At 68.0% G+C, this 112,783-nt stretch carries 104 protein-coding genes and 5 tRNA genes (1 of these 109 cut by a window edge); 31 read left to right on the top strand and 78 right to left on the bottom strand.

Features of this window, described 5'->3' with window-relative positions:
• Positions 1 to 149 precede the first annotated feature (149 nt).
• Positions 150 to 512: a hypothetical protein gene (locus tag IHE47_RS17860; protein WP_255523490.1), complete on the bottom strand. Its 363-nt coding sequence runs from the start codon at positions 510 to 512 to the stop codon at positions 150 to 152.
• A 42-nt stretch (positions 513 to 554) separates the two neighbouring features.
• Between IHE47_RS17860 and IHE47_RS09830 the strand changes: the two genes are divergently transcribed.
• The 3 genes from IHE47_RS09830 to IHE47_RS09840 all read left to right on the top strand — a co-directional run bounded on the left by IHE47_RS09830 (position 555) and on the right by IHE47_RS09840 (position 2,135).
• Positions 555 to 1,016 carry a DUF4265 domain-containing protein gene (locus IHE47_RS09830; RefSeq protein ID WP_192105733.1) on the top strand — a complete coding sequence of 154 codons (462 nt, stop codon included), beginning with the start codon at positions 555 to 557 and terminating at the stop codon, positions 1,014 to 1,016.
• 67 nt (positions 1,017 to 1,083) lie between these two features.
• Complete coding sequence (locus tag IHE47_RS09835; RefSeq protein WP_192105734.1) at positions 1,084 to 1,464, top strand: hypothetical protein; 381 nt, start codon at positions 1,084 to 1,086, stop codon at positions 1,462 to 1,464.
• On the top strand, positions 1,461 to 2,135 hold the full coding sequence (locus IHE47_RS09840; RefSeq protein WP_192105735.1) for a hypothetical protein: 675 nt from the start codon (positions 1,461 to 1,463) through the stop codon (positions 2,133 to 2,135). The genes IHE47_RS09835 and IHE47_RS09840 overlap by 4 nt, the downstream gene beginning before the upstream one ends.
• A 145-nt stretch (positions 2,136 to 2,280) precedes the next feature.
• Here IHE47_RS09840 and tldD read toward each other — a convergent pair whose 3' ends face one another.
• The 3 genes from tldD to rng form a co-directional block, all read right to left on the bottom strand.
• On the bottom strand, positions 2,281 to 3,720 hold the full coding sequence (gene tldD / locus IHE47_RS09845) for a metalloprotease TldD (protein ID WP_192105736.1): 1,440 nt from the start codon (positions 3,718 to 3,720) through the stop codon (positions 2,281 to 2,283).
• A 186-nt stretch (positions 3,721 to 3,906) separates the two neighbouring features.
• On the bottom strand, positions 3,907 to 7,848 hold the full coding sequence (locus IHE47_RS09850; RefSeq protein ID WP_192105737.1) for a YhdP family protein: 3,942 nt from the start codon (positions 7,846 to 7,848) through the stop codon (positions 3,907 to 3,909).
• Positions 7,849 to 8,001: 153 nt separating this feature from the next.
• On the bottom strand, positions 8,002 to 9,480 hold the full coding sequence (rng, locus tag IHE47_RS09855) for a ribonuclease G (protein ID WP_192105738.1): 1,479 nt from the start codon (positions 9,478 to 9,480) through the stop codon (positions 8,002 to 8,004).
• 146 nt (positions 9,481 to 9,626) lie between these two features.
• Here rng and IHE47_RS09860 point away from each other — a divergent pair, with 146 nt between their 5' ends.
• The 8 genes from IHE47_RS09860 (at position 9,627) to IHE47_RS09895 (ending at position 20,550) form a co-directional block, all read left to right on the top strand.
• Positions 9,627 to 10,292: a response regulator transcription factor gene (locus IHE47_RS09860; protein ID WP_192105739.1), complete on the top strand. Its 666-nt coding sequence runs from the start codon at positions 9,627 to 9,629 to the stop codon at positions 10,290 to 10,292.
• Between the two features lie 799 nt (positions 10,293 to 11,091).
• Positions 11,092 to 12,462 (top strand): HAMP domain-containing sensor histidine kinase, encoded by a 1,371-nt coding sequence (locus IHE47_RS09865; protein WP_192105740.1) that lies wholly within the window; start codon positions 11,092 to 11,094, stop codon positions 12,460 to 12,462.
• A 5-nt stretch (positions 12,463 to 12,467) separates the two neighbouring features.
• Positions 12,468 to 13,157, top strand: coding sequence for an ATP-binding protein (locus tag IHE47_RS09870; RefSeq protein ID WP_192106070.1), 690 nt, complete (start codon positions 12,468 to 12,470; stop codon positions 13,155 to 13,157).
• Complete coding sequence (locus IHE47_RS09875; protein ID WP_192105741.1) at positions 13,141 to 13,650, top strand: mismatch-specific DNA-glycosylase; 510 nt, start codon at positions 13,141 to 13,143, stop codon at positions 13,648 to 13,650. The genes IHE47_RS09870 and IHE47_RS09875 overlap by 17 nt, the downstream gene beginning before the upstream one ends.
• Positions 13,651 to 14,305: 655 nt before the next feature.
• Entirely contained in the window at positions 14,306 to 15,685 is a 1,380-nt protein-coding gene (locus IHE47_RS09880; RefSeq protein WP_192105742.1) for a TolC family protein, read from the top strand.
• Positions 15,682 to 16,803 (top strand): efflux RND transporter periplasmic adaptor subunit, encoded by a 1,122-nt coding sequence (locus IHE47_RS09885; protein ID WP_192105743.1) that lies wholly within the window; start codon positions 15,682 to 15,684, stop codon positions 16,801 to 16,803. Before IHE47_RS09880 ends, IHE47_RS09885 begins: the two co-directional genes overlap by 4 nt.
• 29 nt (positions 16,804 to 16,832) lie before the next feature.
• Complete coding sequence (locus IHE47_RS09890; RefSeq protein ID WP_192106071.1) at positions 16,833 to 19,868, top strand: efflux RND transporter permease subunit; 3,036 nt, start codon at positions 16,833 to 16,835, stop codon at positions 19,866 to 19,868.
• Positions 19,869 to 19,896: 28 nt separating this feature from the next.
• Positions 19,897 to 20,550 (top strand): glutathione S-transferase family protein, encoded by a 654-nt coding sequence (locus IHE47_RS09895; protein WP_192105744.1) that lies wholly within the window; start codon positions 19,897 to 19,899, stop codon positions 20,548 to 20,550.
• Between the two features lie 11 nt (positions 20,551 to 20,561).
• On the opposite strand, the gene IHE47_RS09900 is transcribed toward IHE47_RS09895, so the two are convergent.
• Positions 20,562 to 21,854 carry a cytochrome c gene (locus tag IHE47_RS09900; protein WP_192105745.1) on the bottom strand — a complete coding sequence of 431 codons (1,293 nt, stop codon included), beginning with the start codon at positions 21,852 to 21,854 and terminating at the stop codon, positions 20,562 to 20,564.
• The gene (locus IHE47_RS09905) at positions 21,851 to 22,633 is read right to left on the bottom strand and encodes a c-type cytochrome (RefSeq protein WP_192105746.1); all 783 of its coding nucleotides are present in this window, start codon (positions 22,631 to 22,633) and stop codon (positions 21,851 to 21,853) included. The genes IHE47_RS09900 and IHE47_RS09905 overlap by 4 nt, the downstream gene beginning before the upstream one ends.
• 95 nt (positions 22,634 to 22,728) lie before the next feature.
• Between IHE47_RS09905 and IHE47_RS09910 the strand changes: the two genes are divergently transcribed.
• Positions 22,729 to 24,330: an amidase gene (locus IHE47_RS09910; RefSeq protein WP_192105747.1), complete on the top strand. Its 1,602-nt coding sequence runs from the start codon at positions 22,729 to 22,731 to the stop codon at positions 24,328 to 24,330.
• A gap of 19 nt (positions 24,331 to 24,349) precedes the next feature.
• A complete protein-coding gene (locus IHE47_RS09915) occupies positions 24,350 to 24,628 on the top strand; it encodes a hypothetical protein (protein ID WP_192105748.1) in 279 nt (92 codons plus the stop codon).
• Between the two features lie 21 nt (positions 24,629 to 24,649).
• Here the strand turns inward: IHE47_RS09915 and IHE47_RS09920 are convergent, their stop codons facing one another.
• From IHE47_RS09920 to IHE47_RS10195, 56 genes are all read right to left on the bottom strand, one after another.
• Positions 24,650 to 26,011, bottom strand: a complete 1,362-nt coding sequence (locus tag IHE47_RS09920; protein ID WP_192105749.1) for a 3-deoxy-7-phosphoheptulonate synthase class II — start codon at positions 26,009 to 26,011, stop codon at positions 24,650 to 24,652.
• Complete coding sequence (locus IHE47_RS09925; protein ID WP_192105750.1) at positions 26,008 to 26,532, bottom strand: disulfide bond formation protein B; 525 nt, start codon at positions 26,530 to 26,532, stop codon at positions 26,008 to 26,010. Before IHE47_RS09925 ends, IHE47_RS09920 begins: the two co-directional genes overlap by 4 nt.
• A 155-nt stretch (positions 26,533 to 26,687) precedes the next feature.
• Complete coding sequence (gene rplQ, locus IHE47_RS09930; RefSeq protein ID WP_181301027.1) at positions 26,688 to 27,071, bottom strand: 50S ribosomal protein L17; 384 nt, start codon at positions 27,069 to 27,071, stop codon at positions 26,688 to 26,690.
• Between the two features lie 233 nt (positions 27,072 to 27,304).
• A complete protein-coding gene (rpoA, locus tag IHE47_RS09935; RefSeq protein WP_192105751.1) occupies positions 27,305 to 28,303 on the bottom strand; it encodes a DNA-directed RNA polymerase subunit alpha in 999 nt (332 codons plus the stop codon).
• A gap of 15 nt (positions 28,304 to 28,318) precedes the next feature.
• Positions 28,319 to 28,945 carry a 30S ribosomal protein S4 gene (rpsD, locus tag IHE47_RS09940; protein WP_192105752.1) on the bottom strand — a complete coding sequence of 209 codons (627 nt, stop codon included), beginning with the start codon at positions 28,943 to 28,945 and terminating at the stop codon, positions 28,319 to 28,321.
• 11 nt (positions 28,946 to 28,956) lie between these two features.
• Complete coding sequence (rpsK, locus tag IHE47_RS09945; protein WP_007513384.1) at positions 28,957 to 29,343, bottom strand: 30S ribosomal protein S11; 387 nt, start codon at positions 29,341 to 29,343, stop codon at positions 28,957 to 28,959.
• Between the two features lie 12 nt (positions 29,344 to 29,355).
• Positions 29,356 to 29,712 (bottom strand): 30S ribosomal protein S13, encoded by a 357-nt coding sequence (gene rpsM, locus IHE47_RS09950; RefSeq protein WP_192105753.1) that lies wholly within the window; start codon positions 29,710 to 29,712, stop codon positions 29,356 to 29,358.
• Positions 29,713 to 29,849: 137 nt separating this feature from the next.
• Positions 29,850 to 31,172 (bottom strand): preprotein translocase subunit SecY, encoded by a 1,323-nt coding sequence (gene secY, locus IHE47_RS09955; protein WP_192105754.1) that lies wholly within the window; start codon positions 31,170 to 31,172, stop codon positions 29,850 to 29,852.
• A 4-nt stretch (positions 31,173 to 31,176) separates the two neighbouring features.
• The gene (rplO, locus tag IHE47_RS09960; protein ID WP_192105755.1) at positions 31,177 to 31,608 is read right to left on the bottom strand and encodes a 50S ribosomal protein L15; all 432 of its coding nucleotides are present in this window, start codon (positions 31,606 to 31,608) and stop codon (positions 31,177 to 31,179) included.
• Between the two features lie 2 nt (positions 31,609 to 31,610).
• Entirely contained in the window at positions 31,611 to 31,808 is a 198-nt protein-coding gene (gene rpmD / locus IHE47_RS09965) for a 50S ribosomal protein L30 (protein WP_192105756.1), read from the bottom strand.
• Positions 31,801 to 32,310, bottom strand: coding sequence for a 30S ribosomal protein S5 (gene rpsE / locus IHE47_RS09970; RefSeq protein ID WP_181301007.1), 510 nt, complete (start codon positions 32,308 to 32,310; stop codon positions 31,801 to 31,803). Before rpsE ends, rpmD begins: the two co-directional genes overlap by 8 nt.
• A gap of 147 nt (positions 32,311 to 32,457) precedes the next feature.
• The gene (rplR, locus tag IHE47_RS09975) at positions 32,458 to 32,817 is read right to left on the bottom strand and encodes a 50S ribosomal protein L18 (protein ID WP_192105757.1); all 360 of its coding nucleotides are present in this window, start codon (positions 32,815 to 32,817) and stop codon (positions 32,458 to 32,460) included.
• A 102-nt stretch (positions 32,818 to 32,919) separates the two neighbouring features.
• Complete coding sequence (rplF, locus tag IHE47_RS09980; RefSeq protein WP_192105758.1) at positions 32,920 to 33,447, bottom strand: 50S ribosomal protein L6; 528 nt, start codon at positions 33,445 to 33,447, stop codon at positions 32,920 to 32,922.
• Between the two features lie 10 nt (positions 33,448 to 33,457).
• Entirely contained in the window at positions 33,458 to 33,853 is a 396-nt protein-coding gene (gene rpsH / locus IHE47_RS09985; RefSeq protein WP_192105759.1) for a 30S ribosomal protein S8, read from the bottom strand.
• Positions 33,854 to 34,075: 222 nt separating this feature from the next.
• Positions 34,076 to 34,381 (bottom strand): 30S ribosomal protein S14, encoded by a 306-nt coding sequence (rpsN, locus tag IHE47_RS09990; protein WP_192105760.1) that lies wholly within the window; start codon positions 34,379 to 34,381, stop codon positions 34,076 to 34,078.
• Positions 34,382 to 34,452: 71 nt separating this feature from the next.
• Positions 34,453 to 34,992 (bottom strand): 50S ribosomal protein L5, encoded by a 540-nt coding sequence (rplE, locus tag IHE47_RS09995; RefSeq protein WP_192105761.1) that lies wholly within the window; start codon positions 34,990 to 34,992, stop codon positions 34,453 to 34,455.
• A gap of 11 nt (positions 34,993 to 35,003) precedes the next feature.
• Positions 35,004 to 35,318 (bottom strand): 50S ribosomal protein L24, encoded by a 315-nt coding sequence (gene rplX / locus IHE47_RS10000; RefSeq protein ID WP_192105762.1) that lies wholly within the window; start codon positions 35,316 to 35,318, stop codon positions 35,004 to 35,006.
• A gap of 14 nt (positions 35,319 to 35,332) precedes the next feature.
• Positions 35,333 to 35,701, bottom strand: coding sequence for a 50S ribosomal protein L14 (gene rplN, locus IHE47_RS10005; RefSeq protein WP_007513359.1), 369 nt, complete (start codon positions 35,699 to 35,701; stop codon positions 35,333 to 35,335).
• A 15-nt stretch (positions 35,702 to 35,716) separates the two neighbouring features.
• Positions 35,717 to 35,977 (bottom strand): 30S ribosomal protein S17, encoded by a 261-nt coding sequence (gene rpsQ / locus IHE47_RS10010; RefSeq protein ID WP_181300988.1) that lies wholly within the window; start codon positions 35,975 to 35,977, stop codon positions 35,717 to 35,719.
• A 12-nt stretch (positions 35,978 to 35,989) separates the two neighbouring features.
• On the bottom strand, positions 35,990 to 36,175 hold the full coding sequence (gene rpmC / locus IHE47_RS10015; RefSeq protein ID WP_192105763.1) for a 50S ribosomal protein L29: 186 nt from the start codon (positions 36,173 to 36,175) through the stop codon (positions 35,990 to 35,992).
• A 1-nt stretch (position 36,176) separates the two neighbouring features.
• Positions 36,177 to 36,590 (bottom strand): 50S ribosomal protein L16, encoded by a 414-nt coding sequence (gene rplP, locus IHE47_RS10020; protein WP_192105764.1) that lies wholly within the window; start codon positions 36,588 to 36,590, stop codon positions 36,177 to 36,179.
• An 11-nt stretch (positions 36,591 to 36,601) separates the two neighbouring features.
• Positions 36,602 to 37,366: a 30S ribosomal protein S3 gene (rpsC, locus tag IHE47_RS10025; protein ID WP_192105765.1), complete on the bottom strand. Its 765-nt coding sequence runs from the start codon at positions 37,364 to 37,366 to the stop codon at positions 36,602 to 36,604.
• 13 nt (positions 37,367 to 37,379) lie between these two features.
• Positions 37,380 to 37,715, bottom strand: coding sequence for a 50S ribosomal protein L22 (gene rplV / locus IHE47_RS10030; protein WP_192105766.1), 336 nt, complete (start codon positions 37,713 to 37,715; stop codon positions 37,380 to 37,382).
• Positions 37,715 to 37,987 (bottom strand): 30S ribosomal protein S19, encoded by a 273-nt coding sequence (gene rpsS, locus IHE47_RS10035; RefSeq protein ID WP_077481308.1) that lies wholly within the window; start codon positions 37,985 to 37,987, stop codon positions 37,715 to 37,717. Before rpsS ends, rplV begins: the two co-directional genes overlap by 1 nt.
• A gap of 12 nt (positions 37,988 to 37,999) precedes the next feature.
• On the bottom strand, positions 38,000 to 38,821 hold the full coding sequence (gene rplB / locus IHE47_RS10040) for a 50S ribosomal protein L2 (protein WP_192105767.1): 822 nt from the start codon (positions 38,819 to 38,821) through the stop codon (positions 38,000 to 38,002).
• Positions 38,822 to 38,838: 17 nt separating this feature from the next.
• On the bottom strand, positions 38,839 to 39,132 hold the full coding sequence (gene rplW, locus IHE47_RS10045) for a 50S ribosomal protein L23 (protein ID WP_192105768.1): 294 nt from the start codon (positions 39,130 to 39,132) through the stop codon (positions 38,839 to 38,841).
• Complete coding sequence (gene rplD, locus IHE47_RS10050; protein WP_192105769.1) at positions 39,129 to 39,731, bottom strand: 50S ribosomal protein L4; 603 nt, start codon at positions 39,729 to 39,731, stop codon at positions 39,129 to 39,131. Before rplD ends, rplW begins: the two co-directional genes overlap by 4 nt.
• Before the next feature lie 11 nt (positions 39,732 to 39,742).
• Entirely contained in the window at positions 39,743 to 40,384 is a 642-nt protein-coding gene (gene rplC, locus IHE47_RS10055) for a 50S ribosomal protein L3 (protein ID WP_192105770.1), read from the bottom strand.
• Between the two features lie 20 nt (positions 40,385 to 40,404).
• Complete coding sequence (rpsJ, locus tag IHE47_RS10060) at positions 40,405 to 40,716, bottom strand: 30S ribosomal protein S10 (RefSeq protein WP_014402136.1); 312 nt, start codon at positions 40,714 to 40,716, stop codon at positions 40,405 to 40,407.
• Positions 40,717 to 41,163: 447 nt separating this feature from the next.
• Positions 41,164 to 42,354 carry an elongation factor Tu gene (tuf, locus tag IHE47_RS10065; RefSeq protein ID WP_192105771.1) on the bottom strand — a complete coding sequence of 397 codons (1,191 nt, stop codon included), beginning with the start codon at positions 42,352 to 42,354 and terminating at the stop codon, positions 41,164 to 41,166.
• Positions 42,355 to 42,562: 208 nt separating this feature from the next.
• Positions 42,563 to 44,692, bottom strand: a complete 2,130-nt coding sequence (gene fusA / locus IHE47_RS10070; protein ID WP_192105772.1) for an elongation factor G — start codon at positions 44,690 to 44,692, stop codon at positions 42,563 to 42,565.
• Between the two features lie 137 nt (positions 44,693 to 44,829).
• Positions 44,830 to 45,297: a 30S ribosomal protein S7 gene (gene rpsG / locus IHE47_RS10075; RefSeq protein ID WP_192105773.1), complete on the bottom strand. Its 468-nt coding sequence runs from the start codon at positions 45,295 to 45,297 to the stop codon at positions 44,830 to 44,832.
• A 42-nt stretch (positions 45,298 to 45,339) separates the two neighbouring features.
• Positions 45,340 to 45,714, bottom strand: coding sequence for a 30S ribosomal protein S12 (rpsL, locus tag IHE47_RS10080; protein ID WP_077481292.1), 375 nt, complete (start codon positions 45,712 to 45,714; stop codon positions 45,340 to 45,342).
• 178 nt (positions 45,715 to 45,892) lie between these two features.
• On the bottom strand, positions 45,893 to 50,104 hold the full coding sequence (rpoC, locus tag IHE47_RS10085) for a DNA-directed RNA polymerase subunit beta' (RefSeq protein WP_192105774.1): 4,212 nt from the start codon (positions 50,102 to 50,104) through the stop codon (positions 45,893 to 45,895).
• An 89-nt stretch (positions 50,105 to 50,193) separates the two neighbouring features.
• The gene (rpoB, locus tag IHE47_RS10090; RefSeq protein WP_192105775.1) at positions 50,194 to 54,354 is read right to left on the bottom strand and encodes a DNA-directed RNA polymerase subunit beta; all 4,161 of its coding nucleotides are present in this window, start codon (positions 54,352 to 54,354) and stop codon (positions 50,194 to 50,196) included.
• A gap of 400 nt (positions 54,355 to 54,754) precedes the next feature.
• On the bottom strand, positions 54,755 to 55,126 hold the full coding sequence (gene rplL, locus IHE47_RS10095) for a 50S ribosomal protein L7/L12 (RefSeq protein ID WP_131413565.1): 372 nt from the start codon (positions 55,124 to 55,126) through the stop codon (positions 54,755 to 54,757).
• Between the two features lie 46 nt (positions 55,127 to 55,172).
• Positions 55,173 to 55,706 (bottom strand): 50S ribosomal protein L10, encoded by a 534-nt coding sequence (gene rplJ / locus IHE47_RS10100; protein ID WP_192105776.1) that lies wholly within the window; start codon positions 55,704 to 55,706, stop codon positions 55,173 to 55,175.
• A 345-nt stretch (positions 55,707 to 56,051) separates the two neighbouring features.
• Complete coding sequence (gene rplA, locus IHE47_RS10105) at positions 56,052 to 56,759, bottom strand: 50S ribosomal protein L1 (RefSeq protein WP_192105777.1); 708 nt, start codon at positions 56,757 to 56,759, stop codon at positions 56,052 to 56,054.
• A 3-nt stretch (positions 56,760 to 56,762) separates the two neighbouring features.
• Positions 56,763 to 57,191 (bottom strand): 50S ribosomal protein L11, encoded by a 429-nt coding sequence (gene rplK, locus IHE47_RS10110; protein WP_192105778.1) that lies wholly within the window; start codon positions 57,189 to 57,191, stop codon positions 56,763 to 56,765.
• Positions 57,192 to 57,380: 189 nt separating this feature from the next.
• Positions 57,381 to 57,941, bottom strand: coding sequence for a transcription termination/antitermination protein NusG (gene nusG / locus IHE47_RS10115; protein ID WP_192105779.1), 561 nt, complete (start codon positions 57,939 to 57,941; stop codon positions 57,381 to 57,383).
• Positions 57,942 to 57,951: 10 nt separating this feature from the next.
• Complete coding sequence (gene secE, locus IHE47_RS10120; protein WP_192105780.1) at positions 57,952 to 58,341, bottom strand: preprotein translocase subunit SecE; 390 nt, start codon at positions 58,339 to 58,341, stop codon at positions 57,952 to 57,954.
• 79 nt (positions 58,342 to 58,420) lie between these two features.
• A tRNA-Trp gene (locus IHE47_RS10125) sits at positions 58,421 to 58,496 on the bottom strand.
• Between the two features lie 88 nt (positions 58,497 to 58,584).
• On the bottom strand, positions 58,585 to 59,775 hold the full coding sequence (gene tuf, locus IHE47_RS10130) for an elongation factor Tu (protein ID WP_192105771.1): 1,191 nt from the start codon (positions 59,773 to 59,775) through the stop codon (positions 58,585 to 58,587).
• Positions 59,776 to 59,836: 61 nt separating this feature from the next.
• Positions 59,837 to 59,912, bottom strand: a tRNA-Thr gene (locus tag IHE47_RS10135).
• Positions 59,913 to 60,088: 176 nt separating this feature from the next.
• Positions 60,089 to 60,162 (bottom strand) — tRNA-Gly (locus IHE47_RS10140).
• Between the two features lie 76 nt (positions 60,163 to 60,238).
• A tRNA-Tyr gene (locus IHE47_RS10145) sits at positions 60,239 to 60,324 on the bottom strand.
• Between the two features lie 70 nt (positions 60,325 to 60,394).
• On the bottom strand, positions 60,395 to 60,895 hold the full coding sequence (locus IHE47_RS10150) for an acyl-CoA thioesterase (protein ID WP_192105781.1): 501 nt from the start codon (positions 60,893 to 60,895) through the stop codon (positions 60,395 to 60,397).
• A 34-nt stretch (positions 60,896 to 60,929) separates the two neighbouring features.
• Positions 60,930 to 61,427, bottom strand: a complete 498-nt coding sequence (locus IHE47_RS10155) for a GNAT family N-acetyltransferase (RefSeq protein WP_192105782.1) — start codon at positions 61,425 to 61,427, stop codon at positions 60,930 to 60,932.
• 95 nt (positions 61,428 to 61,522) lie between these two features.
• A complete protein-coding gene (gene ychF, locus IHE47_RS10160; RefSeq protein WP_192105783.1) occupies positions 61,523 to 62,611 on the bottom strand; it encodes a redox-regulated ATPase YchF in 1,089 nt (362 codons plus the stop codon).
• 96 nt (positions 62,612 to 62,707) lie between these two features.
• Entirely contained in the window at positions 62,708 to 63,283 is a 576-nt protein-coding gene (pth, locus tag IHE47_RS10165; RefSeq protein WP_192105784.1) for an aminoacyl-tRNA hydrolase, read from the bottom strand.
• Positions 63,284 to 63,337: 54 nt separating this feature from the next.
• A complete protein-coding gene (locus IHE47_RS10170; protein ID WP_192105785.1) occupies positions 63,338 to 63,997 on the bottom strand; it encodes a 50S ribosomal protein L25/general stress protein Ctc in 660 nt (219 codons plus the stop codon).
• Between the two features lie 176 nt (positions 63,998 to 64,173).
• A complete protein-coding gene (locus IHE47_RS10175; protein ID WP_192106072.1) occupies positions 64,174 to 65,115 on the bottom strand; it encodes a ribose-phosphate diphosphokinase in 942 nt (313 codons plus the stop codon).
• 94 nt (positions 65,116 to 65,209) lie between these two features.
• Positions 65,210 to 65,286 (bottom strand) — tRNA-Gln (locus IHE47_RS10180).
• Positions 65,287 to 65,367: 81 nt separating this feature from the next.
• Entirely contained in the window at positions 65,368 to 66,756 is a 1,389-nt protein-coding gene (ispE, locus tag IHE47_RS10185; protein ID WP_192105786.1) for a 4-(cytidine 5'-diphospho)-2-C-methyl-D-erythritol kinase, read from the bottom strand.
• 6 nt (positions 66,757 to 66,762) lie between these two features.
• Positions 66,763 to 67,374, bottom strand: coding sequence for a lipoprotein insertase outer membrane protein LolB (gene lolB, locus IHE47_RS10190; protein ID WP_192105787.1), 612 nt, complete (start codon positions 67,372 to 67,374; stop codon positions 66,763 to 66,765).
• Positions 67,371 to 69,089 (bottom strand): tetratricopeptide repeat protein, encoded by a 1,719-nt coding sequence (locus tag IHE47_RS10195; RefSeq protein WP_192105788.1) that lies wholly within the window; start codon positions 69,087 to 69,089, stop codon positions 67,371 to 67,373. Before IHE47_RS10195 ends, lolB begins: the two co-directional genes overlap by 4 nt.
• A gap of 147 nt (positions 69,090 to 69,236) precedes the next feature.
• Here IHE47_RS10195 and hemA point away from each other — a divergent pair, with 147 nt between their 5' ends.
• Both hemA and prfA read left to right on the top strand, forming a co-directional pair.
• Positions 69,237 to 70,505: a glutamyl-tRNA reductase gene (gene hemA / locus IHE47_RS10200; RefSeq protein ID WP_192105789.1), complete on the top strand. Its 1,269-nt coding sequence runs from the start codon at positions 69,237 to 69,239 to the stop codon at positions 70,503 to 70,505.
• A 93-nt stretch (positions 70,506 to 70,598) separates the two neighbouring features.
• Entirely contained in the window at positions 70,599 to 71,678 is a 1,080-nt protein-coding gene (gene prfA / locus IHE47_RS10205) for a peptide chain release factor 1 (RefSeq protein WP_192105790.1), read from the top strand.
• Between the two features lie 24 nt (positions 71,679 to 71,702).
• Here the strand turns inward: prfA and IHE47_RS10210 are convergent, their stop codons facing one another.
• Both IHE47_RS10210 and IHE47_RS10215 read right to left on the bottom strand, forming a co-directional pair.
• The gene (locus tag IHE47_RS10210) at positions 71,703 to 72,026 is read right to left on the bottom strand and encodes a helix-turn-helix transcriptional regulator (RefSeq protein WP_192105791.1); all 324 of its coding nucleotides are present in this window, start codon (positions 72,024 to 72,026) and stop codon (positions 71,703 to 71,705) included.
• Positions 72,023 to 72,385, bottom strand: a complete 363-nt coding sequence (locus IHE47_RS10215; RefSeq protein WP_192105792.1) for a type II toxin-antitoxin system RelE/ParE family toxin — start codon at positions 72,383 to 72,385, stop codon at positions 72,023 to 72,025. The genes IHE47_RS10210 and IHE47_RS10215 overlap by 4 nt, the downstream gene beginning before the upstream one ends.
• A gap of 130 nt (positions 72,386 to 72,515) precedes the next feature.
• Here IHE47_RS10215 and ppk2 point away from each other — a divergent pair, with 130 nt between their 5' ends.
• Positions 72,516 to 73,280 carry a polyphosphate kinase 2 gene (ppk2, locus tag IHE47_RS10220; protein ID WP_192105793.1) on the top strand — a complete coding sequence of 255 codons (765 nt, stop codon included), beginning with the start codon at positions 72,516 to 72,518 and terminating at the stop codon, positions 73,278 to 73,280.
• Between the two features lie 12 nt (positions 73,281 to 73,292).
• Here the strand turns inward: ppk2 and IHE47_RS10225 are convergent, their stop codons facing one another.
• Genes IHE47_RS10225 through IHE47_RS10235 form a run of 3 tightly spaced genes read right to left on the bottom strand, consistent with a single transcriptional unit; the run spans position 73,293 to position 75,348 of the window.
• Positions 73,293 to 73,559: an acylphosphatase gene (locus tag IHE47_RS10225; protein WP_192105794.1), complete on the bottom strand. Its 267-nt coding sequence runs from the start codon at positions 73,557 to 73,559 to the stop codon at positions 73,293 to 73,295.
• Positions 73,559 to 74,035: a TlpA disulfide reductase family protein gene (locus tag IHE47_RS10230; protein WP_192105795.1), complete on the bottom strand. Its 477-nt coding sequence runs from the start codon at positions 74,033 to 74,035 to the stop codon at positions 73,559 to 73,561. The genes IHE47_RS10225 and IHE47_RS10230 overlap by 1 nt, the downstream gene beginning before the upstream one ends.
• Entirely contained in the window at positions 74,032 to 75,348 is a 1,317-nt protein-coding gene (locus IHE47_RS10235; RefSeq protein ID WP_192105796.1) for a YihY family inner membrane protein, read from the bottom strand. Before IHE47_RS10235 ends, IHE47_RS10230 begins: the two co-directional genes overlap by 4 nt.
• 63 nt (positions 75,349 to 75,411) lie before the next feature.
• On the opposite strand from IHE47_RS10235, the gene wrbA reads away from it, so the two are divergent.
• Genes wrbA through IHE47_RS10250 form a run of 3 tightly spaced genes read left to right on the top strand, consistent with a single transcriptional unit; the run spans position 75,412 to position 76,843 of the window.
• Positions 75,412 to 76,011 (top strand): NAD(P)H:quinone oxidoreductase, encoded by a 600-nt coding sequence (wrbA, locus tag IHE47_RS10240; protein WP_192105797.1) that lies wholly within the window; start codon positions 75,412 to 75,414, stop codon positions 76,009 to 76,011.
• On the top strand, positions 76,008 to 76,355 hold the full coding sequence (locus IHE47_RS10245) for a DUF2069 domain-containing protein (RefSeq protein WP_192105798.1): 348 nt from the start codon (positions 76,008 to 76,010) through the stop codon (positions 76,353 to 76,355). Before wrbA ends, IHE47_RS10245 begins: the two co-directional genes overlap by 4 nt.
• A 23-nt stretch (positions 76,356 to 76,378) precedes the next feature.
• Complete coding sequence (locus IHE47_RS10250) at positions 76,379 to 76,843, top strand: cupin domain-containing protein (protein WP_192105799.1); 465 nt, start codon at positions 76,379 to 76,381, stop codon at positions 76,841 to 76,843.
• Positions 76,844 to 76,900: 57 nt separating this feature from the next.
• Here IHE47_RS10250 and IHE47_RS10255 read toward each other — a convergent pair whose 3' ends face one another.
• Together IHE47_RS10255 and IHE47_RS10260 are read right to left on the bottom strand one after the other, a co-directional pair.
• Positions 76,901 to 77,470 carry a hypothetical protein gene (locus tag IHE47_RS10255; protein WP_192105800.1) on the bottom strand — a complete coding sequence of 190 codons (570 nt, stop codon included), beginning with the start codon at positions 77,468 to 77,470 and terminating at the stop codon, positions 76,901 to 76,903.
• Positions 77,471 to 77,533: 63 nt separating this feature from the next.
• Positions 77,534 to 78,379: an SPFH domain-containing protein gene (locus IHE47_RS10260; RefSeq protein ID WP_192105801.1), complete on the bottom strand. Its 846-nt coding sequence runs from the start codon at positions 78,377 to 78,379 to the stop codon at positions 77,534 to 77,536.
• A 467-nt stretch (positions 78,380 to 78,846) separates the two neighbouring features.
• On the opposite strand from IHE47_RS10260, the gene IHE47_RS10265 reads away from it, so the two are divergent.
• From IHE47_RS10265 to IHE47_RS10295, 7 genes are all read left to right on the top strand, one after another.
• On the top strand, positions 78,847 to 80,610 hold the full coding sequence (locus tag IHE47_RS10265) for an outer membrane protein assembly factor (RefSeq protein WP_192105802.1): 1,764 nt from the start codon (positions 78,847 to 78,849) through the stop codon (positions 80,608 to 80,610).
• A 211-nt stretch (positions 80,611 to 80,821) separates the two neighbouring features.
• Positions 80,822 to 84,565 carry a translocation/assembly module TamB domain-containing protein gene (locus IHE47_RS10270; RefSeq protein ID WP_192105803.1) on the top strand — a complete coding sequence of 1,248 codons (3,744 nt, stop codon included), beginning with the start codon at positions 80,822 to 80,824 and terminating at the stop codon, positions 84,563 to 84,565.
• A 148-nt stretch (positions 84,566 to 84,713) separates the two neighbouring features.
• Complete coding sequence (locus IHE47_RS10275; RefSeq protein ID WP_192105804.1) at positions 84,714 to 86,351, top strand: DUF3300 domain-containing protein; 1,638 nt, start codon at positions 84,714 to 84,716, stop codon at positions 86,349 to 86,351.
• Between the two features lie 114 nt (positions 86,352 to 86,465).
• Positions 86,466 to 88,532, top strand: a complete 2,067-nt coding sequence (locus IHE47_RS10280) for a M13 family metallopeptidase (RefSeq protein ID WP_192105805.1) — start codon at positions 86,466 to 86,468, stop codon at positions 88,530 to 88,532.
• A 72-nt stretch (positions 88,533 to 88,604) separates the two neighbouring features.
• Positions 88,605 to 90,215, top strand: a complete 1,611-nt coding sequence (locus tag IHE47_RS10285; RefSeq protein ID WP_225561761.1) for a sulfotransferase — start codon at positions 88,605 to 88,607, stop codon at positions 90,213 to 90,215.
• Between the two features lie 88 nt (positions 90,216 to 90,303).
• The gene (locus tag IHE47_RS10290; RefSeq protein ID WP_192105806.1) at positions 90,304 to 91,635 is read left to right on the top strand and encodes a hypothetical protein; all 1,332 of its coding nucleotides are present in this window, start codon (positions 90,304 to 90,306) and stop codon (positions 91,633 to 91,635) included.
• 295 nt (positions 91,636 to 91,930) lie between these two features.
• Complete coding sequence (locus IHE47_RS10295) at positions 91,931 to 94,930, top strand: diguanylate cyclase (protein WP_343227468.1); 3,000 nt, start codon at positions 91,931 to 91,933, stop codon at positions 94,928 to 94,930.
• A 12-nt stretch (positions 94,931 to 94,942) separates the two neighbouring features.
• Here IHE47_RS10295 and IHE47_RS10300 read toward each other — a convergent pair whose 3' ends face one another.
• The 5 genes from IHE47_RS10300 to IHE47_RS10320 form a co-directional block, all read right to left on the bottom strand.
• The gene (locus tag IHE47_RS10300; protein ID WP_225561762.1) at positions 94,943 to 95,542 is read right to left on the bottom strand and encodes a class I SAM-dependent methyltransferase; all 600 of its coding nucleotides are present in this window, start codon (positions 95,540 to 95,542) and stop codon (positions 94,943 to 94,945) included.
• A gap of 40 nt (positions 95,543 to 95,582) precedes the next feature.
• On the bottom strand, positions 95,583 to 96,938 hold the full coding sequence (gene murD / locus IHE47_RS10305; protein WP_192105809.1) for a UDP-N-acetylmuramoyl-L-alanine--D-glutamate ligase: 1,356 nt from the start codon (positions 96,936 to 96,938) through the stop codon (positions 95,583 to 95,585).
• 39 nt (positions 96,939 to 96,977) lie between these two features.
• Entirely contained in the window at positions 96,978 to 98,324 is a 1,347-nt protein-coding gene (gene murL, locus IHE47_RS10310) for a UDP-N-acetyl-alpha-D-muramoyl-L-alanyl-L-glutamate epimerase (RefSeq protein WP_192105810.1), read from the bottom strand.
• Positions 98,321 to 98,629, bottom strand: a complete 309-nt coding sequence (locus tag IHE47_RS10315) for an endonuclease domain-containing protein (RefSeq protein ID WP_225561763.1) — start codon at positions 98,627 to 98,629, stop codon at positions 98,321 to 98,323. The genes murL and IHE47_RS10315 overlap by 4 nt, the downstream gene beginning before the upstream one ends.
• Before the next feature lie 231 nt (positions 98,630 to 98,860).
• Entirely contained in the window at positions 98,861 to 101,476 is a 2,616-nt protein-coding gene (locus tag IHE47_RS10320; protein WP_343227469.1) for a bifunctional aspartate kinase/diaminopimelate decarboxylase, read from the bottom strand.
• Between the two features lie 179 nt (positions 101,477 to 101,655).
• On the opposite strand from IHE47_RS10320, the gene IHE47_RS10325 reads away from it, so the two are divergent.
• Positions 101,656 to 103,032 carry an FUSC family protein gene (locus tag IHE47_RS10325; protein WP_192105811.1) on the top strand — a complete coding sequence of 459 codons (1,377 nt, stop codon included), beginning with the start codon at positions 101,656 to 101,658 and terminating at the stop codon, positions 103,030 to 103,032.
• A 323-nt stretch (positions 103,033 to 103,355) separates the two neighbouring features.
• Here IHE47_RS10325 and IHE47_RS10330 read toward each other — a convergent pair whose 3' ends face one another.
• Entirely contained in the window at positions 103,356 to 104,873 is a 1,518-nt protein-coding gene (locus tag IHE47_RS10330) for a fumarate hydratase (RefSeq protein ID WP_192105812.1), read from the bottom strand.
• A gap of 210 nt (positions 104,874 to 105,083) precedes the next feature.
• Between IHE47_RS10330 and IHE47_RS10335 the strand changes: the two genes are divergently transcribed.
• From IHE47_RS10335 to IHE47_RS10345, 3 genes are read left to right on the top strand one after another with little or no spacing between them, the layout of a single operon-like run.
• Positions 105,084 to 106,292 carry a hypothetical protein gene (locus IHE47_RS10335; protein ID WP_192105813.1) on the top strand — a complete coding sequence of 403 codons (1,209 nt, stop codon included), beginning with the start codon at positions 105,084 to 105,086 and terminating at the stop codon, positions 106,290 to 106,292.
• An 8-nt stretch (positions 106,293 to 106,300) separates the two neighbouring features.
• Positions 106,301 to 106,729, top strand: coding sequence for a phosphate ABC transporter substrate-binding protein (locus IHE47_RS10340; RefSeq protein ID WP_192105814.1), 429 nt, complete (start codon positions 106,301 to 106,303; stop codon positions 106,727 to 106,729).
• A gap of 58 nt (positions 106,730 to 106,787) precedes the next feature.
• The gene (locus tag IHE47_RS10345) at positions 106,788 to 108,368 is read left to right on the top strand and encodes a methyl-accepting chemotaxis protein (protein WP_225561764.1); all 1,581 of its coding nucleotides are present in this window, start codon (positions 106,788 to 106,790) and stop codon (positions 108,366 to 108,368) included.
• 277 nt (positions 108,369 to 108,645) lie between these two features.
• Here the strand turns inward: IHE47_RS10345 and IHE47_RS10350 are convergent, their stop codons facing one another.
• Positions 108,646 to 109,674: a hypothetical protein gene (locus IHE47_RS10350; RefSeq protein WP_192105815.1), complete on the bottom strand. Its 1,029-nt coding sequence runs from the start codon at positions 109,672 to 109,674 to the stop codon at positions 108,646 to 108,648.
• Positions 109,675 to 109,973: 299 nt separating this feature from the next.
• Here IHE47_RS10350 and IHE47_RS10355 point away from each other — a divergent pair, with 299 nt between their 5' ends.
• A complete protein-coding gene (locus tag IHE47_RS10355) occupies positions 109,974 to 110,618 on the top strand; it encodes a glutathione S-transferase family protein (protein WP_192105816.1) in 645 nt (214 codons plus the stop codon).
• Positions 110,619 to 110,726: 108 nt separating this feature from the next.
• On the opposite strand, the gene IHE47_RS10360 is transcribed toward IHE47_RS10355, so the two are convergent.
• Together IHE47_RS10360 and metB are read right to left on the bottom strand one after the other, a co-directional pair.
• Positions 110,727 to 111,809 (bottom strand): homoserine dehydrogenase, encoded by a 1,083-nt coding sequence (locus IHE47_RS10360; protein WP_192105817.1) that lies wholly within the window; start codon positions 111,807 to 111,809, stop codon positions 110,727 to 110,729.
• Positions 111,806 to 112,783 carry the 3' portion of a cystathionine gamma-synthase gene (gene metB / locus IHE47_RS10365; protein WP_192105818.1) on the bottom strand. Its footprint extends 213 nt past the window's final position, so the window shows 978 of its 1,191 coding nt (coding positions 214-1,191); its start codon lies off the right edge, out of view; it ends in the stop codon at positions 111,806 to 111,808. The genes IHE47_RS10360 and metB overlap by 4 nt, the downstream gene beginning before the upstream one ends.

Genomic DNA, 112,783 nt, shown 5'->3' on the forward strand with positions numbered 1-112,783 from the left:
TGGGTGGTCCACTGGCACCCGCTCGTCCACCGACACATACGAGAACATGCCCAGTTGCTGGATGTCGGCTCCGCGCACGGAAACGGCCTGATGATTGATGAGGGCTATGATTGTCGCCGGTGCGGGGTTTCTCAACAGCCTGTTAGGCTTCAATTAGCAATCGAATTTAAGTTAGCTCTATGACACCAGCGCAAGAGATCGCCCGAAAGAAACAGCTTGTGTCCGCTGCCAAGGCTCTGTTGTCCTTGCAAGTAGGCATCAGCATCGGCTGCGTGCGCATAAACAAGGTTCTCATATGGCTGGCGCTTCAAGACGATGAACGGTATCGCATCTTTCATCAATTCACGCGGGCAACTCTTGGCCTTCCTATTGGCAACGAGCGCCTGCTTTGGGCACATCCGGCGCTGTTGGAGCATGATGCAAAGCTCGCGAAAATTGAGGCGGAGTACAGGCCAAAGCTTCTCAGTGCTTGCATCGCCATCATCGGCGAGTATGGCTAACATCTCATTCAAGGCGGACGGCTTCGCCGCCGCTTAACTCCAGCGTCATGCCCTATGAGCAATGATCCAACAGCGAAAGTCTTGTTCCGTGTCCCAGACGAGGAGGGAGGCGCAACTGTCGAGACACTTTGGGCGACTCCAGTCGGGAATGACCAATACAAACTGGACAATTCCCCTTTCTATGCTTATGGAGTCTCTTGGGAAGACACGGTATTCGCGCCGTTCGACACACAAGAAGGCATGGCTACGTTCCAATCAGTTGTGGCGCGCTCTGGCAATCGAACCATCCGCATCATCTTCGATCCACCGATTTCTTCCGGCAACGCTTCCGACTTGGTGCTTCAAAATCTTGTCGCACTTGGCTGCAGCTATGAGGGAGCCAATCGTAGTTACATCTCGCTCAACATCCCGTCTTCCGTGGATCTTCGGCGTGTCCACTCGTATCTCATCGAAGTTGACGCGCAGTGGGAGCAGGCAGATCCAACGTATGACTCAATGTTCCCAAGTGAGGCATAACATCTCGTTCAAGGCGGACGGCTTCGCCGCCGCTTAACTCCAGCGTTCAGGGGCCATGATGAATTACATGCCAACCGTCTATGTGATCTTGGCGGCTGCAACCTTGTTCATCACGAGCGCCGCAAGGTACATCAGCCTGAGGCGTGTGGTGACACGTCTAAAACAAATCAATATGTCCAAATGGGTCGAGATGGGTAGCCCGGAGCCCACATTCTTCAGCCGATTCAGTGACTACACCACTTGGCAACCGACAAATTTGCGCGCACCAGACGCTCTGCACACCGAATTATCAATGTGGCTGACTGAGCGTGACTACGAACGCCTGCACGACGTCGAGATCACTTTGAATGCCAACCGATACAGGCTTCTTGGCAACCTGCAACTTGCAATCAGCCTCATCTTTGTTTGCGCGTTTCTCTATTTTCGATTCGTGCAGAGACCAACATGAGCTCATCATTCCGCACCATCGTCATCGGCGGCACCGGGCAAGTCGGCGGGTCCGTGGTGCAGGCTTTGCTCGCGACGGCCGAGTGCCGCGAAATCGTGATGGTCACGCGCCGGCCGATCACGCCGGCTGACCCGGCGCGGATGCGCAACGTGGTGATGGACACCGGCGCCGCGGATTTCGAGGCGCGGGTTTCCGACCTGGCGCGGGAGGTGGTCGCATCGGGCGATCGCGTGACCGCGATCAGTTGCGTCGGCGTCGGCAGTGGCACGGCGCAATGGAGCGAAGAACAGCTCAAGCAACTGGAAGTCGGCGTGGTCGGCGGCTTTGCCCGTGGCGTGCGCGCGGCGGGCATCACGCAGTTCTGCCTGCTGTCGGCGGTCGGGGCCGCATCGCGAAGCCGGATCAAATACGTCCGCGTCATGGGCTTGAAGGAGGAGGCGGTACAGGCCGCGGATTTCCCGCGGCTGGCGATCTTCCGCCCCGGCATCATCGTCGGCAACGCGCACACCCCGGCCTGGGCCGGCTGGCTCGGCAAGCTGGTGCCGGGCCCATGGGGCAATATCGGTCAACGCGATATCGGCAAGGCTTTCGTGGCGGAAATCGTGAAGAACGGCACGCAAGCCGGCGTCGCGTTTTTCGACAACCGGGCGATGCGTCGCCTGTTCGGCTGACCGGGCACGCAAGCAGCCTCGACGCAGGCCCTTCGACTTCGCTGCGCTACGCTCAGGGCGAACGGTTCTATCAACAAGACGACAGGTGGACCGGGCGTGGTTTTCGTCCGATGTCTTCGGAAACACGCGCAGCTTGCGTCGGCGATTACGCCGCCGTCCCGCCCACCGTCATCGCATCGATCTTCAACGTGGGCTGGCCCACGCCCACCGGCACGCTCTGGCCGTCCTTGCCGCAGATGCCCACGCCCTCGTCGAGCTTCATGTCATTGCCGATCATGGAGACGCGGGTGAGCACGTCGGGGCCGCTGCCGATCAGTGTGGCGCCCTTCACCGGCGCGGTGATCCTGCCGTCCTCGATCAGGTAGGCCTCGCTGGCGGAGAACACGAACTTGCCGTTGGTGATGTCGACCTGGCCGCCACCGAAGTTCGGTGCGTACAGGCCCTTCTTCACCGAGCGGATGATTTCCTCCGGATCGTGGCTGCCGCTGCGCATGTAGGTGTTGGTCATGCGCGGCATCGGCAGCGCGGTGAAGGATTCGCGGCGGCCGTTGCCGGTGGGCGCCATGCCCATCAGGCGCGCGTTGAGCTTGTCCTGCATGTAGCCCTTGAGGATGCCGTCCTCGATCAGCACGGTGCAGTTGGTCGGCGTGCCTTCGTCATCCACGCTGAGCGAGCCGCGGCGGCCGGGCAGCGTGCCGTCGTCGACCACGGTGACGCCGGGCGCGGCCACGCGCTGGCCGAGGCGGCCGGCGAAGGCGGAGCTGCCCTTGCGGTTGAAGTCGCCTTCCAGGCCGTGGCCGATCGCCTCGTGCAGCAGCACGCCGGGCCAGCCGGGGCCGAGCACCACGGTCATCTGGCCGGCGGGTGCGTCGACGGAGTCGAGGTTCACCAGCGCCTGGCGCACCGCCTCGTCGGCGAAGGCCAGCGCGCGGCCGTTGTCGATCAGCTCGCGGTAGCCGTAGCGGCCGCCGCCGCCGGCATAGCCCTGCTCGCGGCGGCCGTTGGCCTCGGCGATCACCTGCACGTTGAGGCGCACCAGCGGGCGCACGTCGGCGGCCAGCGTGCCGTCGGAGGCGGCGATCAGTACGGTGTCGATGGTGGCGGCAATGCTCACGATGACCTGGGTGATGCGCGGGTCGCGCGAGCGCGCATACGCGTCCACCTCGCGCAGCAGGGCGATCTTGTCGGGGTTGGGCAGGCTTTCCACCGGGTCGATCGCGGGATACAGCTGCCGTGTGTTACCCAGCGCCAGCGGCTGGCCGGCGCCGCGGCCGTCCTGCGCGATGGCGCGCGCGGCCTTCGAGGCGTCCAGCAGCTGCGGCAGCACGATCTCGTCGGAATAGGCGAAGCCGGTCTTCTCGCCTGAGATCGCGCGCACGCCCACGCCCTGCTCGATGGAATGGCTGCCGTCCTTGACGATGCCCTCCTCCAGCGTCCACGACTCGCTGCGCGAATGCTGGAAATACAGGTCGGCGGCATCGATCGACGGCCCCATCAACTGCGCGAACACGCGCTCGAGGTCGCCTGTGGCGAGTCCACCGGGGGTGAGCAGCCGGCTCTGGGCCTGGGCAAGCAAGGAATCCATGGGGCGTCGTTTGTTGGCGAATGAGACGGCAAGAATGGGGGCGCAACGCGGGAAATGAAAGCCATGCCACCGCACTGCCCCCCTCTCCCATTCATGGGAGAGGGGCCGGGGGAGAGGGCGCGGTGCGGCGATGCAGGCAAAAGCCCCTCTCCCCAACCCCTCTCCCACAAAGTGGGAGAGGGGCTTTCAATGCTGCGTCGAGGATGCCGCGGCCGGCACCTGCAACTCGTCGCGCAACGGCATCGTGATGGCCGGGCTGGACGACGATGCGGCGGGCAGCAGCGGCGGCGTGGTGACCGTGGTGGCAGCGGCGGGCACCTCGTTCTTTTCCACCAGGGTCATCACCGGTTTGTCCCAGCTGCCGGTGACGTGGTAGCGGTAACGCGCGCTGGCGAGCTTGTTGAGGCCATGGCCCAGCAGGCCTTGCACGGCCAGGCCGGCGGCGGCGCCCACCGGACCGGCCACCACCGCGCCGATCACCGGCAAGCTGTTGCCGATGTGCGGGACGACCTGCACGTACTGGTCGTAGTCCTTGGCGCGCAGGCCGGTGCGTCCGCTGATGCTGATCTGCACGGCCGGCCCCTTGATGGCCAGGTTGGCGGTGGTGGCGTTGCCGTCGGCGAGCTGGAAATCGCCCTTGATCGAGTCGAAGCCCAGGCCCTTGCCGAACACGTCGCCGAAGTCCAGCGTCAACCGTCGCGGCAGTTCGGCCAGCGAGACCAGGCCGAACAGGCGCCCCACGCCGGGCGCCAGTTCGGGGATGCGGCCGTCGCTGACGTCGACGGCCAGCGTGCCGGTGGCATTGGCGAGGCTGAAGGCGGAGGGCGGGCCGGGCCAGCTGGCATCCAGCTGGTCTTCCGTCTTGCCGCCGTTGACGAGGCCGGTGTAGCCGAACGCGGCGAGCATCTTGCCGAGGTCGTCGGCGGCGAAGCCGATGCGCATGCGCGTGTGGCTGTTGGTCGGCGTGCCGTTCCAGTCGCCGCTGCCGGTGATCTGCACGCTGGGCGACAGCGCGCGCAACTGGTCGATGTGCATGCCTTGCGCGGTGGGCCAGGTTTCCAGCCTGGCTTCGCCCAGCCTGGCGTCGCCGAAGCTCAGCTCGCCCACCCACAGGTGGAACGGCGGCAGCGCGGCGGGATTGATGCCGGTGTTGGCGGGATCCTCGACGGGCTGGTTGGCAGCCAGCTTGCCGGTCGGTGCGGGCGGGTTGGGCCAGTGCAGGTGCGCGAGGCGCGCGGTGATGCCGCGCTTGCCCAGGTCGCTGTCGGGCACGGTGAAGCGGCCGGCCATCGCCGCGCCATCCACGTCCACCTGCAGATGGTCGACCGCCGGCGTGGCCTGCAAGGTCATCGCACCCAGCGGATGGCCGAACCATTCGGCGTGATCGGTGCCCACGTCCACACTTTCCAGCGCGGGGCCGCCCCCCGTGCCATTCGTGCCGCCTGCGGCGCCGCTGCTGCCCGCGCTGAGCGCGACGGCCTGCTGCACCCAGCCGGTGACGTCGAGCCTGGCCGCGTGGCCGCGGATGCGCAGGCCCTGCGCCGGCAGCTCGGTGGGCATCTGCGTACCGAACGCCAGCGTGCCGGCCAGCGGCCTGCTGCCATCCGCCAGGCGCAGGTGGCCGCGCGCCTGCTCGCCCAGCGCCACCTTGAGGTCGGCGCCGTTCACCGGCAATGCCAGCACCAGGTGCAACGGCAATGCCGCGGTGGCGTCCTTCTTCAGCGGCATCGGCACGTTCAGCGCCATGCCGGTGAGGCTGGAGTCGATGGTGAGGGTCTGCGCCAGCGCGCCGCCACCCGCCGGCGTGACGAGGTCGAAGCCGATGTCGAATACGCTGCGGCCCTCGCCCAGCGGCGCGAGCCAGTCCAGCGAGGGATAGCCGTCGGTGATGTCGGCAAGGCTGTAGATGCCGCTCAGTTTCGCCGCCAGCACGGTATCCGGGTCGCCGGTGGCACCGGCGATGGCCAGGTCCAGCGTGGACGGCTGGCCATGCGCCGTGCCGTTCAACGGGCCGGCATGGAAGCCCTTGCCGTCGAACGTGGCCGGGCCGTCGAGCTTGTCGAGCCTGAGGTTCCAGTCCTCGTCGCTCACGTCCACGCCGTTCAACTGCGCATTGCCGGCCAACTGGAAATTCTGCGGCGCGCCCAGCGGCAACGAGAGGTGGAAACCGAAGCTGCCGCTGCCGCCCAGCTTCAGCTTGGCCAGCTGGTCGGCCTGCTTGCTGGCGATGGGGCTCTTCAGCACGAAGCCGAGCAGGTCGGCGCCGCTGCCGTTGCCATCGACGTTGAGGTCCAGCGTGCCATTGGCGAATTCGGGGATCAGCGCCACCACCTTGTCGGCCTTCACGCCCAGCGACTGGCCGCCGTCGGCCTGCACCAGCATGCCGCTGTCGACGAAGCTGGCGATGGCGTGGACGCCGGTGGCCTCGGGCCAGTCGGGCGCGTAGCGGAAGCCCAGGCCGCTGATCTCGGCGCGTGCCTCGAAGCGTCCTTCGTTGTGGTGGAACGGCCAGTCCTTGAGGTCGCCGCGCACCAGCGCCTCGGCGTGGTCGATGCTGCCGTCGACCAGGGCGCGATCCAGCCACGCCACGGTGGGCGGCGGCATCACGTCGACCGGCCAGAACAGCTTGGCGGCGGTGACGTCGGCATGCGCGAGGCCGACATAGACGTCGAGGAAGGGCGGGCCGCCGGCGTCGTGCAGCCGGATCTCGCCGCGCGCCTGGCCACCGTAGCCCTGGCCCTCGAAATCCAGCGCATCGACGCCGACATGCCAGTCGTCGTCCGCATGCCAGAACGCCAGCGTGCCGGCCAGTTTCGGCATGACGAAGGGCTGCCGGAACACGTGCGTGGCGCGCACCGTGGTCGCCTGCGCGGGCAGTTCCAGCGATACCGCCTCGCCATCGCCGCGCAGCGTGCCGGCCAGGCCGTCCACGCCGGGCAGCGCGCCGACCGGATCGATGGCTAGGCCGCTGAAGCTGGCCTGCAGCCGGGCCAGCCCGCCGGCTTGCGACCAGGCCAGCGAGGCGTCGTCGAACCTGCCACGCGGATGCCCGTCGCCCAGCCATGCCGCCAATGCGGGCGGCAGCTTCGGGGCGAGGCCCAGCCACGGCAGCAACGGCGCGATCTGCAGGTCGCGCGCGGCCGCCTGCACCGAGAGCCGCGGCGTGCCGGGGTCGTGCAGCCACACCGCCAGCGCGCTGCGGTCGTCGCCGGCCCAGCGCAGTTCGTAACCGTCGGCGCCACGCGTGAATTCGGCCTCGCCGTGCAGCGCGGGCACGTCGATGCTGCCATTCGCGCCGGCGATGCGCACGCCGTCGAGATCGAAGCGGCTGAGGTTGCGCACCACCTTGCCCTGCTTCCAGTCCAGCCACGCGGCCATGCTGCCGCTGCCGCCCTGCACGGCATAGCCGCCCAGGTCCACGCCCGCGAACAGCGCGGCGAGGTCCAGCCGTTGCCCGGACAGCCACAGCTTCCCGCTGCTGCCGTCGTCGCGGAAATCCCCCGCGCCGCGCAGCACCCCCGGCGCGCCCTCGCGGCGCAGCAGCGCGCCCACGCGGATATGGCGGCCCCGCCGGCTCAGGCGCAACTGGTCGGCGATCAGGCTGTAATGCTTGCCGCTGGCTTCCTCGGTAATGTTCAGCCGCAGGTCGTCCAGCCGCATTTCCACCGAGAGCCGGCCGAAGCCGGGCTGCTGCGAGCTGCCGCCGGTACCGAGGCCGTCGACGTGCCAGGCACCGTCCTTGCCACGGCTGAGGTCGAGCTGCAGGCCGCGCGTACGCAGGTTCACCAGGTGCCGCGTGGGCAGCCAGCCGCCGAAATCGACCTGCAGTTCGGATTCGGGAATGTGCACCGGCTTGCCGCTGCCGCCCGGCGGCACGCCCACGGTGACGTCGCGCAGCACGAACAACGGGCCGGAGCCGTTCCAGCCGCTTTTCAGCGAAGCGAAACTGATCGGGCGTTCCAGCTTGGAGGACAACTCGCGCGCCACCCATTCGGGATGCCGTGCCACCAGCGGCACCAGCAATTGCGCCAGCGCCATCAGCACGGCCAGCGCGATCACCGCACTGCCGGCGACCCAGCCCAGCGCGCGCGCGCCAAGGTGCAGCCGCCGCTGCCAGGCGGCCTTCATCAAGGCACGTCACTCCCCGCTCCCGTTTGCGGGAGCGGGGTCGGGGAAGCGGGCTGCCCTGGCATTACCGCCAGCCCGCGCCCTCTCCCGGCCGGTGCCACCCTCTCCCGCAGGCGGGAGCGGGACCCACCAGGCAGCGTCCGCGGCAGCGCTTTAAAGCAAAACCACATCAAACTGTTCCTGCGAATAATGTTCCTCGGCCTGGAAGCGTATGCTCTTGGAGATGAACTCCTCCAGTTCGGCCACCGCGGCGGACTCCTCCTCCAGGATGCGGCCGACCACGGCGGAATTGGCCATCACCAGCAGCTTCTCGGCGTTGAACTGGCGCACCGCGCGGGTGATCTCGCGGAAGATCTCGTAGGTCACCGTCTCGGCGGTCTTCAGCGTGCCGCGCCCGCCGCAGGCCGGGCACGGCTCGCACAGCTGGCGCTCCAGGCTCTCGGTGGTGCGCTTGCGGGTCATCTCGACCAGGCCCAGCGAGGACATCGGGTACACCGTGGTCTTGGCGTGGTCGCGCGCCAGACCCTTGGCCAGCATGCGCAGCACCTGGCGCTTGTGCTCCTCGTCGACCATGTCGATGAAGTCGATGATGATGATGCCGCCCAGGTTGCGCAGCCTGAGCTGGCGCGCCGCCGCCTGCGCTGCCTCCAGGTTGGTGCGGTAGACGGTTTCCTCGAGGTTGCGCGTGCCGAGGTAGGCGCCGGTGTTGACGTCGATGGTGGTCATCGCCTCGGTCTGGTCGACCACCAGGTAGCCGCCCGACTTCAGCGGCACCTCCTTCTTCAGCGCGTGCTGGATCTCGTCCTCCACGCTGTACAGGTCGAAGATCGGCCGCTCGCCATCGTAGTGCTCCACCCGGTCGTCGAGGCTGGGCATGAACTTGTGCACGAACTTGACCACCTTGTCGAAGGTCTCGCGCGAATCCACGCGCACCTTCTCGATGCCGTCGGTGAGCATGTCGCGCAGGCTGCGCAGCGGCAGCGAGAGCTCCTCGTACACGCGCTCGCCTACCTTGGTCTTGGCGATGTTCTCCTGCACCACGCGCCAGACCTTGCCGAGGTAGGTCACGTCGAAGGCCAGCGATTCGGTGCTCTGCCCCTCCGCGTTGGTGCGCACGATGTAGCCCAGCGGGTTCTCGCCGACCAGGCTGCCCATCACCTCGCGCAGGCGCGTGCGCTCGGCCTCGTCCTCGATGCGCGCGGAAATGCCCATGGTGTGCGCATACGGCAGCAGCACCAGGTAGCGCGAGGGGATCGACAGGTGCGCCGACAGGCGCGCGCCCTTGCTGCCGATGGGATCCTTCACCACCTGCACCACGACCTCCTGGCCCTCGTGCACCAGCTCGCTGATCGACGGCGTGTGGCCGTTGCCGTGGCCGTTGCCCTCGGCGCCCTCCGGCAGCGCGGGGCGCACGATGTCCGAGGCGTGCAGGAAGGCCGCGCGGTCCAGCCCGATCTCCACGAACGCGGCCTGCATGCCCGGCATCACCCGCTGCACCCGGCCCTTGTAGATGTTGCCCACGTAGCCGCGCTTCGAGGCGCGCTCGACATGCACCTCCTGCAACATGCCGTTCTCGACCACGCCCACCCGCGTCTCGCGCGGGGTCACGTTGATCAGGATCTCTTCGCTCACTGCGTAACTCCCCGAATAGAAAGCCTTTATAGCGGTTGCCTGGCACAACTGTCGATGCGCGGCGCAGGGTGCAAAGAACCGAATGTTTTGCTAAGCCCGAACGGCGACAATGGAGTCCCTGCCCCGACCTGAACCATGGATCCGGCATGAAATTGCTGCTGGTGGAAGACTCCGAACGCCTGCGCCAGACCCTGCGACACGGCCTGCTGGGCGCGGGTTTCACCGTGGACGCCGCCGCCGATGGCGTGGAAGCCTGCGGCTTCCTCGCCGGCTACGACTACGAGCTGGTGGTGCTGGACCTGATGCTGCCGCGGCTGGACGGCATCAGCGTGCTGCGCAGCCTGCCCTCCAGCGGGCGCCGGCCGCGCGTGCTGGTGCTGTCCGCCCGCGACCAGGTGCCCGACCGCATCGAGGCGCTGAACGCCGGCGCCGACGACTACCTGGTCAAGCCCTTCGCCTTCGACGAACTGGTGGCCCGTCTGCACGCGCTGTCGCGCCGCCCGCAGCAAGCCCAGCCCGACGTGCTCAGCCATGGCGCGCTGAGCTGGGATCCGCGCTCGCACAGCACCAGCGTCGACGGCCGGCCGCTGGCGCTGACGCCGCGCGAGTTCGCCGTGCTCGGCCTGCTGCTGCGCCATCGCGGCCGCGCCTTCAGCCGGCAGGAGATCCTCGACCGTACGGCGGGGAGCGACACTGAGGTATCGGACCGCAGCGTGGAGGTGCTGGTGTTCGGCCTGCGTCGCAAGCTGGATGCGGCGGGCGTGCCCGGCCTGATCGAAACGCGGCGTGGCGCGGGGTATTTGATCCCGTGAGGACGCTCCCTTGCCCGCTCGCACCCATTCTCCCCTCGCCCGCTTGCGGGAGAGGGGCTGGGGGAGAGGGCGCTTTTACTTTGGCTGTGTTATCGCAAGGGACAGAGCGGTTTCGTCCGCCTGTCGGCGGCCGAGTTACTTCTCCTTTGCTTGTCCAAAGGAGAAGTAACCAAGAGGAAACGACACCCCGATGGCGCGCCCTCCGGGCCTCCTGCCCTACGGGTGCGCGGGTGGGCTGCGGGGTTTTTCGACGGGACTCCTGTCCCGGCGAAAAACTGGCCCGCATCCATGCGGGCCACCCTACGGGCTTTCCTCCGCCCACCCGCCGCGCCATAGGGGCCCCGGAAGAGCAGCGCGCTCCCAGCGCGCAGAAGCAACAGCCAGAGCAAGGCGAAGCGCTGCAAGTTTGCGGTGCTTTGGCTTTTGCTTCTGGCGCACACGATGCGCGCCTGCTTTTCCAGGGGCCCCTCGGCGGCGGTGAGGTGGGGACGAAAAGGCCGCGCAGCGGGCGAGCCCATGGATGGGCTCGCCTTTTCGCGCGGGCAGGAGCCCGCTCGAAAAGCCCGGCCCCGCCTCACGGACTTGCCGGGCAGGAAGCCCGGCAAGCGCCGCCGCGGGGTGGCCTTCTCTTTTGGTCACTTTTCTCTTGGCCACGCAAGAGAAAAGTAACTCGGCCGCCGACAGGCGGACGAAACCGCTCTGTCCCTTGCGATAACACAGCAAAAGCCCCTCTCCCCCAACCCCTCTCCCGCAAGCGGGAGAGGGGAGATGGGCTCGCGCCCACGAAGCAAAGCCGAGCATGAAGCCCGCCTCCCTCTCCGCCCGCGTCACCGTGCTGCTGGCCATCGTCTGCCTGCTGGTGCTGGGCGGCGGCGCCAAGCTGATGGACTGGCGCATCGACCACGAGCTGGCCAGCCGTTTCCACCAGAACCTGCTCGAACAGGCCCGTGCGCTCGGCACCATGCTCGCGCAGGAACAGGCCACGCCTTCCGGCCACGTCGTCGCCGGTCCGGCCGGCGCCGATGCCTGGTACGACCTCCGTTGCGACGGCGCCCCGCCGCAGCGCAGCGACCCGCCGCCGCCGGCCGTGCCGGAGGGCTGGCCCGACAACGTGGACGCAAAGCCGCGCTACGCCCGGCTCGGCCACCACCAGCACCATCTGGACACGGTGCGGCTGAGCTTCGCCCGTCCCGGCAGCGCGGCACCGGCCACCTGCCGCCTGCTGTTCGTGCAGGATCGCCACTCGCTGGACGAACTGATGCTGGCGTTCGACTGGATCCTCGCGCTGGGCCCGCTGCTCGCCGCCGTCATCGCGCTGATCGCCGTGCCGCTGGTGGTGCGCCGCGGCCTGCGGCCGATGAGCGCGCTGGTGAATCACATGGGCGGGATCGGCCCGAACGCCCCCGGCCAGCGCCTTGCGCCCATCGGCCTGAAGGAGCTCGACCCGCTGGTGGCGCGCTTCAACGACGTGCTGGCCCGCATGGACGACGGCCTGGCGCGCGAACGCCAGTTCGCCAGCGGCCTGGCCCACGAGACGCGCACCCGCCTCGCCGAGCTGCGCGCGCTGGCCGAGGTGGAGGCGCGCTATCCCAGCGGCCGCAGCCTGCCCGACCTGCTGGCTGAGATCGGCAGCATCGGCGCGGAGCTGGAAGCCACCGTCACCGCCCTGCTCCTGCTCACCCGCCTGCAGTCCGGGCTGGAACAGCCGCAGTGGCAGCAACTGGCGCTGGCGCCGTGGCTGGAGCGCCAGTTGCAACGCCAGCACGCCACCATCGCCGCGCGCGGCATCGCGCTGGTGAGCAAGGGGACGCCTCCCGCCCAGCTGTGCACCGATCCCGCCTTGCTGGAGGTGATCGTCGGCAACCTGCTGGGCAACGCCTGCGCCTACGCCCCCGAGAGCGACACCGTGCGGCTCGTCGTCGACGCGCGCGGCCTCGCCATCGACAACGCCGCGTTCGGCCTCACCGACGCCGACCTCGCCAGCTTCGGCCAGCGCTTCTGGCGCAAGCAACTGCCCCACGCGGGACACGCCGGGCTCGGCCTCGCGCTCACCGCCGCCGCCGCGCGGGCGCTGGGCATGGCGCTGGACTTCAGCCTCGATCCGCAGCAGCGTCTGCACGCCACCCTCGATTGGCAGGCAGCCGTCACCCGGGAAACCTCCACGCCATGAGCGACATGCCCACCCCCATCCTGCTCGCCTGGAGCGGCGGCAAGGATTGCCTGATGGCGCTGCAGCGCCTGCAAGCCGATCCGCGCTGGCGCGTCGTCGGCCTGCTCACCACGATCAACCGCAACTACCAGCGCATCGCCATGCACGGCGTGCGGCACGACGTGCTGCAGGCGCAGGTGGCCGCGCTCGGCCTGCCGCTGCTGGAAGTGCTGCTGGATTGGCCCGGCAGCAACGAAGCCTACGAAGCCGCGCATGCGCAGGCCCTGGTCGAGGCGCGCATGCGCTGGCCCGGCATCCGCCACTGCGCGTTCGGCGACCTGTTCCTCGAAGACGTGCGCGACTACCGCGTGCGCCAGCTCGGCCGCGACAACTGGCGCGCGGTGTTCCCGCTATGGGGCGAGGACACCGCCGCGCTGTCGCGCCGCTTCGTGGCCGAAAGCCATCGCGCCATGCTGTGCTGCGTGGACACGCAGCAACTCGACGCTGCGTTCAGCGGCCGCGCCTACGACGCCGCCCTGCTCGACGCGCTGCCCGCCGGCGTCGATCCCTGCGGCGAGCGTGGCGAGTTCCACACGCTGAGCTGCGGCGGCCCGCTGTTCCGCCAGCCGCTCAGGCTCAAGCGCGGTGAATCCGTGCTGCGCGACGGCCGCTTCCAGTTCACCGACTTCCTGCTGGACGATGCCGCGCAAGGCTGACCATGTCCTGCCCGATGTGCTGCAGCCCGGCCTCGCGCTGGTGTTCTGCGGCACCGCCGCCGGCAAGCGCTCCGCCGCCGAGCAGGCCTACTACGCACATCCCGGCAACCTGTTCTGGCGCGCGCTGCATGAAGCCGGCATCACTCCGCGCCAGCTCGCACCCGCCGAGTTTCCGCTGCTGCCGCAGTTCGGCATCGGCCTCACCGATCTTGCCAAGCGCCACAGCGGCAATGACGACGAACTCCCGCCCGGCGCATTCGACGTACCTGCCTTGCGCGCGAAGATCCTACGCCACGCGCCGCGCGTGATTGCCTTCACCAGCAAGAACGCGGCACGTGCGGCGTTGGGACATGCCGTTTCGTATGGTTTGCAGGAAGAGTGCATTGGCACGACACGCGTGTTCGTGTTGCCTTCGCCTTCGGGGCAGGCGCGGGGGCATTGGGATATCGGGCCTTGGCGTGCATTGGGTGTGTTGTATCGCCAATCGCTTTGACTCCCCTCTCCCATTCATGGGAGAGGGGTTGGGGGAGAAGGGCGGGTGCTCGCGACAACCTTTCATCTCCGCACTTTGGCTCGCCTGCGGCGGGCTTTCGATCGCCTGCCGGCGCTCGAGCCACCTTTCTTTGCTGGCCCAAAGAAAGGTGGCCCAAAGAAATGGCCTTGCTTGATCCGCCGGAATTACAAGCAGGCTATTTCGAGGATGCTGGAATCACATCCCGCGACACGCCCACTACCGCCGCCATGCCGCGCCGTATCTGGAGGCTGAGGAACCGAATCTCGCGGCGCCCCGCTTTTCGCTTTGCTTCTGCGCGCAGGAGCGCGCTGCTCTACCCGGGGCCCCTCGGCGACGGTGAGGCGTGGACGACAAGGCCGCGCAGCGGGCGAGTCCACGGATGGACTCGCCTTTTCGACCGGACAGGAGTCCGGCCGAAAAGCCCGGCCACGCCTCACGGACTTTTCGCCCACGGAGGGGCGAAAAGCGTCGCCGCGGGGTGGCCTCTCTTTTGGTTACTTTTCTCTGGCCACGCAGAGAAAAGTAACTCGGGCCGCGACAGCGGCTCGAAACCGCTCTGAAACTTGCGAAGCAAACACACCCAAACCCCCACCGATAAGAAAGCCCTAAGCGCCCCCCGGCAAGCTCCCATCCCATGATCCCCGTCGCACGCCCGCGCCTCCGCATCACCCTGCTCGCCACGGCAGCCCTGCTGTGCGGCTGCGCCACCTATCACCCGTTGCCTCTGGGCAACGGCGAAGGCGCCGCCAGTGCCGTGCAACTCAGCGTGCCGGCCAGCACCATGCCCGTGCCGGAATTGGCGAGCCATCGCTTCGATCCCGCCGATGGCCTCGACGTCACCGAGGTGGCGATGCTGGCGGTGGCGAACAATCCCGACCTCAGGACGCAGCGTGACGGCCTGGGCATTGCGCGCGCGCAGGCTTTCGCCGCGGGCCTGCTGCCCGATCCGCAACTGAGCTTCGGCGAGGATCTGCCGCATGGCGATGGCGGCGAGAGCGGTGTCACCAGGGCCTACAGCCTCGGCATCGCCGAGGACGTCAGTTCCATCCTGCTGCGTTCCTCGCGCAAGCACGCGGCGAACGCACAGGCCGAGCAGGTGAACCTCGACCTGTTGTGGGCGGAATGGCAGACCATCGCGCAGGCGCGGCTGCTGTTCATGCAGGTGCAAGGCCTGCGCACGCAGCAGGCCGAACTCGATGCCGAGCAGAAGGCGCTGGCGCCGGTGGACCAGGCGGTGCAAGCTGCGACCCGCGCAGGCAACCTGAGCTATGACGGCGCCAGCGCCGGCCTCAACGCGATGGCCGATGCTCGCAAGCAGGCGTCGGACAACGCGGTGGCGTTGCACCAGGCGGAAAGCGATCTGCGCCAGTTGCTGGGTCTCGCACCCGCCGCGCCACTGGACCTGGTGGGCCAGCCGTATCAAGCCGACCCCGATACCACGCAGTTGCAAGCGGCGCTGGCCGACCTGCCGCAGCGCCGTCCCGACCTGCTCGCATTGCAGGCCGGCTATCGCGCGCAGGAGGCGACCTTGCGCGGCGCCATCCTCGCGCAGTTCCCCGCGATCAGCGTCGGGCTCAACAACGCGCGCGACAACACCGGCATCAAGTCCAGCGGTTTCACCATCAACCTCAGCCTTCCGCTGTTCGACCGCAACCGCGGCAACATCGCAATCGAGACGGCCACGCGCCAGCAGTTGAAGGACGATTACGAGGCGCGCCTGCTCGCCACGCGCACCGACATGCTGCGTCTCGCCGCCGACCTGCAGACGCTGGATGCGCAGCTGCAGGCGCAAACCGCACACGCGAAGCAACTCGACGCCGCGCGCGATGCCGCGCAGCAAGCGTGGCGGCAAGGCCTGATCGACTGGCCGACCTATCTCTCGATCCGCGGCAGCGCGCTCGCCGCCGACACCGACCTGATCGCGCTGCGGCAATCCCGTTCCGCCACCGCCATTGCCCTGGAGGCCCTGCTGGGCCGCACGGATTTCGTCATGCAACGGACGTCCAAACCATGAAGCGAATCATGCTCGCGCGCTGCGCTGCGCTGGCCGCCACGATCCTGTTGCTGGCCGCCTGCGGCGGCAAGGGCGGCAATGACGACGACCAGGGCGGCGACGCCAAGGGCGTGGCGCTGGTCAGCACGGTGATGCCGGTGCAACAGCGCTTCCACGACAGTGTGGAAGCGTGGGGCAGCGCCACGGCCGATCCGCACCACGCACGCACGATCAGCCTCGCGCATGGCGGGCAAGTGGTCGCGCTGAAGGTGAGCGCGGGGCAGACCGTGAAGCGCGGCGACGCGCTGCTGTCGATCACGCCCGACCCGACCGCGCGCAGTGCATACCAGCAGGCGCAGAGCACGCTGACCCTGGCCAGCGGCGAGTTGCAGCGCACCGAGCAGATGGCGGCGCAGCATCTGGCCACGCAGTCCCAGGTCGCCGCCGCACGCAAGGCCCTGTCCGATGCGCAATCCGCACTCGCGGCGCAGCAGGCGCTGGGCGGCGGCACCGCGCAGGAGACCGTGAGCGCGCCGGACGATGGCGTGGTCGCCAGCGTGTCGGTGGCGCTGGGCGACCGCTTCGCCGCGAATGCGCCGTTGCTGGGTTTCATGCCCGCACATGCGCTGGTTGCCGAACTGGGCGTGCAGCCCGACGCCGGCGCGCAGCTGCATGCCGGCATGCCGGTGCAATTGCATGGTGTGTACGGCAATGCCAAGCCCTTCGCCGGCACGTTGACGATGGTGGGCAGCGCGATCGATCCGCAGACCCACCTGCTGCCGCTGCAGGCGGAGATCGCCGCGGGCGCCGGCGCAACGTTGGTTGCCGGTGCCGCACTCGACGCCACGATCCAGAGCGACGACTACACCGCGTGGGCCGTGCCGCGCGCCGCCGTGCTGAACGACGAGCAAGGCGACTACCTGTTCCAGCTCGACCACGACAAGGCACATCGCGTGGACGTGCAACTGCGCCAGCCGGAAGGCGACACCGTCGGCGTGCTCGGCAAGCTGGACGCGAAGCTGCCGGTGATCGTGCAGGGCGCCTACGAAGTGGACGACGGCGCGGCCGTGCGCACTGGCGACGGCAAGGCCAACGACAAGGCCGATGACGGCAAGGCCGCCGGCGAGGGCAAGCCGTGATCGTTGCGCCATCGACGATCACCGGCTGGATGCAGCGGCACCGCCGCTCGCTGCTGTTCCTCGTCTTCATCCTCGCCATGGGCGGCATCCTCGGCGCGTTCAACCTGCCGGTGTCGCTGTTCCCCGATGTGTCGTTCCCGCGCGTGCGCGTGACGCTGGATGCCGGTGACCAGCCCGCCGACCAGATGGTGGCGATGGTCACGCGGCCAGTGGAGGAAGCGATCCGCCAGGTGCGTGGTGTGCGCGAGTTGCGCTCCACCACCAGCCGCGGCAGCGCCGAGATCAACATCGGCTTCGACTGGGGCGCGGACATGGGGCGCGCCCTGCTCGACGTCGATGCCGCCGTCGGCGAAGTGCTGCCGCACCTGCCGCCGGGCGTGGACGTGCAGGCGATCCGGCTCGATCCCACCGTGTTCCCCATCCTCGCCTACAGCCTGCGCTCCGACACGCTCACGCCCGCGCAATTGCACGACATCGCCGAGTTCCAGTTGCGCCCGCTGCTGTCCGGCGTCGCCGGCGTGGCACAGGTGGACGTGCAGGGCGGCGAGGTGGCCGAGTTCCACGTGGACGTGGATGCGCCCAAGCTGCGTGCGCAGGGCCTCGCGCTGACCGACGTGGAGCACGCGGTGGCGAACGCCGCCACCATCCAGGCCATGGGCCGCCTGCAGGATCACTACAAGCTCTACCTGCTGCTGGCCGACAACCAGCCGACGACGATCAAGGCGCTGGGCGACATCGTGCTGCGCGCCGATGCGCACGGCGTGCTGCGCCTTTCCGACGTGGCTTCCGTGGTGATGGACCACGAACCGCAATGGGTGCGCACCACTGCGGATGGCCACGATGCCGTGCTGATGCAGGTGTTCCAGCAACCCGACGGCAACAGCGTGCAGATCGCCAACGACGTGAAGCAGCGGCTGGCCGAGTACCAGCGGCAGGCGCCGAAGGGCCTGCACATCGCCAACTGGTACGACCAGACGCAACTGGTGCTGGGCGCGGCCGGCAGCGTGCGCGACGCGATCCTGATCGGCATCGTGCTGGCGGGGCTGGTGCTGTTCGTGTTCCTGCGCAATGCGCGGGTGATCCTGGTCGCGCTGGTCGTGGTACCGGCCACGCTGGCAGCCACCGTGCTGCTGCTGACCGTGCTGCACATGAGCTTCAACATGATGACGCTGGGCGGCATGGCGGCCGCGGTGGGCCTGCTGATCGACGACGTGATCGTGATGCTGGAGCACATCATGCGCCGGCTGCGCGACGGCACGGGGCATGTGCGCGAGCGCATCGCGGGCGCGGCGTGGGAATTCACCCGCCCGCTCACCGGCTCCAGCGCGGCCACCGTGGTGATCTTCCTGCCGCTGGCCTTCCTCAGCGGCGTCACCGGCGCGTTCTTCAAGGCGCTGTCGCTGACCATGGCCAGCGCGCTGGTGATCTCCTGGCTGCTGACCTGGATCGCCGTGCCGTTGCTGGCCGAATGGCTGATCGACGAACGCCACGCTGCGGAACATCCGCCGAGCCGCTTCTCGCAGCGCATGCTGGCGGGCTACGAACGCACGCTGGGCCGCCTGCTGCAGCGCCCCGCGCTGGTGCTGCTCGGCGTGATCCCGCTGCTGCTGGCCGGCGCGCTAGCGTATCGGCAGGTCGGCAGCGGCTTCATGCCACAGATGGATGAAGGCGGCTTCACGCTGGACTACCTCTCGCCACCCGGCACCTCGCTGGACGAGACCGATCGCCTGCTGCAGCAGGTCGAAAAGATCATCCGCGCCAACCCCTACGTGGACACCTACTCGCGGCGCACCGGCCTGCAGCTCGGCGGCGGCCTCACCGAAGCGAACACCGGTGACTTCTTCGTGCGCCTGAAGAACGGTTCACGGCCTTCCACCGCCGACGTGATGGAGCAGATCCGCGAACAGGCCGCTGCGCAGGTGCCGGGCCTCGACGTCGACGTCGCGCAGTTGATGGAAGACCTGATCGGCGACCTCACCGAAGTGCCGCAGCCGATCGAGATCATGCTCTACGGCGACGACGAGGCGCAGCTCGACGACACCGCGAAGAAGGTGGCCGCCGCGATCGGCAAGATCGACGGCATCGCCGAGGTGCACAACGGCATCAATCCCGCCGGCGACGCGCTGGACGTGCGCATCGACCCGGTGAAGGCCGGCCTGCTCGGCCTTGATCCGGTGACGGTGGCGCAGCAGGTGTCGGACGCGATGGCCGGCAACGTGGCCGCGCAGCTGCCGCAGGGGCCGAAGATGATGGGCGTGCGCGTGTGGCTGCCGCCGGCCTCGCGCGCACAGGTGGAGCAACTCGCCGCCCTGCCGATACGCGCAGCCGACGGCCACATCGTGCCGCTGTCCGAACTCGCCACCATCCGCGCCGTGCAGGGCCAGCCGGAGATCAACCGCGACAACCTCAAGCGCATGATCGCGGTGACCGCGCGCATCGTGGGCCGCGATCTCGGCTCCACCGCCAACGACGTGAAACAGGTGCTGGCAAAACCCGGCCTGCTGCCGCCCGGCATGTACCACGAGCTGGGCGGGCTCTATGCGCAGCAGCAGACAGCCTTCCACGACCTGCGCCTGGTAATGCTGGCTGCGATCGCGCTGGTGTTCGCGCTGCTGCTGTTCCTGTACGAGAGCTTCCGCGTGGCGCTGGCGATCATGGTCGCGCCGCTGCTGGCGCTGGCGGCCGTGTTCGTGGGGCTGTGGGTCACCGGCATCGAACTGAACATCTCGGCGATGATGGGCATGACGATGATCGTCGGCATCGTCACCGAGCTGGCGATCTTCTGGTTCACCGAACTGCGCGAAGCCGAACAAGGCATGCCGCTGCACGAGGCGCTGCGCCACGCCGGCCACCACCGCATGCGGCCCATCCTGATGTCCACCATCGCCGCCATCCTCACCCTGCTGCCGCTGGCGCTGGCCATCGGCGAAGGCTCGCAGATGCAGCAGCCGCTGGCGGTGGCGATCATCGCCGGCATGCTGGTGCAGGTGCCACTGGTGTTGCTGGTGCTGCCGGTGGTCTACTCGGTGCTGCGCAGGTCGTCGAAGAGCGCCGGCCACCCATAGGCCATACCCGTTTTGCGGGAGTCCCGCGATGAACATCACGATTACCGCCTTTGAACGCTCGCCCGATGGCGGCAAGGGCCTGGCGCGCGACACGCGCGTGCGCTGGGCGCTCGAGGAAACGGGCCAGCCCTACGGGGTCCGCCTCGTTTCCTTCGCCGCGATGAAGGAGCCCGCGCATCGGCGCCTGCACCCCTTCGGCCAGATCCCGACCTACGAGGAAGGCGATCTCGTCCTGTTCGAAACGGGTGCGATCGTGCTGCACATCGCCGAGCGCCATGCGGGCCTGCTGCCTGACGATGCCGGTGCCAGGGCGCGCGCGGTCATGTGGATGTTCGCCGCGCTCAACACCGTGGAGCCGCCCATCCTCGAACTGCAGACCGCCAAGTTCACGGAAGGCGACAAGCCCTGGACCGCGGAACGCCTGCCGCTCGTCAAGGACCGCATCCGCCATCGGCTGGGCGAGCTTTCCGTGCGTCTTGGCGATGCCGAGTGGCTAGCCGGCACGTTCAGCGCGGGCGACCTGATGATGGTGTCGGTGCTGCTCAGGTCGAGACCCTCGGGCATCCTGGACGAATTCCCCAGCCTGGCCGCCTATGTCGCGCGCGGCGAGGCGCGCCCCGCCTACCAGCGGGCATTCGCCGCCCAGCTCGCGGTCAACGCAGGCCCCTCCCTCGCCGGCTGACCGGGTTCGGCCTAATCCTCCGGCGTATGCCGGTACCTGCCCACGTCCTGCGGGCTTACCGCGCCCGCGCGGTTGCCCCAGGCATGGCGGATGTAGCTGACCACGGCGGCCACTTCGGTATCGTCGAGTTGCTGCGCATACGGCGGCATGGAGTACGGCCGCGGGTTGGCGACGGTGCCGGGGGCGAAGCCGCCGAGCAGCACCATGCGGATGGCGTTGATGGCGCCGGGCTCGATCACGGAAACGTTGCCGTCCAGGGGCGGATAGATGCCGGGCACGCCACGGCCATCCGCACCATGGCAGTCGGCGCAACGCTGCCGATAGACGTCCTTGCCTTGCTGCACTAACTGGTCGGCGCCGGGTGGCGCAGGTGGTGCGAGCGGTGACGCGCGTGCCGGCAACGCGGACAGGTAATCGGCGATGGCGTGCAGGTCGTCGTCGCCGATGTGCTGCGTGCTTTGCCGCACCACGTCGGCCATCGGTCCGAAGGCGGCGCCGCGCGCGGACTGGCCGGTCTTGAGCAGGTCGACGATGTCCTGCGCACTCCAGCCAGCGAGGCCACCATGGGCCTGCGTGGAAAGGTCGGGTGCGTACCAGTGCTGCGCGGGAATCTCGCCGCCGGCGAGGAAGCGGTCCGGCAGGACCGCGCCCAGCGCGTTGCGCGGCGCGTGGCATTCGTTGCAATGGGCCAGGCCCTGCACGAGGTAGGCACCACGGTTCCATGTGGCCGTCCTTTGCGGATCGGGCTGGTAGGTGCCTTCACGGAAGTAAAGCGCGCGCCACGCCACCAGCAGGCGGCGCACGCTGTACGGAAACGCCAGCTCGTCCGGCGTGTCCGTGCGATGCACCGGCGGCAAGGATTGCAGGTAGGCGTAGATCGCCAGCGCATCGTCGCGCGTGAGTCTGGTGTACGAGGTGTACGGGAACGCGGGATACAGCGGCTCGCGCTGCCGGCCGATGCCGGAGTGCAAGGCCTGCCAGAAATCCTCGAAGCTCCAGTCGCCGAGTCCGGTGGCGGGATCGGGCGTGAGGTTGCCCGTGGCGATGTTGCCGAACGGCGTCGGCAACAGGCGGCCGCCGGCGTAGGGCACGCCGCCTTGCGCGGTGTGGCAGGCGGCGCAATCGCCGGCGGCGGCAAGCGCCGCGCCGCGCGCGATCAGCGCCGGATCGCGCAGGCTGGCTTCGCCCACCGCGCTGGCGCTGCGCGGCACCGGCACCTGCCCGAGCGGCCGCAGCAGCCAGCACGCGAGCAATACCAGCGCCAACAGGATCGCGATCGACAAGACCCGCAGCAACCACTTCATGTGCCTGCTCCATTGCCTGCCAGCACACCGCAATGCAACGGCGGCTGCACGCTGCCTGCCTCCTGCGCGTGCATGTCGGCGGGCAGTTCGCGACTCGACAGCCACGCCGACACGGCGGTGATGTCGGATGTGCTCAGGCGCCCGGCCACCTCCGCCATGCAATCCGGCGCCACGGTGGCGCGGGTATGCGTGCGCCACGCGCCGAGCTGGGCGCTGACGTAGTCGTACGGCAGGCCCACGAGGCCGGGAATGTCCGGCCGCACCCCGGTGAGCTGGCTGCCGTGGCAACGCGCGCACGCGGGAACGCCGCGCGCGGCGTCGCCCTGCGTGACGAGCTGCTCGCCGCGCCGCAGCGCCTGCGCCGGCACGGGCGGCAAGGGCGAGCGCGCATACGGCACCTGCTGTGCCGCGAAGTATTCGGCGATCTCGCGCAGATAGTCCGGGCTCAGGCCGCGCACGGTGTATTCCATCGGCGCGTACTGGCGCAGGCCGCCCTGGAAATCCGCGAGCTGCCGCGCCAGATAACCCGCCGGCTTGCCGGCGAGGCGCGGGAAGAAGCCGCTGCCCGGCGAGCCCTCGCCATGCGTGCCATGGCAGGCGACGCAGGCGGCGATGCGCTGCTGCAAGGTATCCGGCACGGACGGCGCCGCCGGACTCGAAGCCGCCGCCGGCCCGGCGGCGAACGCCGGCGACAGCAGCAACGACAGGACCAGCACCGGCACGCGGCGGAGGCGGCGTGCGCTGGTGGCACGCGTGGGACAGGCAAGGGGCGTATCCATCCGCCGAGTATAGGTGCGGCCATCAGCTCCATCGCGGGCGCACGCGGCTATGCTCTGCGTATCGCGACGCCATGTCGCAGGTCCCGGGGAATGCCATGACGCGCCGACCGTTCGCCTGTTCGCTGCTCGCCGCCGCCCTGCTCGCCAGCATGCCGCTGGCCGCGCAGCAGCAGGACGACTATGCCTCCATCGCCCAGCTGCAGCAGCGCATGGACGACGGCAGCCTGAGCAGCAAGACGCTGACGCAGGATTTCCTCGGCCGCATCCAGCGCATCGACCGGCACGGCCCCGCGCTGCATTCGGTGCTGCAGACCAATCCCGACGCAGTGAAGATCGCCGCCTCGCTCGACGCCAGGCGCAGCAAGCGGCATGGACCGCTGTACGGCATCCCGGTACTGCTGAAGGACAACATCGATACCGGCGACCGCGAACTGACCACCGCCGGATCGCTGGCACTGGTCGACGCGCCTGCACCGCACGACGCCACCGTCACCGCGAAGCTGCGCGCGGCCGGCGCGGTGATCCTCGGCAAGGCCAACCTCAGCGAATGGGCCAACTACCGCTCCAACCACGCCAGCAGCGGCTGGACCGGCGTGGGCGGGCAGACGAAGAATCCCTATGCGCTGGACCGCAACCCCTGCGGTTCCAGCGCCGGTTCCGCGGCAGCGGTGGCCGCCGGACTGGCGACCGTGGCGATCGGCAGCGAGACCGACGGCTCCATCATCTGCCCCGCCTCGATGACCGGCCTGGTCGGCATCAAGCCCACGCTGGGCCTGGTGAGCCGCGCCGGCATCGTGCCGATCAGCGCCAACCAGGACACCGCCGGCCCGATCACGCGCAGCGTGGCCGACGCGGCCGCCCTGCTCTCGGCGATCGCCGGCAGCGACGCACGCGACCCGGCCACCGTCGACGCCGACAAGCACGCCACCGATTACACGAAATTCCTCGATCCGAACGGCCTGCGCGGCAAGCGCATCGGCGTGGTGCGCGCGCTGGGCGGCGTCGAGCCGAACGCCGACCGCGTACTCGACGAGGCCATCGCCGCGATGAAGGCGCAGGGCGCGATCATCGTCGACCCGGTGCAGCTGCCGCACCTCAACGAGCTCGGCGACGCCGAGTCCACCGTGATGCAGTACGACTTCAAGCACGACATCAACGCCTACCTCGCCACGCGCACCGGGCTGAAGGTGCACACGCTGGCCGACCTGATCGCGTTCGACAACGCGCACGCCGCCGAAGAGATGCCGTGGTTCGGGCAGGAGCTGTTCGAGCAGGCCGAGGCGCGCGGCCCGCTCACCGACCCGGCCTATCGCGACGCACTGGCGAAGGCGAAGCAGCTCTCCGGCCCGGAGGGCATCGACGCCGCGCTGCAATCGCAACACCTCGACGCCCTGCTCGCGCCGTCCTGGGGACCGGCCTTCATGACCGACCTCGTGCTGGGCGACCACGTGGTCAGCGGCGATCCCACCATCGGCGGCCCCTCGCAGCCCGCCGCCGTGGCCGGCTATCCCTCGATCACCCTGCCCGCGGGCTGGGCACATGGGCTGCCGGTGGGCATCGTGCTGTTCGGCGCGAAGTGGAGCGAGCCCACGCTGATCTCCATCGCCTACGGCTTCGAGCAGCACACGCACGCGTGGCAGGCGCCGAAGTTCCTGGACACGGTGGACGGCAAGCCGGTGATGGCATCGTCGAAATAGCGAGCAGGAAGCATCCGACGTGGAACGCCAGCCGCATATCCATTGCCCGCTGTGTGCGTGGGAGCCGCGCCCCGACAACCAGTGGTACTGCTCGCCGGGCGAACCCGGCTCCGGTTGCGGCACGCGCTGGAACACGTTCTGGACCGCCGGCTGCTGCCCCGGCTGCGGGCATTACTGGGCGAGGACGCAATGCCTGTCGTGCAAGCAGGCCTCGCCGCACGAGGCCTGGTACCACTTCCCGCCACCCGAAGATGGCCAGATGCGCGAAACGAAGGAAGCGCTGGAAACGACGGGCTGAGCCCACCGTCGCCAACAACGATCAGCCCGCTTGGCCCGCCGCCGACTTGCGCACGATCAGCATCGCCAGTTCCAGCGACTGCTCGTAGTTGAGGCGCGGATCGACCATCGACTTGTAGGCACGCTGCAGGTCGGCATCGGCCAAGCCACGTGCGCCGCCGGTGCATTCGGTGACGTCCTCGCCGGTGAGCTCCAGGTGCACGCCGCCCAGGCGCGTGCCGGCGGCGGCATGGATGTCGAAGGCCTGGTCGAGCTCGCCGCGGATGTTGTCGAAGCGCCGCGTCTTGTAGCCATTGGCAGTGCTTTCGGTGTTGCCGTGCATGGGATCGGCCACCCACAGCACGCGCCGGCCCTCGCGCTTCACCGCCTGCAACAGCGGCGGCAGCGCCTCGGCGATCTTCGCGTTGCCCATGCGGTGGATCAGGGTGAGCCGGCCCGGTTCGTCCTGCGGGTTCAGTGCATCGATCAGCGGCAGCAGTTGCTCCGGCGTCACCGATGGACCGACCTTCACCGCGACCGGATTGCGGATGCCGCGGAAATATTCCACGTGCGCGCCGTCCAGCGCCGCCGTGCGCATGCCGATCCACGGGAAGTGCGTGGACAGGTTGAACCAACCCGGATGCCGCGGCACCTGGCGCGTGAGCGCCTGCTCGTAGTGCAGCAGCAGCGCCTCGTGCGAGGTGAAGAAATCCACCTTGGTGAAGCCGGCGATCGGCCCGGCCAGGGTTTCCATGAAGCGCAGCGAGTCGCCAATACCGGCCACCATGCGGCGGTACTCGGCGGCCAGCGGCGAATGCTCGACCCAGGCCAGGTCCCAGTACTCCGGGTGGTGCAGGTCGGCGAAGCCACCGTCGATCAGCGCACGCACGAAATTCATCGTCAACGCCGAATGCGCATGCGCGCTGATCAAGCGCTGCGGATCGGCGCGCCGCGCGGCGGCGGTGAATTCGGGGCCGTTGATCACGTCGCCGCGGAAGCTCGGCAGCGTCACGCCGTCGCGCGTCTCGGTGTCGGTCGAACGCGGTTTCGCATACTGGCCCGCGAAGCGCCCCACGCGCAGCACCGGTTGCTTCAGCCCGTGCACCAGCACCAGGCTCATCTGCAGCAGCACCTTGAGCCGGTTCGAGATGATCGGGCTGCTGCAATCCGCGAAGCTCTCCGCGCAATCGCCGCCCTGCAACAGGAAGCGCCGGCCTTCCTGCGCTTCGGCCAGCGCCTGCTTCAACGCCAGCACTTCCCACGAAGTCACCAGTGGCGGCTGCTGCGCCAGCTGCGCGGTGGCCTGCGCCAGTTCGGCGGCATCCTCGTATTGTGGCTGCTGCAGCGCCTCGCGCTGCTGCCAGGACGATGGTGTCCAGTCCGCGCTCGACTTCACCCCGTTCATCGCATCAACCTCTTCTTCGTGCGGCGCGTAGCGGCCAGCAGCGTCCACACCGCGAGCAGTACGAACCAGATCAGTGACCACCACGGCATCGACAGGCCGAGGATCGGCTGCACCTTGGCGCATTCGCCGGAGCCGCTGAGCACCTTGAGCAGCACCCGGACCAGGCCGCCGTTGCTGGCGCGGGTTTCCAGCAGATAGCCCAGCGGCGCGCCGCAGCTCGGCACCTGGTCGGGCGGCAGCGACTGGATCCACAGGTGGCGCGCGGCGATGCCGATGCCGACCAGCGCGATCAACACCAGCAAGCCCGCGTAGAACCAGCGCCCGCCGCCGCGCGGCGCATGCAGGCCGCCGACCAGGAACACCACGCCCAGCGCGATGAACACCACGCGCTGCAGGATGCACAGCGGGCATGGATCCATCTGCAGCACGTACTGCGCATACAACGCGAAACCGATCAGGGCGGCGCAGACGAGGAAGCCCGCCAGCAAGCTGATGCGAAACGACCAACGCAAGGGATTCATGAGCAGAGGGAACAGGAGCGGAAACGCGACATTACCCGCTTGCCGGCGGACTGTCAGCATCGGCGTTCCGGTCGCCTGCCGCACAAAGCGAAACCCCGGCAGGTTGCCCGGCCGGGGTTTCGTTTGGACGTCTGGATGTCCGCAGGCGGCGACGCTTACTCGGCGTCGACAGCCTCGGCCTGCGGGCGACCGACCAGCTCGACATACGCCATCGGGGCGTTGTCGCCGTCGCGGAAGCCGCACTTCAGGATGCGCAGGTAGCCGCCGGGACGCTCGCGGTAACGCGGGCCCAGCTCGACGAACAGCTTGCCCACCGCTTCCTTGTCGCGCAGGCGCGCGAAGGCGAGGCGGCGATTGGCGACGCCGTCGGTCTTGGCCAGCGTGATCAGCGGCTCGGCGACGCGGCGCAGTTCCTTGGCCTTCGGCAGGGTGGTACGGATCAGCTCGTGCTTGAACAGCGACGAAGCCATGTTCTTGAACATCGCTTCACGGTGGGCGCTGGTGCGGTTGAGCTTGCGACCGGATTTCATGTGGCGCATGGCGAATACTCTCTAGTAGGTCTGTTGTTATGAAGCGCTGGCACCTGTGTCCAACACCCCGCGGTTACCCGCTTTTATGGCCTCATCGAAGCGAGGCTCTTTTTAAGATCCCCAACCGGAGCGAAAGCTCTTATGAGGAGTGCGGCCATGGATGGCCGCTTTTGGTGCTTGGCCAGAGCGCTATGAACACTCTGGCCAAGATTCAGCTAAAACAGTGATCAGGGACGATCACATTAACCAAGCTGCATGCCGTGCGAGAGCCCAGCCGGCGGCCAGTTCTCCAGCTTCATGCCCAGGGCCAGGCCGCGCGAGCCAAGGACATCCTTGATCTCGGTGAGCGACTTCTTGCCCAGGTTCGGCGTCTTCAGCAGCTCGACCTCGGTCTTCTGCACCAGATCGCCGATGTAGTAGATGCTCTCGGCCTTCAGGCAGTTCGCCGAACGCACGGTGAGCTCCAGATCGTCGATCGGGCGCAGCAGCAGCGGATCGAAACCGCTCTTTTCGGCCTTGTCGGTAGCGCTCTCGCGACGCGAGAAGTCACCAAACACGGACAACTGGTCGTTGATGATCTCGGCGGCCTTGCGCACCGCGTCCTCGGCGCCGATGGTGCCGTTGGTCTCGATGTCCAGCACCAGCTTGTCGAGGTTGGTGCGCTGCTCGACGCGAGCGGCATCCACTTCGTAGGCCACGCGCAGCACCGGCGCGAACGAGGCGTCGAGCTGCAGGCGACCGATCGGACGGGCTTCGTCGTCCGGATGGACGCGGGCGCTGGCCGGCTGGTAACCCACGCCGCGGCGCACCTTCAGGCGCATGTTGAGCGCGATGTCCTTGGTCAGGTGGCAGATCACGTGCTCGGGGTTGATGATCTCCACCGAGTGGTCGACGACGATGTCGCCGGCCGTGACCACGCCCTTGCCCTTCTTGGACAGGGTGAGGGTGACTTCGTCGCCGGTGTGCTGGCGAATCGCCACGTCCTTGAGGTTCAGCAGGACTTCGATCACGTCCTCCTGCAGGCCCTCGAGGGTGGTGTATTCGTGCAGCACGCCGTCGATCTCGACCTCGACGATGGCGCTGCCGGGGATCGAGGAAAGCAGGACGCGACGGAGCGCGTTGCCCAGGGTGTGACCGAAACCGCGCTCGAGCGGTTCGACCACCACCTTGGCGCGATTGGCGCCAAGCTGTTCGACGCTGAGGCCACGCGGCCGCAGCACGCTAGTAGACGAAACTGCCATGCAAGGCTCCGGTGATTACTTCGAGTAAAGTTCGACGATCAGGGCTTCGTTGATGTCGGACGGCAGGTCGCCGCGATCCGGCACCGCCTTGAACGTGCCTTCGAACTTCTTGCTGTCGACTTCGACCCAACCCGGACGCAGGTCCATGGTGTCGAACACGGTCGCCGCTTCCTGCACGCGCAACTGGGTACGGCCGCGCTCGGTCAGCGCGATCGCGTCGCCGGGCTTGACCTGGTAGGACGGGATGTTGACCTTCTTGCCGTTGACCAGCACCGCCTTGTGCGAAACCAGCTGGCGGGCCTGGGCGCGGGTGACCGCGAAACCCATGCGGTACACGACGTTGTCCAGGCGGCTCTCGAGCAGGCGCAGCAGGTTCTCGCCAGTGTTGCCCTTGAGGGTCGACGCCTTGGTGTAGTAGTTGCCGAACTGACGCTCGAGCACACCGTAGATGCGCTTGACCTTCTGCTTCTCGCGCAGCTGGACGGCGTAGTCGGACATGCGCATGCGCTTGTTGGCGCCGTGCTGGCCGGGCTTGTTCTCCAGCTTGCACTTGGAGTCGATCGCGCGGGCCGGGCTCTTGAGGCTCAGGTCGGCGCCTTCGCGGCGGGCGAGCTTGCAGGTAGCTCCACGATAACGTGCCATGGTTGTGCTCCTTAGACTCGACGCTTCTTGGGGGGACGGCAGCCGTTGTGCGGAATCGGCGTGACGTCGATGATGTTGAGCACCTTGTAACCCAAGGCGTTCAGCGAACGCACGGCCGACTCACGACCCGGGCCCGGGCCCTTGATGCGCACTTCCACGGTCTTCACGCCGTAGTCGCCAGCGGCACGGCCGGCCTTCTCGGCGGCGACCTGGGCAGCGAACGGGGTCGACTTGCGCGAACCGCGGAAACCCGCGCCGCCGGCAGTCGCCCACGACAAGGCATTGCCCTGGCGATCGGTGATGGTGACGATGGTGTTGTTGAAGGAGGCCTGCACGTGGGCCACGGCATCCGTGACAACGCGCTTGATCTTCTTCTTGGTCTTGACAGGCTTGGCCATATTCTCGATCCGTTACTTCTTGATGGCGCGACGCGGGCCCTTGCGGGTGCGTGCGTTGGTACGCGTGCGCTGGCCGCGCACCGGCAGGCCGCGACGATGGCGCAGGCCGCGATAGCAGCCCAGATCCATCAGGCGCTTGATGGCCATGCCCACTTCGCGGCGCAGGTCGCCTTCCACGACGTACTTGGCGATTTCCGCGCGAAGCTTTTCCACTTCGCCTTCGCTGAGCGACTTGATCTGGGTGGTGGGAACCACGCCAGCGTCCACACAGACCTTCTTGGCCCGGCTGCGGCCAATGCCGTAAATGCTCTGCAGACCAACCCAGACATGCTTCTGGACCGGCAAATTGACACCTGCGATGCGCGCCATGATGTGCTTTCTCCGAGTGCTTTCGTGCGCGGTAAACGCGCAATTCTATCTTGAATCAACTTGTCAGGAAAGCCCTGCGGTGCCCAACACCGCCCGGCCCTCCGGGTTTTCGGCCAATCCCGCCCGCCCAGCAGCCACTAGTTGCGGCGGAGATTGGCCTTCTTGAGCAAACTTTCGTACTGGTGGCTGACCAGGTGCGCCTGCACCTGCGAGGTGAAATCCATCACCACGACCACCACGATCAGCAGCGACGTGCCACCGAAGTAGAACGGCACGTGCCAGAACTTCTGCATGAACGACGGCACCAGGCAGACCGCGACCAGGTACAGCGCACCCACGCCGGTCAAACGGGTGATCACGCCATCGATGTAGCTGGCCGTGGCGCGACCCGGGCGGATGCCCGGGATCAGCGCGCCGGAGCGCTTGAGGTTGTCCGCCGTCTCTTCCGAGTTGAACACGACCGCGGTGTAGAAGAAGGCGAAGCCGATCACCAGCACCGCATAGATGAGCGCCCACAGCGGCTCACCCGGATTCAGCGCCTGGGTCAGGTCCTGCAGCCAGCGCGACTGGTGGCCGGCGCCGAACCAGTTCACCGCGGTGGCCGGGAACAACAGCAGACTGGACGCGAAGATCGGCGGGATCACGCCCGACATGTTGATCTTCAGCGGCAGGCTGGAGCTCTGGTTCTGGTAGCCACGCTGGCCGCCGGAGCGCCGCGCGTAGTTGACCGTGATCTTGCGTTGCGCGCGCTCCATGAACACGCAGAACGCGGTGACCAGCAGCACGATCGCGAAGACGATCAGCACACCCAGCACCGACAGCTCGCCGTTGCTCGACATGCCCAGCGTATGCACCACCGCGCCCGGCAGGCCGGCCACGATGCCGGCGAAGATCAGCAGCGAGATGCCGTTGCCGATGCCGCGCTCGGTCATCTGTTCGCCGAGCCACATCAGGAACATGGTGCCAGCAGTCAGGCCGATTACCGCGGCCAGCACGAAGCCGAAGCCCGGGGTGTACACCACCGGCGCGCCACCGGCCGCGACCTGCTTCTGAAATCCCACCGCCATGAAGAAGGACTGGAACAACGCCAGACCCACCGAACCGATGCGCGTGTACATCGTCATCCGACGCTTGCCGGACTCGCCTTCCTTGCGCAACGCCTGCAGGCTCGGGATCACCGAACCCATCATCTGGATCACGATGGAGGCCGAAATGTACGGCATCACGCCCAGTGCGAACACCGAGAAGCGCGCCAGCGCGCCGCCCGAGAACATGTTGAACATGTCCATCAGGCCGTTGCCCTGAACCAGGTTGCTCATCGCGTCCGGATTCACGCCCGGCACCGGGATGAACGAACCGAGGCGGAACACCAGCAGCGCACCGATCACGAAGAAGATGCGCTGGCGCAGCTCGGTCAGTTTGCCGAGCTTGCCGAGTGCGTTGCCGTTGGCCTGGGCCACGCGATTACTCCACGCTGCCGCCGGCTGCCTCGATGGCAGCCTTGGCACCCGCCGTGGCCAGCAGGCCCGACAGCTTCACCGCGCGACCGATCTCGCCCTTCAGCACGACCTTGACCTTCTTGGCCTTGCTGTCGATCAGGCCGGCCTTGTGCAGCTCGACCACGTCGATCACGTCGGCCTTGAGGCCGGCGAGCTGGTACAGGAACACCTGCTGGCTCTCGGCCTTCAGCTTGGAGCGGAAGCCGACCTTGGGCAGGCGACGCTGCAGCGGCATCTGGCCGCCCTCGAAGCCGTACTTGTGGGTGCCGCCGGCGCGGGCGTGCTGACCCTTGTGGCCGCGACCGGCCGTCTTGCCGAGGCCCGAGCCGATGCCGCGACCGACGCGCAGCTTGGTCTTGCGCGAACCGGCGGCCGGCTTGATGTCATTCAAACGCATGATTAATCCTCCACCTGGACCAGGTAGTAGACCGTGTTGATCAGGCCACGCACCTGCGGGCTGTCCTTCAGCTCGCGGACGTCGTTGGTCTTGTTCAGGCCCAGCGCCTTGACGCTGAGGCGATGACGCGCCTGCACGCCGCGTAGGCCCTTGACCAGGCGCACGCGCACGGTGCCGGCGGTTTCGTTCTTCTTAGCCATTGCCCAGCACCTCTTCCACGGTCTTGCCACGCTTGGCGGCGATCTGCTTCGGCGAAGCCACCGCCTGCAGGCCCTTGATGGTGGCACGCACCAGGTTGATCGGGTTGCGCGAGCCGACCGCCTTGGCCAGCACGTTCTTCACGCCGACCACTTCCAGCACGGCGCGCATGGCGCCGCCGGCGATCACGCCGGTACCTTCGGAAGCCGGCTGCATGTAGACGCGGGCCGCGCCGTGGTTGGCCTTGATGGCGTACCACAGGGTGCCGTTGTTCAGGTCGATGTTCACCATGTTGCGACGGGCGCGCTCCATCGCCTTGGAGATGGCGACCGGCACTTCGCGCGCCTTGCCATAGCCGAAGCCGACCTTGCCCTCGCCGTCGCCGACCACGGTCAGCGCGGTGAAGCTCATCTGGCGGCCACCCTTGACGGTCTTGGCCACGCGGTTCACGGCAATCAGCTTCTCGAGCAGGCCGTCTGAATTTTCGCGATCGTTGGAAGACATTTCTCGATTCCGTGTGCCCGGACCATCCGGGACTTTTGCTTGCGGCTGGGCCGCTTGTTGTTGTGTTGTTACTGGAAGCGAGGGATCCGGGGCTTGCGGCAGACGGGCTCTTTCGAATCCCGAATCCCCAACCCCGAATCCCGGCTCTTAGAACTTCAGGCCGGCTTCGCGAGCCGCATCGGCCAGCGCCTTGATGCGACCGTGGAAGCGGAAACCGGAGCGGTCGAACGCCACCGATTCCACGCCGGCAGCCAACGCACGCTCGGCAACGGCCTTGCCCACCGCGGCAGCGGCGGTCAGGTTCTTGGTGCCCTTCAGGCCTTCGGCCACCGACTTCTGCACGGTGGAGGCAGCCGCCACCACGTTCTGACCGTCGGCAGCGAACACCTGGGCGTAGAGATGCTGGCCGGTGCGATGCACCGACAGGCGCGCCACGCCGAGCTTGCGGATGTGCGAACGCGTGGACTTGGCGCGACGCAGGCGGGATTCGTTCTTGTTCATCGTCATGTTCCTCGAAAGCGGATCGGCTCGAAATGCGTGATCTGTCTAGCCTGCTTTTCTGAAGAGTGCGGCCATGGATGGCCGCTTCTTCGCGCAGGGACAGCGCACTTATGCCTTCTTGGCTTCCTTCAGGGTGATCTTCTCGCCGGCATAGCGCACGCCCTTGCCCTTGTAAGGCTCAGGCGAACGGAAGGCACGGATCTTGGCGGCCACCTGGCCCACCACCTGCTTGTCGGCACCCTTGATCAGGATTTCCGTCTGCGTGGGGGTTTCCAGGGTGATGCCCTCCGGAGCCTCGAACACCACCGGGTGCGAGAAGCCCAGGCTCAGGTTCAGCGCCTTGCCGGCCATGGACGCGCGGTAACCCACGCCGACCAGCTCCAGCTTGCGCTCGTAACCTTCGGACACGCCCTTGACCATGTTCGCCAGCAGCGCGCGCGCGGTGCCGCCGAACTTGTCGTCGGCGCCCTCGGCCAGCTGGATGTTGACGGCATCGCCGTCCACCTTCAGCGACACGCCGGGCAGCACGTGAATGGACAGGGTGCCCTTCGGGCCCTTCACGGAGATACCTTCGGCGGCAGCCTTCAGCTCCACGCCCTTCGGCAGGTTGATCGTCTTCTTGGCAACACGTGACATCGTCGGCTCCTTAAGCGACCTGGCCGATGACTTCGCCGCCCAGACCCTTGGCACGGGCCTGCGCGTCGGTCAGCAGACCGGCGGACGTCGAGATGATCGAGATGCCCAGACCGCCGAGCACCTTCGGCAGTTCACCCTTGCCGCGGTAGATGCGCAGGCCGGAACGGCTGACGCGGGAAATGGACTCGATGGCCGGACGACCTTCGAAATACTTCAGGCGGATTTCGAGAACGGGCTTGCCTTCCGCCTGCGCGGTCTGCGCGTCGAGAATGTAGCCTTCGTTCTTGAGAAGGTTGGCGATGGCCACCTTCAGCTTCGACGACGGCATGCTCACCGTCGGCTTGCCCATCAGCTGGGCATTGCGGACACGCGTAAACATGTCGGCGATGGGATCAGTCATGCTCATGAAAACATCCTTCAGAGTGCACCGATATCCGATAAAACCGGAAATCTTCTAGATTGTGATGCCGACAAAGCGTCAGCCTGCGTTGCGCAGACCGACGACTATAGCAGCTTTTTCCGGCTTTGCGAACATCGGCGCCAAGATTGCGCCGACGGCGGCAGATCCGAAGGCCTGCCGCCGCATCGGGTCAGGCGGGATCAGCTCCCGCCCTGCCCTGTTTGGGTCTTACCAGCTGGCCTTGCGCAGGCCAGGCACGTCACCACGCATGGTGGCTTCGCGCAGCTTGTTGCGGCCAAGGTTGAACTTGGCGTACACGGCGCGCGGACGGCCGGTCAGCGCGCAACGGGTGCGCTGGCGGCTCGGGCTGGCGTCGCGCGGCAGCTTCTGCAGCTTGCCCTGCGCGTCCATCTTCTCCTCGTAGGAGGCGGTGGTGCTCAGCACGATCGCCTTCAGTTCGGCGCGCTTGGCGGCGTACTTCTTGACGAGCTTGGTCCGCTTGATGTCGCGGTTGACCATCGAGGTCTTTGCCATGAATAAATGCTCTCTTTTGAAGAGTCCGGCCACGGATGGCCGGTTTTCCCGATCACGGATGATCGTTTGGTTTAGTTGCGGAACGGGAAGTTGAAGGCTTCCAGCAGCGCCTTGGCCTCGGCATCGGTCTTCGCGGTCGTGGTGATCGCGATGTCCATGCCGCGCATCGCGTCGACGGCGTCGAAGTCGATTTCCGGGAAGATGATCTGTTCCTTCACGCCGAAGTTGAAGTTGCCACGGCCGTCGAAGGCGCGGCCCGACACGCCGCGGAAGTCGCGGGTACGGGGCAGCGAGATGTTGATCAGGCGATCCAGGAACTCGAACATCTGGGCGCGGCGCAGGGTGACCTTGCAACCGATCGGCCAGCCGTCGCGGATCTTGAACGAGGCCACGGAAACGCGCGCCTTGGTCGTGATCGGCTTCTGGCCCGAGATCTTGGCCATGTCCGCCACGGCATTCTCGAGGATCTTCTTGTTGCCGGCGGCTTCGCCCACGCCCATGTTCAGCGTGATCTTGGTGATGCGGGGAACCTGCATCACGTTCTGGTAGCCGAACTTCTCGGTGAGCTTCGGCACTACCTGCTCTTTGTAAAACGTCTCAAGGCGCGTCATGTCATTAATCCTTACGCGTCCACGACCTCGCCATTCGAACGGAACACGCGGACCTTGCGCCCATCAGCGAGCGTCTTGGTGCCAACGCGTTCACCCTTGTTCGTGGCGGGGTTGAACAGCTGCACATTGGAGAGATGGATCGAGGCCTCGCGCTCGACGATGCCGCCGGCCTGGTTGGCCTGCGGATTCGGCTTGGTGTGGCGCTTGACCAGGTTCACGTTGGAGACGAACACGCGCTCGCCTTCCACGCGCAGCACTTCGCCGCGCTGACCCTTGTTCTTGCCGGTGATCACGAGGACCTGATCACCCTTGCGGATACGGTTCATGTTCAGGACCTCGCTCAGAGCACTTCGGGCGCGAGCGAGACGATCTTCATGAACTTCTCGCTGCGCAGCTCGCGGGTGACCGGCCCGAAGATACGGGTGCCGATCGGCTCGAGCTTGTTGTTGAGGAGCACCGCTGCATTGCCGTCGAAACGGATCAGCGAGCCATCGGGACGGCGCACGCCCTTGGCGGTGCGAACCACCACGGCGTTGTACACCTCGCCCTTCTTCACCTTGCCGCGGGGAATGGCATCCTTCACGGTGACCTTGATCACGTCACCGATCGCGGCGTAACGGCGCTTGGAGCCGCCGAGCACCTTGATGCACATCAGTTCCTTGGCACCGCTGTTGTCCGCCGCGGAGAGCGTGCTTTGCATCTGGATCATGTCTGCACCCTCCTCTTAGACGGCCGCGCGGGTGACGATTTCGACCACGCGGTGATGCTTGGTCTTGGACAGCGGGCGGCACTCGGCGATGCGCACGAGGTCGCCCTCGTTCGCGCCGAGGTCGTCCTGCGCGTGCAGCTTGGTCGAGCGGCGCACGATCTTGCCCAGCAGGCCGTGCTGCACCTGGCGCTCGATCAGGACGGTGACCGTCTTGTCCATCTTGTTGCTGATGACGCGCCCTTCGAGGGTACGCGCCTGCTTCTGGTTGTCGCTCATATCGGCGGTCCCTTACTTCTTGCCGCCGAGCACGAATTTCGTGCGGGCGATGTCGCGCCGGACGCGGCGCAGCTGATGCGGCTGGTTGAGCTGGCCGGCGCCCTTCTGCATGCGCAGGTTGAACTGTTCCTTGCGCAGGTCCAGCAGGTGCTGATTGAGCTCTTCGGCCGACTTGGTGGTCAGATCTTTGATGGCCATGTCACATCACCGCCCGGGTCACGAACTGGGTCTGCACCGAGAGCTTGGCGGCGGCCAGGCGGAACGCCTCGCGTGCCGAAGCCTCGTCGATGCCCTCGATTTCATAAAGCATGCGGCCGGGCTGGATCGGGGCGACCCAGAATTCCACGCCGCCCTTGCCGGCGCCCATGCGCACTTCGATCGGCTTCTTGGTGATCGGCTTGTCCGGGAACACGCGGATCCACAGCTTGCCGCCACGCTTCACGAAGCGGGTGATGCAACGACGACCTGCCTCGATCTGGCGTGCGGTGAGCGCGCCGGTGGTGGTCGCCTTGAGGCCGAATTCGCCGAAGCTGACGAGGTTGGCGCAGTGCGCCAGACCGTCGTTGCGGCCCTTGAACTGCTTGCGGTATTTGGTTCGCTTGGGTTGCAACATGGCAACTCTCCTTACTTCGCCGCACGCTCGCGACGGCCTTCGCCATCACGATCGCGACGCGGTTCACGGTCACGGCGGCCTTCGCCACCCTCGCGGCGCGACGACGGCGCCGGGGACTCGTCCTTCGGTTCCTGGCCGATCTGGGCCACGTCGAAGATCTCGCCCTTGTAGACCCACACCTTGATGCCGATGATGCCGTACTGGGTCTTCGCCTCGGCGGTGCCGTAGTCGATGTCCGCACGCAGGGTGTGCAGCGGCACGCGGCCTTCGCGGGCCCACTCGGAACGGGCGATCTCGGCGCCGTTCAGACGGCCGGACACGTTGATCTTGATACCCAGCGCGCCCAGGCGCATCGCATTGCCCACCGAGCGCTTCATCGCGCGACGGAACATGATGCGGCGCTCGAGCTGCTGCGCGATCGACTCGGCCACCAGCTGGGCGTCCAGCTCGGGCTTGCGCACTTCGTTGACGTTGATGTGCGTCGGAACGCCCATCATGTCGCTGACTTCCTTGCGCAACTTCTCGATGTCCTCGCCCTTCTTGCCGATCACCACGCCCGGACGGGCGGTGTAGATCGTCACGCGCGCGGTCTTGGCCGGGCGCTCGATCTGGATCTTCGAGATGCCGGCGGCAGCCAGCTTCTTCTTCAGCATCTCGCGGACCTTGATGTCCGCCACGAGATACTTCGCGTAGTCGCCCTTGTTGGCGTACCACTTGGCGTTCCAGTCCTTGGCGATGCCGAGGCGGATGCCGGTGGGATGAACTTTGTGACCCATCGTCTTCTTCCTCTTACTCGCCAACGACCACGGTGATGTGGCTGGTGCGCTTCAGGATGCGGGAACCGCGGCCTTTGGCGCGGGCATACATGCGCTTCATCGCCGGACCTTCGTCCACGAAGATGCGCGCGACCTTCAGCTCGTCGACATCGGCACCGAGGTTGTTCTCGGCGTTGGCGACGGCCGACAGCAGCACCTTGCGGACAAGGTGTGCAGCCTTCTTGTTGGTGAACTGGAGCACGTCGCTGGCCCGGCCCACGGGCATGCCGCGGACCAGGTCTGCCACCAGGCGTGCCTTCTGCGCCGAGATGCGGGCGCCGCGCAGGATCGCTTTGGCTTCGGTGCTCATCACTTGCCCTTCTTGTCGCCGACGTGGCCCTTGAAGGTACGCGTCACCGCGAACTCGCCGAGCTTGTGCCCGACCATGTTCTCGTTGACGAGCACCGGCACGTGCTGGCGGCCGTTGTGGATGGCGATGGTCAGGCCCACCATTTCGGGCAGGATCATCGAGCGGCGCGACCAGGTCTTGATCGGGCGCTTGTTGTTGGCGGAAACCGCGGCTTCCACCTTCTTGGCGAGGTGAAGGTCGACGAACGGACCTTTCTTCAGAGAGCGTGGCATGTCGGGTTCCTGTTACTTGCGACGACGCACGATGAACTGCTGCGTGCGCTTGTTGTTGCGGGTCTTGTAACCCTTGGTCGGCGTGCCCCACGGGCTGACCGGATGACGGCCGCCGGAGGTACGGCCTTCACCACCGCCGTGCGGATGGTCGACCGGGTTCATGACGACGCCGCGAACGGTCGGACGGATGCCCAGCCAGCGCTTGGCGCCGGCCTTGCCGAGCTTCTTCAGGCTGTGCTCGCCGTTGCCGACTTCACCGATGGTGGCGCGGCACTCGACCGGCACGCGGCGCATTTCGCCGGAGCGCAGGCGCAGCGTGGCGTAGCCGGATTCGCGGGCCACCAGCTGCACCGAGGCACCGGCGGAGCGGGCGATCTGCGCGCCCTTGCCGGGCTTCATCTCGATGCAGTGGATCGTGGAACCCACCGGGATGCTGCGCAGCTGCAGGCAATTGCCCACCTTGATCGGCGCGTCGTGGCCGGACAGCAGGCGATCACCCACCTGCACACCCTTCGGCGCGATGATGTAGCGACGCTCACCGTCGGCATAGCACAGCAGCGCGATGTGCGCGGTGCGGTTCGGATCGTATTCGATGCGCTCGACCTTGGCGGCAATGCCTTCCTTGTCGCGCTTGAAGTCGATGATGCGGTAAGCCTGCTTGTGGCCGCCACCGCGATGACGCGTGGTGATGCGACCGAAATGGTTGCGACCACCCGTCTTCGACTGGCTTTCGGTCAGCGGCGCGTACGGCGCGCCCTTGTGCAGCCCCTCGGTGCGGACGCTGACGGCGTCACGACGACCCGGCGAGGTTGGCTTGTGATTGATTAGTGCCATCTCGAGGAACTCCTGGCTCAGGCCTTGGCCGACACGTCGATGGTCTGGCCATCGGCGAGGCGGACGTAGGCCTTGCGCTTGCCCTGGCGGCTGCCAGCGCGGAAACGGAAGGACTTGACCTTGCCCTTGCTGTTGACGAGGTTCACCTGCTCGACCTTGACGTCGAACATCTTCTCCACCGCCTCACGGACATCGGCCTTGGTCGCCTCGGGGGCAACCACGAAAACGTACTGGTTGTGCTCGCTGACGCGAGCCGACTTCTCGGAAATGTGCGGCGCGCGCAGCGTATCGAGAATGCGTTCGTTGCTCATGCCAGCCACTCCTCGATCTTCTTCACGGCGTCAACCGTCATCACCACGTGGTCGGAACCGACCAGACTGACCGGATTCAGCGCCATCACGTCCAGGACGTGCAGGTAGGGGATGTTGCGCGAAGCCAGATACAGCGCCTCGTCGGCATCCTCGGAAACCAGCAGCACGCGACCGGAAACTTCAAGCTCCTTGAGCTTGGCGACCATTGCCTTGGTCTTGGGCTGCTCGACGCCGAAACCGTCGACCACCTTCAGGCGACCCTGGCGGTTCAGTTCGGCAAGGATCGAGCGGATCGCCACGCGGTAGGCCTTGCGGTTGACCTTCTGCTCGTAGCTGCGCGGCTTCGCGGCAAAGGTCACGCCACCGCCCACGAAGATCGGGGCGCGGTAGTCACCGTGACGGGCGCCGCCGCCCTTCTGCTTCTTGAACTTCTTGGTGGTGCCCGACAGCTCGCCACGCGACAGCTGCGCCTTGGTACCGGCGCGACCGCCGGCCTGGTACGCAACCACTACCTGGTGAACCAGGGCCTGCTTGAACTCGCCGCCGAACACTTCGTCCGACACGCTGAGCGGCTTGGCGCCAATGACATTCAGTTCCATGGCGTCTCTCCTCAACCCTTGGTGGTCGGACGGATGACGACGTCGCCACCGGTCGCACCGGGGACAGCGCCCTTCACCGCGATCAGGTGACGCTCGGCGTCGACCTTGACCACTTCCAGACCCTGCTGCGTGCGGTTCACCGCACCCATGTGGCCCGACATCTTCTTGCCCGGGAACACGCGGCCCGGCGTCTGGCGCTGGCCGATCGAACCCGGCGCGCGGTGCGACAGCGAGTTGCCGTGCGTCGCATCGCCCATCTTGAAGTTGTGGCGCTTGATGGTGCCCTGGAAGCCCTTGCCCTTCGAGACGCCGGCGACGTCGACGATCTGGCCGACCGCGAACACCTCGTCAGCCTTGATCTCCGCGCCCACGCTGTACTTGCCGAGGTCGTCGGCGGACACGCGGAACTCCCACAAACCACGACCCGGCTCAACCTTGGCCTTGGCGTAATGGCCCTTCAGCGGCGCCGTCAGCAAGCTGGCGCGCTTCACGCCCGCCGCGACCTGCACCGCGCTGTAGCCATCGTTGTCTTCCGTCTTCAGCTGGGTGACGCGGTTCGGGGTCGCTTCAATCAGCGTCACCGGAATCGAGCGTCCGTCTTCAGTGAAGAGCCGGCTCATGCCGCACTTGCGGCCTACCAGTCCGATACTCATGTTCGTATCCTGTCTATCGCTCAACCGAGCTTGATCTGAACATCGACGCCAGCGGCGAGATCAAGCTTCATGAGCGCGTCCACGGTCTTGTCGTTGGGATCGACGATGTCGAGCACGCGCTTGTGGGTACGGGTCTCGTACTGGTCGCGTGCATCCTTGTCGACGTGCGGCGACACCAGAATGGTGTAACGCTCGATCTTGGTCGGGAGCGGAATCGGGCCGAGCACCGTGGCGCCCGTGCGCTTGGCCGTCTCGACGATCTCGCTGGCCGAACGGTCGATCAGACGATGATCGAACGCCTTGAGCCGGATGCGAATCTTCTGGTTCGCCATAAAACCGTGTCCTGTTATCAAAAGAACCTGGATGTGCAACGAAGCGGCTTCTCACCGCCCCGCAACTGCCTTTGGAACCGGGCCGGGACCCTGCCGAAGCGAAATCCCGACCCGAAAAACGCCAAGCGAGCATTGGTCTGCTCGCCTGGCGCAAATCCTGCTGCGCAATCTGTTCGTGGCAACGGGATCAACCCGGAATCACGCCGAATGCGATGGCCGTCCACGGCCTGCGAACTCGAAGCACTTCCTGCGCCTCATTTCGCGGTGAGCCGGTCGAAATCAGGTTCGTCCGGCTAGGGAGCTGCGAAGTATAACGACAAATTTCCCGAATGGGAAGAGCTTGGCGTTAGCCGTGCTCACATCCATGTTCGCGAAGATCAAGAACCGGCCATCCATGGCCGGACTTTTTACCAAAAGCCGCTATTCCAACGGCATTTTGGCCAGTTATTACTTGATGACCTTGGCCACCACGCCGGCGCCGACGGTGCGGCCGCCTTCGCGGATCGCGAAACGCAGGCCCTGGTCCATCGCGATCGGGTGGATCAGGCTCACCACCATCTTGATGTTGTCGCCCGGCATGACCATCTCCACGCCTTCCGGCAGCTCGATCGCACCGGTCACGTCCGTCGTGCGGAAGTAGAACTGCGGACGGTAGCCCTTGAAGAACGGGGTATGACGGCCGCCTTCGTCCTTCGACAGCACGTACACCTCGGCCTCGAAGTCCGTGTGCGGGGTGATCGTGCCCGGCTTCGCCAGCACCTGGCCGCGCTCCACGTCGTCACGCTTCAGGCCGCGCAGCAGCAGACCCGCGTTGTCGCCCGCCTGGCCCTGGTCCAGCAGCTTGCGGAACATTTCCACGCCGGTCACGGTGGTCTTCTGGGTCGGACGGATGCCCACCACTTCGATTTCGTCACCGACCTTGATCACGCCACGCTCGATACGGCCGGTCACCACGGTGCCGCGGCCCGAGATCGAGAACACGTCTTCCACCGGCATCAGGAACGGCTGGTCGATCGCACGCTGCGGCTCCGGAATGTACGTGTCCAGCGCGTCCACCAGCGAGATGATCGCCGGCACGCCGATCTCCGACTGGTCGCCTTCCAGCGCCAGCTTCGCCGAACCCTTGATGATCGGGGTGTCGTCGCCCGGAAAGTCGTACTTCGACAGCAGCTCGCGCACTTCCATCTCGACCAGCTCGAGCAGCTCGGCGTCGTCCACCATGTCGGCCTTGTTCAGGAACACGACGATGTACGGCACGCCCACCTGGCGGCTGAGCAGGATGTGTTCGCGCGTCTGCGGCATCGGGCCGTCCGCGGCCGAGCACACCAGGATCGCGCCGTCCATCTGCGCCGCACCCGTGATCATGTTCTTCACGTAGTCGGCGTGGCCCGGGCAGTCCACGTGCGCGTAGTGGCGGCTCGGCGATTCGTACTCGACGTGCGCGGTCGAGATCGTGATGCCGCGCGCCTTCTCTTCCGGCGCCGCGTCGATCGCGTCGTAGGCCTTGAATTCGCCGCCGAAGCGCTCCGCACCGACCTTCGTCAGCGCCGCCGTCAGCGTCGTCTTGCCGTGGTCCACGTGACCAATCGTGCCCACGTTCACGTGGGGCTTGGTGCGCTCGAACTTGCCCTTTGCCATGACTAGAGACCTCTGGATAGTACTTTTGTCAGTGCGGCTCGCGCCGCGTCGTTGTGCTTACGCGACCCGGAGGCCGCACTGCCTGCTTCTTCAAAGCATCGCGACCAGTCAAGACCACGATGCTTTTCTTGAAAAGTGCGGCCATGGATGGCCGCCCGTTTGATCTTCGCGGTCAGGATGACCGCAAAATCAATCCGGCCGCAAAAAATCAGGCCTTTTTAATAACCTGCTCGGCGATGTTGTTCGGCGCCTCGGCGTAGTGGTCGAACTCCATCGTGAAGGTGGCGCGGCCCTGCGTCAGCGAGCGGATGCTCGTGGCGTAGCCGAACATCTCGCCCAGCGGCACGAACGCGTCGACAGTCTTGCCCGACGGCGTATCTTCCTGGCCACGCAGGATGCCGCGACGACGGCTCATGTCGCCCATCACGTCGCCCACGTAGTCCTCCGGCGTCACCACCTCGACCTTCATGATCGGCTCGAGCAGCACCGGCGAGGCCTTCGCGAAGCCCTGCTTGAACGCCATCGAGGCGGCCAGCTTGAACGCCATTTCGGACGAGTCGACGTCGTGGTAGGAGCCGAACACCAGCTTCGCCTTGACGCCCACCACCGGGAAGCCAGCCAGCGGACCGCTGGTGATGGTTTCGCGCAGGCCCTTTTCCACCGAGGGGATGAATTCCTTCGGGATCACGCCACCGGTGATGTCGTTGATGAACAGGAAGTCGTCCTTGATCTGCGCGGAGATCTTCTCGTCCGCACGATCGGCATCGCTGATCGGCGACATCTCGATCACCACGTGGCCGTACTGGCCCTTGCCGCCGGACTGCTTGGCGTGCTTGTAGTCGGACTTCACGTCGCTGCTGCGGATCGTCTCGCGGTAGGCCACCTGCGGCTTGCCGACGTTCGCCTCCACGTTGAACTCGCGACGCATGCGGTCGACGATGATGTCGAGGTGCAGCTCGCCCATGCCCGAGATGATGGTCTGGCCGGATTCCTCGTCGGTACGCACGCGGAAGGACGGATCCTCGGCGGCCAGGCGGCCCAGCGCGATGCCCATCTTTTCCTGGTCGGACTTGGTCTTCGGCTCCACTGCCATCGAGATCACCGGCTCCGGGAACGTCATGCGCTCCAGGGTGATCACGTGGTCCTGCGCGCACAGCGTGTCGCCGGTCGTCACGTCCTTCAGGCCGACCGCCGCGGCGATGTCACCCGCGCGGACTTCCTTCAGTTCCTGACGATCGTTCGCGTGCATCTGCAGGATGCGGCCGATGCGTTCCTTCTTCGACTTCACCGGGTTGTAGACCGCATCGCCGGCATTCAGCACGCCCGAGTAGACGCGGAAGAACGTCAGCGAACCGACGAACGGGTCGGTCATGATCTTGAACGCGAGCGCGGAGAACGGTGCGGCGTCGCTGGCATCGCGATGCGCTTCCTGGTCGTTCTCGTCCACGCCGGCCACCGGCGGGCGATCCACCGGCGACGGCAGCAGGTGCACCACCGCGTCGAGCATCGCCTGCACGCCCTTGTTCTTGAAGGCGGTGCCGCAGTAGACCGGGATGATCTCGCTGGCCAGGGTACGCTGGCGCATGCCCGCGATGATCTCATCCTCTGAGAGGTCGCCCTCTTCAAGGTACTTGTTCATCAGCTCTTCGCTGGCTTCCGCCGCCGACTCGACCATGTACGAACGGGCCTCGGCAGCCTTGTCCGCGAGGTTCGCCGGGATGTCCTGGTATTCGAACTTCATGCCCTGCGACGGCATGTCCCAGATGATCGCCTTCATCTTGAGCAGGTCGACCACGCCCTCGAAGTCGTCCTCGGCGCCGATCGGCACCACCATCGGCACCGGGTTGGCGCCAAGGCGGGCCTTCAGCTGGTCGACGACCTTGTAGAAGTTCGCGCCGGTGCGGTCCATCTTGTTGACGAACGCGAGGCGCGGCACGTGGTACTTGTTGGCCTGGCGCCACACCGTCTCGGACTGCGGCTGCACGCCGCCGACCGCGCACAGCACGAACACCGCGCCGTCGAGCACGCGCAGCGAACGCTCCACTTCGATGGTGAAGTCAACGTGCCCGGGAGTGTCGATGATGTTGAAGCGGTGCTGCTCCATCGAGCCATCCATGCCCTTCCAGAACGCCGTGGTGGCGGCGGAAGTGATGGTGATGCCGCGCTCCTGCTCCTGCTCCATCCAGTCCATCGTGGCCGCACCGTCATGCACCTCGCCAATCTTGTGCGAGACGCCGGTGTAGAACAGGATGCGCTCCGTGGTCGTGGTCTTGCCGGCATCGATGTGGGCCATGATGCCGAAGTTGCGGTAGCGGTCGATGGGAGTGGTGCGTGCCATAGTCGTAGTCCGACGGAGATCCATCCCCGATGGGGCAGCGGCGGCCATCCGAGCCGCACTGGTCATGAAAAAATCCGGCACAAGTGCCGGCTTGTATGGCGCCGCCCGCACCCGCGGGCGGCGCATTTACCGCCGAATTACCAGCGGTAGTGCGAGAAGGCCTTGTTGGCTTCCGCCATGCGATGGGTTTCCTCGCGCTTCTTGGCGGCACCACCACGGCTCTCGGAGGCTTCCTGCAGCTCGGCGGCCAGCTTGCGCGGCATCGAGGTCTCGCCACGCTTGCGCGCAGCCTCGATCACCCAGCGCATCGCCAGCGCCATGCGGCGGCCCGGACGCACTTCGACCGGCACCTGGTAGGTGGCGCCACCGACACGGCGGGACTTCACCTCGACGGCGGGCGCGACGTTGTTCAGCGCCTTCTCGACCAGAGCCACCGGCTCGGCGTGCTTCTCGCCCAGATGCTCGAGCGCACCGTAGACGATGCTCTCGGCCACCGACTTCTTGCCGCTCTTCATCACCATGTTGATGAAACGGGCGATCAGCTGGCTGCCGTGCTTCGGGTCGGGCAGCACCACACGGGCGGGATGGGAACCTTTACGCGACATGTTTGATATCCGTTATTCAGCGACCAGGATGGCCGCACACAATTAAGCCTTCGGGCGCTTGGCGCCATACTTCGAACGCGACTGGCGACGCTTGGTGACGCCCGCGCAGTCGAGGCTGCCGCGCACCGTGTGGTAGCGCACGCCGGGGAGATCCTTGACGCGGCCGCCGCGGATCAGCACCACCGAGTGCTCCTGCAGGTTGTGGCCTTCGCCGCCGATGTAGCTGATGACCTCGTAGCCGTTGGTCAGGCGCACCTTGGCAACCTTGCGCAACGCCGAGTTCGGCTTCTTCGGGGTGGTCGTGTACACGCGCGTGCAGACGCCGCGACGCTGCGGGCTGTTCTGCAGGGCAGGCGAATCGCTCTTGTAGCTCTTCGGGCTGCGGGACTTGCGCACCAACTGGTTGATAGTCGCCATGCGTAACCTATTCTGAAAACATAAAGGCAGCCCGAACGAGCTCGGTCTGCCAAGAAGCGGGAATATAACACGGACAGCCTGTCAAGGACAAGCCAGCGTCCCGCCTTCCATGACCCGAACACGAGGTGCATCCGTGCACCTCATTTCGTATGTCTAGCGAGCAACGCCCGTATCGGACTTACTCGGCACCATCACCACCGGCCGGCGCCTCGGCGAACGAGACGGCGGAAGCGGCACCGGAGAGCGTTTCGAAATCCGAGGCGGACAAGCCACCCTGGTTGCGGCGCGAGGCGTGATACGCCAAGCCGGTACCCGCGGGAATCAGACGGCCGACGATAACATTTTCCTTCAGGCCACGCAAGGTATCGCGCGTGCCACGCACCGCCGCCTCGGTGAGGACGCGGGTGGTTTCCTGGAACGAGGCCGCCGAGATGAACGACTCGGTGGCCAGCGAGGCCTTGGTGATGCCCAGCAGCACCGACTGGTACTCGGCCCGGCGCTCGCCCTTGCTTTCCGCACGATCGTTCTCGGCGTTGATGCGCACACGCTCCACCTGCTCGCCGCGCAGATAATGGCTGTCGCCCGGTTCGGTGATCTCGACCTTGCGCAGCATCTGGCGAATGATCGCTTCGATGTGCTTGTCGTTGATCTTCACGCCCTGCAGGCGGTAGACGTCCTGGATTTCCTTGACCAGGTAGGCCGCCAGCGGCTCCACGCCCAGCAGGCGCAGGATGTCGTGCGGGCTGGGCTCGCCGTCCACGATGGTTTCGCCCTTCTCCACGTGCTCGCCTTCGAACACGATGACCTGGCGCCACTTCGGGATCAGCTCCTCGTGCTCGTTGCCGTCGACGTCCTTGATGATCAGGCGCTGCTTGCCCTTGGTGTCCTTGCCGAAGCTGACCACGCCCGAACGCTCGGCCAGGATCGCCGGCTCCTTCGGCTTGCGCGCCTCGAACAGGTCGGCCACGCGCGGCAGACCGCCGGTGATGTCGCGGGTCTTGGAGGCGTCCTGCGGGATACGCGCAACCACGTCGCCCACGCCCACCGCGGCACCGTTCTGGATCGACACGATGGCGCCCGCGGGCAGCATGTACTGCGCCGGCACGTCGGTGCCCGGCAGCTTCAGCTCGCGGCCCTTGGCGTCTTCCAGGCGCACGATCGGGCGCAGGTCCTTGGCGGCCGTGCCACGGCGCTTCGGATCGGTCACCACCGCCGACTCCAGGCCGGTCAGCTCGTCGGTCTGGCTCTGCACGGTGACGCCATCGATGAAGTCGATGAAGCGCACGGTACCGGCCACTTCCGACACGATCGGGTGGGTGTGCGGATCCCAGTTGGCCACGGCCTGGCCAGCCTTGACCGAGTCGCCGTCCTTGACCGCGATGGTGGCGCCGTAAGGCACCTTGTAGCGCTCGCGCTCGCGGCCGCTGGTATCGAGCACCGACACTTCGCCCGAACGCGATACCGCCACCAGGTGACCCTGGGCGTGCTGCACGGTCTTGATGTTGTTGAACTTCAGCGTGCCGGTGGTCTTCACCGTCACGTTGTCCACCGCGGCCGCACGCGAAGCCGCGCCGCCGATGTGGAAGGTACGCATGGTCAGCTGGGTGCCGGGCTCGCCGATCGACTGCGCGGCGACCACACCCACGGCCTCGCCCATGTTGACCAGGTGGCCACGGGCCAGGTCACGGCCGTAGCACAGCTTGCACACGCCATGGCTGGCGGAGCAGGTGATCGGCGAACGCACCTTGATCGACTGCACGCCGGCCTTGTCCAGCTTCTCGACCAGGGCTTCGTTGAGCAGGGTGTCGCGCTCGACGATCGGCTGGTCGTCGTTGCCGGGGGCGTAGACGTCCTCGACCACCACGCGGCCCAGCACGCGCTCGCGCAGCGGCTCGACCACGTCGCCGCCTTCCACGATGGGCTGCATGATCAGGCCGTCTTCGGTGCCGCAGTCGTCCATGGTGATGACCACGTCCTGCGCCACGTCCACCAGGCGGCGGGTGAGGTAACCGGAGTTCGCGGTCTTCAGCGCCGTATCCGCCAGGCCCTTGCGGGCACCGTGGGTGGAGTTGAAGTACTGCAGCACGTTCAGGCCTTCGCGGAAGTTGGCCTTGATCGGGGTCTCGATGATCGAGCCGTCCGGGCGGGCCATCAGGCCGCGCATGCCGGCCAGCTGGCGGATCTGCGCCACCGAACCACGCGCGCCGGAGTCGGCCATGATGTACAACGAGTTCATCGACTTCTGCGCGACCTGCTTGCCCGCGCTGTCGGTCACCGTCTCGGTGCCGATGCCGTCGATCATCGCCTTGGCCACCTGCTCGTTGGTACGCGACCAGATGTCGACCACCTTGTTGTAGCGCTCGCCGGCGGTGACCAGGCCCGACTGGTACTGCTGCTGGATCTCGACGACTTCCTTCTCGGCTTCCTCGAGGATCGCCTTCTTCTCGGCCGGGATCTTCATGTCGTCGATGCCGATGGAGATGCCGGCGCGCGTCGCGAAACGGTAGCCGGTGTACATCAGCTTGTCGGCGAAGACCACGGTTTCCTTCAGGCCCAGGCCGCGGTAGCTGGCATTGATCAGGCGCGAGATCGCCTTCTTGGTCAGCTCGGTGTTGGCCAGCTGGAACGGCAGGCCTTCCGGCAGGATCTCGGCCAGCAGGGCGCGGCCCACGGTGGTCTCGACCAGCTTGGTCTCTTCAGTGCGGCTGCCGTCGGCGGCGATGTGCACCTGCTTCATGCGCACCTTGACCTTGGCGTGCAGCTCGACCGCACGGTTGTCATAAGCACGGCGCGCTTCGCTGATGCTGGAAAACGCCATGCCGGTGCCCTTCGCATTCACCAGCTCGCGGGTCATGTAGTACAGGCCCAGCACCACGTCCTGGGTCGGCACGATGATCGGCTCGCCGTTGGCGGGCGACAGGATGTTGTTGGTCGACATCATCAGGGCGCGCGCTTCCAGCTGCGCCTCGATCGACAGCGGCACGTGCACGGCCATCTGGTCGCCGTCGAAGTCCGCGTTGAACGCGGTACAGACGAGCGGGTGCAGCTGGATCGCCTTGCCCTCGATCAGGATCGGCTCGAACGCCTGGATGCCGAGGCGGTGCAGCGTGGGTGCGCGGTTCAGCAGCACCGGATGCTCGCGGATCACCTCTTCCAGGATGTCCCACACCTGGCCTTCCTCGCGCTCGACGAGCTTCTTGGCGGCCTTGATGGTGGTGGCTTCGCCGCGGGCCTGCAGCTTGGCGAAGATGAAGGGCTTGAACAGCTCCAGCGCCATCTTCTTCGGCAGCCCGCACTGGTGCAGGCGCAGCGTCGGGCCCACGGTGATCACCGAGCGGCCGGAGTAGTCCACGCGCTTGCCGAGCAGGTTCTGGCGGAAGCGGCCCTGCTTGCCCTTGATCATGTCGGCCAGCGACTTCAGCGCGCGCTTGTTGGTGCCGGTGATGGCACGGCCGCGGCGGCCGTTGTCGAGCAGCGCGTCGACCGATTCCTGCAGCATGCGCTTCTCGTTGCGCACGATGATGTCGGGCGCGTTGAGTTCGAGCAGGCGCTTCAGGCGGTTGTTGCGGTTGATGACGCGGCGGTACAGGTCGTTGAGGTCCGAGGTCGCGAAGCGGCCGCCGTCCAGCGGCACCAGCGGACGCAGGTCCGGCGGCAGCACCGGCAGCACGGTCAGCACCATCCACTCCGGCTTGTTGCCTGACTCGATGAAGGCCTCGATCAGCTTCACGCGCTTGGTGAGGCGCTTCAGCTTGGTCTCGGAGTTGGTCGACGCGATTTCTTCCTTCAGGCGGATCACTTCGCCCGGCAGGTCCAGCGACTTCAGCAGCTCGTAGACGGCCTCGGCACCCATGCGGGCATCGAACTCGTCACCGTGCTCTTCCACCGCTTCGAGGTACTGGTCTTCGCTCAGCAACTGGCCGCGTTCGAGCGCGGTCAGGCCCGGGTCGATCACCACGAAGGCTTCGAAGTACAGGATGCGCTCGATGTCGCGCAGGGTCATGTCCAGCATCAGGCCGATGCGCGACGGCAGCGACTTGAGGAACCAGATGTGCGCAGTCGGCGAAGCCAGTTCGATGTGGCCCATGCGCTCGCGGCGCACCTTGGCCAACGTCACTTCCGTGCCGCACTTCTCGCAGACCACGCCGCGGTGCTTCATGCGCTTGTACTTGCCGCACAGGCACTCGTAGTCCTTCACCGGGCCGAAGATGGCGGCGCAGAACAGGCCGTCGCGCTCGGGCTTGAAGGTGCGGTAGTTGATCGTTTCCGGCTTCTTCACCTCGCCGTAGGACCACGAGCGGATCAGCTCCGGCGAGGCCAGCGCGATCTTGATCGAGTCGAACTCGGGCGTGACGCGCTGCTGGTTGAACAGGTTGAGCAGGTCTTTCATGGGAGTCTCCGAAGATCGGGAATAGGGAATGGAGAATCGGGAACCGGGAGAACGGGGAGCGACGGTCCGCTCCTCGTCTCCGCCTCAACTCACTTCACTTCTTCCAGATCGATATCGATACCGAGCGAGCGGATTTCCTTCACCAACACGTTGAAGGATTCCGGCATGCCTGCCGCCATCTCGTGGTTGCCGTCGACGATGTTCTTGTACATCTGGTTGCGGCCCTGCACGTCGTCGGACTTCACCGTCAGCATTTCCTGCAGGGTGTAGGCCGCGCCGTAGGCTTCCAGCGCCCAGACTTCCATTTCGCCGAAGCGCTGGCCGCCGAACTGCGCCTTGCCGCCCAACGGCTGCTGGGTGACCAGCGAGTACGGGCCGGTCGAACGGGCGTGCATCTTGTCGTCGACCAAGTGGTTCAGCTTCAGGTAGTGCATGTAGCCCACGGTGACCGGGCGATCGAACGCCTCGCCGGTGCGACCGTCGAACAGCGTGGTCTGGCCCGACTCGGGCAGGTCGGCGAGCTTCAGCATCGCCTTGATCTCCTGCTCCTCGGCACCGTCGAACACCGGGGTAGCCATCGGCACGCCTTGCTGCAGGTTCTTCGCCAACGCCAGGATCTCGTCGTCGGTGAGCGACTTCAGGTCGACGTGCTGCACCGCGCCGGCGACGTGGTGGTTGTAGATCTGGTCGAGGAACTCGCGGACCTGCTTGACCTTGGCCTGCGCCTCCAGCATCTGCTGGATCTTCCTGCCCAGGCCCTTGGCCGCCCAGCCCAGGTGCACTTCGAGAATCTGGCCGATGTTCATACGGCTGGGCACGCCCAGCGGGTTCAGGCAGATGTCCACCGAGGTACCGTCGGCCATGTGCGGCATGTCTTCCACCGGCACCACGTTCGACACCACGCCCTTGTTGCCGTGACGGCCGGCCATCTTGTCGCCCGGCTGGATGCGGCGCTTCACGGCCAGGAACACCTTGACCATCTTCAGCACGCCCGGCGCGAGGTCGTCGCCCTGGGTGATCTTGCCCTGCTTCTCCTTGAAGCGCTTGTCGAACTCTTCCTTGTGGCGCTTGACCTGGTCGCCCGCACGCTCGAGGAACTCGGTGACGGATTCGTCCTTGACGTTGATCTTGAACCAGTCGTCCTTCTTCAGGCCGTCGAGGTAGGCGTCGGTGATCTCGGCACCGCGCTTCAGGCCGCCCGGGCCGCTCACCGCGGTCTGGCCGACGAGCTGGACGCGCATGCGGTTGTAGATCGCGCCTTCGAGGATGCGGAACTGGTCGTCGAAGTCCTTGCGGATGCGCTTGACCTCGGTTTCCTCGATCTGCTTGGCGCGCTTGTCCTTCTCGATGCCGTCGCGGGTGAACACCTGCACGTCGATGACGGTGCCGTCCATGCCCGGCGGCACGCGCAGCGAGCTGTCCTTCACGTCGGACGCCTTCTCGCCGAAGATCGCGCGCAGCAGCTTCTCTTCCGGCGTCAGCTGGCTCTCGCCCTTCGGCGTGACCTTGCCGACCAGGATGTCGCCGGCCTTCACCTCGGCGCCGATGTAGACGATGCCGCTCTCGTCGAGGCGCGCCAGCGCCTGCTCACCCACGTTCGGGATGTCGGCGGTGATTTCCTCGGCGCCCAGCTTGGTGTCGCGCGCGACGCAGGCCAGCTCCTCGATGTGGATCGAGGTGTAGCGGTCTTCCTGCACGACGCGCTCGGACAGCAGGATCGAGTCTTCGAAGTTGTAGCCGTTCCACGGCATGAAGGCGATCAGCATGTTCTGGCCGAGCGCGAGCTCGCCCAGGTCGGTCGACGAACCGTCGGCCAGCGTGTCGCCCTTCGCCACCACGTCACCCACGTTCACCAGCGGGCGCTGGTTGAGGTTGGTGTTCTGGTTGGAGCGGGTGTACTTGGTCAGCGTGTAGATGTCGACGCCAGCGTCGTGCTCGCCCACCTCGTCCTCGTTCACGCGCACCACGATGCGGCCGGCGTCCACCTGGTCGATCACGCCGCCGCGCTTGGCGGTGACGATGACGCCGGAGTCGCGCGCCACGGCGCGCTCGATGCCGGTGCCCACCAGCGGGGTCTGCGAACGCAGGGTCGGCACGGCCTGGCGCTGCATGTTCGCGCCCATCAACGCGCGGTTCGCGTCATCGTGCTCGAGGAACGGCACCAGCGCCGCCGCGACCGACACGGTCTGCATCGGCGAGACGTCCATGTAGTCGACTTCGGCGGCCGGACGCAGCTCGGACTCGCCGCGGAAACGGCAGGACACGAACTCTTCGACGAAGGCGCCGTGCTTGTCCAGCGGCGAGTTCGCCTGCGCGATCACGTGGTCGCCTTCCTCGATCGCCGACAGGTAATCCACCTTGTCGGTGACCTTGCCGTGCGCGACCTTGCGGTACGGCGTCTCCAGGAAGCCGTACTGGTTGGTGCGCGCGTACACGGCGAGCGAGTTGATCAGGCCGATGTTCGGGCCTTCCGGCGTTTCGATGGTGCAGACGCGGCCGTAGTGGGTCGGGTGCACGTCGCGCACCTCGAAGCCGGCACGCTCGCGGGTCAGGCCACCCGGCCCCAGCGCCGAGACGCGGCGCTTGTGCGTCACTTCCGACAGCGGGTTGTTCTGGTCCATGAACTGCGAGAGCTGCGAGGAGCCGAAGAACTCCTTCACCGCCGCCGCGACCGGCTTGGCGTTGATCAGGTCCTGCGGGGTCAGGCCATCGGCCTCGGCCAGCGACAGGCGCTCGCGCACCGCGCGCTCGACGCGCACCAGGCCGATGCGGAAGGTGTTCTCGGTCATCTCGCCGACCGAGCGCACGCGGCGGTTGCCCAGGTGGTCGATGTCGTCCACGGTGCCGTGGCCGTTCTTGATGTCGATCAGCACCTTCAGCACGTCGAGGATGTCGGACGTCTCGCCCTGCTCCTTGACCAGCCGCTGGCACTCCTCTTCCTTGCGGTCGCCGAAGTACTTGTGGTCGTACAGCACGCCGGGGCCGAGGATGTCCTTGCGGCCCACGCGGCGGTTGAACTTCATGCGGCCCACGGCCGACAGGTCGTAGCGGTCGAAGGTGAAGAACAGGTTGAAGAACAGGTTCTGCGCGGCGTCCTTGGTCGGCGGCTCGCCCGGGCGCATCATGCGGTAGATCTCCACCAGCGCCTCCAGCGGCGTCTTGGTGTTGTCGATGCGCAGGGTGTGCGAGATGTAGGCGCCGCGGTCGAGGTCGTTCACGTACAGCGTCGGCACGACTTCGATGCCGGCCTTGCGGAATTTCTCCAGCTGCTCGGCGGTGATCTCGTCATTCGCCGAGGCCAGCAGCTCGCCGGTCTTGGCGTCGACGATGTCGGTGGCAAGGATACGGCCGACCGGGTAGTCGTCCGGCACTTCCAGCGCGGTGATGTTCTCGGCCGCGAGCTGGCGCACGTGGCGCGCGGTGATGCGCTTGCCGGCTTCCACCAGCACCTTGCCGCCGATCGCCAGGTCGAACGACAGCGTCTCGCCGCGCAGGCGCTCGGCAACCAGCTCCAGCGTGGTGCCGCCCTTGGCGCCGAGATGGAACACGTTGTGCTCGAAGAAGATGCCCAGCATCTCCTCGTTGGTGTAGCCGAGCGCGCGCAACAGCACGGTCACCGGCAGCTTGCGGCGACGGTCGATGCGGGTGAACAGCGCGTCCTTCGGGTCGAACTCGAAGTCCAGCCACGAGCCGCGGTAGGGGATCACGCGGGCCGAGAACAGCAGCTTGCCCGAGCTGTGCGTCTTGCCGCGGTCGTGGTCGAAGAACACGCCCGGCGAACGATGCAGCTGCGAGACGATGACGCGCTCGGTGCCGTTGATGATGAAGGTGCCGGTGTCGGTCATGAGCGGGATCTCGCCCATGTAGACCTCCTGCTCCTTGACATACTTCACCGCCTTCTTCGAGGCCGGGCTGTCCTTGTCGTAGATCACCAGGCGCACGGTCACGCGCAGCGGCGCGCCGAAGGTCATGCCGCGGTTGCGGCACTCGCGCTCGTCGAAGCCCGGCTCGCCCAGGCGGTAGTCAACGTATTCCAGCGCGGCGTTGCCCGAGTAGCTCACGATCGGGAACACCGACTTCAAGGCGGCATGCAAACCCTTGTCTTCGCGCTGCTTGGGCGCGACGAATTCCTGCAGGAACTCACGGTAGGAATCGGTCTGGATGGTCAGCAGGTTGGGCACGCCCAGCACGGGGGGCCGCTTGCCGAAATCCTTGCGGATGCGCTTCTTCTCGGTAAACGAGTAGGTCATGGTTGACGCCTCGGTTCGCAGTGACGCCGGTGGTGCACGCACCGGCTGAAATGATGAAGACTTGATCTGGGAGATCGCGGTTGGGAACTCAGCACCTGAATTCCCAGCCGCCATACCCCAAAGCCACAGCATCCATGCTTGATGGGCCGCAAATGGGCTCCTGCCCATTTGTGGCTCGCCCGCCAAAGGCGGGCTCCGTCAAATCAGGCGCCACGCGCCTGATTTGCGGCGGGTCTCCTGACCCGCTGCGGGCTCCGCTGAATCGGGCGCAAGCGCCCGATTCACGGCGGGCCATCCTGGCCCGCGCGCCGCCCGACTCCTTAAGCGGCCAAAGCCCGGGGGCTTTCGCCCCCAGGCTTGGCTTGCGCTAAGTCAAACTGACGGCGCGCAAGAGCGCCGATTACTTCAGTTCGACCGTGGCGCCGGCAGCTTCGAGGTCCTTCTTGAACTTCGCAGCGTCTTCCTTCGAAGCGGCTTCCTTCACGACGCCACCGGCTTCGGTCAGGTCCTTCGCTTCCTTCAGGCCCAGGCCCGTGATGGCACGGACGGCCTTGATCACGTCGACCTTCTTGTCGCCGGCGCTCTTCAGGATCACGTCGAACTCGGTCTGCTCTTCGGCAGCCGGGCCGGCAGCGGCCGGGCCGGCGGCAACCATCACCGGGGCGGCGGCGGTCACGCCGAACTTCTCTTCGATGGCCTTCACCAGGTCCATCACTTCCATCAGCGACTTGGCGGCGACGGCTTCAACGATCTGTTCGTTGGTCAGGGACATTTTGATTTACCTTCTGGAAATTGATTCGATTGAGTAGACGGCGAACTTAGGCGGGCTCGGCCTCGGCCGGGGCTTCGGCGGCGACTTCGCCACCACCCTGCTTGTCGGCCACAGCCTTGACGACGCGGGCGAACATGGCGGCCGGCTCGGCCAGCACACGTGCCAGCATGGCCAGGGCCTGCTCGCGGGTCGGCAGCGATGCCAACACTTCGACGTGTTCAGCCGGCAGCAACTTGCCTTCCACCGAGACGACGCGCGCCTTCAGCTTGTCGTTGCCCTTGGCGAATTCCTTGATCAGGCGACCGGCAGCGCCGGGCTCCTCGGTCGAGAATGCGTACAGCAGCGGACCGGTCAGGGCGTCCTTGACGACCTCGAACTCGGTACCCACCACGGCGCGCGAAGCCAGCGTGTTCTTGACGACTTTCAGGAACACACCCGACTCACGGGCCTTCTTGCGCATCGCGGTCATCTGCTCGACCGTGGTGCCCGCATACTCGGCTGCGACCAAGGAGTGAGCCTTCGCTGCGACTTCTGCCAGCTCGGCGACTACTTCTTGCTTCTGCGAGAGATTCAGAGCCATATCACTCCTCCACTATGAAATCCGCTTACGGCTCCTGCCGCTTGCGGTCCTGAGCGACGCCATCCGTGACGTCGGGGACACGGGGTGTCCCGGGTGGTGGCCTTTCCAGAACAGATCAAACGATTCCAGAAGGGGCAGCACCATCTGCGCAGGCCGGATCCGCAAGGAACCCGATTAAGCGACCCCGCTGGCGACGACGGCGTTTCCATGCCAATACGAGCTCCCTGCTCGTCGCCGTCGCGCGCTGATCGCGCCTGCGGTCTTTGACGGCGGCTCCGGCTTGCAACCGGGGCTGCCCTCAAAAACGTGCCCGCACGGCGCATGGCCGTGCGGGACTTGAATGACTTACTTGGTCGCGATGGTCAGCGACGAGGCATCGACGGCGACGCCGACACCCATCGTGCTGGACAGGGCGACTTTCTGCAGGTACTGGCCCTTCGCCGTGGCCGGCTTGGCCTTCAGCAGGTCGGCAACCAGCGCGTTGAGGTTGTCGGCGAGCTGCGAGGCTTCGAAGGTGGCCTTGCCGATGGTGGCGTGGATGATGCCCGCCTTGTCGTTGCGGAACTTCACCTGGCCGGCCTTGGCGTTCTTCACCGCGGTGGCGACGTCGGCGGTGACCGAGCCGTCCTTCGGGTTCGGCATCAGGCCGCGCGGACCGAGCAACTGGCCCAGCTTGCCGACCACGCGCATCGCGTCCGGCGTGGCGATCACGCGACCGAAGTCGAGGTCGCCAGCCTGCATGCGCTCGGCCAGATCGTCCATGCCGACGGCGTCGGCACCGGCGGCCTTGGCGGCCTCGGCCTTCTCACCGGCCGGCACGAACACGGCGACCTTGACGGTCTTGCCGGTGCCATGCGGCAGCAGCGAGGAGCCGCGCACGCCCTGATCGGACTTCTTGGCGTCGATGCCGAGGCGCACGGCCACGTCGACGGATTCAGCGAACTTCGCCTTGGCGTTGTCCTTGACGATCTTCAGGGCCTCTTCGAGACCATAGACCTTGCCCGGCTGCACTGCGGCCTGGGCGGCCTTCATACGCTTGGTGATCTTTGCCATGTCTTAACCCTCCACCACCAGGCCCATGCTGCGCGCGCTACCGGCAATGGTGCGCACCGCGGCGTCCAGATCGGCAGCCGTCAGATCCGGCTCCTTCTGCTTCGCAACGTCTTCCAGCTGCTTGCGGGTGATCTTGCCGACCTTGTCGGTGTTCGGCTTCGATGAACCCTTGGCGACACCCGTGACCTTCTTGATCAGCACGGTGGCCGGCGGGGTCTTGGTGATGAAGGTGAAGCTGCGGTCGGAATACGCGGTGATGATGGTCGGGATCGGCAGACCCGGCTCCATCTTCTGCGTGGCGGCATTGAACGCCTTGCAGAATTCCATGATGTTCAGGCCGCGCTGGCCGAGGGCCGGGCCCACGGGCGGCGACGGGTTGGCCTGACCGGCCTTGACTTGCAGCTTGATGTAGCCGACTACTTTCTTTGCCATTGGATTTTCCTCGCGAGTTCAGGCGCCTTGCGGCTCCTCGCCATGCAACATCCCTGGTTGGGAGGGAAATCCGCATCCCGCGGATTCCTTGAAACACGGACACGCCGGGTCGAAAGACCCCGGCGGGAACCGTGCAGTATAAAGATTGACCAGCTTCCTAGCAAGCCCCATGCCGGGGCGTCGCGTGCCTCAGGCCTTTTCGACCTGGCCGAATTCCAGCTCCACCGGGGTGGAGCGGCCGAAAATCAGCACCGCCACGCGCAGGCGGCTCTTCTCGTAATTGACTTCCTCGACCACGCCGTTGAAGTCGTTGAACGGGCCGTCGGTGACTCGCACCATCTCGCCCGGCTCGAACAGCACCTTGGGCTTGGGCTTTTCCACGCCCTCGCGCACGCGGCTCAGGATGGTGTCGGCCTCGCTGTCGCGGATCGGCAGCGGGCGATCGGCGGTGCCGCCGATGAAACCCATCACCTTGGGGGTTTCCTTGACCAGGTGCCAGCACTCGTCGTCGATGCGCGGCGCCTTGCCCTCGGTGTTGGTCTCGATCTGCACCAGCACGTAGCCGGGGAAGAACTTGCGATCGCTGCGACGCTTCTGGCCGCCGCGCATCTCGATCACTTCCTCGGTGGGCACCAGCACTTCGCCGAACCTCTCCTCCATCCCGGCGCGCTGGATGCGCTCGGAAAGTGCCCGGCGGACCTGGTTCTCGAAGCCCGAATAGGCGTGCACCACATACCAACGCTTGCTCATGGTTTGGGCCTCAAAGCTTCAGCAGCCAGTCGAGAATGACTGTCTTCAGGAACAGATCGATCAGGCCCAGCAACAGGGCGAGCACGATGACCACGACGATGATGATGCCGGTGGTCTTGATCGTCTCGTCGCGCGTCGGCCAGACCACCTTGCGCATCTCGAACTGCGATTCGGCGAGGAAGTGCCGCACGCGGCGCCCCAGCGCGGTGAACGCAGCGATGGCCAGCGCAACCACCAGTGCCGCCAGCACGCCCAGCAGGCGCACCACCGGCGGCACGCTGGCGTCGTTGCCGAACCACGAATACGCGACGATGCCAGCCGCCAGAATCACGGCGGCCAGCACCAGCTTGGCGATATCGGCGGCGGTCGTGCCCTTGGGCTGTTCTGCCTTGGTATTCATGCGCAGTCTGCGGATGTCATCGGCAACCAGATGCGCGGAGCATCCGTTTGCCGCCATCCGTCATCGATCCTCGGAGAGATGGCACGCCAGGAGGGACTCGAACCCCCAACCTGCGGTTTTGGAGACCGCTGCTCTGCCAATTGAGCTACTGGCGTATCTTGAAACGGGAGACGGGATCCGGGCCTCGGAAGCCGGGAGCGCGTTGCCGCGCCGCCGAATCCCGCACCCGGATCCCGCAGGGTATTACTTGATGACCTTGGCCACCACGCCGGCGCCGACGGTGCGGCCGCCTTCGCGGATCGCGAAACGCAGGCCCTGGTCCATCGCAATCGGGTGGATCAGGCTCACCACCATCTTGATGTTGTCGCCCGGCATGACCATCTCCACGCCTTCCGGCAGCTCGATCGCACCGGTCACGTCCGTCGTGCGGAAGTAGAACTGCGGACGGTAGCCCTTGAAGAACGGGGTATGACGGCCGCCTTCGTCCTTCGACAGCACGTACACCTCGGCCTCGAAGTCCGTGTGCGGGGTGATCGTGCCCGGCTTCGCCAGCACCTGGCCGCGCTCCACGTCGTCACGCTTCAGGCCGCGCAGCAGCAGACCCGCGTTGTCGCCCGCCTGGCCCTGGTCCAGCAGCTTGCGGAACATTTCCACGCCGGTCACGGTGGTCTTCTGGGTCGGACGGATGCCCACCACTTCGATTTCGTCACCGACCTTGATCACGCCACGCTCGATACGGCCGGTCACCACGGTGCCGCGGCCCGAGATCGAGAACACGTCTTCCACCGGCATCAGGAACGGCTGGTCGATCGCACGCTGCGGCTCCGGAATGTACGTGTCCAGCGCGTCCACCAGCGAGATGATCGCCGGCACGCCGATCTCCGACTGGTCGCCTTCCAGCGCCAGCTTCGCCGAACCCTTGATGATCGGGGTGTCGTCGCCCGGAAAGTCGTACTTCGACAGCAGCTCGCGCACTTCCATCTCGACCAGCTCGAGCAGCTCGGCGTCGTCCACCATGTCGGCCTTGTTCAGGAACACGACGATGTACGGCACGCCCACCTGGCGGCTGAGCAGGATGTGTTCGCGCGTCTGCGGCATCGGGCCGTCCGCGGCCGAGCACACCAGGATCGCGCCGTCCATCTGCGCCGCACCCGTGATCATGTTCTTCACGTAGTCGGCGTGGCCCGGGCAGTCCACGTGCGCGTAGTGGCGGCTCGGCGATTCGTACTCGACGTGCGCGGTCGAGATCGTGATGCCGCGCGCCTTCTCTTCCGGCGCCGCGTCGATCGCGTCGTAGGCCTTGAATTCGCCGCCGAAGCGCTCCGCACCGACCTTCGTCAGCGCCGCCGTCAGCGTCGTCTTGCCGTGGTCCACGTGACCAATCGTGCCCACGTTCACGTGGGGCTTGGTGCGCTCGAACTTGCCCTTTGCCATGACCAGAATCCCGGTGGAGTCAGTGAGAGGAAAACCGCCCGGAACGGGCGAGCAACAAAGATGGTGCTCATGACTGGAATCGAACCAGCGACCTCTTCCTTACCAAGGAAGTGCTCTACCGACTGAGCTACATGAGCGAAGACTTTCGGCCGTCCTCCATGACGGCGAAGAACAAACCGGCATCCTGCCGGACTCTTCAAATTCAGCCATCCTCCATGATGGCGAAGCACAAGACCGGCATCCTGCCGGACCTTTCAAGAAAGCGCGCGACCTGTTGCAGTCAGCGACGAATCTTTCGTGACAGGACATTCAATGGAGCGGGAGACGGGAATCGAACCCGCACCATCAGCTTGGAAGGCTGAGGTTCTACCATTGAACTACTCCCGCCCTGCGCGGAGCCCGTTGCCAGGGTCGGCCGAACCGGCCTGGCGAACCAGCCCAATCGCAAGCTGCGCGAATCGACTGGTGGAGGGAGGTGGATTCGAACCACCGAAGGCGTAAGCCAGCAGATTTACAGTCTGCCCCCGTTGGCCGCTTGGGTATCCCTCCAACAAAGAACGCGTATTGTGTGGATCGCCCCGCCGACTGTCAACACCTGCGGCGCATCGCGAACCCGATTTCAGCCGGAATTCTGCGGACCTTCGTCGGCCTGCACGTCGACCAGGCGCTCCATCTCGCGCGACAACTCCTGCAAGCGCCGCGCATGCGCCTGCAGCTTGCGCTCGCCGTCGTCGCGCGGCTCCCAGTGCGGCACCGGCGTGGGCTTGCCGTCGGGGGCGTCCAGCGCCACGAACACCATCACGCAACTGGTCGCCAGGCGCTGCTCGTTCTTGCGCAGGTCGCTGGCCAGCACGTCCACCGCCAGGTGCATGCTGGAGGTGCCGGTGTGGATCAGCCTCGCCCGCACCGTGACCAGGTCGCCGATCAGGATCGGCGCCACGAACTGGATCCCGCTGACCGAGACCGTGACGCAATACGCCCCGCTCCACGCCACCGCGCAGGCGTAACCGGCCTGGTCGATCCACTTCATCGCCATGCCGCCATGCACCTTGCCGCCGAAGTTGACGTCGGTGGGCTGGGCGAGGAAACGGAAAGTGACTTCGTGCTGCTGGCCTGGCATGCGTACTCCGATCACCGCGGCGGGAAAAGCCGCATTATGCCCGCCGGCCGCGCATCGGGATGCGCTTCAGTTCCATCGGCGTGGTGAGCACGCCACTCGGCGACAGGCGCTCCGGCCCGGTGGCCACGAATCCCAGCCTCCGGTATGCCGGCACCGCACAGCGCGAGGCATTGAGCGTGAAACGGCGCGTGCCGGCCCGATGCACCGCATCGGCCATCGCACGCCGCCACAAGCGCCGCGCGATGCCGTGTCCGTGGTAGCGGGTACTGACGAAGAGCTGGGTGAGATGGCTGTCGTCGCGCATTGTCGCCACCCCCACCAGGGTGTCCCCGAGCCAGGCGAGATGGAAGCGATGCCCCTCTTCCATGTGCCTGCGCTGGACTGCCGCGCCTTGCCGCGACAGCAGCGCCAGCCCGGCCTCGCGCGGCTGGTCGGGCAGGATCCAGCGTCGCGTCATGCGACGCACCAGCATGCCCACCGCGCGCGCGTCGCCGGGCCGACCCAGCCTGATGCTCAATGCCGCCTTTGCCATGCCCCGCCCCGCGCGTCGCCTTGCCGAACGGCGCGCATCCTTGCACGGAATGAGGCTGTTGGCGCATGCCGTCCGCGCGATGCGGACGGCATGGATCAGACGTTGAACAGGAAATGCAGCACGTCGCCGTCCTTGACCACGTAGTCCTTGCCTTCCTTGCGCAGGCGGCCCGCATCGGCGGCGCCCTTCTCGCCCTTGTACTGGATGAAGTCGTCGTAGGAGACGGTTTCGGCGCGGATGAAGCCGCGCTCGAAGTCGGTGTGGATCACGCCGGCGGCCTGCGGCGCGGTATAGCCGCGCTTGATGGTCCAGGCGCGCACTTCCTTCACGCCGGCGGTGAAATAGGTCTGCAGGTCGAGCAGCCTGTAGCCGGCGCGGATCACGCGGTTGAGGCCCGGCTCGTCCAGGCCCAGGTCCTTGAGGAACTCGTCGCGATCGGCGTCGTCGAGCTGGGCCAGCTCCTCCTCGATGGCGGCGCACACCGGCACCACCTCGGCGCCCTCCTCGGCGGCGCGCGCACGCACGGCATCGAGATGCGGGTTGTTCTCGAAGCCGTCTTCCAGCACGTTGGCGATGTACATCAGCGGCTTCAGCGTGAGCAGGAACAGGTCGCGCACCAGCGCCTTTTCCTCGTCATCCAGCTTCACGCTGCGCGCCGACCTGCCCTCGTTGAGCGCGACGGCGAGCTTCTGCAGCACCGGCTTCTTCGCCAGTGCTTCCTTGTCGTTGGCCTTGGCCGCGCGCTCGGCGCGGTTCAGCGCCTTCTCCACCGATTCCAGGTCGGCCAGCGCCAGCTCGGTGTCGATGGTCTCGATGTCGGCGATCGGATCGACCTTGCCGGCCACGTGGATCACGTCGCCCTCGAAGCAGCGCACCACGTGGGTGATCGCGTCCACCTCGCGGATGTGCGCGAGGAACTTGTTGCCCAGGCCCTCGCCCTTCGACGCGCCGGCGACCAGGCCGGCGATGTCCACGAACTCCACCGCGGTCGGGATCACCTTCTGCGGATTGACGATGGCCGACAGCGCATTGAGCCGCAGGTCAGGCACCGGCACCACGCCCACGTTCGGCTCGATGGTGCAGAACGGGAAGTTCGCCGCGGCGATGCCGGCCTTGGTCAGCGCGTTGAACAGGGTGGATTTGCCGACGTTGGGCAAGCCGACGATGCCGCATTTGATGCCCATTTTTTGCTCCGGGATTCGTGATTTGGGATTCGGGATTCGGAAGAGCGGGACCGCCATGCTTCTGACGAATCCCGAATCCCGTATCCCGAATCCCGGCTATTTCGTATGCAACCGCTGCATGGCCTTGTCGAACTGCCCCTCGACCGCCAGCGGCAGCACGTCCAGCGCGCGCGCGACGCCGTCAAGGATGGCGTCCTCGTCCTGCGCCGAGGGGCGTCCGAGCACCCAGGGTGTGACCTTGTCCTTGTGGCCGGGATGGCCGATGCCGATGCGCAGGCGGTGGAACCTGCCGTGGCCGAGGTGGGCCACGATGTCGCGCAGGCCGTTCTGGCCGCCGTGGCCGCCGTCGAACTTCATCCGCACGGTGCCCGCATCGAGATCCAGCTCGTCGTGCGCCACCAGGCACTCGTCCGGCTCGATCTTGTAGTAGCGCAGCGCGGAAGCCACCGCGATGCCGCTCTTGTTCATGAAGGTGGCGGGCTTGAGCAGCCACACCGGCTCGCCGGCGATGCGCAGCTTGCAGGTCTCGCCGTGCAGCTTGCCGTCGAAGCCCCAGCGCCCGTCCTGCCCCGCCGCGAGGGCGTCAACAAACCAGAACCCGGCGTTGTGCCGGGTTCGGAGGTATTCGGCACCGGGATTGCCCAGCCCGACGATGAGTCGCAGACCCGCCATGACGGCAAGCAAGCGCACACGTCCCGCGCCCGGACGGGCGCGGGACGCAGCGGCTTACTTCTTGTCCTTGGCCGGGGCGGCGGGCTTCGCTTCCGCGGCCGGAGCGGCTTCGGCAGGCACTTCCTCGACCTCTTCCTTCACCGCGTTCGCGGTGACCACCGTGGTGTCGTGGTCGGCACCCAGGTGCAGCGCCACGATCTCCACGCCCTTCGGCAGCTTCAGCTGCGACAGGTGGATGATGTCGCCGGGCTTCAGGTCGGCCAGGTCGAGTTCGATGAACTCCGGCAGGTCCTTCGGCAGGCAGGAGATTTCCACTTCCGTCAGGTTGTGCGAGATCACCACGCCGGAGGTCTTGGCGGCAGCGGACTTTTCCTGGTTGAGGAAGTGCAGCGGCACGTTCACGCGGATGGCGTGGTTCTCGTCGATGCGCAGGAAATCCATGTGCATCATCTGCTGCTTGAACGGGTGCTTCTGCCAGTCGCGCACCAGCACCTTCTGCACCTTGCCGTCGACGTTCAGGTCGAGCACGGAGGAAAAGAACCACTCGTGCTTGGCGGCGAGCAGGATGGTGTTGTGCTCGATCTGGATGCTCTGCGGGGGCTGGCCTGCGCCATAGACGACGGCCGGCACGTAGGCCGCACGACGCAGGCGGCGGCTCGCACCTTTCCCCTCGTCCTTGCGGCTCTCGGCCTTGATTTCATGAGTCTGTGCCATTTCTTTTACTACCTTTGGAGTGATCCACCTTGCGGCGGTTGAGTGACTCCCCCGCGACCAGGGGAGTCGTTGGATCGGGATTCGGGAGACGGGATTCGGGATTCGGTAGAGCGGCGAGGCGCGAGCCCTTGGCTTTTCCGAATCCCGAATCCCGAATTCCGAATCCCGGCGTTCAATCAATCGATGTACAGCGAACTCACCGATTCGCCGAAGGCGACGCGGCGGATCGTCTCGGCCAGCAGCTCGGCCACCGACAGCACGCGGATCTTCGCGTTGGCCTTCGCCTCGGCGCTGAGCGGCAGCGTGTTGGTGACCACCAGCTGGTCGAGCTGGGAATTCTCCAGGTTGCTCATCGCCGCGCCGGACAGCACCGGGTGCACGCAATAGGCCACCACCTTCTTCGCGCCGCGCTCCTTCAGCGCCGCGGCCGCGGCGCACAGCGTGCCGGCGGTGTCGACGATGTCATCCACCATCACGCAGGTCTTGCCCGCGACGTCGCCGATGATGTTCATCACCGTGGCCACGTTGGCCTTGGGGCGGCGCTTGTCGATGATCGCCAGGTCGGCGTCATCCAGCCGCTTGGCCAGCGCGCGGGCGCGCACCACGCCGCCCACGTCCGGGCTGACCACGATCAGGTCGTCCATGCTGTGGTTGCGCCAGATGTCGGCCAGCAGCACCGGCGAGGCGTAGACGTTGTCCACCGGGATGTCGAAGAAACCCTGGATCTGCTCGGCATGCAGATCCACCGTGACCACGCGGTCGATGCCGGCCGTGCCGATCATCTTGGCCACCAGCTTCGCGGTGATCGGCACGCGCGCCGAACGCGGGCGGCGGTCCTGCCGCGCATAGCCGAAGTACGGGATCACCGCGGTGACGCGGGCGGCGGAGGCGCGCTTCAGCGCGTCGGCCAGCGCCAGCAACTCGACCAGGTTCTTCGCGCTCGGCGCGCCCGTGGGCTGCAGCACGAACACTTCCTGGTTGCGCACGTTCTCCTCGATCTCGATCTGCACCTCGCCGTCGCTGAAGGTGCTGACCAGGACCTTGCCCAGCGGCACGCCCAGGCGATGCGCGACCTCCTCGGCGAGACGGGGATGCGCGTTGCCGGCAAACAGCATCATCGGGCTGGAACTGTCCACGCGTGCATTCCTCGGAGTGCGATGAAGGTGCGAGAGTCTGGGTAGTGCAGGATTCCGCCACCCAGATTCCCTAGAGTGGCTGGGGCGGAAGGATTCGAACCTTCGCATGCAGGAATCAAAATCCTGTGCCTTAACCAGCTTGGCGACGCCCCAGTGATTGATCCCGATGGGCCGCCTTCCTGGCGATCCATCGGAGCGACCACTCCTGTGGTTCGCCTGTCGCTGCTCCGGCCGTCAGGGCCGGTTCGGGCCGCCTTCATGGCGACCCCATGCCTCATGCAAGGGCGAAACCGCGACGCCGGTGGCCACGTGGGCCGTGAACGCCGCGGGGCAACGATCCGCGATGGCCTGCGCCTGTTCCCGCGAGCGCAGCTCCAGGAACACGCAACCGCCGCTGCCGGAAAGCCTTGCCGGACCGTACTGGCCCAGCCAATCCAGCGCCGCCGCCACGCGCGGATGGCGCTCGCGCACCACCGATGTGAAGGCGTTCTCCGTCGTTTCGCCCGAAACAAAGGATGAAATTGTCGCCCGGGGCGCATTTCGTGTCAATTCAGGCGCTTGAAACAGCGCCGCGGTGGGCACGTGCTCATGCGGGTCGAGCACCACGTAATGCCGCCGCGGCAGCGCCAGCGGGGTGAGCCGCTCGCCCACGCCCTCGGCCCAGGCCGAACGGCCGCGCACGAAGACCGGCACGTCGGCACCCAGTTGCCGGCCCAGTTCCGCCAGCGCGTCCTCGTCCAGCCCGCAACCCCACAGGTGGTTCAGCGCCACCAGCACGGTGGCCGCGTCCGAGCTGCCGCCGCCCAGGCCGCCGCCCATCGGGATACGCTTTTCCAGCTCGATGTCCGCACCCAGCGTGCCATCCGAGCGTTCGCGCAGCAGCCACGCGGCGCGCACCACCAGGTCGTCCTGTTCGGGCACGCCGGGCACGTCGCTGACGCGGCGGATCACGCCATCCGTGCGCACGCGCAGGCGCAGCCCGTCGCCCCAGTCGAGCAGGCGGAACACGGTCTGCAGCTCGTGGTAGCCGTCGGCGCGACGGCCGGTGATGCGCAGGAACAGGTTGAGCTTGGCCGGCGCCGGCCAGCGCGTCCAGCCGCGGGGCGAAGCCTGCAGGCGGCGGCGCATGTAGACGCGCAGGTGCATGGGAAAGCCGCGCGCGCGGTCGTGCGCATCGTGTTCCGCCAGCGCCGGCGTGTAGCGCGCCGGATCGATGGCCTCGAAACCGTGGCGCGCATAGAACGGGGCATTCCACGGCACGTCCGCGAGCGTGCCCAGCACCACCGACGGATAGCCCGACTCGGCCGCCCACGCGCAGGCGTGCTCCAGCAGCGCCGCGCCGATGCCGCGCCGGCCGTGGCTGGGCAGCACGTCGATCTCGGCGATGCCCACTTCGCCGTCCTCGACCGCCACGCCCACGAAGCCCACGGCACGACCCTCCCCGTCCTGCGCCACCCACACGTGCCCGGCAGCCGTTGCCTCGAGCAGGGCCTGCACATCCATGGGCGCGGCCGCGTAGGACGGCCACGCGGGATGGCCGCGGAACAGTTCCTGCGCCGCGCGCTCGATGTCGCGCAGCGCGTCGGCCTGGTCGAGGCGGGCGGGAGCGATGGTGAAACTCATGGGGCCTTACCGGATCGTCCAGCTCTCCACCGACAGCCGCACCTTGTACGGCGGCCGCGAGGCGAAGATGGTGGTGGGCAGCGGCGGCTGGCGCGTGCTGTCCCAGGCGCGGTAGTCCACCGACCAGCCGTCCTGCGTGAGCAGCGAGGGCAGGCGGTTGTCGCCGAACGCCAGCTCGGCGGGGCCGCTGTCGGCGCGCAGGCCCAGCACCCAGGCGCGCAGGTCGTGCAGCGGCACGGTCCAGCCCAGCGCATGCTGCATCAGCGCCTCCGCGTCGGGGCCGTGCAGGGGACCGCCATTCACGCCTTCCAGGGTGGCGCCGTCGGGACCGCCGCTGAGGCGGAAGTCCGCGCCGCTGAGGGCCGGCCCATGCAGCACGAATTCGTAGCGATCGCCGTCCTGCGTCCAGGCAAGGCTGCCGCTGCCGCCGGCATGGCCGTCGGAAACGCCCAGCCGTCCCTGCAGGGTCCAGTGGTCGGCGTGGGCCAGCGCGTGCTCGCGTTCGAGCTGTGCATTGAGCAGGGACGCGTCGCCCTTGATGCGCAACGCCTGCTGCGGCACGCAGGCGGCCAGCAGCAGCGGCAGGGCCGCCGCGAGGAACCGGAAATGTCGCTTCATGGATTCAACCGTTTGAGGGTGTCCTGCAGGCTGGCGTTGTGCGGATCCATCCTGCGCACGGCATCGAACACCCGTTGCGCGCCCTGGCGGTCGCCCTGCTTCCACAGCACCTCGCCGAGGTGCACGCCGATGTCGGCGTCCTTGCCGGCCTGCCACGCGCTGCGCAGCGACTGCACCGCCTGGTCGAGGTGGCCCAGCCGGTACTGCACCCAGCCCCACGAGTCGGCGATGGCCGGATCGTTCGGTCGCGCCGCGCGCGCCTTGGCGATCAACCGCGCCGCCTCGGGGAGGTCGCGGTCCGCGTCGGCCAGGGTGAAGCCCAGCGCATTGCTGGCGTCGATGTCGTCGGGCTTGAGCTTGAGCAGGCTGCGGAAATCCTGCACGGCGGGGTCGATCTGCCCGGCGCTGGCATAGGCGAGCCCGCGGCCATACAGCAGGCCCGGGTCGTTCGGCGCCACCTGCAGCGCGCGGGTGAAGGCGTCGACGGCCCGCGGGTAGCTCTGCTCCTGCATGTAGATCTCGGCATCGAGCTCCCAGGCCTGGCGCAGCTGCTTCGGCTGGTCGAGATAGTCCATCTCCATCTGGCCGAGCAGCTCGTGCGCCTCGGCGCCCTTGCCCTGCGCCTGCAGCAGCACGGCGCTGCGCAGGTCGGCGTCGAAGGCATGCGGATCGTCGTCGCCGACCTGGTTGTACCAGGCCAGGGCCTCGGCATCGCGATGCTGCATCTCGGCCAGCTGGCCGAGCAGGAAGGCGTTCTGCGTGCGCACGTCGGGCGCGGCCTGCTGCAACTGGCGGTACAGCGCGGCAAGCGCCTTGGCGTCCTTGCCGTGCGCGGCGAGCGCGGCGCGCAACTGGTAGGTGTCGGCGCTCTGCGGACCGTGCTCCAGCACCCTGGCGGCCGCCGCGTCGTCGCCGGACTCGCTGAGCAGGCTGGCGTAGACCAGGCGCAGGCGCGTGTCGTCCGGCAACCTGGCGTTCGCCTGCTGCAGCAGCGCGAGCGCCCCCTTGGTGTCGCCGCTGCCGGCCTTCATCTGCGCCGACCAGACATAGACCTCGGCGGCGTCGGGGAAGCGGGCCATGGCGGCATCCGCGATCCGCTGCGCATAGGCGTGCCGGCCCAGCTTGTCGCCCAGCTCGCTCATCGCCAGCCAGGCCTGCGGGTCGGCGGGCAGGCGCTGCGGCGTCGCCAGCGCTTCCAGCAGTTGCCCGGCCTGCGCCTGGTCGCGCGCGGCCACCAGCGCCTGGCCGAAGCTGCGCCATGCGTTCTTGTCGCGGCCGTCGGTGAGTATCCGCAGCTGGCGCTGCGCCTCGAGCGTGTCGCCGCGGTCCAGCGCGAGCTGCGCGCGCGCCTGCGCCATCGCCGCCGGCTTGGCGCCCAGCGACTGCCAGCGATCCAGCGCGCGGCTGGCCGCGTCGTCGTCGTGCACCGCGATCGCCAGCGCCGCGGCGCGCTCGGCCACGCCGGGATCGGTGCTGATCGCCATGGCCTTGCCGTAATGCAGCGCGGCGGACTTCAGGTCGGAATGGCCCAGCGCCATTTCGCCGGCCATCAGCTGCGCGAGCAGGTCGTGCTCCGCATCCGGCGTCGCCACCACCAGGTGCGCCAGCGGCTGGGGCGTGGACGCGGGCGCCGGCCCGGCGGCCGGCTTGAGCGGCGCCTGGGCGCAGCCGGCCAGCCCGAGCATCAGCGTGACGGCTGCCGTAAAATGCCGCATCTGCTTGAATCCACAACGCCTGCTTCGCACACTGACCACCGTCTGTCCGTCACGTCTGCACACACGCCACACCGTGTCCGATTCCACGGCGCCTCGACGACAAGCTTAGCCTACGCCGCCTGACTACCGCCGGACCTCCGTCACCGCATGCCGCTGATCGCTCTAGGGCTCAACCACCTCACCGCGCCGGTCGCCCTGCGCGAGCAAGTGGCGTTCGATCCCGAAGCCACCGCCGCCGCCCTGCATGAATTGCAGCGCGAACCCGGCGTGGAGGAAGCGCTGATCCTGTCCACCTGCAACCGCACCGAGCTTTACGTGAGCGTGGCCGCCGGCGCCGAGCAGTTGCCGCAGGCCTGGCTGGGCCGCCACCACCGGCTGGCTCCCGGCAAGCTGGACGAGTTCCTCTACCGCCACGACGAACAGGACGCTGCACGCCACCTGTTCCGCGTCGCCACCGGGCTGGACTCGATGGTGCTGGGCGAACCGCAGATCCTCGGCCAGGTGAAGGACGCCTACCAGCTCGCGCGCGAGGCGAACGCGCTGAAGGCACCGCTGGACCGCCTGCTGCAGCACACCTTCGCGGTGGCCAAGCGCGTGCGCACGGAAACCCGCATCGGCGCGCACACCGTGTCGGTGGCGTTCACCGCGGTGCGCCTCGCCGAGCAGGTGTTCGCCGACCTGCGCGAGGCCTGCGTGCTGCTGATCGGCGCCGGCGACACCATCGAACTGGCCGCGCGCCACCTTGCCGACAAGCAGGCGCGCCGGCTGATCGTGGCCAACCGCACGCTGGAAACCGCGCAGGACCTGGCCCAGCGCTACGGCGGCTACGCGATTGCGCTGGCCGACCTGCCGCAGCACCTGGCCGAAGCCGACATCGTGATTTCCTCCACCGCCGCACGCACGCCCGTGGTCACCCGCGCGATGGTGGAGAAGGCGCTGGCCACGCGCCGGCGCAAGCCGATGTTCATGGTGGACATCGCGGTGCCGCGCGACATCGAGCCGGCCGTGGCCGAACTGCCCGACGTCTACCTCTACGGCATCGACGACCTGCAGCAGGTGATCGACGACAACCGCCGCTCGCGCGCCGCCGCCGCCCGCGAGGCCGACGCCATCATCGACCTGCAGGTGGACCGCTACATGGCCTGGCGCCGCGCGCTCGGCGTGCGCAACCCCGCGCTGGACCTGCGCCAGCATGCCGAGGTCTACCGCGACGAAGTGCTGGAGAAGGCCCGCGCCATGCTCGCGCGCGGCAAGTCGCCCGACGAGGCGCTGGGCTTCCTCGCCCACACGCTCACCAACAAGCTGCTGCACCACCCCAGCGCGCGGCTGCGCGAGGCGACGCTCTCCGGCGACCTCGACCTGCTGCATGCGGCTGGGCGCCTGTACGGACTCGACGAGCAAGACCCCGACCTGTAGAGCGCACCCTGTGCGCGATGGCTCTGCGCTTCGATCGAAGCCCAAAGGCCATCGCGCACAGGGTGCGCTCCTACGCACGCAACCGACGATGCCATGACGCCATCCATCCGCCGCAAACTCGAAACCCTTGCCGAGCGCCACGAGGAAATCGGCCTGCTGCTGGCCCAGCCCGACGTGCTGGCCGACGGCACGCGTTTCCGCGAACTGTCGCGCGAATACGCGCAGCTGGAGCCGGTCGCCGCCGCCTTGCGCGAGCATGAATCCGCCACGCACGAGCTGGCCGATGCGCGCGCGATGCTGGGCGACCCCGAACTCGCCGCGATGGCCGCCGACGACGTCGCGCGGCTGGAAGCTCGCCTCGTCGAACTGGACGGCGAACTGCAGATCCTGCTGCTGCCTAAGGATCCGCGCGACGAGGCCAACCTCTACCTCGAAGTGCGCGCCGGCACCGGCGGCGACGAGGCGGCGATCTTCGCCGGCGACCTGTTTCGCATGTACGCGCGCTACGCCGAGCGCAAACGCTGGCAGGTGGAAATCCTCAGCGAGAGCCACGGCGAGCACGGCGGCTACAAGGAGATCGTGGCGCGCGTCGAAGGCAAGGGCGCGTACTCCCGGCTGAAGTTCGAATCGGGCACGCACCGCGTGCAGCGCGTGCCGGAAACCGAATCGCAGGGGCGCATCCACACCTCGGCCGCCACCGTGGCGATCCTGCCCGAGCTGGACGAGATCGAGGCCATCGCGATCAATCCCGCCGACCTCAAGATCGATACGTTCCGCGCCTCGGGCGCGGGCGGCCAGCACGTCAACAAGACCGACTCCGCGATCCGCATCACCCACCTCCCCACCGGCACGGTGGTGGAGTGCCAGGACGAGCGCAGCCAGCACAAGAACCGCGCCCGCGCGATGAGCCTGCTGCAGGCGCGCCTGCTGGACGAGGCGCAATCCAGGCAGACCGCGGCGCAGGCGCAGGAGCGCCGCCTGCAGGTGGGCTCGGGCGACCGCAGCCAGCGCATCCGCACCTACAACTTCCCGCAGGGCCGCATCACCGACCACCGCATCAACCTCACCCTGTACCGGCTGCCGGAAACCATGCAGGGCGACCTGGACGAGCTGGTCGACACGCTGACCCGCGAGAACCAGGCCGACCAGTTGCAGGCGCTGGGACAGGGTTGAAGCGCCTTGTCCTTTACCTTTGAATCAGGCCGCGAAAACCACTTCGACGTGCACCACATCGTCGGTTTGCCGCGCCGGGCCGACAACGATCTGGACCTGCCGACCCAGCCGTGTCAGGCATTCCATCAGCTTTGCTTCGCTTACACCGCGGAACTGGCCGCGCAGCACGTTGGACAGCTTCGGTTGCGGCATGCCAAGCACGGCAGCGGCCTCCTGCTGCGTCCAGCCGCGCGACTGGATGATTTCCCTGATCTTGGTGACAAGCCGCGCCTTCACCAGCATTTCGTCGGCGTCGGAATAGCCAAGATCGGCATAGGCGTTGGGACTGCCCTTCTCTGCATCGCTCATTTGTTTCCACCTTTCGCATGGGCCTCGGCGAGCTTCAACCGCTCCCGGATCAAGTCCATGTCCGGCTTCGGCGTGGCAATGCCGTGCGTCGACTTCTTCTGGAAGCAGTGCAGGACATACACCGCATCCTCGAACCGCACCGTGTAGACAGCTCGGTACGTGCCGTCGGCATCGCTCTCGACCACTTCCAGCACGCCGGCACTGCCGAAACCTTTGAGCGGCCTGGCCTGCTCATGCTTGTCGCCGGTCTGCGCGAGGTGCAGCGCATACCCGAAGGTATCCCGCACATCGTCCGGCATCGCCATCAAATCCTTCCTGGACGACGCGATCCATGCGAGCGGCCTGATGGCTGGTTCCATGCGCAAATTATATCTACATGAGTATAAAGCCACAACCACAGATGACGCCGTCTCCCGGCTCTTGTATCGAGCCGGTGTACCTGACGCCCGCAGGTATAGTCTGTCGAACACGACAACGGATAGGCCGGACATGGGCAAGCGCTACCGCGAGACCCTGGAGGAACTCCAGGTCGAACTGACCCGCCTGCAGCAGGGTCTGCGCAGCAGCGGCAAGCGGCTGCTGGTGATCTTCGAGGGACGCGACACCGCCGGCAAGGGCGGCACCATCAAGGCGATCAGCGAGCGGCTGGATACACGCGGCTGCCGCATCGTGGCGCTGCCCAAGCCCAGCGATGCCGAGGCCACGCAGTGGTACTTCCAGCGCTATGTCGCCCACCTGCCCAATGCCGGCGAGTTCGTGCTGTTCGACCGCAGCTGGTACAACCGCGCCGTGGTCGAGCCGGCGATGGGCTTCTGCGACAAGGCCCAGTACGAGGCCTTCATGCAGGCCGTGCCGGCTTTCGAGAAGCTGCTCGTCGACGACGGCATCATCCTGCTGAAGTACTGGCTGGCGGTGGACCAGGCCGAGCAGGAGCAGCGCTTCGCCGATCGCGCCAACGACCCGCTGAAGCGCTGGAAGCTGTCCCCGGTGGACCTGCAGGCACGGCACAAATATGCCGAGATGGGACGGCTGCGCGACACGATGATCGAACGCACGGACAGCGACCATGCTCCATGGTTCGTGGCCGACTTCAACGACCAGAAGCGCGGCCGCATCAACCTGATCCGGCACCTGCTGCAACAGGTGCCCGTGCACGACAAGGACACTGCGCCGGTGAAGCTGCACAGGTTGAAGGGCAAGCCGGGCAAGGAACACGTCACCAGGCAGGCCCGCCGGGTGCCGGATACCTACTAGCCGGTCCACCCGCTAGGCGATGCGGAACCCACTCGCTGCCTGTCCGGGCAACACCGTCCGCTCGACCGCATCCACCCGCGCCGCAGGCGGCCCCTGCCACAGCCAGCGCTCCAGCGCATCGAGCGCGGCGGCATCGCCGATGGCCAGCACTTCGACGCGACCGTCCGGCAGGTTGACCGCATGGCCCTCGATGCCCAGCGCCAAGGCCTGCTCGCGCGTGCCGGCGCGGAAGGACACGCCCTGCACGCGGCCGCGGACAAGGAAGCGCGCCGCCGGCATCACTTCGCCTTGTTGATCGCCGCATCCAGCCTGGCGGCGTCGATCGGGCCGAGGAAGTGCGCCGCCACCGTGCCATCCGGCGCGATCAGATAGGTGGTGGGCAGGCCGCGCGGCTCGTCGAAATCCTTGACCGGCTTGTCCAGCGTGACCTGCGCCACGGGATACACCACCGGGTGCCTGGCGAGGAAGGCCTTGATGTCGGCCGGGTCGCTGTCCTCGTAGGCGAGGCCGATGGCACGCACGCCCTTGTGCGTGGCCACGTAGCGCGAAAGCGCCGGCATCTCGGCGACGCACGGCACGCACCAGGTCGCCCAGAAATTCACGATCACCCAGTGCCCGCGCTCGGCGGCCAGGTCGTAGGGCTTGCCGTCCATCGTGGTGACGCGGATGGCTGGGTGCGAGGGCATCGCGGCACGCGCCGTGCCGGCCAGTGCGAGCGGGAATAGCAGTGCCGCAAGCCAGACATGCCGTTTCATGGTGCAGGTTCCTTTGGATGGGGAGGTGTCGCGGGAAACGCCTGCAACAGCGATGTCCCCAGGGTCGCGCGCAGCGTGGCCGCAAGCTCGTCGAGCATCGCCAGCAATTCCCGTGGCAATGGCAGGTTCAATGCTTCCGCCTCCTGCGTCGGCTGCAGGGGCAGGCGATAGCTGGCGTGCTGGTATACGCGCAGCAGGTCGGCGCTGTCCAGGCTGCGGCTGAGCAGCCAGCCGCCCGTTTCGCCGCGCTGGATCAGGCCTGCGCGCAACAGGTCGTCGAAATAGGTCGCGGCCAGCGCGCTGCGCAGGCGCGGCTCGCTGGCGCAGACCGACGCGGGATCCACGCTTTCGCCGCGCCGCTGCGCATCCACGAAATGCCTGAGCACCAGCATCAGGCCGAGGAACTCCGCGCCTTCCGGCAGCCGCTCGGCGGGCGGCTCGTATTCGTACGCCGAGATCGAGGCGGCGATCGAGGCACCGAGTATCACGATGATCCACGACAGGTAGATCCACACCAGGAAGATCGGGATCGCCGCCAGCGCCTTGCCGTAGATCTGCTGGTAGGTGTGCGCCCCGTGCACGAACAGGCGGAAGCCCCAGCGCGCGAACTCGAACAGGACCGCGGCGACCAGCGCGCCCGCGGTGGCGTCGCGCCGCGACACGCGGCGGTTCGGCACCAGCACATACATCAGCCACAGCGACACGAAGGTGGCCACGAACGGCACCGCGCGCAGCGCATGCGCGCCCAGGCCGGGCGATGCGGCGGCAGGCGCTCCCTGCAGCAGCGTCCCTGACGACGCGGCGACCGTGGCCGTCCCCTGCAGGAACGGCTGCGCACTGAGGTAGGAACTGGCCGCGATGCCGCCGCCCACCAGCACCGGCCCCAGCGTCAGCGCCGCCCAGTACAACAGCAGGCGCGCGGGCCAGCTGCGCGGCCGCTGCACGCGCCAGATGCGGTTCAGGCGGTCCTCGATGCTGACCATCATCGAGATCGCGCTGAACAGCATCATCAGGATGCTGATGCCGGTGAGCTGGCTCGCGTTGCCGGCGAAGCCCTGCAGCGCGTCCTGGATGTGGTGGCCCGCCGCCGGCACGAAGTTGCGGAACACGAAGTCCAGCAGCAGGTCGCGCGACTGCGCGAACACCGGGAACGCCGCGAACATCGCCAGCGCCGCCACCATCAGCGGCACCAGCGACACCAGCGTGGTGTAGGACAGCGCGCCGGCGGTCTCGAAGCACTTGTCGTCGACGAAGCGCTGCCACAGGAAGTGGCCGAAACTCTGCGTGCGGTCGCGGTCGAAGCGCAGTTTCATGAAAGCTCGCCAGGCTCGCGGATATCGCCCGTACACTAGCGCATCACGCAGGAGCCCACACGCATGAACGACGTCCTCGTCCTCTACTACAGCCGCACCGGCCACACCGCGCAGCTGGCGCGGCTGATCGCCCGCGGCATCGAGGAGGTGCCCGGCATGCGCGCGCGCCTGCGCCAGGTGCCGCCGGTGGCGCCCGTCACCGAGACCGCGCAGCCGCCCGTGCCCGACGAAGGCGCGCCCTACGTGACCAGGCAGGACCTCGTGGAATGCAGCGGCCTTGCGCTGGGCAGCCCCACCCGCTTCGGCAACATGGCCGCGCCGCTCAAGCACTTCCTCGACTCGACCGGCGCCGAGTGGGCCAGCGGCACGCTGGCCGGCAAGCCCGCCGCGCTGTTCACCTCCACCAGCACCATGCACGGCGGCCAGGAATCCACCCTGCTGACGATGGCGCTGCCCTTGCTCCATCACGGCATGCTGCTGGTGGGCATCCCGTACACCGAGCCCGCGCTCAGCGCCACGCAGACCGGCGGCTCGCCCTACGGCGCCAGCCACGTCGCCGGCGGCAAGGGCGAGAATGCCATCAGCGAGCACGAGCGCGAACTGGCCCGCGCCCTGGGCCGCCGCCTCGCCGACACCGCGCGCAGGCTGGCCGCCGGCGCATGAGCGCGGCCGCCCTGCCCATCGAGCAAAAGCTCGGCCTCGCCGCATGGGCCGCCCTTGCCGCGCTGCAAGCGCTCTGGCACGGCTGGCTGCTGCCGCCGCAGGGCATGCCGGTGGCGCTGGTGCTCATGCTCACGCTGGTCCCGCTGCTGCTGCCGCTGGCCGCCTTGCGCAACCCGCGCCGCGCCCTGCTCTGGGTCGGCATCCTCGCGCTGTTCTATTTCTGCCACGGCGTGGCCGAGGCGTGGAGCGCGCCGGTCGAACGCACGCTCGCCGCAATCGAAATCGCGCTCACGCTGCTGCTGATCGGCACGCTGGGCGCGGGCGTGCGGCGACCGCGCCGCTGACACCAGACCCCCGGGAGACCCGCATGCCGCATCCTGCCTTGCTGACCGCCGCCGACATCGAAGCCATGGAGGCGGTAGCGCGCCCCCACCCGCTGAACCCGAATGCGCTGCGCCTGCGCAAGTCGCTGGGCGACGCCACCGGGCTCACCCAGCTGGGCGTGCACCGCATCGAGCTGCCGCCCGGCCGCGATTCCAGCGAATACCACCGCCACCTCTACGAGGAAGAATTCGTCTGCGTGCTCGCCGGGCGCGGACGCGCCCTGCTCGACGAACAGGCCCACGACATCGGCCCCGGCGACTTCCTCGGCTTCGCGCGCAACGGGCCCGCCCACGTCATCACCAATACCGGCGATGCGCCGCTGGTGCTGCTGGTCGCCGGCCAGCGGCTGGAGCAGGACGTCTGCGACTACCCGCACCGCCGCAAGCGCCTGTACGTGCGCGGCGAACAGGGCGACCTGGTGGACTTCGACGCGATCCAGCCGGACTGACCGAGGTACGGCATCGCACGACCCACGCTTGAGTTGCCGCGCAACGGAAGCGGGGGATCACGCCATCGCGACAGCCGACAGCACCTCGGCACGCCGCGCCAACAACGCCTCCATGCCCGACTGCGCAAGGATCGCGGCCACCCCGGCGGTCGCCGTGGCCGGATCGGGCAGCCCGGCCACCGCATCGAGCGCCGACTTCGCCGCCAGCACCAGGTCGCCGTCCACCGCCGCCAGGCGTTCGAGCGCATCGCGCTCGTTGACGTGCCGCTGCATCACCCGGTCCATTTCCGGCACCGGCGCGGTGCGCACCTTCGTCTCCAGCGACTCGATGCCCTGCTGCGCACGCTGCAGGCCCTGCGCCGTGGCCACGGCCGCGGCATCGGGGAACGGGTGCTCGCGCGTCGGCGCAGGCAGGCGCTCGCGCCGCCAGTCCCGCTCCAGTCCCGCCAGGTGCGCGCGCATCGCGGCGAGCATCTCGCTGACCTTGCCGCGTATCAGCAGGTCGTCCGCGCGCAGCTGGTTCTCCTTGCGGTAGAAGTTGTAGCCCCAGCCGTAGAACAGGTTCGACAGCACCTGCCTGGCCGGACCGGCCGTCTCGATCGGATTTTCCGTTGTCTTCAATTCCATCGTGCCATCTCCAATCCGGTGGACGAACCGCATCCGCAAGGACGCGGTTCGCATGGACGGCCATCACGCCTTCGGCAGCGTCACCGATGCGTGCCCATCGGGCACGGGATACGTGCCCATCGTGGCGCCGCCGATCGAGAACGGCGCGCCCACCGCCATGTTCGGCGCGGAGACCAGGCCACGCTCGGCCATCTTCAACGCCGTGTAGTAGCGCACCGCCTCGACCTCGCTCAGGCCGAACGCGCGCAGCGAGATCAGTTCGCGCATGCGGTCGTCCTTGGGCAGGATCAGCACCTTGGCGTCGTTCAGGGTGATGCCGAACACCGAGAGGAAGGCACTCATGTGCTCCTTCAGCAACTCGACCACCTCGTGGATGTGCTCGTTGATCTTCTCCATCGGGGTGACCTGCACGACCTGGTTGATCGCCTGCTCCACTACCGGGGCCGCGTAGGCAGCGACTTCGTCGGCCTTGATGTAGTGACCGCTGAACGGCATGTGCGTGGTGAGCTTGAGCGCGTCGTCCTTGCTGTCGACGTGGATGTAGTAGTCGACCTGGTACACCATCTCGGCCATCTCCGCCGAGGTGGCCACGCCGCTGGCGCGCACCAGCAGCTTGGCGCGGTTCACGTACAGCACCTCGTACTGCCACGGCGAACTGCCGCCGAAGAAGCCGGTGACGAAGCCGCCCACCAGCGGCTTGTCGGGCGTCTGGATCGGGTATTGCCCGGTGTCGTAGACGCCGAGCACCGCACCGCGCGACTTGAGCACGGCGAAATGGTTCGCCTCCACCGTCAGCAGGCTGCCCGAGATGATGCTCGCGTCCGGGTAGTGGTAGGCCAGTACGTCCGGCCCCATGATGTCGGTGCCGTTGTCCTGCAGGGTCGAGATCACTTGCCGCGTCAGTGCCATGGTCATTCCCTCGTGCTGTGGATGGTGTGCGCCTGTCCCTGGCCTGGTCACTGCTGCGCTGGATCGACCCGGCGATTCCGACAATACGCGTCGCCGATTATGCGGTAGCGTGCGGCGCAAGTTCTTGGCACTTGCGCCTCGGCAAGCTGCCTTGCTTTCCTGGCCTGGCCAGCTCTCCAGACCGGGGCGCCGCCGGCCGATGCCGCGCGCAAAGCGGCGGCTGGCGCATGAACGCCAATGCGCTGCCGGTCGAGCAGGAACCGGCCTCGTCGCGTAGCCAGGCCCGCCGTACCGAAACCGGCGCGGCATGGTCGACTACCGCTGCCGGGAAGCATGCGGGCAATACTGGCGAGACGGCATCGGAACCACCGGCGGCGCCCTTCCCGATGCGGCCTGCATCGACACAACCGGCACGCCACTTCGCTAAGCTGTCCCCCGACCAGATCATCGAGGACGGATCCCCGCGCATGCGTCGCACCACCCTGTTCGCATTGCCGCTCTTGCTGTTCGCGACACTCGCGCAGGCCGGCGTGCAACTGCTGGTGCGTGGCGTGGACGAGCCGCTGCAGCAGGCGATCAGCGCATCGACGGGACTGTCGCAGTACGCGCGCAGCGAGGTGAGCGATGCGCAGGTGCGCCGCCTGTACGCGCAGGCGCCGGCGCAGGCGAAGGCGGCGCTGGAACCCTACGGCTACTACGAAGCGGACGTCACGGCGCAACTGCAGCAGGTCGGCAAGGACTGGAAGGTGACGCTGGACGTGCGCCCCGGCGAGCCGGTGAAGGTCGCTTCGGTGGAGGTGCAATTGGACGCCGAGGCACTCGCGCTGCCCTCGATCCGCCGCGCGCGCGCCGCGCTGACGCGCATGCGCGGCAAGCAGCTGGACGACGCCACTTACGATGCCGCGCGCGATGCGCTGTCTGCCGCGCTCACCGCGAACGGCTTCCTCGACGCGAAACTGCTGACGCACCGCGTGGAAGTGGACACGGCGCGGCGCAGCGCGGCGATCCGGCTGGCATGGCAGGTGGGCCGGCGCTATCGCTACGGCGCGGTGCATTTCGAGGGATCGCAGTTCAAGGAGGGTTTCCTGGAACGCTACGTGCCGTTCAAGCCCGGCGATTACTTCGACCAGGACCAGCTGCTGCAACTGCAGCAGGCGCTGAACGGCGCGGACTACTTCGCGGTGGTCAACGTGCTGCCGCAGGTCGACGGGAAGGCCGACGGCAAGGTCGACATCGCGGTGGAACTGGTGCCGGCGAAGCGCACGATCTACACCGGCGGCCCGTTCATCGGCACCGACACCGGCCTGGGCGTGCGCGGCGGCCTGGAGCGGCGCTGGGTGAACCGCAGCGGCCACAAGTGGAAGAACGAGCTGGTGCTGGCGCAGCGCCTGAAGACGCTGTCGACGCTGTACTCCATCCCGATGCCCGGCGACGACCAGCGCAGCTTCAACTTCGGCGCCAACTACCGCGACGCGAACACCGACACCTCGCAGTCGCGCACGCTGGAGCTGGTCGCCAACGAGACGCGGCTGTGGCATGGCTGGACGCGCACCGTGGGCCTGCACGCACTGTCCGGCACCTTCACCGTGGGCAAGCGCAGCGACGAGCCGGACGACACGCCCGGCATCGAGCACGGCAGCAGCACGCTGGTGTTCGCCGAGGCTTCGCTGTCGCGCAAGCAGGCGGACAACTACGACTTCGTGCATGACGGCTGGTCGCTGAATTTCGCGGCGCGCAGCACGGCGGGCGACCTGCTCTCCTCCGCCAGCTTCAGCCAGCTCACCGCCGACGCGAAATGGATCCATGCGTTCGGCGCGAAAAGGCGCGACCGGCTGATCCTGCGCGGCAGCGCCGGCAAGACCTGGACCGACGACTTCGCCGCGCTGCCGCCGCAACTGCGTTTCTTCGCCGGCGGCGACCGCTCGGTGCGCGGCTACGGCTTCCAGTCCATCGGCCCCGAGAACGGTTACGGGCGCGTGATCGGCGGCAACAACCTGCTGGTCGCCAGCGCCGAGGTGGAGCACTACTTCACCCGCAACTGGGGCATCGCCAGCTTCCTCGACGCGGGCAACGCCTTCGATGCCGTCGACTACCGGCCGAAACTCGGCACCGGCATCGGCCTGCGCTGGCGCTCGCCGGTGGGCATGATCCGGGTGGACCTGGGCACGCCCATCCACGATGCGCAGCGCCATGGCGTGGTGCTGCACCTGGTGATCGGGCCGGACCTGTGAACGGGCTCCCTGGCGCCCGCTCACAGGCGGCCACGGATGGCCGCACGCGCATCGGCCGCGTTGCGGCCGATGCGGCGGAGCCGGCTCCGTGCAACGGACCCGGCGAGTCGAAAGCGGGCAGGACAGCCCGTTTTCGACATGGGCAAGGCTTCGCTTCCGGTTTCGGGACACGACAACCGCGCATGTGCAAATTACGGAGGCAGTCGGTTTCATGAAGTGGCTGAAACGCCTCGCCATCGCCATCGCGATCCTGCTGCTGGCAGCGGCCACCACGCTGTGGTGGCTGCTGGACACCGGCGCCGGGCTGCGCTTCGCCCTGACGCGCGCGCAATCGGCCACGCACGGCGCGCTGCAGTGGAGGCAGGCGCAAGGCGCACTGCTCGGCCCGCTGCAACTCGACGGGCTGCGCTACGACGACGGCAACGGCACGCGGATCGACGTGGCGCACGCACGCCTCGACCTGCGCTTCTGGCCGCTGCTGGCGCGCCGCCTGCACGTGCGCGAGCTCGACGCCGAGGGCGTGACCGTGGCGCTGCCGAAGAGCGACAACGCCAGCGAAAACCCCGGCGGCTTCTCGCTGCAGCCGCCCATCGACCTGCGGCTGGACCGCGCCCACGTCGGCACGGTGCAGGTGAGCCAGGCCGGCCAGCCCGTGTTCGCCTCCGACAGCCTCGATCTCGCGGGAAGCTGGACGAAAACCGGCATCGCCATCGACACCTTGAAGCTGCGCGCGCCGGATGGGCACGTCGACCTCGAAGGCCGGCTCGCCCTCGCCAGCGGGCAGCGCGGCAACGGCAAGGCCGACTTCGCATGGCAGCTGGGCGACACCCGCTACGCCGGCCAGGTCGACGCCCACGGCGATGGCCGGCAGGCGCGACTGGAACTGCAGCTCGCGCAGCCCATGGCGGCGCACCTGCAACTCGACCTGGGGCAGGACGCCAACCACGACTGGAAGGCTGCACTGGTTGCGCCACGCTTCGACCCCAGGCCGCTGCTCGGCGACAGCGCGCCGGCATCCCTGGCGCTGTCCGTGCAGGGCCACGGCGACCGCCACGGCGGCGAGCTCGACGGCACGCTGGACCTGGACCAATACCGCGTCCTGCTGCAACCCCTGCGCGCCAGCCTCGGCGACGACGGCAAGACGCTCGTGCTGCAGCAGCTCGCACTGGCCTCGCCGCAGGTCAAGGGCGCGCTGTCCGCCAGCGGCAGGCTGCGGCTCGATGCAAAACCGCTGGGCGGCCAACTGGCGATCCAGTGGAGCGACCTGCAACTGCCCGCCGAGCTGGCTGGCCAGCCGCTGGCCAGCACCGGCAAGCTCGAAGCGGACGGCAACGCCGAACGCTTCCACGCCAGCGGCGAGGTCGCCATCGGGCCGCCCGGCAAGCCCACGCAACTGACCCTGGACCTCGACGGCACGCCGCAGGCCATCGCCCTGCATCCGCTTGCCCTGCGGCAGGCGCAGGGCCAGTTGCAGGCGCAAGGCACACTGCAGCTGCAACCCGTGCCGGCTTGGCAGGTCCATGCCACGGCCACGCGTTTCGATCCCGGCCAGTTGTTCGCGGGCTGGAACGGCGCGCTGGATCTCGCGCTCGACAGCCAGGGCACGCTGGCGAAGACCGGTCCCGACGCCACGCTGGAACTCAAGCAACTGGGCGGGCGCCTGCGCGACCGCAGCGTCGGCGGCACGGCCAGGCTGCACCTGTCCCCGGACCGGGTGGTCGACGGGCAGCTCAAGCTTTCCTCCGGCGGCAGCACGGTGCAACTCGATGCCAGGCCGGGCCAAGGCAACGACGCCACCCTCAAGCTCGCCATCGCCTCGCTGGGCGACTGGCTGCCTGGCGCCGCTGGGCATCTGGATGGTCAGTTCGCCATCCGCGGCCTGTGGCCGCGGCTTTCCGTCAACGGGCACCTGGACGGCAGCGCGCTGGCCTGGCAGCAGCAACGCGTGGACACGTTGCAACTCGTCGCCGGCATTCCCGACATCAGCCACCCGGCAGGCAAGCTGGAACTGGCGACGGCGGGCTCGCACATCGGCGGCCTGCTGTTCCAGCGCATCCACCTGCTGGCCGAGGGCAGCCAGGGCGACCACCGGCTGGCGCTGGAGGCGCACGGCAGCCAGGTTTCCGGCACGCTGGCCCTGCATGGCGCGCTGAAGAACGATGCGTGGACCGGCACGCTGTCCACGCTGGACCTCGAACCGCAGGGCCTGCCCGGCTGGCGCCTGCAGAACCCCAGCCAGTTGGCCTGGCGCGACGGCGCCTTCAGCCTCGGCGAGCTGTGCCTCACGGCAGGCGATCCGCAGCTGTGCGCCAGTGCCAGGCAGGACAAGGCCGGCAACCTCGACGCCAGCTACCGGCTGCGCGCGCTGCCGCTGGCGCTGCTGCTCAATGCCACCGGCGAGTCCGGCCTGCCGGTACGCGTGGACGGCAACCTGCAAGGCGACGGCCAGTTGCGCCGCAGCGCGGCCGGTGCGCTCAGCGGCCATGCCGACATCGGCTCCTCCCGCGGCAGCATCACCTGGACCGGGCATGCCGACGCACCGTTGCTGAGCTACGACGACTTCGCACTGGATGCCCGGCTCGCCCCCGACAGCCAGCGCATCGCCCTGCACGCCGCGCTCGACCACGGCGGACGTCTGGACGGCCAGATGAGCCTGACCGGCAAGCAGCAGTCGCTGGCCGGGCAACTCGACCTGCGCCTCGACAGCCTCGCCTTCGTCGAGCTGTTCGGCGACGCGCTGGCGAACGTGCGCGGGCAGGCCAGCGGCAGCTTCCGTCTCGGCGGCACGCTGGCGCAGCCGGCCATCAGCGGCGATGCCACCCTGGCCGACTTCGCGGCCGAGGTTCCGGCCGCGGGCCTGAAACTCGCGCAGGGACGGTTGACCGCAAGCGCCATCGACGCGCACAGCCTGCGCGTCGATGGCAGCGTGCAGTCCGGCACGGGCACGCTCGCGGTGAACGGCGTCGCCGGCCTCGGCGGCGACGTCGCCACCGACATCGCGATCAAGGGCAGCCGGTTCACCGCCGCCGACATCCCGGCCGCCAGGGTCGTGATCACGCCCGACCTGCGCCTGCAGCGCAACGCGCAAGGGCTGGACCTCGGCGGCACGGTGTCGCTGGACAGCGCCGACGTGAACCTCGACAGGCTGCCCGGCGCGGGCGCCAGCAAGGCCTCGCCCGACGTGGTGGTGGTCGACCGTCCGCCGCCCGAGCCGGGCAGCAGCTTGCCGTTCACCGCCACGGTGAAGGTGGACCTGGGCAGCAAGACGCACCTCGCCGGCATGGGCCTGGACGGCCGCCTCGGCGGCGTGCTCACGGTGAACGAACGCCCCGGCCGCGCCACCACCGGCCAGGGCCAGGTCACGGTAAGCGGCACCTACAAGGCCTACGGCCAGAACCTGGCGATCCAGAGCGGCAAGCTGCTGTTCGCCAGCACGCCGATCGACAACCCGGGCCTGGACATCCGCGCGATCCGCAAGCTCAACCCCAACGCCACCGTCGACGAGGGCCAGGAAGTGGGCCTGCAGATTTCCGGCACCGCGCAGCGCCCGGTGCTCACCGTGTTCTCCAATCCGCTGATGGAGCAGTCCGATGCGCTCTCCTACCTGGTCACCGGCAAGCCGCTGTCGCAGGTGAAGGGTGGCGAGGGCGACATGCTGGGCGCCGCCGCGCAGGCGCTTGGCTCGGCGGCGGGCAACCTGCTGGCGAAGAGCATCGGCTCGAAGATCGGCGTGGACGACATCGGCGTCTCCAGCAACGAGGCGCTGGGCGGCAATTCCGCGTTCACCGTGGGCAAGTACCTCTCGCCACGGCTCTACCTCAGCTACGGCGTAGGTCTTTTCGAACCCGGCCAGGTCGTCACGCTGCGCTACCGGCTCAACCATCGCTGGAATTTCGAGGCGCAGAGCGCCACCGACTTCAATCGCGCCAGTTTCAACTACCGCTACGAGCGCTGAATCCGCGCGCAAGAAAATTCACGCATCGTCCGTACTTGCCGAATCGCGCATGACCGGCGTACCGCGTGTCACCGTCGTCGTGCCATGCTCATGGCGATAATCGCCGCACCGTTTCCGTTCCGTCGTCACCCACCATGGAGTGCCTCCGATGATCGACCGAGCCTTTCCCCGCAACGCCGCCTGCACGTTGCTGTGCGCCGGCGTGGTGATGCTGGCCGGCTGCAACAAGGCCGCCGATTCGCAGGCCGCGAACCCGGCCGCCGCCGGCAGCGCACCCGCCACCACCGGCACCAGCGCGCAGCAGTCCGCACCCTATACGCCGCCTTCCGCCGACCAGCTGTACCAGATGGTGGCGCCGATCGCCCTATTCCCCGACAAGCTGGTGGCGCAGGTGCTGGCCGGCTCGACCTACCCCGACCAGATCACCGCCGCCGACAACATGCTGCGGCAGCAGCCCAACCTGACTGGCGCGGCGCTGACCGCTGCGGTGAATCCGCAACCCTGGGATCCCAGCGTGAAGGGCCTGACGCAGTTCCCCTCCGTGCTGGACCAGATGGCGCAGAACATCCCGTGGACGACCGCGCTGGGCGAGGCCTACGTCAACGACCCGTCCGACGTGATGAACGCCATCCAGGTGATGCGCCAGCGCGCGCAGAGCAACGGCAGCCTGCGCAGCTCGGCGCAGATGCAGGTGGTCAGCCAGGCCCAGGCCGCGCCGGCCGACGAACAGGTGGTCGACGAAGGCGGGGCGCAGCCCGCGTACGACGGCCCCGCCGAGGTGCCACCGCCACCGCAGACCATCGAGATCCTGCCGGCGCAGCCCGACACGGTGTACGTACCGCAATACGACCCCGAAACCGTGTACGGCGAACCGGTCGCGGCCTACCCCGGCTACACCTATGCCCAGCCCGCCGGCTACAGCACCGGCCAGATCGTCGCGACCGGCGCCATCGCCTTCGGCGTGGGCATCGTGGTGGGCGCGCTGCTCGAGCACCACCACGACAACGGCCCCGCCCCGGCCCCGAATCCCGGCTGGGGCTGGAACAGCTGGGGCATGAACTGGGGCAGGCACGGCGGCGGCCCGCAAGGCCAGGGCGGCGGCTGGCAGCGCCCGGCGGTGGTGCACAACAACAGCGTCTATGTCTCGCGCTCCACCACCATCGTCAACCGCTACGTCACCAACAACATCAACAACAGCCGCACGGTCAACTACACCAACAGCAACAACCGCACGGTCAACAACAGCACGGTCGACAACCGCTACGCCGGCAATGGCGCGGCCGATGGCCGCGCACCCGCGGCAGCCGCGCAAAGGCCCGCCACGCAACCCATGACCATGCCGCACTTCGGCACGCCGGTGCGTGGCGCCGAACCTGCGCGATTCGGGCAGGCGCGCACCGGCGCCCCTGCCCAACCGGTACCGCGCGCCGCCGGGGAGCCGCGCACGGCGGCAGCTCCTCGCCCCGCCGAAGCGCCGCGCGCAGCCGCAGTGCCGCGCCCAGTCGAGGCACCGCGTGAAGCCGCACGTCCCGAAGCCGCGCGTCCGGCCCCGCAGCCACAGCCCATGCGCCAGGCACCGCGTCCTGCCCCCGCCCAGGCCGCCGCACCGCGGCCGATGGAACAGCCGCGGGAGATGGAACGCGCGCCGGAGGCGGCCGCGCCGCGGCCGGAAGCCAGGCCCCAGCCGGCGCCCGCCCCGGCCGCCCGTCCTGCGCCCGCCGAGCAGCACCCGGCCGCCAAGCCCGCGCACGCGCCGCCGAAGAAGCACGACGACGAGCACCACTGACGGCGCGGCCGGTCCCGGGAGCGCACGCGTGCTGCGCTCCCGGCCTTCCGGCACCTGCAACAGCACCTGCATGGGGTTATCGTGCTCGCCTCCCAAGACAGCGAGGTGGCACCCATGCAACGTACCCGATGGATCCTGGCCGCGGCGATCGCCGCCGCGCTCTGCGGCACGCCCGCCCTTGCCGCCACGCCCGCCGCGCACGACCCCGACATCGGCATCGACCTCGCCGGCATCGACCACTCCGTGCAGCCCGGCGACGAATTCTTCGACTACGCCAACGGCAATTGGCTGAAGACCGCGCAGATCCCCGCCGACCGCTCCAGCACCGGCACCTTCCTGAAGATCTTCGAGCTCACCGAGCAGCACACCGCCGACCTGATCAGGAATGCCGGCGCCAGCCACCCCGCCGCCGGCAGCAACGCGCGCAAGATCGCCGACTACTACGCGGCGTACATGGATGAGGCCGCGATCGGGCAGCACGGCCTCGCGCCGCTGAAGGGCGAACTCGCCGCCATCGACGCCATCGCCTCGAAGGACGACCTTGCCCGCGTGCTGGGTAGCCGCCTGCGCGCCGACGTGGATCCGATCAACGCCACCAACTTCCACACCGAGAACCTGTTCGGCCTGTTCGTGACGCAGGGGCTGGAAGATCCCTCGCACACCGTCGCCTACCTGCTGCAGGGCGGCCTGGCCATGCCCAGCCGCGACTACTACCTCGCCGACGATCCGAACATGGCGGCGTTCCGCAGCCAGTACCGCACCTACGTGGTGGCGCTGCTGAAGCAGGCCGGCATCGCCGACGCGGAGGCCAAGGCCGCCACGGTGATAGCCCTGGAAACCAGGATTGCCAAGGCGCAGGAAAGCCTGGTCGACAGCCAGGACGTGCACAAGGCGAACAACCTGTGGAGCATGGCCGACTTCGCGCAGAAGGCGCCGGGCCTGGACTGGGCCGCCTACTTCAAGGCCGCCGGCCTGGGCGGGCAGCAGCAGATCGACGCATGGCAGTCCGGCGCCATCAGCGGCCTCGCCGCGCTGGTCGGCAGCGAACCGCTGGACGCGTGGAAGACCCTGCTCACCTTCCACACGCTGGACAGCGCCGCGCCGCTGCTGCCCAAGGCCTATGCCGACCTCCACTTCGGTTTCTACGGCCACACCCTGCAGGGCACGCCGCAGCAGCAGCCGCGCTGGAAGCTCGCGGTGGGCGCCACCAATACCGACCTCGGCGACGCGGTGGGCCAGCTCTACGTGCAGAAGTATTTCCCCGCCTCCTCCAAGGCCGAAGTGCAGCGGCTGGTGAAGAACCTGATCGCCGCCTTCGACGAGCGCCTCGACACGCTGAGCTGGATGACCCCGGCCACGCGCGCCAAGGCCAAGGAGAAGCTGGTCACGCTGAAGGTGGGCGTGGGCTACCCCGAACACTGGCGCGACTACGCCAACCTGCAGGTCAGCGCCGACGACCCGCTGGGCAACCACCTGCGCGCGGAGCAGCATGAATACGCACACCAGCTCGCCAAGCTGGGCCAGCCGGTGGACCGCGGCGAGTGGTGGATGACGCCGCAGACGGTGAACGCGGTGAACCTGCCGCTGCAGAACGCGCTGAACTTCCCCGCCGCGATCCTGCAGGCGCCGTTCTTCGATCCGAAGGCCGACGCCGCCGCCAACTACGGCGCGATCGGCGCCATCATCGGCCACGAGATCAGCCACAGCTTCGACAACACCGGCGCCGACTTCGACGCGCAGGGCAAGATGGAAAACTGGTGGACGCCCGCCGACGAGGCGCACTTCAAGAGCGCCACCGCGCAACTGGCCAGGCAGTTCGACCAGTACGAGGCGCTGCCCGGCCTGCACGTCAGCGGCGAGCAGACGCTGGGCGAGGACATCGCCGACGTTTCCGGCCTCACCATCGCCTACCTCGCGTACCACAAGTCGCTGGGCGGCAAGCCCGCGCCGGTGATCGACGGGCTCAGCGGCGACCAGCGCTTCTTCCTGGCCTTCGGCCAGGCCTGGCGCTCGAAGATCCGCGACGCCGCCCAGCGCCAGCGCCTCGCCATCGACGTGCATGCCCCCGCCGAGTTCCGTGCGCTCACCGTGCGCAACCTCGACGCGTGGTATTCGGCGTTCAACGTGCAGCCCGGACAGAAGCTGTACCTCGCGCCCGACCAGCGCGTGAAGATCTGGTAAGCGCCACCCGCCGCGTCTGGACCACGGAAAAACCGCGCCCGGAAAGGCGCGGTTTTTTCCATAATGGCGGACATGCAAAACACCAAGCCGATTCCGCCCGCGCTGCGCAAACTGCTGGACGACGCCCGGCGTGCCCATGCCCGCGGCGACCACGCGCACGCCGGCCAGCTCGCCGCGCACGCCACGCAGATGGATGCCGGCTGCGCCGAGGCGCACCACCTCGCCGGGCTGGCCTGCCTGGACACCGGCCAGCTGGGCCGCGCGCTGGAGCACCTGAACCGCGCCGTGGCGATCGAGACCGAGAACGCCGAATACGCCACGCACTTCGCGCGCGCGCTGGCGATGTCCGGCCGCCGCGGCCATGCCCTGCAGGTCGCCAACATCGCCTACGCGCTGACGCCCACCGACCCGCTGACGCTGGACGCGCTGGGCGGCGTCTACATGCAATGCAACGCCCACGAGCGCGCCAGCGCCATGTTCCGCCGCGCAGTGGCCGCGCTGCCGGACCACGCAATGTGCCGCTTCAATGCCGCGGTGACCGTCACCTTCACCGGCAACCTCGCCGTCGCCGAGGCGCACTTCGACGCCTGCATCGAGCGCATGCCGACCTGCTGGCAGGCCTACGGGCTGCGCTCGCGCCTGCGCCTGCAGACGGCGGACGACAACCACGTCGAGGCCCTGCGCACGCTGCTGGCCCGGCATCCCGCCGAGGTCGACGCGCAGATCCACCTGCACAGCGCGCTCGCCAAGGAATGCGAGGACCTCGGCGACTACGCCGCCGCCTTCGAGCACATGCGCCTGGGCAAGGCCGCCGCACGCACGCGGGTGGACTACCGGCCCGAGCAGGACCGCGCGCTGGTCGATGCGCTGATCGCGGCGTTCCCGGGCCCCGTGGCCACCGACTCCGGCTACGGCAGCGACGAGCCCATCTTCGTCGTGGGCATGCCGCGCTCCGGCACCACGCTGGTGGAGCGCGTCCTGTCCAGCCACCCGGACGTGTATTCCGCCGGCGAGCTGATGGATTTCGGCATGCAGCTCTGCCGCCTCGCGCCCGCGGGCGCGCCGGCCAGGCTCGGCCCGGAGCTGGTCGCGCAGTCGCACCGCTACGACTGGCACCAGCTCGGCCTGCGCTACGTGGACGCCACCCGTCCGCAGACGACGCTCAAGCCGCGCTTCATTGACAAGCTGCCGCACAACTTCCTCAACCTCGGCATGATCGCCAAGGCGCTGCCGAAGGCGAAGATCGTCTGCCTGCGCCGCCATCCGCTGGACACTTGCCTCAGCAATTTCCGCGAAGCCTTCGCGGAAGACTCCGCCTTCCACGGCTACAGCTTCGACCTGCTCGATATCGGCCGCTTCTACATCCAGTTCGACCGCCTGATGGCGCACTGGGACACCGTGCTGCCCGGCCGCATCCTGCAGCTGGACTACGAGACCCTGGTGGCCGAGCAGGAAGCCACCACCCGCCGGCTGCTCGCCCACTGCGGGCTGGAATGGCACGACGCCTGCCTGGCCTTCCAGCGCAACACCTCCGCCGTCGCCACCGCCAGCACCGCGCAGGTGCGCGAAGGCATGCATCGCCGCGCCGTGGGGCGCTGGCAGAAATTCCGCCCGTGGCTGGGGCCGCTGGAGGAGTTGCTGCGCGACGCGGGCATCGATACCTCGACGGCAGCGCGGAGTTGAAGGGCGGACGCGCGCAACGGCAGGACCAGGCAAACCGTCGCTAGGTAGCCCTATCGGCGGGTGTTTCCAGATCACGGAGCCAGGAAACATGCGGATCCCACGGTATTCGATGCCATTCTGCGCCGCAGCGCTGTCCCTGGTGATTCTCTTTCCGCGCGCGATCCATGCCGAACAACGGGCCAGTGGCCAATGGGGGTTCGGGCGAAACGATCCATACGGCATCATCGATGCCATGGCGGCAGGCGACGTCGACAAGCTCCAGGCGCTCGGCAGGGAGGGGCTTCCGCCACCAGCGGACGACCTGGCGAAAGCCGCCTACTACCGGAGCATTTTCCGGCTCGACTCCTCGAGCGAATACGCCAGGCGATGCTCCAGTTTCGCGGGTGACGCAAGGAAGCCCAGGCCGCCTTCGGCGGACATATGCAGTGCATTGCTGTCGGGCAACGCCGCCATGCAGGGCGACATGGCGGCCTGGGCCAGCCTCCTGTGGGATACGGCGGACCCCGGGACGCCCCCGCCATTCGATCCCGGCGCCTATGGAAACACGCCCCGTAGCGCGATCTCCCCTGCAGCAGCCGAGCATGTCGTGCCCAACCTCTGGCGGGACGATCCGGCACCCGCTGCCGGCCAGGGGAACATGCGGGACGTGCCCCTGAGCGCCCGGCGGCCATTTGCCATCGGTATCACCCTGAACGGCGTGCGGACCATCGCGATACTCGACACTGGAACGAATCTTTCCGTCATCCGCCCCGAGGTCGCGAAGTCGGCAAAAGTCCGCATCAATCCCGCCGCATTCGGATCGATCTCGACCAGCTACGACACCAAGGGCGACATCGATTCGCCCCGGATCCATCTCGGCACGGCGGACTCCCTCGACATCGCCGACCGGAATGGGGCCGTGGCAGCGGCAGGCAGGCACATTCCCGCCGTCGTCACGGGCAACGTGAATCTCGTTGGCACGCAATTGCTGGAAGCGTTGGGAGCCGTCCTGCTGGAAGAAGACCAGCTCGTCATCCACCCTGCGAACGTGCGGTGCGGGCAACCCCTGCACATTGCATCCAGGGCGGCCGGCGAATTCCTGCTTGCGCTACCGCTCAAGATCAACGGCAAGGTACGGAATGCGGCTTTCGATACCGGGAACAGCGAATACCTCACCGGCACGGGCGTGGCGTCGCATGGCCCCGATGCGACGGCCGTCCGCTCCTACGACTACCACACGATCAACGGTGAAAGGCACGCCAGCTATTACGTGGAAACCGTGACGCTCGGAGACGGAAAGACCAGGATACCCGCGAGGATCGTCCCGGACGATCGCGCGCCATACCCTTATGTCGCCGGCCTTCCGTTTCTCCGGGATCACGATGTGTACATCGATTTCCAGAAGCGCCTCGCATGCGTTTTCACGAAACACGCCAGGTGATGTCCTCCGCGAAGCCCTGTACGCCTGCATGCCGATACTGCGGGACCAGGCAAACCGTCGCCGGATTTCGCCGGCGGCGCCTGGCTGGCGACGCACGGAACGGCGGCGATGCACGGAACGCAGGACCAGCCAACGTCATCGCGCCACGCGCCCAGTCGCGCCTCGCGCGGCGGCGCTGTGGCCAACCAGCCCGATGCTATCCTGCCCGCACTGCGCCGGCCTGCACCTGCGGCCGCGCGCAGGCTCGGACGGGTGATCGGCGGGGGATCGATTGGGCTGGCTTGCGCGACTGACCGTGGCGGCACTGCTGGCGCTGGGCGTGCCGACCGCGGCGAATGCGCAACAGGCGGCGGCGCTCGACCTGTTCGACCTCGGCGCGCCGTCGTTCACCACCTTCACCACGCGCGACGGCCTGCCCGACCCCGTCACCGTGACCACGCAGACCGACCGGCAGGGCGTCACCTGGGTGGGCACGCCGCACGGCCTGGCCTGGTACGACGGCCGCCGCTGGCAGGCGCTGGACGATCCCGCGCTGGGCGGCTACATCCAGCAACTGTTCGTGGACGACCACGGCACGTTGTGGGCCTGCGGCAGCGCCTTCGGGCTGGCGCGATACGACGGCACGCAGTGGCACGTCGACGGGGACGCGGACGGGCTGACCACGCGCGACGTGCGGCGCCTGGTCGAAACCGACGGAACGGACGGCAGGCGCCTGTGGGCCGTGAGCCCCGACGCCGGCCTGTTCTACCGCGCACAGGGCCGCTGGCATGCGGCCACGGGCAATGCGCAACTGCCGCATGCCGGCTTCCTCGTGCTGGCGCAGACCCGCGGCCTGTCCGGCCATCCGCGCCTGTGGGCCGGCTCGGTCAGGGACGGCCTGTGGTACCGCGAAGGCGACGGCCCCTGGGAACACTTCGGCGCACCCAGCTTCGATGCCGGCCACGGGCTGTCGTACCTGCTCGTCACGCACGCGCATGGCGGGGAAGCCCTGTGGCTGTCGTCCTACGACACCGGCCTCTGGCGCCTCGACGCGCACGGCCTGCGCCACTGGAGCCTGGCCTCGGGCGAGCTGCCGACCAACATCATCTACGACATGGCGGAGACGCCGATCGCGGGCGGCGACTCCGCCGTGTGGGCCTCCTCGCGCGACGGCCTGCTGCGCGTCTACCACGACCGCGTGCAGGTGTTCGACCGCCGCTACGGTCTGCCGTCGGACGCGGTGCGCGGGGTGCGCGCCTGGCGCAGCCCCGGCGGCACCTACGTGCTGTGGGTCGCCACCGAGGACGGCCTGGCCCGCGCCGTGATGGACGGTGGCGCATGGAAAACCGTGTCCCTGCTGGGCGCGCACCAGACCGGCGTGCTCGGCGTGCTGCTGGATCGCGACGCGCAGGGCAACGAGCGGCTGTGGGTCGGTTCCGACGGCGACGGACTGGGCCTCTACCAGCAGCACCGCTGGCACTACTACGACAAGGCCTCCGGATCATTGCCCGGCGACGACGTGAACATGATCGTGCGCGCCGACGACGCGCAAGGCCGGCCGGCGGTCTGGCTGGGCACGGACGACGGCCAGCTGCTGCGCGTGGACGACGGACCGCTGTTCCACCCGGTGGACACGCCGTGGCCGAAGACATCCGGCCAGCACGTCAACGACATGCTCGGCCGCCGCATCGACGGCAAGCCGGAGCAATGGTTCGCCACCGACGACTCCGGGACCTATCGCCTGCGCGACGGCAAGTGGGCGTCTTTCCGCCCGGCCGGCGCCACCGGCAATTGGTCGGTGCGCAAGCTGCTGGCGCAGACCACCGCCGGCGGCGGCCAATGGCTGTGGGCCACCAGCGACCAGGGACTGGCGCGCTTCGACGGCACGCAGTGGACACTGTTCGGGCGCGAGATCGGCCTGCCCGGCACCGACCTGATCGGCATGCAGCTGATCCCCGATGCCCGCGGCCGCCCCGTCCTGTGGCTGGGCAGCCGCCGCCACGGCGCCATCCGCGTGGATATCGGCGACCCGCTGCATCCGCACGCCCTGCCGCAGGATCTGCCGCCGCCGCCCGACCTCACCACCGACGGCGGCTTGGCCGACGCCAGCGGCCGCATCTACCTGTGCACCGACTCCGGCGTGCAGCTGCTCACGCCGGAGTCGGGCGGTTTCCGCTCGCAGGTGTTCACGGTGCGCGACGGCATGGTCAACAACGAGTGCAATCCCGATGCGCAGTTCATCGACGCGCACGACCGCTACTGGACCGGCACCCTGGGCGGGCTGATCGTGCACGACCCGGCACTGCGCAGGCCCGACCACGACGCCAAGCCGCTGATGCTGGTCGACGTGCGCGTGGACGAACGTCCCGTGCATGGCAGGCCCGTCGTCGTGCCGCCGGGACAGCACGAGCTGCGCGTCGACTTCGCCCTGCTCTCGTGGCAGCGCGAGAGCGAGTCGCGCTTCCGCACCTGGCTGGAAGGCTTCGGCGCGGAGCCCGGCCCGTGGACGGAGGACAACTTCCGCGACATCGGCGCACTGCCCCATGGCCGTTACGTGCTGCACATCGAAGGCCGCGACTACGCCGGCAACCTCAGCCGGACCATCCTGCTGCCGATCGTGGTGATGCCGCACTGGTGGCAGCGGCCAGCGGCGCTGGCGCTGTTCGCCGTGCTGGCGCTTGCCGCACTCTATGGCCTGCTGCGCTGGCGCACGCTGGCGCTGCGCAGACGGCAGCACGCGCTGGAACGGCGCATCGACGCGCGCACCGAGGAGCTCAACAAGGCCAACCGGCAACTGCAGGAGCTCGCCCGGCGCGACGGGCTGACCGGCCTGTTCAACCGGCGCTGGCTGATGGAGGCGCTGCGACCCGGCCCCGGCGGCCTGCGCAGGCAGCGCAGCGTGCAGACCGCGCTGGTCTTCATCGACGTGGACGACTTCAAGACCTACAACGACCGCTACGGCCACCTCGCCGGCGACCACGCGCTGCGCATCGTGGCCGAGACCCTGCTCAAATTCGCGCCCGCCGACGCCGTGGTCGCCCGCTACGGCGGCGAGGAGTTCGCCTGCCTGCTGTTCGACACCAGCCTGGGCGCGGCCCACGCGATCGCCGAGCGCATGCGCGCCGCCGTGGCCAACCGCGACGCGGCCGCCCACGGCGAAGCCGTGCGCCGCATCACCATCAGTGCCGGCGTGGCCTGCCAGCAACTGCTGCCGGACGACGATGCCGAGGACCTGCTGCGCGAGGCCGACGAGGCGCTGTACGCCGCCAAGCGCGCCGGCCGCAACTGCGTGCGCGACGCCGCGCACGAGTTGTGACCGCATGGCGGCTCAGCGCCGCTTGCGCCACAGGCTCACGCGCCGCCCCACGGCCAACGGCTGCCAACCGAAGTGCCCCGCCACCCAGCGCAGCGAGGCCTCGGAATGGAACCCCACGTGCGTGGGGTCGCGGTGGTAATGCCAGCGCGGGAAGTCCGCCCGCGGCGGTCGCAACTCGGTCATCAGGCCCAGCAGGCCGCTGGGCGCGAGCAGCGCGTCGATGCGCGCGAGATCGCGCAACGGCGCGTGCATGTGTTCCAGCACTTCGCTGCAGGTGACGAAGTCGTAGCGCGCGGCCAGCGGCGCTTCGTCGGAAGCGAAGAACGGGTCGTAGCCCAGCGTGGGGAAGCCCGCCTCGCCCAGCATCGCCGCCAGCGCCGGCGCCGCGCCGCAACCGTAGTCGAGCCCACGCGCGCCGGGCGCGAGCCGCGCCATCAGCGGTTCGGCCAGCTGCGCGAGGAAGCGGCGGTAGCCGGGATCGCCGATGCGGTTGTCGTGCGTGCCGTAGTAGGCGCGCTCGGCCGCGGCATCCAGCCAGGTCGACGGATCGCGGCTGACCAGGTCGCAGCGCGGACAATGCCGGTAGGCGCCCGTGGTTTCGCGCCAGGCCATGCCGGTCGCCGCCCCGCACAGCGGGCACGCGACCGCCGCGTCAGCGGATGCCGAGTCCATCGATGCCGATGGTTTCGACGGCGAAGCCGGCCAGTTCCGCGAAGTGGCGGCCGCGCTCGGCGTAATCCTTGAACTGGTCGAAGCTGGGCGCCCCGGGCGACAGCAGCACCACGCCGCCTGCAGGCGTGACCGTGCGCGCCATCGCCACCGCGTCCGCGAAATCCTCGGCCTCGCCCAGCGGCACGCTGGCCTTGGCGGCGCGCAGCGCCTGCGCGATGCGCGGGCCGTTGGCGCCTTGCGTGACGATGCGCAGGTCGGTGCGCTCCTTCACCGCCTGCACGAAATCCGACCAGTCCAGCCCGCGGTCGTGCCCGCCCACGATCACCGTTACCTCGCGCCCGGCGAGGCTGTCCAGCGCGGCCAGCGTGGCCAGCGGCGTGGTGCTGATGGAATCGTTGATCCACGCCAGGCCATCGTGCATGCCCAACGGCTGCAGGCGATGCGGCAACGGGCGGAAGTCCGCCAGTGCAGGCGCCGCCTCGACTGCGTCGTAGCCCAGCGTTTCCAGTGCGGCCAGCGCGGCGCAGGCGTTGAGCGCGTTGTGCAGGCCGGGCGCGGCCATCGCATGGAGGTCGAACACGGCATGCCCACCGCGGCGGATCGCGCCGTCGGCCACATGCCAGCCTTCCGGCGTGCCGAACAGGAGGCGGTGCGGATGTGCGGCGGTGCGCTCCAGCAACGGTGCCTGCTGGCCGTTGACCAGCAGGGTGCGCGATACGTCGGCCAGCTTGAGCTTGTCGGCCACGTAGCGTTCGCGTGAACCATGCCAGTCGAGGTGTTCCTCGTACAGGCTGGTGACCACGCCGAGTTCCAGCGGGCCCGCTTCGCCGGTCTGGAAGCTGGAGAGCTCGATGGCCCATAGCTCGGCATGCTGCCCCGGCAGTTCCAGCAGCGGCAGGCCGATATTCCCGGCCAGCGCGGTGCGCACGCCCAGGCCCCGCGCGAGATGCGCGATGAAGGCGGTGGTGGTGCTCTTGCCCTTGGTGCCGGTGACGGCGATCACGCGCGCATCCTGGTTCTCCGCGAACCACAGCGCAGTGCCGGAAGTGAACAGCGTGCCCTGCGCCTGCGCGGTGGTCACGGCGGCCTTGTAGGCGGAGATGCCCGGCGACTTTACCACCACGTCGTAGGCGCACAGCGCCACCGAACCGGGTTCCTGGCCGTAGACGGTGAGCGCAGCGTCGAACGCGCGTGCCGCGTCGGCCTCCCCCTCGCTGCAATACAGCGCCAGCGGAAGCTGCGGCAGCCGCGCGCGGATGGCACTGATCGCGGCGCGGCCCTCACGACCAAAGCCCCAGATCGCGACGCGCTTGCCCGCCAGCTCAACGATGCGCATGACAGCCGCTCCTACGGCCGCTCCCGTGCGGGACAACGCTCATGCGCCGATGGCCTTCAGCGCCGCCTGCAAACGCGCCGGCACGCGATGCTCGGCGGAAAGCTCCAGCCACGGCTCCAGCGCGAGTTGCGCGGCATCGAGCTGCGGCAGGATCTCGTCGCGGAAGCGCGCCACCAGCGCGTCCTCCTGCCACTCGGGCCGCTGGCCCAGCGCATGCATCGCCGCGCGCGCCTCGGCGCCCTCGCCCACGCACTCGAACGGCTTGTGGTCCTGGTATTCCAGCAGCGCATCGAAGCCCGCCGCCTGCGCCTCGTCGTCGAGCAGGTTGCGGCCGAAGATCGCCAGCAGGCGCGGCTTGGGCAGGAACGGCGCCAGCGCGAGGAACACGAAGTGGCACTTGGGGCACTGCCCGCACCAGCGGTCCGCCGGCTTGGGGCCGAGAATCCTGAAGTTGCGGTTGCAGCTGGAAAACACGTCGAAGTACGGCGTGAGCCTGGCGAACGCACGGGTGATCGCCAGCTCGGAATACGGCCGCAGCAGCGAGCAGTAATCCAGGTCGGCGGCGACGTGCGTGTGCAGCCAGTCGCCGAGCAGCTGCTCGAACGCGTAGCCCTTGCTCCACTGGTGGTTCACCTGCTGGCCGTCGTATTCCAGCGTGGCGGCGGAGGCGGAGCGTTCGTTGGCGAAGGCGATCGAGTCGTGGTCGTAGAGGATCGCGGCCACGGCGAGGATGGCCGAGTTCACCGCGGTGACCGGGATGTGCCCGTTCCAGGCCCCGCGCTGGTTGAGTTCGAACAGCGCCGGTGCCAGCTCGCGCTGGATGTTGCGCGTGGGCAGGCCGGTGCGCTCGGCGCAGGCGGCGATCAGCGCGGAATTGCCCACCCATACCGCGGTGGCTGCGCCGCCGGCGGACTTGATTGCTTCCACCGCGACGAGGGAATCCTTGCCGCCGCCGATCGGGACGAGGGTGTTCTGGCGCAAACCCAGCGCCGGGACCTGGGCGGCGGCGGATGCACCGCGCGGGAAGTGGATGCGACCTCGCAGGTCCAGCCCGTTGCGATACGCGAACTCCGCGAGACCGTGCAGGTAGAGCGCATCGAGCAGGTCCGCCGTGGCATCGTCCAGCAGGCCATCCGCCACTTCGATCTTCGGCGGCACGCCGGCCTTGTAGTAGCTCACGCCGGCGATCAGGTGCAGCAGCTTCAGCGCGGCGTCGAACGCAGCCTGCCGTGCCGCCGGCAACTCGGGCGCGTCAGGGAAGCGGATGCGCTCCACCATGGGTTCGCCGTCGTCGAAGGCGTACGCCAGCTCGGCCACGCCGTCGGCGTAGCGCGCATGCAGGAAGCGGAACACCTGGGTCAGGCGAGGGTTGGTGCTGGTGGTCACTTGTCAGTCTCCGCGGCGCGCCCCCTCTCCCCTTCGGGGAGAGGGCTGGGGTGAGGGGCCGGACTGGCCAAAGCCGCCAGGATCACCTCGAGCACGCCCTCGATATTCGTCAGTACGTCATTGTCCCAGAAACGCAGCACGCGGTAGCCCATGGTTTCCAGCTTGCGCGTACGTGTCTCGTCGTAAATCACCTGTTCGCCATGCTGGCTACCGTCCAGTTCCACGATCAAGCCCGCATCCGGACAGGCGAAATCAGCGATATAGCGGTCGATCTCGTGCTGGCGGCGGAATTTCCAGCCTTGCATCTGGCGGGCAGTTGCGCAGGTGGCGCCAGAGTTTCTGTTCGGCGTCTGTCTGACCGACCCTCAAGCGCCGTGCCCTGCCCACATTCATGCGTTTCATCCTTGAAACCTCGCCTTGTTGGTCAATCCACCGCGAGCACCCGCCCCTCACCCCAGCCCTCTTCCTCGCTCCTCAAAGCAGGGCCATCCATGGCCCTTCCCCGCATCCCAGAGGGAAGAGGGGGAGAAGCTGCGTCAGGCGTCGATCACCACCTCTTCCGTCTCGCCGCGCAGGTTGTACGGCGAGGACATGACCTTGCCGTAGGCGCCGGTTTGCGCGACCAGGATCACGTCGCCCTCCTGCGGCTCGGGCAGGCGGCGGTCGCTGCCCAGCACGTCGCCCGATTCGCAGATCGGGCCGACCACCTGGAACAGCGCGTCGGCGGGTTCGTCGAGGCGGCTGAGGTTGGCGATCTCGTGCCAGGCGTCGTACAGCGCGGGGCGGATCAGGCTGTTCATGCCGGTGTCCACGCCGAGGTAGCGCCAGCTGCCCTTGCCCTTGGTCTGGGTGACGCGCGCCAGCAGCACGCCGGCGTCGGCCACCAGGTAGCGGCCCGGCTCCATCCACAGCTGGTAATGCGGATAGGCGGCCTTGACCTCGCGCAGCACCTTGTCCAGCGCGGCGATGTCCAGCTTTGCCTCGCCCGGATGCGAGGGCACGCCCAGGCCGCCGCCGATGTTGAGGAAGGCGATGCTGCCGATGCGCTCGGCGAGGCTGGCGAGCTGGCTGTACACCTCGCCCCAGTGCTTCGCGTCGAGCACGCCCGAACCGAGGTGCGCATGCAGGCCGCGCACCACCACGCCATGCGCGTCGGCGTGGCGCAGGAAGGCGTCGAGCTGCTCCACCGGCAGGCCGAACTTGCTGCCGCTGCCGCCGGTGCGCACCTTCTCGTGATGGCCCAGGCCACGGCCGAGATCCACGCGCAGCACGATCTCGCGACCGCGGAACAGCTCGCCCCAGTGCTCCACCGGATGCAGGGCGTCCAGCGTGATCGTGGCGCGCGTGGCCAGGCCGCGTTCGAAATCCGCGCGTGAGGCGAAGTTGGGCGTGAACAGCAGCGGCACGTCGGCGGGCACTGCCGCCGACACCGCTTCCAGCTCGCCTGGCGAGACGCATTCGAAGGCGAAGCCTTCTCCGGCCAGCGCGCGCAGAATCGCCGGATGCGTGTTCGCCTTCACCGCGTAGTGCAGGCGATCCACCGCCGACAGCGATTTCAGTTCGCGCGCCTGCTGGCGCACCGTGGGCAGGTGGTAGACGTAGCGCGGCGTGGCCTCCGCAGCGATATCAAGAAGCCGGCTGCGTTCGGCCGGCTCGCGCCACCACGCGTGCGCAACCGCCGCCTCGCCGCTGCCGTACAAATGCTGCCAGCTCGGGCCGAACAGCACGCTGTCGTCGGTGCGCAGCGCGCCGGCGGTGATCAGCAACTCGTGCAGGTGCGGCAGCAGGTCGTCCACCACGTCCTCGTCCACCACGAAGGTGAGGTTGAGGTTGTTGGACGACTGCGAGATCAGGTGCACGCGCAGCTGGTCGAACTCCGCCAGCACGCTGGACAGCGTGTGCAGCATCGAGCGCATGCCGCGGCCGACCAGGGTGATCGCCGCGCAGGGCGCGATCACCTTGACCCGGCACACCTTGGCGAGGTCGCCGGCCAGCGCGGCGATCGCGTCGGAATCGAGCAGGTTCTCGGTGGGGTCGAGCGACACGGTGACGTTGGTCTCGGCCGAGCCGATCAGGTCCACCGACAGGCCATGCTGCTTGAAGTGCGCGAACACGTCGGCGAGGAAGCCGACCTGCTGCCACATGCCCACCGATTCCATCGACACCAGGGTGATGCCCTTGCGCGCGCTGATCGCCTTCACCGAGGGCGCGTGCTCGCGCACCTGCGGGCCGATCACCGTGCCTTCCAGCTCGGGCCGGTTGGTGTCCTTCACCAGCAGCGGCACGCGCGGTTCGCGCAACGGCGACAGGCAGCGCGGGTGCAGCACCTTGGCGCCGGTGGAGGCGATTTCCTGCGCCTCCTCGTAGTCCAGCTTCTGCAGCAGGCGCGCGCCCGGCACCTGGCGCGGGTTGGCGGTGAACATGCCGGCCACGTCGGTCCAGATCTCCACGCGCGCGGCCTTGAGCAGCGCGCCGAAGTACGAAGCCGAGGTATCCGAACCGCCACGGCCAAGCAGCACCGTGCGCCCTTCGCTTTCGCGCGCGATGAACCCCTGCGTGATGAACACCTCGCCCTGCGCGGCGAGCCGCGCGTTCAAGGCCGGGTCGGGCCGGGCCTCGACCATCGCCGAGAGCAGCTTGGTGCGCTCGTTCTGGTTGGGCAGCGCGACCGCGGCAAGGCAGTCGCGCGCGTCCACCCATTGCGTACCCAGCCCCGTGTGGCTGAGGAAGGCCGCGCCCAGCGCGCTGGACATCAGCTCGCCGTGCGCCTGCACCAGCGCCGCCCAGGCCAGTTCGCCCAGCCGCGCCGGGCCTTCCGCCGCCAGCGCGGCCAGTTCGTCCAGCCGCGCGCCCAGCGTGGCCGGCAGCGGCAGCCGCATGTGGCCGAGCAGGTCGTGGTGGCGTTGCGCGATGGCGCCGGCCGCCGCCTTGCGTTTGCCCTGGTCGCCCTCGCCGCACAGCTGTTTCAGCGCGTCGGTGATGCCGGTGAGCGCTGACACGACCACCAGCACGCGCGCGCCTTCGGCGCGGCGGCTGGCGACCAGCTCGCGGATGTTGTGCCAGCGCGGCAGGGTGGCGACACTGGTGCCGCCGAACTTCATCACGATCCAGGGGGCGTCCGCCGGCAGCGGCGCGGGGGCGTTGTGATTCACGGTGCTCTTGCGTGGTTGGTGGGAAAACGATCCCGCCAGTGTTGCGCCGCGTCAAAGCGATTGCAAGAGCTTTTGCATGCGCCTGCGTTTGGACGTCCAGACGTCCACTTGTCAAGGCATCCGGCGTCCTTCTGCCGCACTGCTAGACTGCGCGCTACCGACCAGGAACCCGCCAGCGCATGACTGCCGCGCCTCACGCCCTGTCCACGATGTTGCGGGCACTGCCCGAGGCCATCACGGCGATGCTGGCCGCCCTGCTCACCCTGGCCTGCGCCCAATGGCTCGCGCCCGGCCCCGGCAGCGCGGTGCTGGCCGTGGTGCTGAGCCTTTCGCTTGCCCGCAGCCGGCTCGACCGCGACCACCGCGGCCAGCTGGAAGCGGCCATCGCCCTGCCCGCCGTTGGCCTCGCCGCGACCGGCGTCGGCTGGTTGCTGCTGCACGCACCGTGGATCGGCGCCACGGCGTTCACCGTGGGCGTGGCGTCATCGGTGTGGCTGCGCCAGTTCGGCGAGCTGGCGCGGCGCGCCAGCCGGCTGGTCGCCCTACCCTTCGTGACCGTGCTCACCGTGCCGCATTTGTCCGGCGCGCAGCATGGGCGCTTGCCTGCCGCGCTGGTTCCGATCCTGGTGGCCCTGCTGGCGCTGGCCTGGGTGTCGCTGCTGGATGTGCTGGGCCGACGCATGGGCTGGCTCGTCGACGAGCGCAAGCGCCATGCCGCCGCGCCGGCGCGCGCCCCGGCCCGTCAGGCGCGGCTTTCCGCCACCACGCGCATGGCCTTGCAGATGGCCGTGGCGCTGGCGCTCGCCTTCGCCGTGGGCCACCTCGGTTTCGGCGAACACTGGCCGTGGGTAGTGCTGACCGCCTTCATCGTGCACAGCGGCAACCGCGGCCGGCTGGAGGTGGCATACAAGAGCCTGCTGCGGCTGGCCGGTGCGGCAGGCGGCTGCATCGCCGCGGCCTTGCTCGCGGTGCCAGCCGATGCACACGGTGGCGCGGCGTTGATCCTGCTCGCGCTGTTCCTAGGCACGTGGCTGCGCCAGATCAATTACGCGTGGTGGGCGCTGTTCGTGACCGTGGCGCTGGCGCTGCTGCAGAACTACGCCGGACTGCCTGCGGCGTCGGCGATGACGCTGCGCCTCGCGGCCATCGCGGTGGGCGCCGCGATCGGCGTGGCCACGGCGTGGCTGGTGCTGCCGGTGCGTTCCACCGATGTGTTGCGCCGGCGCCTGGCGGATGCTCTGGCCGCGCTGGGCGAGGCGCTGGATCCGGCGGTCGAACGACGCGACGCGGCGGCCTTCGTGCGCGCACTCGATGATGTGGAGTCGCTGGCGCCGGCGTTCCGCGTGGCACGCATGCTCGGGCTGCGCCAGCCGGCGGACTGGATCGATGTGCTGACCACTTGCCGTGCGCCTGCAGTGGCCTTGATCGGGCAAGGCGCCACGCCGGGGCATGTGCGGCGTGCGGTTGGTGCGGCGAGGCAGGCGTTGCGGGAGCCGGAGCGGTTGCTCGATGCGTTGAAGACGCTACGCGATGCGCTTCCTCTCCCCGCCGCCTGATCAGCGTCGAGTCTCAAGCTGCGAGCTAATTTGCTCCTCCCCTTGCTTGCAGGGGGAGGTTGGGAGGGGGTGAAACCTTGCGAAACACTCTCATGGATGGCTTTCGCAAGAGCTTGACCCCACCCCAGCCCTCCCCTGCAAGCAGGGGAGGGAGACAGGACATGGCACGACTGGGACTCGACGCCGATCAGGTCCCGGGAGGGGAGAGGAGGCAAATGCGTGCGCCGAGGGATTCGTTCGGCAGCACCGCGCAAGTCCGGACCCTCTCCTCAATCCTCTCCCGGAGGGAGAGGAGGCGAACGCGGTGCGCTGCGCGCACGGGTTTATTGAACAAAGACGGGGATCTTGCCGATCCGCGCCTGCCACTCCTTCGGCCCGGTCTGGTGCACCGAGGTGCCGGCGGAATCCACGGCCACGGTCACCGGCATGTCCTGCACCTCGAACTCGTAGATCGCTTCCATGCCGAGGTCGGCGAAGCCGACCACGCGCGAGGCCTTGATCGCCTTGGACACCAGGTAGGCGGCGCCACCCACCGCCATCAGGTACACCGACTGGTGCCGCTTGATCGCTTCGATCGCGGCCGGACCGCGCTCGGCCTTGCCGACCATGCCGAGCAGGCCGGTCTGCGCCAGCACCTGCTCGGTGAACTTGTCCATGCGCGTGGCGGTGGTGGGGCCGGCGGGGCCGACCACTTCGTCGCGCACCGGGTCGACCGGGCCCACGTAGTAGATGAAGCGGCCGTGGAAATCGACCGGCAACGGCTCGCCCTTGTTGAGCATCTCCACCATGCGCTTGTGCGCGGCATCGCGTCCCGTGAGCAGCTTGCCGTTGAGCAGCAGCACCTCGCCCGGCTTCCACGTGGCGACTTCTTCCTTGGTCACCGTATCGAGGTCCACGCGGCGCGCGTTCTGCGGGCTGTAGGTGAGCTTGGGCCAGTCCGCCAGCGACGGCGGCTCCAGCGCCACCGGGCCCGAGCCGTCCAGCGTGAAATGCGCATGGCGGGTGGCCGCACAGTTGGGGATCATCGCCACCGGCAGGTTGGCCGCGTGGGTGGGGTAGTCCTTGATCTTGATGTCGAGCACGGTGGTGAGGCCGCCCAGGCCCTGCGCGCCGATGCCCAGCGCGTTGACCTTCTCGTACAGCTCGATGCGCAGTTCCTCGATGCGGTTCTGCGGGCCGCGCGCGATCAGCTCCTGGATGTCGATGTGCTCCATCAGCGACTCCTTGGCCAGCAGCATCGCCTTCTCGGCGGTGCCGCCGATGCCGATGCCCAGCATGCCCGGCGGGCACCAGCCGGCGCCCATGGTCGGCACGGTCTTCAGCACCCAGTCCACGATGGAATCGGAGGGGTTGAGCATCACGAACTTGCTCTTGGCCTCCGAACCGCCGCCCTTGGCCGCGACGATCACGTCGACGGTGTCGCCAGGCACGATGGAGACGTTGATGACCGCCGGCGTGTTGTCCTTCGTGTTCGCGCGCTTGCCGGCCGGATCGGCCAGCACGCTGGCGCGCAGCTTGTTGTCCGGGTCGTTGTAGGCGCGGCGCACGCCTTCGTTGACGGCGTCCTCCAGCGAGCCGGTGAAGCCTTCCCAGCGCACGCCCATGCCCACCTTGAGGAACACGGTGACAATGCCGGTGTCCTGGCACAGCGGGCGGTGGCCCTCGGCGGCCATGCGCGAGTTGATCAGGATCTGCGCCATCGCGTCCTTCGCGGCCGGCGACTCCTCGCGTTCGTAGGCGGCGGCGAGGTTCTTGATGTAGTCGACCGGGTGGTAGTAGCTGATGTACTGCAACGCGTCGGCGACGGACTGGATCAGGTCGGCTTGCTTGATGGCTGTCATGGCGATGGCGCTTGGCTGGGGAACGGGGAAAGGCGCCGTCTGACCGCCGGCCGCGGCGCACGAAAGCGCTTATTGTGCCGCAAGCGCCCCATTCCGGGCTCGGCAGCCGGTCCGCCGGCCATCGGTCGCTCAAGTTTTTCGTTGGATTGCCGTTAAACGGTGTGCCAGGGCCCCGCCCTCACCCATCGACCACCAACGGATTCCATCCAGATGCTTTCCAAGAAAACCCTTGCCGCGGCCCTCGCGGCAACGCTTGCCGTCGCCTCCGGCGCGCATGCCGACGACAGCTTCTCCTGGCGCTTTTCCGGCTTCGGCACGGCCGGCTACACCGCCACGAACTCCAACGACGTGCTGCTGGTCAACCCCGGCCAGCTCAAGGGCGCCCAGGAAGGCGGCACCGGCCTGGTCGATACCCGCGTCGGCGGCCAGCTCGACCTCACCTTCACGCCCAGCCTGAGCGCCACCGCGCAGGCCATCGCGATGCAGGACGCCAAGGGCCGCTTCCGCCCGACCGTGGAGTGGGCCTTCCTGCGCTACAAGCTCACCGGCGATACCACGGTACGCCTGGGCCGCCTGGGCTGGCCGGCCTACCTGGTTTCCGACTACCGCTACGTGGGCTACGCCAACCCGTGGGTGCGCGCGCCGCTGGAGGTCTACAACCTCGCCGCGATGGACAATTACGAGGGCGCGGACATCAGCTGGTCGCACAACGCGGGAGCCGGCTACCTCACCCTGCAGGCGCTGGCCGGCCACGCCTCCAGCCCGCTGCCCGACTCCACCGAGGAGACCGCGCGGCTCAAGGTCAACCAGCTGGCCGGCGCCTACGTCACCTACGAGATCGGCAACCTGCGCCTGCGCGGCGGCGCCAGCACCGGCAAGGTGACCTACCGCTCGAGCAACCTCGGCCTGCTGGTGGACAGCTTGCAGATGGTGGGTTTCGACCAGTACGCCAACAGCATCAACGCCAACGGCGCGCGCACCACCTTCATGAGCCTGGGCGGCAACTACGACGACGGCAAGCTGCTGCTCACCGGCGAATACGCCAAGCTGCGCTCCGCTTCGGACGCGCTGGGCACCGCCGCCGGCTGGTACGGCACGGCCGGCTACCGCCTCGGCAAGTGGATGCCCTATGTCACCTGGGCCGGCTACACCAAGGACAACAACAGTTCGAACTACGCGTTCCCGCCCTATCCGCCGCTGATGCCGCTGGCGCAGGGCGTGGACGGCCTGGTCGACGGCAACAGCCAGCACACCGCCTCGCTGGGCGTGCGCTGGGACGTGTACAAGAACGTGGCGATCAAGCTGCAGGCCGACCACGTCCTGCCCTCCTCCCATGGCGGCACCTTCACCGAGGTGGTTCCCGGCTACGACGGGCATGCCGTGAACGTGTACTCCGCCGTCGTCGATTTCCTGTTCTGAGGCCCGCCATGCATCGCATCTTCCGAAACTGCCTCGTCGCCGGCGCGCTGGCGCTGGCCGGTGCACCCGCCTTCGCCGGCACCGCGGTGATCGTGAGCGCCAACAGCCCGGTCAAGTCGCTCAGCAAGGACGACGCCGCCGCGCTTTACCTGGGCAAGACCACCAGCCTGCCCGCCGGCGGCACCGCCAAGCTGTTCGACCTGGCCGATTCCAATCCGCTGCGCGAGAAGTTCTACCAGGCGGCCACCGGCAAGTCGGCCAGCCAGGTGAAGTCGGTGTGGTCGCGCCTGGTGTTCAGCGGCCGCGCCGTGCCGCCCAAGGAGCTGGACAGCGACGCCGCCGTGGTCAAGGCCGTGGCCGCCGATCCGTCCGCGGTCGGCTACGTCGACAGCAGCGCGGTGAACGGCTCGGTCCGGGCCGTGCTGCAGCTGCCCTGACCGTGCCCGCCCGTCGCCCCCTGGCTGCGGGCGAGTCAGCCCGCCCGAGAGCCTGTCCATGAAGTTCAAGACCCGCATCCTGCTCCTGCCCGGCGTCACCCTTGCCCTGTTCGTCGCCGGCTGGCTGGCGAGCAGCGCCATCGCCGCGCACTCCGCCACCATGGTGTCCGCGCTGGGCACCGACGACTATCCCTATCTGGAGGGCGTCACCCAGCTGGACGAGCTGAGCAAGCGCACCACGCAGACCATCCAGAGCGCCGTCGCCGAAGGCGACAAGAGCAAGCTGGACGACGTGAAGGCGATCGCGGCCGAGGCCGCCGCCGCAAGCAAGCGCATGCTTGCACTGGACGGCCACCAGGACAGCGCCAGGACGCTGGCCGACGCCTACGATGCCTACGTGGCGAGCGCCACCGACGCGGCCGCCGTCATGCTCGGCGGCAAGGGTGACACCGCCAGCAAGGTGTCCGCCATGCAGGATGCGCAGCATGCCCTCGAAAGCCTGCTGAGCCGCGAGATCGCCGCCGCCCGCGGCGCCGTGCAACAGCACCTGGACGCCTCGGCGCAAGGCGTGCACCGCGCGATGGTGGCCAACACCGTCTCCGGCGCCGCCATCGTGGTCGTGCTGGTGCTGGGCGCGTGGCTGGTGCTGCGCGCCATCGCGCGCGACCTTGGCGCCGAACCCGAGCACCTGCGCGACATCGTGGGACGCATCGCCGCCGGCGACCTGCGCGACGGGGAAAGCGGCGCAGCACATCCGGAGTCGGTGCTGGGCCGGCTGCAAGGCATGACGAAGCAGCTCGGCGACATCGTGGGCTCGATCCGCAGCGCCTCGCAAACCGTCGGCGAGGCGTCCGCGCAGATCACCGAGGGCAACGACGACCTCTCGCAGCGCAGCCAGGACCAGGCCGCCGCGCTGGAACAGACCGCGGCCTCGATGGAGGAGATGAACGCCTCGGTGCGGCACAACGCCGACAACGCCAGCCACGTCGACCAGCTCGCCCGCAGCGCGCGCGCACAGGCCGAGCAAGGCGGCCGCGTGGTGGCCGAGGCCAACGCCGCCATGCAGGCCATTGACGCCTCCAGCCGGCGCATCGCCGACATCGTCGGCCTGATCGACGAGATCGCCTTCCAGACCAACCTGCTGGCGCTGAACGCCGCGGTGGAAGCCGCCCGCGCCGGCGAGCAGGGCCGCGGTTTCGCGGTGGTGGCCGGCGAAGTGCGCAGCCTGGCGCAACGCTCCGCCGGCGCCGCCAAGGAGATCAAGGCGCTGATCGCCGACAGCGTGGACAAGGTCAACACCGGCAGCGAACTGGTGGAACGCTCGGGGCAGACCCTGGCCGGCATCATCGACAGCGTGAAGAAGGTCACCGACAGCGTCGCCGAGATCGTCGCCGCCAGCCAGGAACAGGCCAGCGGCATCGACGAGGTGAGCCGCACCATCACCGCGATGGACGACAACACCCAGCGCAACGCGGCACTGGTCGAGCAGGTGTCCGCCACCAGCCGGTCCATGCACGAACAGGCCAGCACGCTGATGCGCCAGGTCGCCTTCTTCACCCTCGGCGAGCGGGCCGGCGGCCACGCCGACATCCCTGCGCCGGAACCCGAACCCGGCACCGGACTCGCGCTCTACGACTGAAACCCGGACAACAAGGCGAGCCTCCCACGAAAGCCGTCCCCGAGGCCGTCCCCACCTGCCGTTGCATCGCCAGACCGCGCTGCAGCGGCATTTTTTTGTCGTTCTTCCAGTGCCGCGCCAGGGAAGGTCCGATCCACCGGTTTCCCGCCCGCCACTCCTGCAAAGGCGCACTGACGCGGGATGGCGCCTGGAGCGCTATGCGGACGGCTGCGCTTCGACCCACTGACACACTCGACTGGAGACGCTGCCCGACTGCCCCCCCCCCGAAGCCTGCCGGTCAGGGCTGGCGCGAACCGGCATAGGCCGCGAGCGCGATCATGTCCTGCAGCGTCAGGTGCGCGGCTTCCTCGCGCATCTGCATGGCCTCCGGGTTGGTACGCCGACCTGTCCGGAACAGGATCAATTCGCGCACGAGGTAGGTGGGCGAGCGCCCGGCCAGCGGCGGGATGTTGCCGGTACCGCGCAAGTCGGCGCCATGGCAGGCCTCGCAGGCCTGCACCGCGCCGTCGCCGCTGGCCGCCAGCACCGCGCCGCGCGCGATGCTTCCGCGCGGCACGTATGCCACGTAGCGGACGCGCTCGTCGCTCATCTCGTAACCGCCGAAATCGTCGGGGACCTCGATCACGCGCTCGCCCATAGGCTCGCGCGCACCGCTCTTGTCCGGCACCCGCACGTAGTAGTCCCAGTGCGTTTCCGGAACGGTCGATGTCTCGACCACGCGGATACGCGGCGCCGGCTTCAGGCTGGCGAAGTACGCCGCCGCGAGCTGCACGTCGGCGATGCCGAGCTGGCGCGCCTCCTCCGCCATGTCCTGCGTGGTCGCGGGCGGCCCGTTGCCGCGCTGCCCGTCGCGGAACGCCGCGACCTGCTCGAGGATGTACGCCTTGCTCAGGCCCGCCAGCGACGCGGTGACCGGGACGCCGCTGCCATCCGGCAAGTGGCAATAACCGCACGCCTTGGCCGGCTCGCGGCCATAGGCGACGACATGGGGCATCGGCGGATGGTCCTGCGGGAACCAGTCCGGCACGCCCAGCAGGCCATGGTCGATCTGGGCATTCGTGTAGCTGCGCGCGCTGCCCGGGACATGCCGCACGCCGTCGGGATCCGGCGGCGTGGCCGGCTTCGGCGCGTGCGGGTCCGGTGGCGGCGCTTCGAGGAAGGCCCATGTTTCAGCGGCGCGGATTCCGCCCCCCGGATCCGCAGTTGCACTTTGCGCCGCTGCGGCCATACCCGGTATCGACAGCCATGCGGCCATGCCCAGGCACACCGCACGCTGCGCCATGCGTTCCCGAATCCGACGCTTCATCATCGTCCCCGCCTCCCCCGAAGCAAGTCGCGCGACGATAGCATACGGACACTCCCCGAGGCGGCGGGACCGACGGCACGCTGGCCACCGGAAAGCGGCTCGCCACGGCAGAGGCACGAAACCGCCCTGTCGCCTGCGGAACCGTCAGCAGCCGACTGGCCGCCGCCGATCCATCCGCACCCAACGTCGACTGCGTACCCACGCTGCACTATCCGGAAGCCGGCGCCCGATCTGTCGAAAGCCCGCCCGCCCGTTCGTCGCTGCATGACAGGCCGTCGTCGCGGCCGCCAAGGAAACCCATGAACCTGCATCTCTACATGCACCCGCTGTCCTCGTTCTGCCACAAGGTGCTGATCGCCCTGTACGAGAACGGCACGCCATTTGAGCCGCGCATGGTGCGGCTGGACGACGAGGCCTCGCGCGAGGATTTCCGCAAGGTGTGGCCGATCCTGCGCTTTCCCGTGCTGCACGACGGGACGCGCGGCCGCACCGTGCCGGAATCCAGCATCATCATCGAGTACCTGGAGCTGCACTACCCGGGGCGTTCCGCCCTGGTGCCGATCGGCCCGCAGGCCGCCCTGGACGTACGCGAGCGCGACCGCTTCTTCGACCTGTACCTGCACGTGCCCACGCAGAAGATCATCACCGACCGCCTGCGCCCCGAAGGTGGCCACGACCCGGTCGGCGTGGAGCAGGCGCGCACGCAACTGCGCACGGCCTATGCGCTGCTCGACCGGGAGATGCGCGAGCGCACCTGGGCGACGGGCGACGCCTTCACCATGGCCGACTGCGCGGCGGCACCGCCGCTGTTCTACTCTGCCTGGGCGGAACCGGTGGACGACTTCCCGCACGTCGCCGCCTACCGGCAGCGCTTGATGGAACGGCCATCCTTCGCCCGCGCGCTGCGCGAGGCGGAGCCGTACCTGCAGTTCGTGCCGAAATGAGAGGCTGGCAAACACCTCGACGTCATGCCCGCGCATGCGGGCATCCATGTTGATTTTCGACGCATGCGAACAATGGATGCCCGCTTGCGCGGGCATGACGGCAGAAACTCAGCCCAGCGCCAGCACGTCGCCCAGCAGCGCCTGCGCGGTGACTTCCGGCCCCGCGCCCGGCCCCTGGATCACCAGCGGCTGGGTGTGGTAACGGGTGGTGGTGAGCGCGAACTGGTTGTCGGTGCCGTAGAGACGCGCGGCAGGGTGCTCGGCCGACACTTCGACCAGGCCCACGCGGGCGTGACCACGCTGGTTGAGGCGGGCGAGGAAACGCAGTACGTTGCCGCGCGCCTTCGCCTCGGCGTGGAGGGCGGCGAGCGGTTCGTCGAGTTCCTCGAGGCGGGCGAGGAACTGCTCGGTGTCGATCGCACGCAGCGGCTCGGGCACCAGGCTTTCCACCTGCACCTCGTCCCAGCCCAGCGCGAAGCCGGCGTTGCGGGCGATGATCAGCAGCTTGCGTGCCACGTCCTCGCCGGAAAGGTCGGCGCGCGGATCGGGTTCGGTGTAGCCGCGCTCGCGCGCCTCGCGCAGCAGCGCGGAGAACGGGCGGCTGCCGTCGTAGCCGTTGAACAGGTAGCTGAGCGAGCCGGAGAACACGCCTTCCAGCGTGAGCAGCGCGTCGCCGCACTGGCGCAGCCGGCGCAGCGTGGAAAGCACCGGCAGGCCCGCGCCCACGGTGGCCGAATCGCCGTAGCGCGCGCCATTGGCCAGCGCGGCCTGCAGCGCGCGCCAGCCCGGCAGTTCGCCGCCGCCCAGCGACTTGTTGGCGGTGACCACGTGGTAGCCGCGTACCAGCCATTCCGCGTGGCGCGCAGCGAGTTCGCCGCTGGCAGTGGCGTCCACGATCACCTTGATCGTGGCATCGCTGGCGTCGAGCGCAGCGAGCAGGGCCGCGTCGTCGCGCTGCACGCCGGTGCTCTTGAGCTGCTCGCGCAGGTTGCGCTCGGCGAGCTTCGCCGGCTCGGTCTGCTGGCGGCGCGAATTCGCCGCACCCACCAGCCGCAGGGAAGCGGCGGCCGGCGTGTTGAGCAGCTTGAGGAAGGCACCACCGACCACGCCGGTGCCCAGCAGCACCACGGCGACGGCGGGTGCCGCCTCGCGTTTCGCCGCGGGCGCGGCTTCGGCCAGCACCGCGCTCATGCACCCACCGCGCGTTTGGATTTGCCCGCGGCCACCGCACGCGCCAGCCCGGCGTCGAGGTCGCGCAGCAGGTCGTCGCCATCCTCGATGCCCACCGACACGCGCAGCAGGGTGTCGGCGATGCCGGCCTTGTGGCGCGCTTCCGGCGCCATCGCGGCGTGGGTCATGGTGGCCGGATGCGCGATCAGGCTCTCCACGCCGCCCAGCGATTCGGCCAGCGAGAAATATTCCAGTCCATCGACAAAGGCGGCGATCTGCGTCTCGTCGCCCTCCAGCTCGAAACTGAGCATGGCGCCGAAACCCTGCTGCTGGCGCGCGGCCAGCGCGTGGTACGGGTTGGACGCGAGGCCGGGGTAGTACACCTTGCGCACGGCGGCATGGCCGTCCAGGTGCGCGGCGATGCGCTCGGCGTTTTCCTGGTGCTGGCGCAGGCGCACGCCCAGCGTGCGCAGGCCGCGCAGCGTGAGGTAGCTGTCGAACGGCGCGCCGGTGAGGCCGTTGCAGTTGCCCCACCACTTGAGCTGCTCGGCCAGCTCCGGTGTGCGCGCCACCACGGCACCGCCGACCACGTCGCTGTGACCGTTGATGTACTTGGTGGTGGAGTGCACCACCACGTCGGCGCCCAGCGCCAGCGGCTGCTGCAGCGCGGGCGAGAGGAAGGTGTTGTCCACCACCACCAGCGCGCCCGCGGCGTGCGCGGCCTGCGCCACGTGGCGGATGTCGGTGATGCGCAGCAGCGGGTTGGACGGCGTCTCCACCCACACCAGCGCAGGCTTGGCGGCGAGGCCGGCTGCGAGCGCGGCGGGATCGGTGAGATCGGCGAACTGCACCGCGAAGCGGCCCTTCTTCGCCCAGGCGTCGAGGATGCGCCAGGTGCCGCCGTAGCAGTCATGCGCGGCGAGCACCGTGGCGCCGGCAGGCACCAGCTCCAGCACCAGCGCCACCGCGGCCATGCCGCTGGCGGTGACCACAGC

The organism is Rhodanobacter sp. DHB23, assembly GCF_014842975.1.
Taxonomy (GTDB): domain Bacteria; phylum Pseudomonadota; class Gammaproteobacteria; order Xanthomonadales; family Rhodanobacteraceae; genus Rhodanobacter_A.

Bases quoted from the DNA above. Each gene is read 5' to 3' on its own strand.
- IHE47_RS09830 (WP_192105733.1), top strand. From the start codon at position 555: ATGAGCAATGATCCAACAGCGAAAGTCTTGTTCCGTGTCCCAGACGAG.
- IHE47_RS09835 (WP_192105734.1), top strand. From the start codon at position 1,084: ATGCCAACCGTCTATGTGATCTTGGCGGCTGCAACCTTGTTCATCACG.
- IHE47_RS09840 (WP_192105735.1), top strand. From the start codon at position 1,461: ATGAGCTCATCATTCCGCACCATCGTCATCGGCGGCACCGGGCAAGTC.
- tldD (WP_192105736.1), bottom strand. From the start codon at position 3,720: ATGGATTCCTTGCTTGCCCAGGCCCAGAGCCGGCTGCTCACCCCCGGT.
- IHE47_RS09850 (WP_192105737.1), bottom strand. From the start codon at position 7,848: ATGAAGGCCGCCTGGCAGCGGCGGCTGCACCTTGGCGCGCGCGCGCTG.
- IHE47_RS09860 (WP_192105739.1), top strand. From the start codon at position 9,627: ATGAAATTGCTGCTGGTGGAAGACTCCGAACGCCTGCGCCAGACCCTG.
- IHE47_RS09865 (WP_192105740.1), top strand. From the start codon at position 11,092: ATGAAGCCCGCCTCCCTCTCCGCCCGCGTCACCGTGCTGCTGGCCATC.
- IHE47_RS09870 (WP_192106070.1), top strand. From the start codon at position 12,468: ATGCCCACCCCCATCCTGCTCGCCTGGAGCGGCGGCAAGGATTGCCTG.
- IHE47_RS09875 (WP_192105741.1), top strand. From the start codon at position 13,141: ATGCCGCGCAAGGCTGACCATGTCCTGCCCGATGTGCTGCAGCCCGGC.
- IHE47_RS09880 (WP_192105742.1), top strand. From the start codon at position 14,306: ATGATCCCCGTCGCACGCCCGCGCCTCCGCATCACCCTGCTCGCCACG.
- IHE47_RS09885 (WP_192105743.1), top strand. From the start codon at position 15,682: ATGAAGCGAATCATGCTCGCGCGCTGCGCTGCGCTGGCCGCCACGATC.
- IHE47_RS09890 (WP_192106071.1), top strand. From the start codon at position 16,833: ATGCAGCGGCACCGCCGCTCGCTGCTGTTCCTCGTCTTCATCCTCGCC.
- IHE47_RS09895 (WP_192105744.1), top strand. From the start codon at position 19,897: ATGAACATCACGATTACCGCCTTTGAACGCTCGCCCGATGGCGGCAAG.
- IHE47_RS09900 (WP_192105745.1), bottom strand. From the start codon at position 21,854: ATGAAGTGGTTGCTGCGGGTCTTGTCGATCGCGATCCTGTTGGCGCTG.
- IHE47_RS09905 (WP_192105746.1), bottom strand. From the start codon at position 22,633: ATGGATACGCCCCTTGCCTGTCCCACGCGTGCCACCAGCGCACGCCGC.
- IHE47_RS09910 (WP_192105747.1), top strand. From the start codon at position 22,729: ATGACGCGCCGACCGTTCGCCTGTTCGCTGCTCGCCGCCGCCCTGCTC.
- IHE47_RS09920 (WP_192105749.1), bottom strand. From the start codon at position 26,011: ATGAACGGGGTGAAGTCGAGCGCGGACTGGACACCATCGTCCTGGCAG.
- IHE47_RS09925 (WP_192105750.1), bottom strand. From the start codon at position 26,532: ATGAATCCCTTGCGTTGGTCGTTTCGCATCAGCTTGCTGGCGGGCTTC.
- rplQ (WP_181301027.1), bottom strand. From the start codon at position 27,071: ATGCGCCACATGAAATCCGGTCGCAAGCTCAACCGCACCAGCGCCCAC.
- rpoA (WP_192105751.1), bottom strand. From the start codon at position 28,303: ATGGCAGTTTCGTCTACTAGCGTGCTGCGGCCGCGTGGCCTCAGCGTC.
- rpsD (WP_192105752.1), bottom strand. From the start codon at position 28,945: ATGGCACGTTATCGTGGAGCTACCTGCAAGCTCGCCCGCCGCGAAGGC.
- rpsK (WP_007513384.1), bottom strand. From the start codon at position 29,343: ATGGCCAAGCCTGTCAAGACCAAGAAGAAGATCAAGCGCGTTGTCACG.
- rpsM (WP_192105753.1), bottom strand. From the start codon at position 29,712: ATGGCGCGCATCGCAGGTGTCAATTTGCCGGTCCAGAAGCATGTCTGG.
- rplO (WP_192105755.1), bottom strand. From the start codon at position 31,608: ATGCGTTTGAATGACATCAAGCCGGCCGCCGGTTCGCGCAAGACCAAG.
- rpmD (WP_192105756.1), bottom strand. From the start codon at position 31,808: ATGGCTAAGAAGAACGAAACCGCCGGCACCGTGCGCGTGCGCCTGGTC.
- rpsE (WP_181301007.1), bottom strand. From the start codon at position 32,310: ATGTCTTCCAACGATCGCGAAAATTCAGACGGCCTGCTCGAGAAGCTG.
- rplR (WP_192105757.1), bottom strand. From the start codon at position 32,817: ATGACGATGAACAAGAACGAATCCCGCCTGCGTCGCGCCAAGTCCACG.
- rplF (WP_192105758.1), bottom strand. From the start codon at position 33,447: ATGTCACGTGTTGCCAAGAAGACGATCAACCTGCCGAAGGGCGTGGAG.
- rpsH (WP_192105759.1), bottom strand. From the start codon at position 33,853: ATGAGCATGACTGATCCCATCGCCGACATGTTTACGCGTGTCCGCAAT.
- rpsN (WP_192105760.1), bottom strand. From the start codon at position 34,381: ATGGCAAAGACCTCGATGGTCAACCGCGACATCAAGCGGACCAAGCTC.
- rplE (WP_192105761.1), bottom strand. From the start codon at position 34,992: ATGACGCGCCTTGAGACGTTTTACAAAGAGCAGGTAGTGCCGAAGCTC.
- rplX (WP_192105762.1), bottom strand. From the start codon at position 35,318: ATGAACCGTATCCGCAAGGGTGATCAGGTCCTCGTGATCACCGGCAAG.
- rplN (WP_007513359.1), bottom strand. From the start codon at position 35,701: ATGATCCAGATGCAAAGCACGCTCTCCGCGGCGGACAACAGCGGTGCC.
- rpsQ (WP_181300988.1), bottom strand. From the start codon at position 35,977: ATGAGCGACAACCAGAAGCAGGCGCGTACCCTCGAAGGGCGCGTCATC.
- rpmC (WP_192105763.1), bottom strand. From the start codon at position 36,175: ATGGCCATCAAAGATCTGACCACCAAGTCGGCCGAAGAGCTCAATCAG.
- rplP (WP_192105764.1), bottom strand. From the start codon at position 36,590: ATGTTGCAACCCAAGCGAACCAAATACCGCAAGCAGTTCAAGGGCCGC.
- rpsC (WP_192105765.1), bottom strand. From the start codon at position 37,366: ATGGGTCACAAAGTTCATCCCACCGGCATCCGCCTCGGCATCGCCAAG.
- rplV (WP_192105766.1), bottom strand. From the start codon at position 37,715: ATGAGCACCGAAGCCAAAGCGATCCTGCGCGGCGCCCGCATCTCGGCG.
- rpsS (WP_077481308.1), bottom strand. From the start codon at position 37,987: ATGCCACGCTCTCTGAAGAAAGGTCCGTTCGTCGACCTTCACCTCGCC.
- rplB (WP_192105767.1), bottom strand. From the start codon at position 38,821: ATGGCACTAATCAATCACAAGCCAACCTCGCCGGGTCGTCGTGACGCC.
- rplW (WP_192105768.1), bottom strand. From the start codon at position 39,132: ATGAGCAACGAACGCATTCTCGATACGCTGCGCGCGCCGCACATTTCC.
- rplD (WP_192105769.1), bottom strand. From the start codon at position 39,731: ATGGAACTGAATGTCATTGGCGCCAAGCCGCTCAGCGTGTCGGACGAA.
- rplC (WP_192105770.1), bottom strand. From the start codon at position 40,384: ATGAGTATCGGACTGGTAGGCCGCAAGTGCGGCATGAGCCGGCTCTTC.
- rpsJ (WP_014402136.1), bottom strand. From the start codon at position 40,716: ATGGCGAACCAGAAGATTCGCATCCGGCTCAAGGCGTTCGATCATCGT.
- tuf (WP_192105771.1), bottom strand. From the start codon at position 42,354: ATGGCAAAGGGCAAGTTCGAGCGCACCAAGCCCCACGTGAACGTGGGC.
- fusA (WP_192105772.1), bottom strand. From the start codon at position 44,692: ATGGCACGCACCACTCCCATCGACCGCTACCGCAACTTCGGCATCATG.
- rpsG (WP_192105773.1), bottom strand. From the start codon at position 45,297: ATGTCGCGTAAAGGTTCCCATCCCGCCCGTGTGGTGCTGCCCGACCCG.
- rpsL (WP_077481292.1), bottom strand. From the start codon at position 45,714: ATGGCGACTATCAACCAGTTGGTGCGCAAGTCCCGCAGCCCGAAGAGC.
- rpoC (WP_192105774.1), bottom strand. From the start codon at position 50,104: ATGAAAGACCTGCTCAACCTGTTCAACCAGCAGCGCGTCACGCCCGAG.
- rpoB (WP_192105775.1), bottom strand. From the start codon at position 54,354: ATGACCTACTCGTTTACCGAGAAGAAGCGCATCCGCAAGGATTTCGGC.
- rplL (WP_131413565.1), bottom strand. From the start codon at position 55,126: ATGTCCCTGACCAACGAACAGATCGTTGAAGCCGTCGCCGCCAAGTCG.
- rplJ (WP_192105776.1), bottom strand. From the start codon at position 55,706: ATGGCTCTGAATCTCTCGCAGAAGCAAGAAGTAGTCGCCGAGCTGGCA.
- rplA (WP_192105777.1), bottom strand. From the start codon at position 56,759: ATGGCAAAGATCACCAAGCGTATGAAGGCCGCCCAGGCCGCAGTGCAG.
- rplK (WP_192105778.1), bottom strand. From the start codon at position 57,191: ATGGCAAAGAAAGTAGTCGGCTACATCAAGCTGCAAGTCAAGGCCGGT.
- nusG (WP_192105779.1), bottom strand. From the start codon at position 57,941: ATGAGCAAGCGTTGGTATGTGGTGCACGCCTATTCGGGCTTCGAGAAC.
- secE (WP_192105780.1), bottom strand. From the start codon at position 58,341: ATGAATACCAAGGCAGAACAGCCCAAGGGCACGACCGCCGCCGATATC.
- tuf (WP_192105771.1), bottom strand. From the start codon at position 59,775: ATGGCAAAGGGCAAGTTCGAGCGCACCAAGCCCCACGTGAACGTGGGC.
- IHE47_RS10150 (WP_192105781.1), bottom strand. From the start codon at position 60,895: ATGCCAGGCCAGCAGCACGAAGTCACTTTCCGTTTCCTCGCCCAGCCC.
- IHE47_RS10155 (WP_192105782.1), bottom strand. From the start codon at position 61,427: ATGGCAAAGGCGGCATTGAGCATCAGGCTGGGTCGGCCCGGCGACGCG.
- ychF (WP_192105783.1), bottom strand. From the start codon at position 62,611: ATGGGCATCAAATGCGGCATCGTCGGCTTGCCCAACGTCGGCAAATCC.
- pth (WP_192105784.1), bottom strand. From the start codon at position 63,283: ATGGCGGGTCTGCGACTCATCGTCGGGCTGGGCAATCCCGGTGCCGAA.
- IHE47_RS10170 (WP_192105785.1), bottom strand. From the start codon at position 63,997: ATGGCACAGACTCATGAAATCAAGGCCGAGAGCCGCAAGGACGAGGGG.
- IHE47_RS10175 (WP_192106072.1), bottom strand. From the start codon at position 65,115: ATGATGCTGTTTGCCGGCAACGCGCATCCCCGTCTCGCCGAGGAGGTC.
- ispE (WP_192105786.1), bottom strand. From the start codon at position 66,756: ATGAGTTTCACCATCGCTCCCGCCCGCCTCGACCAGGCCGACGCGCTG.
- lolB (WP_192105787.1), bottom strand. From the start codon at position 67,374: ATGAAGCGACATTTCCGGTTCCTCGCGGCGGCCCTGCCGCTGCTGCTG.
- IHE47_RS10195 (WP_192105788.1), bottom strand. From the start codon at position 69,089: ATGCGGCATTTTACGGCAGCCGTCACGCTGATGCTCGGGCTGGCCGGC.
- hemA (WP_192105789.1), top strand. From the start codon at position 69,237: ATGCCGCTGATCGCTCTAGGGCTCAACCACCTCACCGCGCCGGTCGCC.
- prfA (WP_192105790.1), top strand. From the start codon at position 70,599: ATGACGCCATCCATCCGCCGCAAACTCGAAACCCTTGCCGAGCGCCAC.
- IHE47_RS10210 (WP_192105791.1), bottom strand. From the start codon at position 72,026: ATGAGCGATGCAGAGAAGGGCAGTCCCAACGCCTATGCCGATCTTGGC.
- IHE47_RS10215 (WP_192105792.1), bottom strand. From the start codon at position 72,385: ATGGAACCAGCCATCAGGCCGCTCGCATGGATCGCGTCGTCCAGGAAG.
- ppk2 (WP_192105793.1), top strand. From the start codon at position 72,516: ATGGGCAAGCGCTACCGCGAGACCCTGGAGGAACTCCAGGTCGAACTG.
- IHE47_RS10225 (WP_192105794.1), bottom strand. From the start codon at position 73,559: ATGCCGGCGGCGCGCTTCCTTGTCCGCGGCCGCGTGCAGGGCGTGTCC.
- IHE47_RS10230 (WP_192105795.1), bottom strand. From the start codon at position 74,035: ATGAAACGGCATGTCTGGCTTGCGGCACTGCTATTCCCGCTCGCACTG.
- IHE47_RS10235 (WP_192105796.1), bottom strand. From the start codon at position 75,348: ATGAAACTGCGCTTCGACCGCGACCGCACGCAGAGTTTCGGCCACTTC.
- wrbA (WP_192105797.1), top strand. From the start codon at position 75,412: ATGAACGACGTCCTCGTCCTCTACTACAGCCGCACCGGCCACACCGCG.
- IHE47_RS10245 (WP_192105798.1), top strand. From the start codon at position 76,008: ATGAGCGCGGCCGCCCTGCCCATCGAGCAAAAGCTCGGCCTCGCCGCA.
- IHE47_RS10250 (WP_192105799.1), top strand. From the start codon at position 76,379: ATGCCGCATCCTGCCTTGCTGACCGCCGCCGACATCGAAGCCATGGAG.
- IHE47_RS10255 (WP_192105800.1), bottom strand. From the start codon at position 77,470: ATGGAATTGAAGACAACGGAAAATCCGATCGAGACGGCCGGTCCGGCC.
- IHE47_RS10260 (WP_192105801.1), bottom strand. From the start codon at position 78,379: ATGGCACTGACGCGGCAAGTGATCTCGACCCTGCAGGACAACGGCACC.
- IHE47_RS10265 (WP_192105802.1), top strand. From the start codon at position 78,847: ATGCGTCGCACCACCCTGTTCGCATTGCCGCTCTTGCTGTTCGCGACA.
- IHE47_RS10270 (WP_192105803.1), top strand. From the start codon at position 80,822: ATGAAGTGGCTGAAACGCCTCGCCATCGCCATCGCGATCCTGCTGCTG.
- IHE47_RS10275 (WP_192105804.1), top strand. From the start codon at position 84,714: ATGATCGACCGAGCCTTTCCCCGCAACGCCGCCTGCACGTTGCTGTGC.
- IHE47_RS10280 (WP_192105805.1), top strand. From the start codon at position 86,466: ATGCAACGTACCCGATGGATCCTGGCCGCGGCGATCGCCGCCGCGCTC.
- IHE47_RS10285 (WP_225561761.1), top strand. From the start codon at position 88,605: ATGCAAAACACCAAGCCGATTCCGCCCGCGCTGCGCAAACTGCTGGAC.
- IHE47_RS10290 (WP_192105806.1), top strand. From the start codon at position 90,304: ATGCGGATCCCACGGTATTCGATGCCATTCTGCGCCGCAGCGCTGTCC.
- IHE47_RS10300 (WP_225561762.1), bottom strand. From the start codon at position 95,542: ATGGCCTGGCGCGAAACCACGGGCGCCTACCGGCATTGTCCGCGCTGC.
- murD (WP_192105809.1), bottom strand. From the start codon at position 96,938: ATGCGCATCGTTGAGCTGGCGGGCAAGCGCGTCGCGATCTGGGGCTTT.
- IHE47_RS10315 (WP_225561763.1), bottom strand. From the start codon at position 98,629: ATGCAAGGCTGGAAATTCCGCCGCCAGCACGAGATCGACCGCTATATC.
- IHE47_RS10325 (WP_192105811.1), top strand. From the start codon at position 101,656: ATGACTGCCGCGCCTCACGCCCTGTCCACGATGTTGCGGGCACTGCCC.
- IHE47_RS10330 (WP_192105812.1), bottom strand. From the start codon at position 104,873: ATGACAGCCATCAAGCAAGCCGACCTGATCCAGTCCGTCGCCGACGCG.
- IHE47_RS10335 (WP_192105813.1), top strand. From the start codon at position 105,084: ATGCTTTCCAAGAAAACCCTTGCCGCGGCCCTCGCGGCAACGCTTGCC.
- IHE47_RS10340 (WP_192105814.1), top strand. From the start codon at position 106,301: ATGCATCGCATCTTCCGAAACTGCCTCGTCGCCGGCGCGCTGGCGCTG.
- IHE47_RS10345 (WP_225561764.1), top strand. From the start codon at position 106,788: ATGAAGTTCAAGACCCGCATCCTGCTCCTGCCCGGCGTCACCCTTGCC.
- IHE47_RS10350 (WP_192105815.1), bottom strand. From the start codon at position 109,674: ATGAAGCGTCGGATTCGGGAACGCATGGCGCAGCGTGCGGTGTGCCTG.
- IHE47_RS10355 (WP_192105816.1), top strand. From the start codon at position 109,974: ATGAACCTGCATCTCTACATGCACCCGCTGTCCTCGTTCTGCCACAAG.
- IHE47_RS10360 (WP_192105817.1), bottom strand. From the start codon at position 111,809: ATGAGCGCGGTGCTGGCCGAAGCCGCGCCCGCGGCGAAACGCGAGGCG.